A 115,343-nucleotide genomic window follows, 5' to 3' on the forward strand; every position below is an offset into this window, starting at 1 on the left:
TAGGGCAGTACCTGCAGCACGTGTGCGTGCTCACGTCCGCGTTCTGGCTACAGGTGTTCTGCCTGCACCTCACTCAGTCTGCCGATGAGGTCGAGAAGAGGAAACGCGCGAGAGTAATTCTGCTGATCGTCGCGCTCGTTGGACTCACTGCGTTCTACATCGTTGGCCCCGTGCGCAGCGAGTTGGCAAGCATGCCCTCCTCCGCAGGCAACAAGCCGTGGGTCGCCGAGTACCTCGCGATGTATGGCGGCTACCTCGCCATCGCCATGGCCGACACCGTGTGGATGTCTCGTCTAGCAAACCACGTACCGCGGCGATACCTCCGGATCGGTCTGCGGCTGCTAGGTGCGGGCGGAGCCTTCGGTCTCCTGTACGTGGCGCACCGCGTCGGTTACGGCATTGCTGTATCACTGGGGGTTCCGCCGCTTTGGATCGAGAATGGTTACATCGGGCCGAACGTCTTGCTGACGACGGTCTCGATCGCGCTCCTCATGAGCGGCGTCATGGTCCCTCCGATCGGTGCGCGCTGGGAGGCGCACACGGCCGCGAAGGAAGTGCATCCATTGTGGACTGACGTCACTTCAATCGCCCCTGAGCTCGTCTTTGCGCACCGAGGCGACCGCCTTCGCCGTCAGGTCACAGAGATCCGCGATGTGCTGATCGGCCCGCTTCATCCCTACCTTGACCCGCACATCTACCGCCGAGTTCTAGGCGCGGCAATCGATGGCGGGACCATCGAGAGTGACGCGGAAGTGACAGCCGAGGCGGCTGTCGTCGCTATCGCGATCGAGGCAAAGCGCCGCGATCTACCCGCGCTCACCGAAACACCGCTGATCATCGGCGGCACCGTCGATCAAGGCGACGACGCCGAAGGCGAACGCTTCGTTCGCATCGCCCGCGCCTACCGCAACTCGCCGTTCGTGGCGAACGCCCTGCACGAGTTCAAGGAACACCATGACCACGTCCACTGAGATCCAGCCCAAACCAATCGACCGGTTCGCAAGGATCTGCACCGAAGTTCTCGCACCCTGGGTGTGGGTTCTTGGCTTGCCCTTGGCCGTTGCATGGCAGGCCACGCACCACGTCTGGCAGGCATTGCTCTGGGGCCTGGTCGTGGGCATCACAGGATCTGTCATCCCGATGGTCGTGATCGTGCGCGGTGCCAAGAAGGGCAGGTGGGACAGTCACCATGTGACCAATCGCGAAGGGCGAGTGGTTCCGTTCGTGGCATGCACCAGCTCACTCGCCGCAGGAATCATCGTCCTGCTGTTCGGCGGCGCTCCTAGCGACATGCTCGCGCTCGCGCTCGCGATGTTCGCGACACTCGTCGTCAGCGTGATCATCACCTTTGGCCTGAGCTGGAAGGTCTCGATGCACTCTGCCGTCGCGGCCGGAGCTGTCATGATCCTTGCGATCGCTTACGGTCCTTGGCTCTGGTTCACGATGTTCGCGGCGGTGCTCGTCTCCTGGTCGCGGGTACGGCTTGGAGATCACACGGCCGCACAAGTCACGGTAGGCACCGGTGTCGGGCTGCTCGCAGGCGGATTTCTGTACTGGTGGCTTGCCGCAGCCCTGACGTAGTCCGAGCGGGCTGACTCTTGCTGACCCAAACGGGTTACTTCGATGCCAGCGCCTTGCGTTGCGGCTTGGCTTTCGCCAAGATCCTCTCCGGGTGAGCGCACGGGGAAGGAATGGCCATGTCGGCCGGTACTTGGACCCCGAGCGGGTCTGTTAGCAACGAGAAGTACGAAACGCCCTCGATCTTCGAGGCAGGTGGAGTTGTCGCCCTGACCAACGGAACTGGCAGGGAAGACACCGCCGACATGAACAAGTACTACTACTGATCGACAGACGTCGTGTGGTGGTTGGCGGGTCCCGCCGACCGTAGTTCTCACCACACCGCAGCGGTAGATGGTCCAGACTGGTCTGTTGTGGACGCTGCATGGTTGCGGCTGTCGCACGGCCAGTCTGGCCCTGCCGATCAAGTTCGTAGGGTCGATGCGCCCAACTGCCAACTGACGGTGCTCGGATTCAGCGGCGTGACCAACGCCGAACTGGCGAGCGTGGCACGTCGGGTAGGCAGAGGCGAACTTGATGCGCTGTCGTGCATAGGTGGTAGCTGCGTGGTTATCGCAGTGGGACCGGACGATGCGTTCGTGACCGGTGATCTCGCCGGTCAGCGTGTGGTGTTCTACACGCATACTGCCGATCACGGCTTGCTGCTGGGATCGCAATCGAGCCAGCTCGCTGAATTGACGGGAAGGGTTGTAGCAGCCGACTGGCTCGCGACGTACCTGACGGTGCCGCAGGCTTCCGACCTGTGGTGGACAGGCTCGCCGTGGCGTGACGTTCACGCTCTCCGTCCTGGGTGGGTGCTTCGCTTGCCGCGCAGCGGGGAGGTCGAGAGCTGGCCGCTGATCGAGCTCGACGAGCCACAGTCTGATCTGAGCGCGGCCGGCGCGGGTTTGGCCTTGGCACTTCGGCACGCCGTCCGTGGCAGAGTCAGTGCTGCGGCGCACGCTACTGCTGATCTCAGCGGTGGCTTGGATTCGTCAACGCTCGCAGTGCTTGCTGCCGGGGCGACCTCGCGCGAGTTCTCGGCCATCACGCTGGAGGCCGCGGACGTCGAGGACTCCGCATTGGCAACGAGTGTTGCGGAGGCGTTGCCTGGTTTGCACCACCGATGGTCCATTCCAGACGGTGTGCTGCCGTACTCGAACCTCGAAAGCGTGTTGGTGCCGGACGAGCCGACCGCGTTCGCGGCGAACGCAGCCAGATCAGCATGGTGGCTGCGCAAGATCGCAGCCTTGAAGTCAGATGTGCACCTGAGCGGCGACGGCGGAGACGCGGTTTTGATGGCACTTCCGTCGTATCTCGGTGACTTCGGACCGGGCTCGGTTCGGCAGCTGTGGAGTCACGCCCTTGGATGGGCGAAGCTACGCAATCTGCCGCCGCACGCATTGGTCAGAGCCGGGCTCGCGCTGCGGGGCACGAGCTATTCGGATGCGCTTCGCACACTGGCCGTTCAGATGGTGACTGACGAGGCTGCTCCGCGGGGTTGGACCACGCTGGTGAGCTGGCTCGGCTACAGCAAGGTGACGGAGTGGCTGACTCCGGAAGCGCGTGCTCTTGTGGCATCGAGATTGCATGCGCACGCCGCCTCTGCTCACAGTCCCCTTGTTCCAGGCCGCTTTGGCATCGGGGACTCCACAAGTTGGCTCTCGTTGATCGGCTTCGGTCGCGGTCAAAGGCTGTACGCAGAGACAGCGGCCAGGCTGGGAGTGAACCATCACGCGCCTTACCTGGACGATGAGGTGATCCTCGCTTGCTGGTCTGTCGCCGCCCGGGTCAGGACGACACCCGAGCAGGTGAAACCGCTTCTGCTGGAAGCATTCACGGGCGTTGTTCCGGCATCGTTGGTTCGACGTACTACCAAGGGGGACTACTCCGGGTTGGCGTACCAGGGACTGAAGCGGAACGCAGGTTTTCTGCACGACTTGTTCACCAACTCCCGGCTCGCTTCCTGCGGGCTGATCGATGAGCAAGCTGTTCGCTGGACGATCGAGACTGCGGCGGTTGGGATTCCGATTCCGCTCGGCGCGTTTGACGAGCTCGTCAGCACCGAACTCTGGTTGCGCGCACAGAAAGACGGATCGGCAAGTCGATCGCGTCCGAAGGGGGAACACCATGCGAGTACTCGTTGAGCCTGGAGTATCGAGCACTTTCCTCGGTGGTGGCGGCATTGCGGTCCTCTCGGAGCGCACGGGAAAGTTGCACGTTGGCAACTCCACGGCCTCCGCGATGTGGTCAGCGATCGTCGATCACGACGGGGACGTCGACCGTGCAGCAGCCGCTGTTGCGACGTTCTTCGGTGTCGACAACCGCAAGGTGAAGGTCGACCTCGAACAGCTGGTCGGTGCGCTGAAGCAGGCTGGTCTCGTCAGGACCGAGCCATGAGCATGCCGATGGCAACAGGTGTTGCCCAGCGGTCCTCTCTGGCGGCGACCTTGGTCGGAGCCTGCGTCACGTTGATCGTAGGCACTGCTGTCCGTTGTCTCCCATTTGCTCGGGTCACCGCAGCGGCGCGATGGTGCTCCGCCAGAACGACGCGGGTAGCTCGCGAGAGCGATGTCGAGCGTGTGCTCGGGTGGATCGACTCTGGTAGCAGGCTGATCCCCTTTCGCGTCGCGTGCCTCGAACGCTCTCTCACCGCGTTGTTTGTGCTGTCACTTAGCCGCCGTGGCGTGATCTGGCGCATGGGCGTGCGGGGTTTTCCCTTGGCCTCCCATGCCTGGATCAGCAATCTGGATGGGCGCCCCCTCGGCGAGGCGGGTTCCGTCGCCGACTACCGCACCATGCTTGAAATCTCACCGCTAACAGAACTGGATCGGAGACGCACGTGAGCGACATCGTGACGGCAGCCGCAGCCGCCGTCGAGTACGACAGCTGGGTTCGGACGGACGACGGGCGCACCATCCCCCAGAGTTCGGCAGACAGCCGAATTCAAAGCATGCTTCAGATGCTCGACCTGAAGCCGGGCATGAGGGTGTTGGAGATCGGCACGGGTTCGGGCTACTCGGGCGCGCTGTTGAGCAAAGCAGTTGGTGAGAACGGGTATGTCGTCTCGATCGACATCGACGCGGATCTGGTCGAGCGGGCGAGCCAACTGCACAAGCAGGCGAACAACTCGAACATCGAGGTACACGCGGCTGACGGATTCGCAGGTTGGGCACCTTCCGCGCCTTTCGATCGAATCGTTGCATGGACTACGCCCGATGTCCTTCCGGCGCCGTGGATCGAGCAGGCTGCGGCCGGCGCGGTCGTCGTGTCACCTGTGAAGCTCGCGGATGTCGCGGCGGCGAACGCGCTGGTTCGTTGCGTCGTCGGCGACACGTTCGAGAACAGCGAGCTTCATCCCGGAAGCTTCATCGAGATGGCTGCGGAGGTGATCACCGAGCTCGGATTGCCAGTCCGTTACGTGAACGCGTCCCTTCCGGTTGATGGTGCGCCGCCGTGGTGGATCAGCGCACACCTGCTTCATGAGCAGCCACAGGAGACCGCTGACAGGCTTCTGGACGAGGTTCGCTTGGCTGCGCCACAGCCAGAATTCTTGCCTGTCGACACGGAATCGAGGCTGGCGTTCAACGCGTTCGTCCTCGCGCAGACCGACTCGCCGGCGAGTCTGGGAGGTCCAGTCGGCTGGGGCGTCGGCGTGGCCACCTCGGACAGCATCGCGGTGGTACTGCCGGACGGCGCAGGGTTGACGGCCGGAACGTCGGAGGCTTTCGATCTGCTCGCCGAACTGGTTGACGAATGGCACGAACTCGGCGAACCGAGGCATGACCGTCTCGAACCGACGTTCACGAAGAGCAAGAACGGTTGGCAGGTTCGCGCACGGTTGCGCGTCACGACCGGCTGATCTGGCGGACGCAACGAAACGGCGGGACCAGAATGAATGCCTGGTCCCGCCGTTCCCCCTCGTCAGGTGCGGCGGTTGGGTGAGCGCACATTTGGATGTGTGCTTGCCGCAGCCCTGAGGTTCTTGGGTGTCACCTGTTCGATCAGTCGGGGTCTCGCGCTATGTGACGCCCGCCGTTAGGCATCAGTGCTGCGGCAACCTTGAAGAACGGGCCGGACATGCCGCCAAGGCGCTGCGGTCCCCCGGATGATGCGTCGGTGTTCAGCTCGTCAAGCAGCCGACTCCACACAGCTATGCCGTCGCTCCACCGCACCTGTACGACGTCGAGATAGCCGCCGCGCAGGAACCTGGTCAGGTGCATCCCGACGACCTGTCCTTCCTCGTCGATGAGAGGCAGGCGCCGAAAGCCACCGTCGTGCAGTCGTGTGAGTAGCTCTCCGCTGTCCATCAGTGATCTCCGTGCTGTTGGTCGGCCTGGGACGTGCGTCGCGCCGTTGCAGGCGCACGCCCCAGGCCGTGTGCACCCGGCTGCTGTCGGGAAACAGCCGGGCAGATCGGGAGAGCCAGCCGCCGGGCTTCAGCTCAACGTCGAATCGCTTGCAGAGCGCACGACGCGACGGCCGCCCACAATGGCAACGGGGCTTGTGTGGGCTCTTCGACCCACCGGAGCGAACAGCCGCTACTTGCAGGGCTGGGCGGCAGTGGCACCCGAGCGTCCTGGCCGAAGTGCTCGACGCCGTAGATGGCCAGCGTCCTCGCTGTCTCGTTGCCGTGATCCATGTCGCGCGGTGTGCAGAAGAACGCCCAGGTCGATCGCCCCTTCCTACGCACCTCCATGACCGGCGCGGACAGGTTGTGCTCCTTCAGCAGATGGTTGACCTCACCAGCGAGGCCCATCGGCATCGCCAGGATGTCCACGACAAGGCCGCATGTCACGACCACCTCGTTGGCGTCGTGCTCGATCGGCCAACCGTGTGTGAAGGCGTACTCCCTCGCTGCAACCGAGAGAGGGGAGCAGGCCGCTGGAGTGCCGCAATCCGAGCGCGGCCCGCTCAACCCAAGAGCGACCGGCACCGAGCGGGATGGGGTGCGGACGGTCGCAGAGAGCACGAACGGCAAGGCCGTGTCCCGGAGACGTGAACCGGGCTCGATTCCTCCCATGACCAGCACAATCGTCTCCCTTCCCTACCGACCGTGCGAGTACGGTCACTGGAAGCGATCGTGTCGGCGAACCGGTGCGCGAAGTGACAACGAAGTGACAAGGCTCTTACGGAGGGTGGGGCATCAGCGGGGCGAATGGCATCGTGGAGGCAGGAGTTAGGAGGTCCATCGTGAACGACGACATGACCGGTGTGGGCAAGCGCGTGGCCGACGGACGTAAGTTCGCTGGCTGGAACCAACAGGAACTCGCCCGCCGTACCAACTTCTCGGTCAGCCTGGTTCGCAAGGTTGAGCAAGGACGGACACCAGCTTCACCTGCGTTCGTTTCTGCGTGTGCACGCGCGCTGAACGTCGGTGTTGCTGATCTCCTCGAACTGCCGTACCCCCGGCTCAATCGCGAGGAACACCGAGTGCACGGGGTCATCCCCGTCATTCGCCGCGAGCTCGCTGCGTACAACATCGGGCCCGACGAGGACGTGCAGGTTCGCGACCTCGGCGAACTCGCTCTTGCAGTCGAGCACGTATCGCAGCTACGCCATGCCGTGAACTTGGACAAGCTCGGCGCAGAGATTCCTGGTCTGCTTGAGGAGCTGCGCGCCGCGACGTACACCCTTGACGGCTCCGCAAAGGAACGAGCATTCGGACTGCTCGCCGAGGCCTACAACGCGGCCTCCCAGTTCGCTTACAAGCTCGGGTACATCGACTTGGCGTCGCTCGCGGTCGACCGCTACGAGTGGGCAGCAGAACGCTCCGGCGATGAGCTTGCTGTCCTGATAGGTGACTATCAGCGTGCGGGAGAAATGATCTGCGCGGCCGACTGGAGTTCGGCACTTCGGCTACTCGAACGCAGCCGATCCCGGATCGAAGACCAGGTCGGCGGAAACGATCTTCCGACCATTGCCACCTGGGGCAACCTCCACCTGAAGTCTGGACTCGCCGCAGCGCGATCAGGACAACGTGAACTCGCGTATGACCACCTCGCCCAGGCACAGGAAGCTGCGACACGTCTCGGCGTCGACCGCGACGACTACCGGCTCTGTTTCGGTCCTACGAACGTTGGCATCTGGTCGGTTGGCCTGGCCGTCGAACTGCTCGACGGTACCGAGGCCATTAAGCGTGCCGAGCGCATCGTTCTGCCTAGCAACGCACCCAAGGAACGTGTGGGACACCACTACATCGATCTCGCCCGTGGACTGCTCATCCACGGCGACCGACGCAAAGCTTTCGCCTCACTGTCGAAGGCGCGGGAAGTCGCGCCCACGCAGACCCGCTATCACCCGATGGTGCACGAGACCTTGCGTGTGCTGGTGCGGGACGAGCACCGTCGAACCGACACACTGTCGGGATTCGCGCGTTGGGCAGGCCTCAATCTCTGACAACGGCTTGCAGCGATCCACGTAGGGGGATGTGGTGGCAAAGAAGGCCGGTGTTCTGCTGCCTGCGGTCGTGCTCGTGGCAGCCGCAGCGCTCGTGGTACCTGACCTAGGAGCACAGATCGGCGACGCCGTCTCAGGGTTCTTCGGTGGTGTCGAACTCGTGGGGGAGGGCGATAAGCAGTTCATGGTCGCCGCGTCGTCCTCGTCGCAGGTACGCAGATGCACGCCGGAACAAAGTCTCACGCAGGAAGCGTGCGACAACTTGAAGTTCGTGATCTTCGATGCACGGAAGATGCCGTTCATCACCCGGAATATCTCGACGGCGTGGAAGGCAGCCAAGCCGGGAGTTCTGACGAAGGACTCCACGGCGGAGCCGGGAAACCGCAAGGTCGTCTGCCTCAGAAGCTTCCCCAGAACGAACGGCGGGCAGTGCGACGAGTATCCGTTCGCGAGCACGCGCGAGGGCGGCGCAGGTGCGCAGGAGATGGAGGTGCCGCCACGAGAGAACGCCTGCCAGGGCGGCACGCTCGGGGCCAAGTATGGTGCGGGCGGTATCCGGGACGGGGACAGCTTCCTAGTGGTGATCACTCATCCCGATAGCATCGCTCAAGGCCCTTACCAAGGCGTTGACATCGCGAGGGACGTAGCCTGCGGATGACTCAGCCCACAACGACGCTCGACCTGGAAGTGGAGTTCAGCCACAGCCAGGTCTACATCTACTCGGTAGCTCCCTGGGAGAGCGATCCCGAGGGACACAACGCTGTACTACGCGCCTTGGATGATGCGCACACGTCGCGCCGGTTCGTGGGTGTCTCAGAAGGACTGATTGACTTCCTGACCGCTGCGGAGTGGAACTTCAACGCGCCGATGCGCGTGGAGACGTGGGCAGTTGAGCCAACTGATGATGGCGAGAACTGGGACCACGTGGTCGATGTCGATCTCGACGTGCATAACGGCCGCTTGATGTTCGAGGGGTCTGGAGGGCGTCCGCCGATTCCGTGCGAGGTTCCATCGGGCTCCTACCGCATTCGGCTGGCGGGGCGTGGCTACACCCAGGCCCAAGAAGGTGTTGAGGGCATGGACGCCTACCGGCTCCAGCTCTGGCCCCGCAAGGGGGATGAGCCGCCGACGCTGAGGAAGCGGTGGCCCGGCTTTGAGAACTGGGGCTAGGAGTAGCCCTCAATCGGCTCGCCGTCGCTGTACAGCCTTCTGACCAGGAACTATGTGTCCTGAGTCTATGGGGACATCAGTGCCAGTTTGACATTGCCGTGGTCGACGTGTCCCATGGTGCCGATGTTGAGGTGCGGCTTGGCACGCACGAACTCTTGCTTCATTGCCCTGTGTTCCTCAGGAGTCACAGCTGGAGGTTCAGAACCGATGGACCGCTACAACCCTCCTCCAGTGGTCCTGAAGGATGGACTGGAGAAGGGTCAGAGTCGGGCGCCGGCCAGCTGTGCCGAGGCAACGGCGAGCGCGCCCGCAGGAACACCTGCGAACGTGTTGTGCTCAGCCGTCAGGAACATGCGGTGATCGTGACAGGGCGGCTAGATCGTTGTCACCTGGTTTTCCGCGAGCCCGATCAACGCCCGCGCGGCCGGGCTGTGCGGACCCTCCGAGCGCCACGCGAACGCGAGTCTGCTGTGCGGAGAGGGATCGGTGATCCGCACGGCGTGCAGGCCGGAGACCATGGACGCCGCGAGGATCGCCGGCCCGAGCCCGCGCTGTGCCAGCGTGATCACCATCGGTGGCGCGGACGCCTCGAACGCGATCCGCGGCCGGCGCGCACCGCAGGCGGCGTCCAGCGCCCCGCGCAACCCCGTCCCCGGTGGCAGGCTGATCAACCCGCGCTCCAGCAGTTCGTCCAGCGGAACGGATTCCCTGCCGTACCAGGGATCCGTGGCTGCGACTGCGGCCACGAGCGGCTCGTCGGCCAGCACGCGGACGGACAACCCCTCCGGCTCCGCGCCCGCGTAACCGACCAGTGCGAAGTCCAGTCGACCGTCCACAAGGGACGAGATCAGCTCGTCGGAGTTGGCCTCCGTCAACGTGATCTCGACAGCGGGGTGGGCCGAGTGGAACTCCGACAGCAGCTCGGGGAGGTCCATGATCCCGCACGACACGACCATCCCGGCGCGCACGGACCCGCGCACCAGCCCGGCCATCTCCTCCACGGTCCGCCGTGCCGACTCCACCGACCCCAGCGCCGCCCTGGCGAGCGGCAGCACCGCCGAGCCCACGTCGGTCAGCGTGACCGTGCGGCCCGACCGGTCCAGCAGCGCGTGCCCGAGCTCCCGTTCCAGCCGCCGGATCTGCGCGCTGACCCCCGGCTGCGCGACGTGGACCCGTTCCGCCGCCCGCGTGAACGAGCCCGATTCCGCGACCGCGACGAAGTACTCCAGCTGGCGAAGCTCCATAACCAATGATTATAGCCAGCCGCACAACTAGTTCTTGGACATATAAACGCAGCTCAGCAACCCTGGAGTCATGCAGATCTTCTACCCCGGAGACACCGGTTACGACGAGGAACGCAGCGGCTTCCAGACCGGACTCCGCCACGAGCCGCAGGTGATCTTCGCCGTGGAGACCGTGCAGGACGTCGAAGAAGCGCTTCGGTACGCCGAGACCCGCGGCCTGCAGTACGCGGTCCAGGCCACCGGTCACGGCCTCACCACGGCGACCACCGGCGTCCTGATCTCCACCAGGCGCATGAACGAGGTCCGGATCGATCCCGCGACCCGCACCGCGAGGGCCGAAGCCGGCGCGGTCTGGCAGCAGGTGGTCGAGAAGGCGGCGGACCACGGCCTCGCCCCGCTCAGCGGCGACGCCAGTGACGTCGGCGTCGTCGGTTACACCCTGGGGGGTGGGTTCAGCGTGCTGGCGCGGGAGTTCGGTTTCGCGAGCGACCGCGTCCGCACGACCGAGAAGTCCGGTGACGTCGTCACCGCGCTGGAGTTCGAACTGCTGCCCATCACCCAGGTCCACGCGGGTGAGATGTTCTTCGAGGCCCGGCACGCGGCAGCGGTCTTCGAGGCGTTCCACGGCTGGGACCTGCCGGACCACGTCACGCCGGCGCTCACCACCCTGGGCGACGTCGTGCGCGTCACCTTCGCGAGCACGAAACCGTTCGACGTCGGCCATCTCCGCGTCGCGCCCGTGCTGAAGGAGGAGTTCGGCGTGAAGCCGTTCGCCCAGGCCGCCGGCAGGCCACTGCCCCCGCACACCTACCAGGGCGACAACGTCCTGCTCGAGGACCTTCCGCTGGAAGCCCTGCACCGAGCCCGGGAGACGGCCGCGCACTCCAGCGCCGAGATCTTCCTCGGCGTGCTCCCGCTCGGCGGCGCCCTCGGCACCGGGGCCACCCACCTGATCAAGCTCATCTCGCCGCGGCTGGGCGTCGAGGAGCAGCACGAAGAGGTGTTCGACCAGGTGCGTTCGTTCGTGGCCGGACGGTCGCGGAACTTCCGGTACGCCGTAGGCTGATCGGCATGACCCGAGTGGTTCTCGTGGAGGACCACGACATGGTCGCCGAGGCGATCGGCCTGGCCCTGGAACGCGCCGGGATCGAGGTGGTCGCCCGCGCGTCCACCGTCGCGGCCGCGCTCGCGGAGACGAGCCGTGGCGAGCCCGACGTCGTTCTCCTCGACCGCAGGCTGCCGGACGGTGACGGCACCGCGCTGATCGGGCAGTTCGTCGGGATCGGCGCCAAGGTGCTGGTGCTGACCGGTGAGGCCACCGCGTCGGTCGCCGCGCGCGTCGCCGAGGCCGGTGGCGCGGGCCTGATCCTCAAGTCGGCACGGCTGGACGACCTGGTCGAGGCCGTCCGCAGGGTCGCGGCGGGCGAGGTGGTGTTCGACCCGAAGCTGCTCGCGGGCGTGCTCGACCGGCTGACCGGTCGTGTCAACGCCACGGGCGCCACGCTCACCGCGCGCGAGCGCGAGACGTTGTCGCTGCTCGCGGACGGTGCCGGTACCGAGCAGATCTCGACGCGGCTCGGCGTCGCCCGCAACACCGCGCGCAACCACGTGCAGCACGTGCTCGACAAGCTCGGCGCGTCCTCGAAGCTCGAAGCGGTGTCGATCGCCCGCCGCGAGGGCCTGCTCGACTGATGCATCTGCACCAGACGACCTGGGTCGGTTGCATCTGCACGAAGCGCCGCCTCAGGAGCAGTGTGGTCTTGTGGCCAGAAGTTCGCTCATCGAAGCCGTGTTCTCCCTGCCGGAGAACGACCGGCGCGGTGGTGTGGCGCTCGCCCGCGACTTCGCCCGCCGGGCCGCGCAGAGGTGTGGTTACCGCGGCCACCACGAGGACGTCGTCCTGGTCGTCAACGAACTCACCACCAACGCGGTCCGCCACGGCGGCGGCCGTCCCGTCGTGCACATCTTCGGCGGCGAGGAGCAGGTGCTGGTCGAGGTCGTGGACGACGCGGCCGCCCACGCCGAACCGCGAGCGCCCGGCTGGGGCCTCCAGCTCGTCGCCGTCCTCGGTGAGAGCTGGGGCGTCCTCGAACGTGCTGGCCAGAAGGTCGTCTGGTGTGAGCTGACGGTGTAGCCGCCATGATGAGCCCGTGCATCCGGACGCCTTCCGCGACAACGATCTGTTCCGGCTGCTCGTGCAGGGCGTCCGCGACTACGCGATCTTCGCGCTCGACCCCGGTGGCCACATCGTGAGCTGGAACGCCGGAGCCGCGCGGATCAAGGGCTACGCCGCCGAGGAGATCATCGGGCGGCACTTCTCGGCGTTCTACCCGCCGGAGGACGTCCAGTCCGGCAAGCCGGAGTGGGAGCTGCGCGTCGCGAGGGCCGACGGCGCGATCGAGGACGAGGGCTGGCGGGTGCGCAAGGACGGCACCCGGTTCTGGGCGAACGTCATCATCACGGCGCTCTACGACGACGGCGGTGAGCTGCGCGGGTTCGGCAAGGTCACCCGCGACATGACCGAACGGCGGCGCGCCGAGCAGCAGCTCACCGACCGGCGCCGGCTGCTCGCCCACCTGGTCGAGGCGCAGGAACGGGAACGGCAGCGCATCGCGTGGGACGTCCACGACGACACCATCCAGGCCATGGTCGCGGTCGACATGCGGCTGCAACTGCTCGCCGGCAAGCTGTCCGCCGAGCACCGCAGGACCGTGGACCAGCTCGACGGCGCGGTCCGCGCCTCCATCAGCAGGCTGCGCAACCTGGTGTTCCGCGTCCGCCCGCCCGGCATCGAGCGCCACGGGCTGAGGGACTCGCTGGCCGCCTACCTCGCCGACACCGCGACGGTGGCAGAGATCCGCTACTCGCTCGAACAGGAGCCGGGAGCCGACGCCGCCATCACGATCTTCCGCATCTGCCAGGAGGCGCTGACCAACGTCCGCAAGCACGCGCGTGCCTCGTCCGTCGTGCTCGAGCTGTCCACGGTGGACCACGGGTTCCTGGTCCGGGTGGTGGACGACGGCGTCGGGTTGCCCGGCCTCGATCCGAACGCGGGCCACTTCGGACTGATCGAGATGCGGGAACGGGCGGAGGCCGCCGGCGGGTGGTGCACCGTGATGGGGCAGGAGAGCGGGGGCACCGTCGTCGAGTTCTGGCTCCCGGACGTCCGGTCATGACGGTGCGGGTGCTCATCGCCGACGACGATCCCCTGATCAGGGACGTCCTGCGCGACGTGCTCGACGACGAGCCGGACCTCGAGGTGGTGGCGGTCGCCGCGGACGCCCGCGAGGCCGTCGAGCTGGCCGAACGGCACTCGCCGACGGTGGTCGTGCTCGACGTGCGGATGCCGTTCGGTGGTGGTTCGCTCGCGGCCACCGAGATCCTGCAGCGTGCACCCGGCACGCGGATCCTGGCGTTCTCCGCCTACGCCGATGCTGGCGCGGTGGACGAGATGCGACGCGCCGGCGTCACGGACTACCTGGCCAAGGGCGTGCGCAACACCGAACTGGTCGCCGCCGTCCGGAGGTTGGGAGGCGGGTAGGTTGTGGTGGGGAAGCAACGGCCGTAACGTCGGGGATGTAGCCGGGTTCAGCAGCGTGCTCGGAGTCAGAGTCTCATGCGCTTCGGCCACCGGGGAGTGCTGGTGAACGAAGATCAGTTCAAGGAATCACCGCTGCTCACAGTGCGTGCCACCGAGGTGGCCGGGCTGATGGTCGTCGCTGTCGAAGGTGAGATCGACGTCGACACCGCCGACGACGTGCTCGACGCCGTTCGCCTGGGGTTCGTCTCCGAGGGACCCGCTCTGATCGCCGATCTCACGCTGGTCACCTTCTTCGGCTCCACCGGCATCTCCACGTTGATCTCGGCCCACGAGCTGGCCGAGGAACACGGCAAGAAGCTCCACATCGTCGCGCCGCAGCGCGCCGTCAGGAGACCGCTGCAGGTCACTGGTGTGGCCGACGTCCTCTCGCTGCACGACTCCGTCGAGGAGGCGGTGTCGGCCCTCAAACCGGTGCCCAGCGAGTAGGGCCCAGGCACCGGTCCGCACGTCTCAGCCGGCCAGCTCGGCCAGCTTCGGCACCACGTCGTCCGGGGACGGCATGGCGGCGATCTCCGCTGCGATGCCGGCGTTCGCGGCTCGAACATCGTTGTCCCGCAACAACTTTCGCGCGACCTCCTGCACCGCGTCCGAAGTGAAGTCCTCGCCGACGAGCTGGGCGCCCAGGCCGGTGTCCGCGACGATCTCGGCATTGCGGAACTGGTCGGCACCCTGAGGCAGCACGAGCTGCGGTAGGCCGTGCGTCATCGCGGCGACCGTGGTGCCGGCGCCGCCGTGGTGCACGACGAGATCTGCGTGCGCGAGCAGATCCGCCTGGGGCACCCACGGGAGCACGTGCACGTTGCCCGGCACGTCGGTCAGCACGGACGGGTCGACCTGCGGCCCGGTCGCGACCAGCACCTCGGCGTCGACGCCGGACACCCCGGCGATCGCCGTGCGCAGCACGTCCGGGTTCGAGAACGCGGTGCCGAACGTCAGGTAGACCAGCGGCCTCTCGTGTTCCACGACCCAATCGGGCAAATCGCCCGGTTCGGCGAACGGAACCGGTCGCATCGGAATTCGAGCCACGCTCGCGAGGTGGTTAAGATCTTGTAAAGACGGCGGGAAGACGTCGAGATAAGTCGATCCGAGTCCGTAATGGTGCCCATTCGGCAAGGTGATGCCGAGTTCGGCGACGTACTCCAGAAGGAGGTTGCTCATCGCCTCCGGAATGAGGTTCTCGTCCATCTTGCCGAACCCGTGGCAGACCGCCGGAATCCCGGCGCGCAGGGCGGCGAGGCCCGCGCCGGGGTTGATGAGCTCGAAGACGACGAGGTCGGGCTTGTCCCGTTCGAGCACCGGTTCCAGATCGTTCACGAAGGCTCTGGGCAGCACGGACCCGAAGGCGTCCACGGCGGTCTGGCGCAGCATGTCCCGGCGGAACTCGGCCGTGCCGTGCAGCGCGTTCGCCTGGCGGAACGCGTCCCAGATGCTGATGCCCGCGTCGACCACGGTGAACCCGAGCTTTTCCACAGTCGGGTGGAATCCTGAGTCGACGGCGTAGAGAACGTCATGTCCTTGCGCTCGCGCGGCGATCGCGAGCGGAAGTATCGGGTAAACGTGTCCGTGTGAGCCTAAGCTCGAGAAGAGAATGCGCACTCGGCCAGATTAGGTGCTGTTCTATTGCATCGGGAGACTTTCCCACCGTTCAGCCACGTCGTTGGGTGAAGGCATCGCCGCGATCTCGGCGCGCACCTCACCGGCGGCCCGCTGCAGCTTCGAGTCCTCGATCAGCCGGGTGAGCAGCGCCGCCGTGACCTCACGCGGTTCGGCCCGCAACCCGGCCCCGCGCCCGGTGATCGCGGTCGCGTGCACGGTCCGGTCACCGGGTCCCGGCTCGACGAGCTGAGGCACCCCGGCCGCGAGCGAGCCGAGCACCGTGCCCGCCCCGCCGTGGTGCACGATCCCGTCGCAGAACGGCAGCACCCGCGGCAGCGGCACCCACCCGACCGTCCGGACGTTGTCCGGCAGGCCCTGTGCCCGGTCCGGCCGGACCAGCACGAACTCGGCGTCCACCTGCTCGGCCGCCCTGACCACGGCCGCCATCATCCGCCCGGCACCAGGACCGGGCGCGGTGCTGCGGCTGACCAGGATGCGCGGCGTCCCGGACGGCTCCGCGAGCCACCGCGGCACCTCACCGTCACCGCTGTACGGCGCGAACCGCATCCGCTCGCCACCGGGGAACTCCGCGAGCGACGGCGGCGCCGTGCGCAGAACCGTTGCGGGAGAACGCACTTCGGCCTTCATCCGCGCCCCGACCGCGGCCGTCAGCTCCAGCCCGTCGAACAGCGACACGTCGTGGACGATCGAAGGCACCCCCAGCGCCGACCCGGCGGCCGCGAGCGGTTCGTGCACCACGACGTCCGGCCGCCACCCGCGAGCGAACGCCTGCAGCGGCGCGGTCATCGCGTCACCGACCTTGCCGAACATCCGCGACACGAAGTCGAGCCGGCCGCTGCCCCGCAGCTCCCTCTTGGCCACCATCGGATGCGTGAGCATGATGCGCAGCGCGATCGGTCCGAAGCGGACGCTCGACGGCACGACGTCCTCGACCCGCAGGCCGGAGTCGCGGACCCGCAGCGCCTCGCCGCCCGTCGCGACCACGACCTCGTGACCCGCGTCGCGCAACGCCAGGGCCAGCGGCATCAACGGGAAGACGTGACCCAGGAGGGGAGCGGCGACCACAAGAACACGCATAGACCCAGGTTAACCGCATGCGAGCGGATGCCTCGGTTGCCAGAATCCCGCCATGCCACGAGCCTGGAACGATCTCCGCTGGGACGAGGAGTGTCCCGGTCTGGTGAAGCTCGTCGCTTCCCGGAAGACCATCGCCTGGGAACAGGTGCCCGTGTCCGACCCCGCATTGGACCGGTACCTGGAACAGGTGGCTGCCGCGTACGTCAACGGCGGCTACCTGCTCAGCCGCTGGCGAGCGGTCGAGTACTCGGACACGACGACCTGGTACACGGCTCGCCGCCAGATCGACGGGTACGGCCTCCTGCGCACGTTCTTCGGCAACGAGGTCGTCCGGGAAGGACTCGCTCCGCTCCAGCTCGCGCCGGACCCCGACATCTCGAGCCTCGAAGAGCCTCTGGCCGCGACCCTCTCCCTGGACGGCATGCTGGCCTGGGTGCTCGTGAACGGCGGCGCCCACAAGGCGTACGAGGGGCCGGCTCGGGAGGCCAAAGCGCTCGCGGTGACAGCTACCGAGGCCCTGACGCAGAACCGGTTCGAGGACTTTCACGTGCACGTCAGCCGTGATGCGTGGACTCCGTGGTTCTACGACGTGGCGTGGGACCACACCTACGTCCTGACCGACCTCGCGAACGCCGAGATCACGGTCCTTTGCATCACCGACACCGACTGACCTACGGCTCGACCAGCCGCCGCACGGCCTCCTCGACGCACCGCCGCCGCTCCAGGTGGTTCGAGCACGTGCCGTTCGACCACATCGACGCCACCGCCTGCACCAGCTGCAACACGTGCTCCGCCGAGAACCGCGACGACACCACCCCGGCCTCCTGCGCGGACCGGATCGCCTCGACCTCGGCCACCCGGCTGCCCGATCCGCGCCGCTCCAGCCGTTGCCAGGTCGCGAGCCGCGCGAACTCCGGGTGCCGGTGGTGCAGGTCGTACAACCGGGCCGCGTAGCCGGGCAGGTCGCGGGCGTCGAACTCCACCACGGCCGCGCCCATCACCTCCGACTGCACGGCGTCGAACAGCTCGTCCTTGCCGCCGTAGTAGTTGTAGGCGAGGCCCGCGGAGCACCGGGCGATGCGCGCGATGCGTTCCATCCGCGCCCCGGCGATCCCGTAGGCGGCGAACTCGACCAACGCGGCGTCCAGCAACCGGCGGCGGGTGCGTTCCCGATCGCGGCTGTGCATGGGACCAGGCTATGGCGAAAGGGCCGCACCCCTGAAGGGATGCGGCCCCGGAAACCGGCGACTACTTGGCCATGTCGAACCAGTTGAAGCCCTCGACCATGTGACGGTTGGTCTCGCTGACGTAGCGCGGGCCGTCGAGCTCCCAGCGCGTCACCCAGCGGTAGGTGCCCGGCTCCAGCGACTCGTCCTCGCGGGTGTTCTCGTCGTCCTTGACCGGGACGTACTCCTTGAAGGTCCTCTTGGTCAGGGTGACGTCGAGCGACTCGTAGGCGGACTGGGTGTAGAGGTAGTTGCCCTGGCCGCTGTCGGCCGCACGGCCCGGGTCGGCCAGCTTCAGCTTCATCGTGCTGCCGTGGAACGAGCCGGTCGCGGACACGACCGTGACGATGTGGCCACCGCCGCGCTGCAGTGAACCGGCCATCGGGCCAGCCCCGTAGCGGCCGTACACGAGCTGCAGCGGCCCCTCGTTGAGCTTCTTCGCGAGGTCACCGGCGAAGTCCGGGTGGTCGTTGGTGCTCACCACGCCCGTGGACGTGGTCCAGCCGGCGTCGCGGGCGGGCTTGGTGGCGATGTCCCAGGCCTTGCGCAGGTTGGTGAGGTTGGTGCCGTCGCTGGTGTACTGCGCGTCGACGCCGATGCGCCCGATCGAGTTGGTGATGACGCCGTAATCGGCCGGGTCCTTCGGGTCGAGGTTGCCGACCTTGGTGGTCAGCCAGCCGACCGGGGCGTCCTTCTCGTGACCCCAGTAGTGCAGGACGTTGTAGAGGGACGCGGGGCCGCAGTAGGCGCCGCCGTTGTTCTCGAAGCCGGCGCGGTGCTGATCCACGTCGCTGACGCCGCACTTCTTGACGTTGAAGTCGGCACCCGCCAGGTCGGACGCGCCGACGCACGGGGGCGGCGTGCCGATGATCGGGTCTGCCACCGCGGTGGCGGGAGCGACGACGGCGGTCAGGGCTGCGGCGGCGATCAGAGCGTTGCGGATCATTTCGGTTTCCCCTTCGAGATCTTGTGTTCCCCTGCGGTGACACAAGATTCGCCGAGGCGAACCCCCAAGGGCATGAGGGGAGAACCCTCAACCCTCCAGCCGGAAAGATGGGTGTATCAGGGACACCCCCACGTCGCTCTGTCTCAGGCAAGGACGCGTGCGAGATCCCTGCGACCTGCGATTCCGAGCTTCGTGTAGATCCGGCCGAGGTGGTTCTCGACGGTCTTGGGCGTCACGAACAGCTCCTGCGCGATCTCCCGGTTCGCCCGTCCCGCCGCCGCCAGGTCGGCCACCCGCCGTTCGGACGCCGTCAGCGCCTCCGCCCCCAGCACGACCTGCCGTCGTGGCCGGTCGCCGAGGGCCTCCAACGCCTCGACCGCGCGGGTCTGCAGCGCCGCCGAACCGCAGTCGCCCGCCAGTTCGATCGCCCTGTGCAACGGCTCCCGCGCATCGGTCCGCCGCCGGGCCACCCTGAGCGCCTCACCCAGGTCGACCAGCGAGCGGGCGAGCTCCAGGCGGGAAGGCGAGCCCTCCAGCACGGTCACGGACTCGGTCAGCAGCTCCAGCCGCGAGTCCGGGTCGGCGTTCGAGAGCAACCGCAGAGCCGCACCGACCTCCGTGGCCGCACCCCACCTGCGGGCGACCTCCACCTGCTCGGCGGCCAGTTCCAGCGCGAGTTCCTGCTGGTTGAGCAGCAACGCGGCGCGCGTTGCCGGAGCGCGCCACGGGATCGTGGGCGGATCGACGTGCACCTGGTGCATCGCGTCGCGCTGGCGGTAGGCCTCGGACATCGCGCGCCGTGCGTCGCCCTCGGCCAGTGCGATCAACGCGCGCACCTCGTGCAACCAGATCATCGGCATGGTCAGCCGGGCATCGGCGTGTGCACCGTCGAACGCGCCGATGAACGCGGATGCCGCCGCGACATCGCCTCGTTCGAGCGCCGCGTAGACCGAGAAGTGCGTCGAGGTCGCGCGCAGGCTGATCACCTCGGACACCGGGTCCTCGTGCGCGACGGCGGCCAGCGCGCCCTCGGCCTCCGCTTCGACGGCCTGCATGTTGCCGCAGCGCCAGTTCAGGAACAGCGACGCGTTCGCCACCATCGCGAACTCGATCGGCGACCCGTGGGCCCGCACCTTCAACCGGGCCCGCTCGATCTCGTGCCGTGCGGTGTCCACGCCGTCAGCCGCCATCAGCGCGAGCAACGCCACGAGCCACGCGACCATCGCGTCCGTGCTGCCCGTCGCGTCGTCCAGGTACGCACCGTTCGCGAGCGCGCGCGTCGCCGTCGCGGCGACCTCGTCGTGCGGCCACACCTCGTAGCGGCCCATCTGGGCGAGCAGGCCGAGCAGCGTGCGTTCGTCCGGCGTGCCGCCCGCGAGGCCGGAGTAGCCGCTGAGGTGCGCGGACGCGATCTGGCGCTGGTCGGGGAGGAACGAGCGGAACACCGCCAGCCGTGCCTCCAGGTGCAGGCGCGACTCGCCGTCCGGGCGGGCCTTGATGGCTTCTTCGAGTTCCGCGATCGCCGCGGCAGGGCCTTCCAGTGCGGCCGTCGCCGAGGCCGCGGCCGCCACCAGTTCGGCGTCCGGAAGTCCTTGCGCCGCGGCCTTCAGGTGCCGGTGCGCGTTGACCGCGTCGCCGAGCCGCAGCAACGCGCGCCCCAGTTCCGCGCGCAGCCCGGCGTCGGTGGGCCGCTCGTCCACGGCTCGCGTCAGATGTCCCGCGGCGGTGCGAGGGTCGCCGGCCGAGAGCAACGTCGCCGCGGCCTTCCTCAGCACGTCCGCGGCGTTCGGCAACGTCCCCTTGGGAGCGTGCACGAGGTGTGCGGCCACCCGATCAGCCGGTGCGTGCGACTCCTGCAACGACTTCGCGGCACGCGCGTGCAGCGAGGCGCGCGCGATCGGCCCGAGACCGGTCAGCACCGCCTCGCGCACAACGGGATGCACGAACTCCAGGTGCTCGCCGGTGATCAGCACGTTCGCCGCCGTCAACGCCTCGACGGCGGCCGGGAGATCGGTGACCTCCGCCAGTTCCGCGGCCTGCCACGGATCGGCGTGCGTGCCGAGCACGGCGACCGCGCCCGCGAGCGCCACCGCTTCGGCCGGCAGCCTTCCCAGCGTGGCGCGGAAGACGGTGCTGGGGCCGAGCGTGCCGACCTCCTCGGCCGTCGCGGCGTCGTCCAGCGGCAGCCCGAGCGCCGCGAGCTCGTCGACCAGGACCCCGGACAGGAACGGGTTCCCGCCGCTCGCCGCGTGCAGGGCGGTGACCACCTCGGGGTGCCCGCCGACCAGGGCGCTGAGCGCGTCCGTGGTGAGCGGGCGCGGCAGCAACCGGTCGGCGGACACGCTGAGCTGCGCGAGCGGCCCGAAGTTGTCCATCGGCGGCCTGGTCGCGACGACCAGCGCGATCGGCAGGTCCGCGATCCGGCGCGACAGGTAGACGAGGAACTGCAGTGACGAGTGGTCCGCCCAGTGCGCGTCGTCCACCGTGATCAGCAGCGGCCGGGTGGACGAGAGGTCCACCGCGACCCACCACAACGAGTGCAGCGTGCGGGCGAGCTCGGCCTGGCTCGGGTCGAGCGCGGCGTCGTCCAGGGCCTTCAGCGCCGCCCCGGACGGCCCGGCGAGGATCTTCTCGCGCAGCTCACCGGAGTACCGCGACACCGACCGCTCGACCATCTGACGGACGACGCCCCACGCCATCGCGCTCTCCATGGCGTCGCCGACAGCCTGCAGCCGACCGAATCCACGCTCTTTGGCCAGCTCGCGGCACTCGTGCACGAGCCTGGTCTTGCCGATGCCCGCACGGCCCTCGATGACGACGACGCGACCCTCACCACGGGTGGCTGCGTCCAGAGCTTCACGAATGTGCGCGATCTCGGAGTCACGTTCAAGTGGTTCGCGCACGAATTGATCGTAGCGGCCGTCTCGCGCGCTACATGCAGATCATCGGCTGCGCAGAAGAGCGACTTGATGCTCCATTGGAGTGATCGTCAGCGGACGCACCCGGCTTCGGTGGAGCGATCGCCCTCGGTCAGGGCCTTGTCGACGAACGCCCTGGCCTTGGCGGTGTCGACCTCGAACCCGAACCCGGACTCCCGCTCGACGGGCGCGTCGACCGGCAAGGTCGTCACGCTGATCGCCAGCGGACCCGTGAACCGCTGCGCGAACCCCAGCAGGTCCCAGCCCTCGTCCACGCTGATCGACCCGCTGACCGCGCGGGCGAGCGCGAGCGCGTTGTCCTTGGTGATCTTCGAGGCCAGATCGACGAGGAACGCCTGCTGCCGCTTCGCCCGGTCCAGGTCGCCGTTCTCCAGGCCGTGGCGCTGGCGCAGGAAGGCGAGCGCCTGGTCGCCCTGGAGCACCTGCCTGCCGGCCGGGAAGGCGGCCTTGGTGATCGGGTCGTTCGACGGCGCCTTCAGGCACACCGCGACGCCGCCGAAGAGTTCCGAGACATGGCCGATCGCGGACATCTTCACGGCGGCGTAGTGGTCGACCTTCGTCCCGGTCGTCTTCTCGACGGCCGCGGTCAGCTTCCCGGGGGCCTGGGCGTACAGGCTGTTGATCTTCTGGCCGTCCACGAGGACGTCGCGTGGCAGCGACACCACCGAGACCGCCGTCCCGTCCGCCTGGAACCGCGCGAGCATCAGCGCGTCGGTGAGGTCGCGGTCGTCGAGACCGATGAGGAGCACGTTCTGCGTTTCCTGCGTCGCCGACACCGCCGGCGGCGCGGCCTCCGTCTTCTTGATCGTCGTCGGGATGACCACGGCGGCGGCCGCGGCAGCCGCGGTCAGCGTCGCGACGCCGACGATCAGCCCCAGCGGCTTGCGCTTCCTGGCCTTGTGCAGGTTGGCCAGCACGGTCCGGGAGTCAACGCGCTCCTCGGCCTCAGCGTTGATGGCCTGGCGGATCAGGTCGTTCATGAGTGCACCCCCAGGGTGGCGGACCGGGCGAGTTCGTGAGTGCGCAGCGTTTGCAGTGCGCGAGAGAGTTGGCTGCGCACAGTCGATTCCGTGCAGCCGAGCACCTGCGCGATCTCCGCGTCGCTGCAGTCCTCGTAGAACCGCAGCACCAGCGCGGCGCGTTGCTTGCGCGGCAGGATGGCGATCCGTGCGCGCATGGCCTCGCGTTCGGCGTGTGCGTCAGCCGGATCGGCCATCGATGGCACGTGCCTTGCGAGCTCACCGCGTTCCACGGCGATCTCCCGCGCAGACCTGCGGTGCCGCCACGACAGGTAGTCGTTGGTCACCATGCGCTTCACGTAGAGATAGGGCGCGTCCATCGCCCCGATGCGTTCCCACTTGCCCTGTGCGCGCATGAGCACGTTCTGCACGATGTCCTGCGCCAGGTGTTTGTCGCAGGTGATGGCTGTGGCGTACCCCAACAGCCGGTCCAGCCGATCAGCGACGAACTGGTCGAACCCCACGCCGCCCCCTTCTCGTCGTCGGTCGTTTGCGGAGTGGGAAACCCCCTTCGCCGCTCGATCCGCTGCATCGGCTTTTGTGGCCCGGGCCACAGATGTCTCGGTTTGGACGGATTTCGACGTGAAGTCTTTTCATGTTCACGTCCATGGTCGAGCCTTCACCTCATGCGCATCATCCCTGCACTCGCGCTGTTGTCGCTGCTGCTCGTCCCCGTGGACGCGGCGGCCGCTCCCAACGGCAACTACTACCTGCAAAGCGCCGTGACCGGCCAGAACGCCGCCGTCTCCGGCTCGTCCGCGGTCCAGCACCGCCCCAAGGGCAACGAGGACCGCCAGCAGTTCTCCTGGAACGGCAGCACGCTGGCCGAGGGCGGCCTGTGCCTCGGCCGGTCCGGCGACGCTGCCCAGATGGTCAGCTGCTCCAGCCCCGACGCCCGGTGGACCGGGCTCCTCGACGACCAGGACAGGTACCGCTTCAAGGACCCCGGCGCCGACCGCTACCTGATCGCGTCCGGCACCGACCAGATCCGCGTCGGCACCGGCGCCGACACGTGGTTCCTCACCCCGGTCACCCCGGTCCGCGTCCCGACCCCGGCCGATCCGCGCCTGGACGAGATGACGTTCCTGACCGCCCACAACGCCTACGCGAACGGCGTCGACGGCGGCTTCATGTTCGCCAACATCGCCCCGAACCAGTCACGCGGCATCGTGCAGCAGCTCAACGACGGCGTCCGCGGCTTCATGCTCGACATCCACCAGACCCCCGACGGCGCGATCCTCTGCCACAACAGTTGCACGGCCGTCAGCAGGCCGGTGGCGTTGAACGTCGACATCCAGCGCATCGTCGACTTCCTGAAGGCACGCCCCAGCGAGGTCGTCACGGTGTTCCTCGAGGACTACGTCTCCGCCGACGTCCTGCGCAACGAACTCGCCCGTGTGCAGGGCCTCAACGACGTGCTGTTCCGCGCCGAGGGCGTCCGGGAGAACGGCTGGCCGACGTTGTCGCAGATGAGGGCGTCCGGCAAGCGTTTGCTCATCTTCACCGACCACGGCCGCGACGGCCGCGAGAACTCCGGCGTGCTCTACCAGAAGGACTGGACCGTCGAGAACTACTGGTCGATGGGTTCCGGCACCGGCGCCTCCGACTGGTCCTGCTACTCCCGTTGGGGAGACAAGCCGCTCACCGCAACGGAAACCGGCTTCCGCCCGCTGTTCGTGATGAACCACTTCCGCGACGTCCCGATGCAGGGCACCGTCGCCACGGACAACTCCAAGCTCGTCAACCGCGCCCAGCGCTTCTGCGAACCCGCCGCCCGCAAGACCCCGAACTACCTGGCCGTCGACTTCTACCACCTCAACACGCCGTCGCTCCCGGCCGAACGCCACCCGTCCGGCGCTGGCTCCGTCGAGCTGTCGGCCACCCCGGCCCTCTGCCTGGACAACGACAACGGCGGCACCGCCAACGGCAACCCGGTCCAGATCTGGGGCTGCAACAACACCTACGCGCAGAAGTGGCGCGTCGTCGCCGACGGCACCATCGCCATCGCCGGCAAGTGCCTCGACGTCAACAACAGCGGCACCACCAACGGCACGAGCGTGCAGCTGTGGGAGTGCAACGGCACGGGCGCGCAGCAGTGGCGCGTGCGGTCGGACGGTTCCGTGCAGAACCCGCAGTCGGGGCTGTGCCTGGACAACCCCGGTGCGTCGACCACGCCCGGTACGCGCCTGAACATCTGGAGCTGCAACGGTTCCGCGGCTCAGGCCTGGAAGTTCCGCTAGATCTTGCGGCCGATGCCCACGTAGACGTCCTGAGGGCCGCCTTCTCCGGCCGGGCCGGGTTCCGGGTGCCAGTTCGGCGCCGGGACGACGCCCGGCTGGAGGAGCTCCAGGCCCGTGAACATGGGCTCGAACTCCGTGAGCGAGCGGAAGTACATCGGGTCGCGGCTGTGCTTCATGGCCTCGACGACGGCGCCCATCTCATCCGGCTTGAAGTCGGCGGTGAGGTGCGACAGGGCGACGAGGCTGCCCTCGGGCACGGCGTCGCGGTAGCGGGCGACCACCTCGGCGGGGCCCTTCTCGTCCGAGACGAAGTGCAGCACGGCGATCATGAGCAGGCCGACGGGCTTCGAGAAGTCGATCAGGTCCTTCACGACCGGGTCGGACAGCACGTCGTCCGGGCGGCACATGTCCGCCTGCACGACGCCCGCGTTGTCGTTGCCCTCCAGGATGAGCTGGCTGTGCGAGACCGCCACCTCGTCGTAGTCCACGTACACGACTCGTGCGTCGGGGTTTTCCTGTTGCACGATCTCGTGGACGTTGCCGACCGTGGGAATGCCCGAGCCGAGGTCGAGGAACTGCGTGATGCCCTGCTCCATCATCAGCAGGACGGCACGGCGCATGAACGAGCGGTTCGACGCGGCGATCGCGCGGCCTTCGCGCAGGATCTGCAGCACCTTGTCGCCGACCATGCGGTCCGACGCGAAGTTGTGGCCACCTCCCAGCAGGAAGTCGTAGACGCGTGCCGCGCTGGGCACGTCCGTGTTGATTCCCGCGGGGACCCAGGAGAAAGGCTCGGCCATGCCGCAGAACCTACTCGAACGCGTGCACGCGTGTAGCGGCCCGGATCGGTGACAGCGTCATCCAGAACGGGCGAAACGCGTCGAAACGTGCTCTGCCAGCAGCAATGCGCCGGCCGCCCGTGCTTCCTGGTCGAGCCAGCGCAGGTGGTCGTCCGCGCGTGCCGAACGGAGGTTCCTGGCCGACTCCACGGCTTCCTGGGCGAACCCGGTGGCCGTGGGGAGATCGCCCAGAGCGAGGTGGTTGCGGGCCAGCGCCGTCAACGTCAGGGTGCGCGCCCGGCCTTCGCCGTACGTGCCGACCTTCGTGGTGAGAGCGGCGACGGCCTGCGCGGGATCGTGCAACGCGCGCCGGTCGGCCCAGGCGTTGTGCGCCGCCACGAAACCGAGCTGGAACGCTTTCAACGCGTCGTCGGGAGCGTTGTGGTGCAGGAACATCCGGCCCGCGCGGGTCAGCACGGAGGCGATGAGCGCCTCGTTCTCCGCCTGCCGCGCCAGCGTCAGCGCCTTCGCGAAGTGCGGCAGGGCCGTGCCGGGCCGGCCGCTGTCGAACGCCGTCCAGCCGGCCAGTTCGTGGACCTCGGCGACGGCGGTCCACGAGGCGTCGTCCACGACGATCATCGGTTCGACGGCGGCGAGGTGCTCCAGAACCGCGCTGTGGCAGGCGATGCCGCCGTAACGACGGTCCAACGTCCGCAACGCCTGAGTGCGCGCCGCGATCGTTTCGGGGGAGGTGCGGCGAGACGGCATCGCGGGCGGCAGCCAGTCGAACGTGGGCGCGCCGACCGTGATCCTTGCGGCGTGCTCCAGGAACCGTTGCCGCGCCTCGGAGTTCTCCCTGACCAGCTCCTCGGCCTCGGGGAACCCGTCCGCCACGGCGGCCGTGCACCACTGCGCGGCCTCGGCTTCCTCGCCGAGCGCGAACAGGACCTGCGCCAGCCGCACGGCGGCGTCACCGAGGCGTTGGTCGGCGGCGACCCTGAAGTGGACGGCCGCCTCGTGCAGGCGACCGGCCCGTTCCGCGGCCTCTCCCAGGCGGTACTGGTGCTCGACGGCGTCGTCGAGCTCGAACTGGGCCAGCAGCTCACTCATCACTGCCTCCGAGGATTCGTCGCAGCTCGGCACGGCCGCGGGTGAGGTGAGTGCGCACGGTCGACTCACCGACCACGAGCACCGCGGCGATCTCGCTGACCGAGTAACCGAGCAGGTGGTGCAGCGCCACGGTCTCGCGGTGCCTGGGGGAGAGTTCGCGCAACGCCGCGTGCAGCGCTTCCACGTCGTGCGCCGGCTCAACGACCTCGGGCACCTCGGCCAGCGGCGTTTCCCTTCCGTACCGCTGCTGCCACCGCCGCATGAGCCGTATGGCGACCTTGAGCACCCACGCCTCGGGTTTGTCGTACGCGTGGATGTCGCTCCATCGGTGCTGTGCGATCAGCATGGCGTCCTGCGCGATGTCCTCCACCGCGCGAGTGTCACCGCTCAGAGCCGTCAGCGTCCTGGTGACCACGGGCAGGCACTCGCGGAAGAACTCCGCGAAGCCCAGATCCGGTGCGCTCAACGGCCTTCCCTTCAGCGTCCGCAGGTGTCGTTAACCGCCCTCGGGCGACCTTCACCGGTTACAGGCGTTGAAACCAGCGAAGGCTGACAGACGGGAAGGGAATTCACCCGATCGGAGGCCCTAGGGGAGCAGGTGGCGGAAGGCGGCGACCAGCAGCATGCGTTGTTGGTCGACGTCCACGCCCTCGTCCAACTCGTCGTCCTGGCGGTACTCCCGGCCGCTGGGGGAGCCTCGTCCACCGAACGACTCGACGCGCACCGCGATGTCCACGACGTCCGAAACGAGCTCCACAGTGGACTCGTCGTCCGGGATCGGCTCGTTCTGGTGGTACAGCTCGTAGGAGAACCGCATCCCGATCGTGCCGTCGAACGTGATCTGCTCGGTCGGAAGCTGCATCGCGGCGAACACCGCCCGGTACAACGAGGCACCGGTGAGGTGCAGCGGCGTCATCACGACGTGCGTGGTGCCGAGGTCGTGGCTGCGCACCGAGATCGCGACGGTCGGTCCGTCCGGCTTCGGCGGGACCGGTTGCGGGAACACGGGAAGCTCCGACTTGCGGTCGGAGCGCCAGGTCGCGACGAGACGGTCGGCGGCGTCCACGAGGTCGATGTGCTTGCGGGGCGCGAGAAGGGGCGGCAGCGGCTCCTCGTCCAGCCGCACGATGAACAGGAAGGCGCGGCGGCGCGTCATCTCCAGGGTGAACGCCGCGGTCCACTCCGCCGCCGGCTCGCGTCGCGGGGTGTTCGCCGACCACAGCAGGACGTGGTAGTCGGAGGTGGCCAGCGCCTCGTCGATCGAGGTGGCGGCGTTGTCGCCGGACGTGCTCTCGTCCTCGGTCAGGTACGCGTTGACGTTGCGGGACTCCAGTTCGGCACGGAGTTGCTCGGCGTGCGCACGGTCCTTTCCGGCGAACGACAGGAACACCTTGGGGCGGGTTTCGAGCGGCACGGGGTCTCCGTTCTTCCTGAGTCTTCTGCGCAGCGGGCCCGCTGAGGTCTGGAAGCCCGCGTCGCCGTGCAGGGACCAGCACGCCCAGTCCGCCGGGTGCCGATCGGCGACTTCGACCAGTGCGTGCTGCAGGGCGCGATCTCGGGGAAGCTTCGCCAGGTGGCGGTCGAACGCGTCGAGCACCTGCCGCGCGGCCGCGTCCTCCGCCTGCCAGCGAGCGGCGACGACCGCTCCTGGCCCCGCGGCCGTGACAGCGCGGACGATGCCGGAGTCGCAGGCGCCGAGCACTACCGTGCCGCACGCGCTGAAGTCCATCTTCTCCAGCGCTTCCACGGACACCCGTTCGTCGGCGAACTGCAGCCACGACTGGTCGGGGTTCATGCGGTCGTGTGCGGCCTGGGCGTCGATGCGGATGCGTTGGGAGCGGCCCTCTTCGAGAGTTCGCCGCAGCTGCGAGGCTTCCTTGCAGATCACCGCCCCGTCGCCCCTCTGCCCGCGGGCGCTGCGTTGCCGGGGACGCAGCGCGGACAGGCACGGCAGGCTGGACAGCGCGTGGGTCATGCCGAGGAAGAGGTTCGTGCCGGGGACGGGCAGGCCCGCCAGCGGGACGTCCGCGAGGACGCCGCCCGCCACGACGACGATCCTGGTGGCCTTGGGCGGCAGGGCGCCGACGACGTCCTCCAGCCCGATCAGACCGGCCAGCTCGGCGAGCAGCGCGCCGAGGATCGCCCTGTCGTACTTGGGCTTCCAGGCCTTGAGTCGCCGGATCGTGTCGGTGAGGTCGCCGATGTGGACAGAGGTCGTCACGTGCGTGGTCCTGCGACCGACGAGCACGTGGTGGAGCTGGTCCGGCGTCGCGTGCATCATCCACACGACCTGGTCCTTCGGCAGGTGCCTCGTCGTCCCTGCGAGCCAGCGCCTGGCCGCTGCGAGGTCGGCGAAGCCCGGGAGCTCGCGCGGTCCGGCCTCGGTGAGGTCCGGTCCGGCCCGGGCCGCCTCGACGGCGACCACCAGGCCTGCCAGCGCTTTGGGACCCTCGCGCCGGGCTCGGCGGGCCGCGGCGCGCACGCGGCCGTCCTGCGCGTCGGGGGCCGCGCGCAGCATCCGCAGCTTGACGCTGGGGCTGTCCCGGTGGTCCGCGAGGTCCTCCTCGACGCGGTGCGACTCGGCCCAGTGCCGGGCCGCGAGCTCCTCGTGGCCCGCGTCGGCGAACGTGTCACCGAGTTTGCGCAGCGCCAGCGCGGTGAGCTCGGCGTGCCCCGCACGGCTCGCGATCTCGAAGTGCTGCGCGGCCTGTTCGAGCCTGCCCTGCGCGTAGGCGAGCTCGGCGGCGGTCAGGTGCCACAGCGGCGAGTTCCCGTCGCCCAGCATGCCTTCGGCCTTGAGCAGCTCGTCCCGGGCGATCAGGCGGCGCACGTGGGTGAGCCGGCGTTCCGGCCGGAGCGTCCGGGTGGCGTCGGGGAGCTGCGAGATCACCTCCGGACCGGCCGCGGCGGCCAGCAGCGGGAAGAGCCTGCGGGCCGTGCCCGCCTGCCTGGTCATGACGAGCAGCACGGTCAGCTCGTACAGGACGGCGAACCTCAGCGCGGGTTCGATCTGGTAGCTGGTGACGCATCGCGTCATCACCGCCAGCGCTTCCTCGTACCGGACCTCACGTCGCAGCGCGGCGGCGCGTTGCAGGAACTCGACCGGCGTGCGGGGAGTCCGGTCGCGGAGCTTCGAGACGCGGGTGCCCCTGCGCACGTCCAGCAGCAGCCGGTCCCTGCCGATGTGTTCCAGGTGCTCGGGGCGGCCGGCGCGGCGGAAGTGGCGTTCGGCGGCGTCGAGCTCGCTTTCCGCGGTGGGATAGTCGTAGCGGTCCGCGGCGGCCAGCGCGGCGACTCGGGCGAGCCTCGCCTGTTCCAGTTCGGTGAGCTTCAGCTTCCGCAGCTCGCGCACGTCCCGCTCGGCCGCGACGTGATCCGTTGCCGCGCTGCGGATCTGGGCCCGGAGGATCCTCAGCGTGGTGTCGTTGCCCGCGCTCAGGTACTCGTCGCAGCGTTGCGCGGCCTTGGCGATCGCACCGAGGTTGAGCAGCGTCGCGCAGTGGTCGTGGGCGACGGCCGGGCTGATCTTCGCGGCCCTCACGTAGGCGAGGTCGACGCCGAGGACGTTGCCGCGCAGTGCGGCGGACCTGGCGGCCTTGACCGCGTCCGCGAGTGGGGTGCCGGGTTCGAAGTGCATCAGTTCCCGCAGCTCCGAGTGCTGCCGCTGTCCTTTGTGGCCGGTCCGCCGCCGGTATAGCCGGTGTCGATGCCGCCCATTGCTCCGTCTGATCGGGTCCGCGTGTGCATGGCCGCCGTGGTGACCACGCTGCCCGCGGCCGCGACGAGCACAGCCGCGACCAACGCGACGAGAAGCGTTCGTTGGCGCATGCACGATCCTCCGTGCGTCGCAGATTAACGATCCAGACGGCCCACAGATCGTTTGTCCACTTTCTGTCAACGAACTGCTCAAACGATCTTGTCGGTGCTCCTCGGCACACTGGATCCACCACCGATCCGAGGAGACCGCCATGTGCTGGGACTGCGACCACCCCGCCGACCGAATGGAAGAACACCTGGCCACCCTGCGCCGCTGCATCGACGTGCGGGGCTGGGCGGTGCAGGCGATCGAACGGGACCGAGCCCATCCACCCTGGGCGTACACCGTCGGCCTGACCCCGCGCGGCCTCCCGGAACTCGTCGTGACGGGCATGGCCGTGCTGGAAGCGGGCCGCCTGCTGGACGACATGGCAGAACACCTGGTCCACAGCTGCCTGCCCGCGCCCGGCCACCGCATCACCGTGCCCGGCGGCCCGCTGCTGGAGGTCGTCCGCGTGGCGCGCCCCTGGGCCCACCTGCTGGTGTCCGCGCGGCTGTACGGGGAGGGCATCAAGGCCCTGCAGCTCGTGCACGCCGACGAGTCCGGGCGCTGGCCCTGGGACAGCTCCTACGAGGGGGTGGTGGGCGGCCAGCCGGTGCTGGGGGTGAGAGCCGGGCCGCCGGGCGGGTGAGCTGTGCCGTCCGTGGCGCGGGGAGGCGTTGTGGCGCTCGCCGAGCACGGTTCGTGCCGTGGGCCCGCCGCCGGCGCGGCTTCCGGTTCTGGGGTGCGGTCGTCTGTCGGCCGCACGCAGCGTCTGCCGGTGGGAGGCGGCGTCGCGGCTCGGCGGGCATGGTTCGTGCCGTGGGCCTGCCGCCAGCGCAGCCCGCCGGCTCACAGGCGCCGCAGCCCTCCAGCCACGCAGTACCTGCTGGCGCGGAGGCTCAGTCCCACCGCCTGGCGCCGCAGCCCTCCAGCCACGCAGCACCTGCTGGCGCACAAGCTCAGCCCGCTGCTCGGCGCCGCAGCCTCCAGCCACGCAGCACCCGACGGCGCACAGGCTCAGCCCACCGCCCGGCGCCGCAGTTCCCCAGCCACGCGGCCCCACCAGCGCGGAGGGCTCAGCCCACTGCCCGGTTGATCCGCTCACCCAGCCCCCGCAGGTGCTCCACCAGCTCACCGGGCCCGTGCACCACGAAGTCGCACCCCAGCAGCGTCAGCCGGAACGCGAGGTAGTCGATCGTGTCCTCGACGCTGTGCCAGGAGCACGACCCGTCGTCGACGGCGGTCAGGTCGCCGGCGAAGTCCGCCAGCCGTGCCCGTGCCAGTTCCACGGGCAGCCGCAGGGTCGCGCGGGCCCGGTAGGTCGGCGCCGAGTCGTACATCTTCCGCGTCACGAACTCCGTCGCGTCCCCGCCGGGCGGCACGCGGGGTGTGAAGCGGGCACCGGTGGCCAGCGCGGCTGAGACGCGGTCCAGCCGGAAGATCCGCCAGTCGTCACGGTCCACGTCGAAAGCGAGGAGGTACCAGCGCCGGCCGAGCGCTACCAGCTGAATGGGCTCCACGTGCCGTTTCGACACCACGTTCTCGTGGGCGATGTAGGCGAACCGCACCCGTTCGCGGGCGGCGACCGCGCCGGCGATCACGGTCAGCTGGCCGGGGTCGACCAGCGCGGCGTACGAGGCCGGGGTGGGCGCGGTGGCCGACGTGAGCGACGAGACGCGCCGGGCCAGCCGGGACGGCAGCACCTGCTGCAGCTTCGCCAGGGCGCGCACCGACGCCTCGGCGATGCCCGCCACCGGTTGCCGGGCGGCGGTGCGCAGGCCGACCGCGATGGCCACGGCCTCCTCGTCGTCGAGCAGCAACGGCGGCATCGCCGCGCCCGCGCCGAGCCGGTACCCGCCGAGCACGCCCATCGACGCCTCGACGGGATAACCGAGGTCGCGCAGGCGGTCGATGTCACGCCGCACCGTGCGAGGCGTGACCTCCAGCCGTGCCGCGAGCTCGCTGCCGGGCCACTCGCGCGGTGTCTGCAGCAACGACAGCAGGCGCAACAACCGGGCCGCATCACTCATGCCGCGAAACCTAGCCCAGAAGTAGGACCGAGATCGTCCTACATGGCTCATACGGTCGTCCTGACGAGCAAAGGGGAGACCGGATGAACATCGTGCCCGAGGGCTACCACACCGTGACGCCGTGGCTGATCAGCCGAGGGAGGACGGCCGAGCTGATCGACTTCATCACGGAGGTGTTCGACGCGACCGAACTCGGCCGCGTCGGCGAGGCACCGGAGATCGGCCACGCGGAGGTCCGCATCGGCGACTCGGTCGTGATGCTGTTCGACCAGCCGAACTGGCAGCCCACGCCCGCGTTCCTGCGCCTCTACGTCGCCGACGACGCGGCCGCGCTCCAGCGTGCCGTGAAGCTCGGCAGCAGGATCGTCACCGAGCCCACCGAGCTGTTCTGGGGAGATCGGGTCAGCCGGTTCGCCGACCCGTTCGGCAACCTGTGGTGGCTGCACCAGCGGGTCGCGGAGCCCACCGCGGAAGAGCTGGACGCCAGAATGGCGGACCCGAGGTTCGTCGAGGCCATGAACTACGTGCAGAGCGCGGACTTCGCCCCGCGGACGTGACCCGGCCCGCGGTACCGGCCGAGCCCCACGGCGTCGAACCCGTCGTGGGGCAGTGCACGTCAGCCGGTGACCCGGTCCCGTTCGTCCGCGGTCAGCGTCGGTTCCGGTGCCGCCGACCGGGGCCCGCGCATCGTCGCCCAGAACACCTTGGGGCTCAGCAGGTTCGCCATCGGCGCGGACAACGTGAACGCCTCCAGGAACGCCCGCGTCACCGGCGCCTCGGTGGTCGCCGTGCGCACGAGCCGGTCCACATAACGCTGCAGCACCCGCCCGGCCAGCGGCAACGGCTTCCCGACCGCACCCGGATACAGGATGTCCTGGTTGGTCGCCATCGCCCAGGCCCCGTCGACCACCTTGCCGATGCCGCGCTGGATCTGCTGCTCGGAGTGCCCGGCCGCCAGACCGGCGTCCAGCGCCTGCGCGCTCTGCGCCGCGACCGACATGCCATGCCCGTAGACGGGGTTGTAGGTGGCCACCGAGTCGCCCAGCGCCAGCAGGCCGCGCGGCCACGACTTCAAGCGCTCGAAGAACATCCGCCGGTTCGCGGTGCTGTGCGACCCGTACACCGGCGACAGCGGCTCGGCCGCGGCGATCAGCTCGCCCACGACCGGGTTGCGCACCGAGCGGGCGAACGACACGAACTCCGACTCGTCGGTCGAGGGCTCACCGCCGCGCGTCCCGGACAGCGTGACCAGCCACTTGCCGTCCTCGATGGGCAACAGGGTCGCGGTGCAACCGGGGAACGGGTCACGCGGGTTCGCCTGCACGTTGACGATCGGAAAACCGGAGGCGGCCGTCGGAGGCGCCTGGAAGATCCGCGTGGCGTAGGCAAGTCCGGAGTCGACGCTCTCGGAGTGCACGGCGGGCAGCCCGAAGTCCACCAGCCAGGCGGGCAACCGGGAGCCGCGCCCGGTCGCGTCCACGACCAGGTCGGCCTCCAGCGAGATCTGCTCGCGGGAGATCCGGTCCTCGACCAGCACCCCGGTCACCGCGTGCTGATCACCGAGCAACGACACCGGCTCGGTCCCGGTCAGTACCGAGATCTTGTTGTCCCGCAACGCCTGGCTGCGCACCACCCAGTCCAGCAGACCACGACTGCACGAGACGATGAACTGCATCTCGGGGAACCGCGGCACCCAGCCCTGGGCGCTCAGCGACACCAGGTCGTTCGGCACCCCGATCCGGTGCGCCCCGGCGGCGAACAGCGCGTCCAGCGTGCCCGGCAGCAACGACTCGATCGCCCGCGCGCCACCGGACATCAGCAGGTGCGCGTGCCGGGCCTGGGGCACGCCGGAACGCGGCGAGGGGCCGTCCGGCAGCTTGTCGCGCTCCACCACGGTGACCTCGTCGAAGTGCCGGACGAGGACGGACGCCGCGAGCATGCCCGCGAGTCCGCCGCCCAGGACTACGGCGTGTGTGGGTGCCATCTAATCCATTCCCCCTGCTGCTTGCACGCGTGCCGCGTCGGCGACGGCGGCGTCGACGATCGGCGAGTGCTGGTACGCACGTGAGATCCGGACCCACCTGTCGTGCTCGGCGGCGAGGTCGGTGCCGTCGACGATCACCGAGGCGGGACGGCGTTCGGGCGCCCGCGCGCGGCCGTCGGACGAGCCCGCGGCGCGCAGCTGGGCGGCCTCCACGACGGCGGCCAGTTCGTCCGTGGGCAGCGACGCCTGGCGCGCGAGGGACGTCGCGGCCTCGCCGACGCTCAGGTCGAAGTACGGCGTCAGCGCCCAGCGCCAGTCGTTGAGCTCGATGATCTGCCGGCGCACGCGGTGGTGCGGGTTGAGGAACTTGCCGGGCGCCACCAGCACGATCCCGGGGTTCACGTGCACCAGCGCGCGGTGCAACGGGCGCAGTGCGAAGTACGTGCGCCAGCGCCGCACCCACAGCGAGGGCGACGGGCGGCGCGGCCCGAAGACCGGCAGTGCCATCGCGATCACCAGCGGGATCATGCTCAGCGACGCCATCAGCGGCGCCGTCGTGCTCAGCACGTCGAAGCTGCGCTCGCCGGCCCAGTCCATCAGCAGCACGAACAGCTTGATGACCGCGAACGCCATGGGGAACAGCGCCGCCGCGCAGTACCAGCGCAGCCCGAGACGAAGCCACGGCCGCGCCGAGATCGCCTCGTCCCGCGAGCCCTGCCAGCAGTGGTAGGCCTGACCGCCGCAGCCGACCATGGTCGCGACGAGGTAGATGAACAGGAAGACCGCGATCGTCGGCTGCGTCGCGTAGTAGGTGTCGAAGTCGACCTGACGTTCCTCGTCGACCTCGGACTTGAAGAACAGCACGACCATCGCCGCGACGATCGTGCTGTAGCTGACGATGATCAGGCGGACCCGTTGCCACGCCTGGGCCGCCGGGTAGCGCCAGTAGATCACCAGCGCGAACGCCGCTCCGGCGAAGCAGACCACCAGGCTGTAGACGAGCAGCGCGGCGAAGTTCGGCACGCCGCTCGTCCAGTTGATCCAGGTGATGTTCGCGGGCGCCGCGAAGAGCACGGCGAACGCCGAGAAGAACACGGTCGAGATGAGCGCGACGACACGGGGACTGCCCCAGCTCGACCGCAGCGCGCGGATCTTGTACGCGAGGAGGAGCAGACCGACGATGCCGCAGGAGAGGTAGATCAGGTTAAAGATCGCCACGACGCACCCAGCGAGATCTTCCTTCGAGCGACTCGGCCACCCGGCGCACGTGCGCGGGTTCCTCGGTGGTGGCCGTGTCGGCCCACACCCGGTGTTCCGTCAGCCTTTCCAGCAGGTGGTCGGCGAGGTTCTCGGCCTCGCGCTCCTCGTCCTCGGTCAGCGTCGTCCGGCCGGCGATGATCTTCGCCATCCGCGGCAGCAGGTGCGGTGCGAGCCTGCGCATGCCCTCGTCGCGGGTCAGCGCGACGGGCTGGTGCTTCAGCAGGACGTGCGCGAACTCGTGCAGCAGCACGTGCAGGCGGTGGTACCAGGACGGGGAGTCCGCGCAGATGACGAGGTACGTGCCGTTCTCGAGCAACGCGGTCGCACCGCTCAGGCAGACCGCGTTGGTGATGGCGGCGAAGCGGACGTCGACAGCGCGCCCCAGCCGTTCGCTCATCAGCTCGCAGACCCGGCGGCTCGCCTCCTGGTGCGTGGCGTCGGGCGGCAGGTCGAGGTCTCGGGCGACCTCGTCGACCAGCTTGCGCAGTTTCCTGCGGTTCACCCGTCGCCTCCTCTCGATGTCGTCTGCAGCGGTCCAGGCTGAGATCTTCACGCCGGCGTCGTCATCAAGTGTGGTCCGCGGACGTACGGCGGCTGTTCAGTGGGAACGACCAGCCCTCGCCGACTTCGAGCGCCTGCCGGAACCCTTCTACCGCAGCGGCCCTGGCCTGTGGGGACAGATCGCCGGTGCGTTCGGCCAGACGGGTGACGAACTCGACGACGCCGAGTTCGCGCAGGGCCAGGAAGTCCGTCAGCTCCGAATCGACCCGTGCCGCCAGGTCGTCGTCGAAGAAGTACGCCGGATCGGCGCCGAAGTGGTCTGCCAGGCCGAGGATGTGCTTGAGCCGCGGGTTGTCGCTGGTGTTGCTCAGGAGTTCGCGGATGTAGCTGGCGGAGATGCTGCCGAACTGGCCGGACGAGCTGATCGAGGCCGCGACCTCCTCCGGCGACCAGGGCCCGCGGTCGGGCGGATGCACGGCCTCGAAGAGCGTGCTCAACGCCGTTGGGCGCCAACCGGGTCGTTCTGCCGGGTGCAGCTCGCGGCGTCCGTTGAGAAATGCGGCGGGGTGGACGCCGAGCGCGTCGGCGAGGTCGACGATCGCCTGGCAGGTCGGGTTGTCCTTCACGCCGAGCCGCAGCTGCGAGATGTAGCCGTGCCCGATGTCCCCGCCCCGTGACTTCACCGCGGCGGCAAGCGCTACGTTGGTGACCTTGCCCCGGCCGTCGGGCGGGTTGTTGCACAGCTCGTTGAGGACCTCGGCGAACGGCCTCACGCCACACCTCCGCTGGAGCGACCAAGGGCCTGGGGATCTTTCCACTGTTGTGGAACCAAGAGAGCATATGGCATCACAAGGGTTGAATCCACCTGTCGGTAGCCCTATGATCACACTCCGCCGCTTGCACTGGTGTGTCGCGTTTGATCCGAACGACGTCACTTCAGTTGAAAGGGGCAGTTCGGGCCAGTCAGAGCTGAAGTCTGGGGGGACTCATGGCGACTGTGCGGATGGGGCTACCGGTGGACCACGGTTCTCTGCGCCTGCACGACGAGAGCGCTCCCTCGCGCTGCAGTTCGTGCGCACAACCCGTTGGCGCGTGGGCGACTGACCGCTTGACGGGCCTCCTCGGCCGTTGGGGCTGGGACGACCAGGCACCCGCGACGTACCGCCGTGCCCAGCGCCGGTGGGAGCAGGTCGCGCTGCTCATGATCGACCTCGACCGCTTCAAGAAGATCAACGACGAGTACGGCCACCCCGCCGGCGACGTGGTGCTGAGCGATGTCGCCGCGGTGCTGACCGCCCACACGCGCCCGACGGACCTCGTGTGCCGCCATGGTGGCGACGAGTTCCTCGTGCTGCTGCCCCGCACCACGGGCGGAGAAGCGGCCATGGTGGCCGAACGCATCCTGCGCGGCATCCGCGCACTGCAGACCGAGATCACCACGAACGACGGCTACCACGTGACCCTGCACGGCCAGACGGCGTCCATCGGCGTCGCGTCGCACGTGCCCACCGCCGAGGACACGCTGATCGACCTGGTCCGCGACACCGACGCGGCCCTGCAGCGCGCCAAGCGAGGCGGCCGGGCCCGCGTCCAGGTTCACGACCCCAGCGCGTTCGCCGCCGAGCGCAAGGTGGACTCCGCGGCCCTGCACCACCTGCGCGCGTTGCAGGAACTGATGAGCAGCGACCAGCTGCCGCAGGTCCTGGTCGCGCTGTCCGACGGCGCCAAGAACGCGGAAGAGCTGCTCTCGATCCTCGGCCCGAGGGTGATCCTCACGCTGGAACGCCTGCAGGACAACGGTTTCGTGCTCCGTCGCGCGGCCCGTTACGAACTCACGGCCGCCGCCCGCGAGTGGATCACGGACGTGCTGCCCGCCGTCGCCGCGTGGACGAACCGCCACCACGGCCTCGTCCACTAGAGCGTCACCTGCGCGTAGAGCCTTGCCCCGATCAGTCACTTTCCCGGAGGCATGCCGGTGAGCGGGTGTTTTGGAGGCTTGCCACGTCGTAGCGTGGTCCTGGGGTGATGCCGGATGGCAAGAGTCGAGAACACCGTGTCCGGGGCCTCCTGCGGGAACGTGGTGCAGGCCGGATCGATCGGAACGGTGCACGTTCATTCCGGATCACCTGGAAAACCTGTGCCGCAACAGCTTCCGCCGGCGCCCAGGTTGTTCGTCAGCCGGGCGGAGGAGCTGACCGAGCTCGACAGGTGGCACGAGCGCGCAGACCACCAGCTGCTCGTCGTCGTCAGCGGACCAGGCGGTGTCGGCAAGACCTCTCTGGCGCTGAGATGGCTGCACGACACACGTGACCAGTTCCCCGACGGGCAGCTGTACGTCGATCTCGGCGCCCACGCGGAAGCCGCGCAGCCCGAAGACGTGCTCGAGTGGTTCCTCGGTGCGCTCGGCGTCGAGGTGGTGCCTCCGACCCTGGCCCAGCGGCAGGCGCTGTTCCGGTCGCTGACCGCGGACAGGTCGTTCGCGATCCTGCTGGACAACGCCGCCAGCGCGGCACAGGTCAGGCCGCTGCTCCCGGCGTCGCCGAGCTGTGCGGTGGTGGTGACCAGCCGGTGGAGGCTCAGCCCGCTCGCCATGGACGGCGCCCGGTTCATCGAGGTCGACCCGATGGACCTGCGGGACTCGGTCGAGCTGCTGGAGCGGGTGGTGGGGGAGCCCAGGCTCGCCGTGGAGGCCGACGCGGCCCGGGAGCTCGCGCGGCTGTGCGGCGGAATGCCGATCGCGCTCGGGGTGATCGGTGCGCGGCTGTCCCGGCGGCCGCGGCGCACGCTGGCCAAGGAGGTCGACGAGCTGAGCGCGGAGAACCACCGGCTCGCCGGTCTCGACCTCGGCGGCGGCGCCACCTCGGTGAGCGCGGTGCTCGATCTGTCCTATGTGGAGCTGCCGCCGCGTCAGGCCCGGCTCTACCGCCTGACTTCGTGGCATCCGGGTGTCAGCTTCGGCGTGGGGGCCGCGGCGGCGATGCTCGCGGACGACGTCGGTGAGGTCGAGGACGACCTCGACGACCTGGTGGAGAAGAACCTCCTCATCGAAGCCGGTGACGACCGCTTCCGGTTCCACGACCTCCTGCGCCTCCACGCGCGCGGGCAGGACGACGCCGAACGCGAAGAGGCGGTCCGCCGGGTCGTGGAGTTCTACCTGGACAGAGCGGTTGTCGCGGACTCGGCCGCGATCCCCGGCCGGCCGCGCGTCGGTCCGCGCTTCAAGTCCGCCGATCCGGACGTGTTCGCCTCGCGAGCCGAGGCGCTGGACTGGCTCGACCACGACCGCGACAACCTCGTGCAGTCGTTGCGCACCGCCGACGACCACGGCTGGCCGGACCTGGTCTGGCAGCTGGCCGAGGCGATGTTCGCGCTGTTCCAGCGCCGGCACCACTACTCGGACTGGCTGTCGACCCACGAGCTCGGCGCGCGGGCCGCGCAGTCGTGCGGCGAGAGGACCGCCGAAGCCCGGCTGCGCAACCAGCTCGCCGTCGCGTTCCGCAACCTTGGCCGTCTCGACGAGGCGACCGCCCAGGTCCGGATCGTGCTCGACCTCGCGGGCGACCACGATCTCGGCAGCCGGGCGACGGCGCTCGTGCAGCTCGGCTACACCTGCAGGTTGAAGGGTGAGTTCGAGGTCGCGCTCCGGTACTTCCGCGAGGCCGTCGACGTAGAGACCCTCCACGAACGGACCCGCGGCATCGGCCTCGCCCGGCGGCGCGTCGGCGAGGTGCTCGTCGAGATGGGCCGTCTCGACGAGGCGATCACCGAACTGAGGGAGTGCGAGACGCTCCTCGACAACGTCGTCGACAAGGCACGCGCACGAATGTTCCTGTCCCGTGCGTTTCTCCACTCGGACCGGCCCGACGAGGCCGCGCGCCTCGCTGAGAGCGTGCTCGCCGATGTTCGTGACGCTGGTTCACCTGTGCACGTCGCCGATGCCCTCGAGCTCAAGGGCGAGATCGCCGAACGGCAGAGCGAGTTCGTGCACGCTCGTGACCACTACCGCTCCGCTCTGGCCTGCTACGGCGAATCCCTCGATCCCGGCGCAGACCGCCTCCGGGACCGGCTCGCGGCGCTGGATCGGCACGACGACGAGCGAACACCCGACGTACCGCACCAGCAACAGCCCGGCGACCGCGAGCGCGATCTCGGCTGACGGCTCGGGCCCGGCCAGCAGCACGTCCGCGAGCGTCCGCCACCTCGGTGCCGCCCGGTCACCGCGGACGAGCAGCACGCCGTCGCGCCTGACGACACCTTCGTCAACGACCATGGCGCACCGGCGAGACCGGCACGGCGTGCGCCGGCTCCGGGATGCCGAGCAGCCGGTACATGGCCGCGCGCAGGATCACGCCGGACCGGTCGAGCCGCGAGCTGATCAGACCCGCGAACTCCGGGACGGCCACGGCCTCCGCGATGTCGCCGGTGTACCTCGGAACCGCCTCGCTGATCGCGTGCGCGAGGCTGCCGTGCCGCACGTCGGGACAGGTGGCGAGCAGCACGCGCGCACCGACAGCGGCGGCGTACTGCGTCGTCGAACCGTGGTCCCCGATGACGATGTCACTCGCGATCACCGCCGCCCGCCAGCCCTCCTCGGGCGGCACCACGACCACATCGCAGTCGGCGAGCCACGACCGCACCTGCCAGGCGCCGTGCACGGCCCAGATGTTCGGGTGCAGCACCGCGGCCACCCGAGCCTTGCCGGTGAGCTCCCGGTAGAGCTCAGGACGTTGGTAGAACGTCGATTCCGCGGTCCACGTCGAACTGATCGTGACGAGCGTGTCACCCGGCTCCACACCCAGCGCCCGCCGGTACTGCTCGCGGAAGGGCAGACTGGCCCGCATCCGGTCGAGGCAGATGTCACCCGCGACCACAGCGGCGGACAGCGCCTCAGGACACGACTCGGCGAGCACCGCGAGTTCGTCGTCATGTGACAGCACGATCGCCGAGGCCGGCACCTTCCCGTCACGCATCAGCATCTGCCGGTCGAGCCCGTGCACCGGCCGCGCCTCCCGCCCCGCGGCCCGGACCCGCCGGCGCGACTTCAACGCGCCCGCCCCGTGCGGCAACACGAGCACAGGCCCCGGCGCCCGGTCGATGAACCGGTAGCTGGCCGCGAGCACGAGATCGAACTCGTGCTGCAGAGCCATCTCCCACCCGATCACCAACCCACCGGCCGCGCTGACGAACCGCGCGGTGGCCGCGTCCGGCTCGGGCAGCGTGAAGTAGGTCTGGACGCGGAAGTCGCTGTCCAGCAGGGGCAACAGGTCGAGCAGACGCGTGCCCGCCACCACGCTGGGCACGATCACGAGCACCTTGCGGCATCCCGGCACCGTCACCCGGTGCGCGCCTCCCGCACCGAGCGGGGTGGTGAACCAGTTCATCCAGGCCTCCATCGGTCGAAGCGATGAGAAGACCGTCCCGTCCCGAGTGTTCATCGAGCTGTCAGAAACTCTTCGCGCACTTCAGCACACTTTTCGATCAAGCCCTTGTCCTGTTCCGCGCGCAATTCACGTCCAAATGTCAATGGACTGTCACCCTTCTGTCACGTTCGTCCGAACGAGTGCATTGCATTGGTGTTGAACAGGGAGGAGACTCTTCGTCGGGGATGAGGGGTGGCGCTCGTGGATGCGCGATTCACGATTTTGGGGCCAACGGGGATACGGGTCGGCGACGACGTCGACACGCAATGGGGGCCGCTCAAGGAGCGGGCCGTGCTCGCGGTGCTTCTCACGCGGCCGGGAGCCTCCGTACCTGCGTCGGAGTTGATCGACTGGGTCTGGTCGGACGAGCGTGAACTGCCGAAGAATCCGAGCCACGCACTGCACCTGTATTCCTCGCGAATTCGCAACGCGCTCGAATCTTTGCCGAACCGAGTGGAATTGTCGGTGTCCAATGGCGCGTACAGGTTGAATGTGCCGCGCAGCGCCGTGGATTATTTCCAGTTCCGCGACCACCTCGACCGCGCGCGCGAACTCGCTCGAGGTGGTGCTCACCAGCAAGCCCTGACTGCGATTCGTTCGGCATTCACGATCTGGCAGCACCAGGTGCCTCTTGAGGACCTGAAGTCCGATCGTGCCGCGTCGTGGAGGCGCAACGCCCAGCTGAACCAGCAGATACCTGCCTACAACCTCCTGTGCGGCGAACTCCTGGTGCTCGGCGAGTACAACGCGGTTTTGGAGGCACTCGACGACCTGGAGCCGGACTACCTGCTGCACCCGGTACTGCTGAAGCGGCGACTCGACGCGCTGCACCGGTTGATGCGAACAGACGAAGCCACGCAGCTGTACCTCAGCATGCACAAGGCATTCCGGGTCGACCGGAACGACGTGGCGGCAGACGATCTGCGCAAGTTCCACGACAAGCTCCAGGAACACGGCGTCGCCCACGTTGAACCTGCCGCCGGAACGGCGAACGTCCCGGCGCCACAACAACTCCCGCTCGACGTTCCCCTGTTCGTCGGCCACGAGGACAAGCTCGCCGCACTGGACGCCATGGCGACACAGCCGGGTGTCGTGGTCGTCTCAGGTTCCGGTGGGGTGGGCAAAACTGCACTGACGGTGCACTGGGCGCACACCCGCCGCTCCAGTTTCCCGGGCGTGCTCTTCGTTGACCTGCAGGGCTTCTCCGACGGAGCCGTCCTCGACGCCTCGTCCGTCGTCGACCGCTTCCTGCAGGGCCTGGGCGTACCGCCGGACCGGATCGCCAACCCGGAGCACCGCCTGGCCAAGCTCCAGTCGCTGTTGTCCGGCCGCCGACTGCTGGTGGTGCTGGACAACGTCCGTGACGTCGATCAGATCCACCGGCTGCTACCCCTGTTCTCGTCCTGCGTGGTCGTGGTGACGAGCCGGTCCAAACTGTCCGGTCTCGCGGCTCGCCTTGCGCCGCGACGAATCCCGATCGGCCCGCTTGAAGCGGAAGAGGCAAGCCGCCTGCTGCTCGACCGGATCGGCGAACGGATCGGATCGGGCGGCGAACTGGTTGAGCTGACTCGGGTCTGCGGAGGTTTGCCGATCGCGTTGAAGGTTCTCGCCAACCACATCGCGACCAGACCGGGCGTGCGACTGGGTGCGTTCGTCGACCACTTTCGCGAACGAGGCGTACTCGACATCGGAACGATGCACGGCCCACGCGCGGTGTTCATGCAGTCATTGCGCGCCTTGGAGCCTGACGCCCACTTCCTGTTCCGCACGATCGGAGCGCACCCAGGGCCGGACATCAGTGTCAGCGCCGCGGCCGCCATGGCGTCCCTGCCTGTGTGCCGCGTGCAAGAGGCCTTGGATGCTCTGGTGGAGGCCCACCTGCTGGAGCAGGCCGGTGAACTGGACCGGTTCAAGCTGCACGACCTGCTGCGCGAGTTCTCGGCAGGGCTGCTCGAGGATCCCGGGGAGCGGACGGTGGTCGAACACCGGATGCTCGACTTCTACTTGCGGACAGCGGAGAACGCGGACGTGCGGGTGTTGCCCGCGATGGTCCGCGTGCCGACGCCCGATGCCGGGAACGACGTTCGAGCGATCGAGTTCTGCGACGCGGCCTCCGCCCATCGCTGGTGCACTGCCGAAGCGAGGAACATCGTCGCGCTTGTGCGGTTCGCGATCGATGCCGGGCACTTCGAGTACGCCATGCAGATTCCTCAGCTGGTCGGCCAGATTTGGCTCAGGCAAGGGCTGACCGCCGAGGTGCTGGACCTCCTGCATGCCGGGCTCGCTGCGGCGAGGTCGCTCGGCAAGGCGGCGGAAATCGGTGCGGCCGACCTGATGCAGCAGATCGGTCACACCTACCTGTTGCGCCAGGAGTACGGGCGGGCAGAGCACTACGTGCACTCCGCGCACCTCGGCTATTTGCGGGCGGGTGGGAACCAGACTTCGGGGATCGCGATCTGCCTGCACACCGGGGCGCGAATTCTGGTAGCCACGGGGAACATCCCCATGGGCCTCGACTCGCACATCAGGGCATTGGCTTTGGTGCGCCAGCTCGGAGAAAGCGGCCGTGGCCTGGAGCGGATTTTTCTCTTCAGGACCGGGGAGGCCTACCAGAAGGCTTTCGAATACGAGCAGGCTGCGTCTTACTATCATCAGGCACTGTCGTTGGCCCAAACACAGGGCGACGAGGCGTCCGAAGCGACGATTCTACAGCTGCTCGGTTCTCTGAGTTTCGCCCGCGAACGCACCGCGGAGGCGCGAGCATTCGCTGAAGACGCCCTGCGGAAGCACGCTCGCCAGCTCGCGATCGGAAGAGTCGGTGAAGTGTGCGCGCTGCTGTCGCAGGTCGAGGCTGAAGCCGGCAATTCGTTGAAAGCTAAACAGTATGCTCGTCAGGCTATTCGCTTCTGCGGTCGTGCCGGAGCGTCGTTGAGCGAGGCGACTGCTCTCTGCGTGCTCGGACGAATCCTGGGGCAGGCTGACCAGCGCGATGGCGCGGTCGAGGCACTGGAGCGGGCTGAGGCGATCCTGCTCGACCTGGACCCGGATCGTGCGGGACAGGTGACCTCCGAACTACGTCACCTCCGAGCGGAAATCGACATCCCCGCTGCTCGGGTGCATTCACCCGTTGTGGAGCGAGGCTCCGAAGTTCGCCGACCGTAGTTATTACTTGAGAGTATCTTTCGAGGCTTGATCACCCGGTTGGGTGTCCCCCGATTTGACGTGACGGTGGGGTGCTTGGAACTATTCCAAGCCGTAGGTCCCCGACCGCATCACGAACTAAGGAGCGGACGATCAAGCCCGTCAAGAAGGTGCTGGGTTCACTGGCGATCGCTGTCGCCGTCACAGCGGGTCTCGCATCGGTGCAGGTCAATGCGGCACCGACGCCGGTCGAGACGAGCAGTCGTCACTGGGCCGACAGCGTCGAGTGCGAGATGCCTCAGAACGCGAGCCTGGACTAGTTCGAATTCGAACCGAGTCCCCCGCTCGGTTCTGAAAGAAATTTGTATTTTGTTTTCCAAGGTGGGCGGTAGTGCGCCCACCTTGGAAAACAGACGGGCTTGGTGTGCTCGTCCAGGTGGCAGGTGGTCCAACCGTTCGATTGGCCGCAAAACGTACTGCCGGACGGCCTACTCCGTCGAGTTGACGCCCTTGATCCGGCCGTCCCGGAACGCGTCCACGAACAGCCGGTGGTCCTCCCGCGTCTGCCGCGCGTAGCCGAGGGCGAACTCCACGACGGACTCGGAGAACTCGGCGTCCCGGCCCTCGATGGCCGTCGCGATCGCCTCCTCGCACTGGAAGTCGACGAGGGTCTGCGCGGAGTCCGAGTCGGCCACGCAGTGCATCTTCGCGGTGGCGCGGCCCAGGTAGCCGAGCACGGGCAGCATGTCGGCGGGCTCGGTGAGGTCCGACCAGTCCAGGTCGGCCTCGTAGGGGGAGAGTTCGGCGACGACGTAGCCGACGCCGTTGATCTCGGTGTGGCCGAGCCACGGGTCGGCGTGGGCCTGCAGGGCTCGCTGCGAGACCGCGGTGCGGTGGCCGTGGTCGGTGAAGTACTCGCGGATCCTGGCGTCGGGGACGATGCGGCTTGGGGCGGCGACGTTGGCCTGCTTCATGGACAGCACGACGTCGTTCTCCAACGCCTGGGAGCGGCCCTCCACCAGGATGTTGTAGGCGTGCAGGCCGGCTGAGCCGATGCCGAAACCGCTGCGGCCCACCACGTCCTTCACGGCGTAGGTGCGGCTCGACGCCCGCTTGCCGGTCGGGATGGTGTCCAGGTAGGACTCGTAGGCGAGCGTGACGGCTTCCAGCTCGTCGGCCGGCAGGTCGTGGATGCCTCCGCGGTCGCGGCGGAAGCGGCGTTCGTAGTCGACGATCACGGTCTTCTCGTCCAGCAGGCCGATTCGGGTCGCGAGGCGGGCTCGTTGCAGCACGCGGTGCAGGGTGCCTTCGGTGCTGTCGAGGCGGAGGCTGAAGAGTTCGTCGTCCGGGTGCTCGGCGAACGAACGGACCTGGGCGACGTAGGCGGCCACGTAGGTGTTGATCATGTCGGTGATCACGCTGTCGGGCAGGGCCTTGCGCCAGCCGAGGAGGGCCATCGAGGCGGCGAAGCGGCGGAGGTCCCAGGTGAACGAGCCGAGGTAGGCCTCGTCGAAGTCGTTGACGTCGAACACCAGCGTGCCCTCGGAGTCCATGTAGGTCCCGAAGTTCTGCGCGTGCAGGTCGCCCTGGATCCAGATGCGGCCGGTGCGCTCGTCGGCCCATTCGTCGGGCAGTTCGGCCATGTCGGCGTAGAACAGGCACGCGCTGCCGCGGTAGAACGCGAACGGCTCGGCCGCCATCTTGCGGAACTTGTGCCGGAACGCGGCGGGGTCGGCTGCCATCAGGCCCGCGAAGGCCTCTTCGAGCACGCTCACAATGCGGTCGCCACGATCAGTCATGGTGCATCCCAGCACGCGGTTGTCCGCGAGAGAAGCCGGGCGCGCGCAAAAGAGCGAGCAGGAATCGAGAAGCCCGCACGATGACGCCCCGCCTAACGTCGTGGGCATGTGCTTCATGTTCGGTGCGAGCGAGGAGCAGATACGTCGGATGCTCGAAGAACACGTCGTCGAGGAGGTGCCGGTCGGCGTTCCCGCGTCCGAAGACTGTTCGCAGGACTAGGGATCGCGTTCATGCCCGGCGAAAGACTGCCGGGCATGAACGGATCGATGTCTCGCCGGAGCGTTCTCGCCGCGGGTGTCGCGGGCTCAGCGGCGGTTCTGCTCGGCACCGGGAACGCCTCCGCGGCGACCCTCGTCACCCAGAGCGAGATCAACTCGCAGCCGACCTTCTACGAGGTGAACGGCGCCGCGACGGCGTTCCGCTACGAACCCGGCTTCTACTCCCGCCTGGAGGCCTGGCACGTGCACTGGCGGAACTGGACGCCGTACCACTGGACCGCGCCGCACAAGATCTACTCGTACGGCGCGTACGTGAACAAGTCCGGCATGCACGGTGAGGGCAGGGCGTTCGACCTCGCGCGCATGCTCATCACGAACCGTGACACGGGCGCGACGTTCACCGCCTTCAACGGCCGGTACGACCAGTGGAAGAACTCCACCGGTGACGCCCTGCGCACCGCGCGGATCCGTTACTGGGGAACGATGGCGTCGCTGCACCACCACTTCCGGCACGTCATCTCGTACCTGGACAACGCCGAGCACCACAACCACGCCCACATCGACAACGCGATCTCGGGCAGCGGCGACTCCAGCTTCACCACCGGCTCGGTGACCCAGACCTACTTCGTCCAGGCCGCCTGCCAGTACATCTGGGGCTACTCCACCGGCATCGACGGCGGCTGGGGCCCGCAGACGCAGCGCGACTCCTCGGCCGCTCTCGTCCGGGCTGGCTCCGACGGCGTGATCACCACGCAGAGCCGGTGGCTCGCCTTCTGCAAGGCCAGCGCGCAGCAGGCCTGGGCACTCGTTCCCTGAATCCGTTGACCAGCAGACGATCGAAGGGTGGTTGACACGGGCCGGTCTGCACCACGGTGAGGACATGGAACGCACACACCGGCGCCCTGCCTTGCTGATCACCGCGCTCCTCTCGATCGCGATGTTCACCGCCGGCAACTCGGCCGCAGCTCCTCCGGAACAACCGTCGAACCACTGGCAGTACAACCACTGGCCGCAACAACAGCCGTGGCAGCAGTCCAGGGACTCCGCCCGCGTGCTCGCGCAGGCCGGTTTCCCGGGCCCGATCGACCCGCAGAACTGGGTCAACCCCGACCACATGACGTGGGAACGGGACTACAAGAAGATTCCCGGTACGAACTGGGCCGACCCGTCGGTCAAGGGTTCGGTGCGCACCTTCAAGGGCGCGCTGGTCCTGCTGGACTACCCGAACCAGCCGTTCGTCGTCACGCAGGCCAAGAACTCCACGGTGTTCGGCAACCCGAGCGCCGAGGCCGGCAACGTGCCGCGCGCCGAGGTCGGGCAGTTCTACCAGGACTTCCTGAACAAGCCGAACAACCTCAACCGCGGCCACACCGTGCATGAGTACTGGATGGAGACCTCCGGCGGGCGCTACGGCGTCGACCTGAAGGCGTTCGGCCCGTACACGATGCCGGGCAAGGACCACGAGTACGCCATGGAGTTCCAGGGCGGAACCGGTTGTCCCGCAGGCGATTCCTGCAACCGCAACATCCGCACCGACGGCCGTGCCGCGTGGGTGGCCGACGTCGGTGCGGAGGTGCCGGCGGGCTACGACTTCATCTACTACCTGTCTGCGGGCCAGGACGAGTCCGGCACCTGGCAGGAGTTCGGGATGATGAAGTTCCGGACCAAGGAGGACGTGACCGACGACTTCGGCCCGCCGGACCCCGCGCTGCCGAACTGGTCGAACACCCGTTACGTGGACTGGACCTCGTGGGCCGCGGGCTCGTCGATCTGGCCCAACGCTGGCGGCGGCTCGTCCACCCAGGCCGAGAGCTCCGGTCAGGGCGTGTACGCGCACGAGCTGAGCCACATCCTCGGCATCGGCGACAACTACAACAACCCGTACGGCAGCCCGCCGCGCCGTGACTACAGCGGCCCGTGGGACATGCTGTCGCGCGGCTCGTTCAACGGCCCCGGCGGCCCGCACTCCCGCTGGACGATCCCGGCAACGGGCGGCGGCTCTCTTGGCGCGCAGCAGACGTTGCGCAACAAGATCAAGCTCGGCATCGTGGACGAGAAGAACGTCCTGCGGTTGTCCCGCGAGGCCCTGGCCGGCTCCGGCACGGTCATCGCGAAGATCACCGCTCGCGAGGTCAACCCCGGCGCCACCGGCCTGACCGGCATCAACCTCGCGCTGGGCACCGGCGACAAGTCTCCGTCCTGCAACGTCTCCACCAACCCGTTCTGCGACGGCGGCGGCTACAACAACTACACGCTCGAAGTCGTGGACCGGATGGGCGCCGACTCGTTCACCCCGGACTCCGGCGTGATGCTGGCCAAGACCAAGAACGTCGACGCCGCACCGTTCACGTGGGTGATCGACGCGAACCCGCAGGACATCGGCATGACCGACTACGTCCTGCCCGACGGCACGAAGGTCCCGATCACGATCGGCGACTACCGCCAGCTGTCCGACGCGCTGTTCCACGCCGGCACGAACTCCGGCAGCGAGTTCGAGTTCGTCGACACGGCCAACCGCCTGCACTTCTACGTGCTGGACCTGCAACGCGACTCCCGTGGTGTGCTGTCCTACACGGTGGCGATCCGGTCGCTCGACGGCGCCGGACCGCAGCAGCGCGGCGTGCGGGTCAGCCCGACCTCCGCTCGTGCCGACTCGTCGGGCGTGGCGACGTGCCGCTTCCCGCTGACCAACACCGGCCGCACGGCGCCTCCCGGTGGACAGCACCCGGAGCCCGTCGACCAGTACCTCGACGGTGACGTCTACCGCGTGACCGCGAAGGCCGCGGACGGCTGGACGGTCTCGGTGCCGAACGCGCTGGCCACGGCCAAGTTCGGCGGGCGGGTCGACGTTCCGGTGCACGCGCAGCGCAACGGTGGGCCGCTCATGTCCAAGGTGACCTTGACGGCCGTGTCGGAGAGCTACCCCGGCAGGTCCGCGACCGCGACCTGCACGGTGACCGGCCGCTAGCGGCGACGGCTCCGGGCCGGTCCGCGCCGGTTCGGAGCTTCCCGCTGCGGCACAGGCCCGGACGTCAGCATCACGAAGCACCCCGTCAGCAGAACGATGCCGCACGCCAGCCACGTCAGCGTCTGGACCGTCGAGATCGGGGCGATCACGCCGATGCTGAACAGCAGCAACGGCATGCCGAGCGCGTAGCAGACGCCGGCCGCGAACGTCCGGCCCGAGCCGGTGAGCAGCAGCGGGACCGCGGCCGCCGCGGTCAGGACCGCGAACACGAGCCACGCGTAGGTCAGTCCGGTGTGCAGCGCGATCGTGACGTCGAGGCCGTCGTCCGCGCGGATCGCGGACTCCAGCTCGGGCGCGTAGCTGAACCCGACAGCGGCTCTCGTCCCTGCGGCGGCGGCTGTGAGCAGCAACGACGCCCCCAGGATGGTGCGACCGCGCCGGACGGGATCGACTCGCTTCCTGGTGTCCACGCACCCAGTCTGTTGGCAGCCGGCGGCGCCGTGGCGCCGCACACGCCCAAGTGCACTCAGTGGTGGTACGGGATGCGGGCCATCGGCTCGACCAGTTCGTGCTCCTCGTAGGACAGGTGCGAGAGCAGCGTCTCCGTGAGCAGGTCCACCGCCTCCTGCACCTGGACGATCTTCTGCGGCTCCGCGACCGTGGCCACCAGGGCGGCGTCGAGTCGTTCGAGCACCTCGTGGATGACGTGGTGTTCCTCGGTCAGCCGGTCGAGGACGGGCCCGAGCCGCGCGTCGCCCTCTCTGAGCTGCGGGTAGAGGCTGGTGTCCTCGAGCGTGTGGTGGATGGTGACGAGCCGGCAGTAGCTCTCGCAGTACGCGCCCATCGTCCAGTTGTTCTGGCGCATGGTCATCGTGTTGATCTCGGACCGCGCCTCGCCCACGTCGATCGTGCCGTCCACGGCCTGCTTGATGATCGAACGGACCTTCGTCAGTTCCTCGCGCAGGTGGTTGTGGACCCCGACCAGCTGACGGCCCATCGCCCTGCCCGAAGCGGTGTAGACGGCGTCCGCTTCAGGCGCCGGGCCTTTTGGGCGCGTCGACTCGTCCCACAGGAGTTTCGGGCTGCGTTCCTTCTGCACGATCTCGCGCACCGCCGGTGCGACCTCCTCGGCGAACGTGCGCAGCTCGTCGTCGGTGTTGACCATCAGGACGAATCCGCTCATGCCGTCGTCGAGCGCCAGTTCAGCGAGTTGTCCGGCAGTGAACTCGGTTCCGATGTTGTAGATCCGGCGGATGTCCTTGGGCTCGCGTCCGGCTTCGAGTGCCGCTTCGTCGATGATGGCGTTCATCGCTTTGAGTTGTTGTGGTGGCGCATATGGACTCGACGGCAGCCAACCGTCGGCTTTCTGGCCGGTGAGCCGGAGCATCCGCTTCTTGTAGGCGCCGAGCCAGATGCCGATGTCGTGCGCGGGGAACGGCCCAGGCCGCGCCCCGCTGAGCGAATAGTGCTTGCCGTGCAAGCGAATCCCGCGACCGGGCGTCCACAGTGCCCTGATCACCGCGATGGCCTCTTCGAGTGCCTCGACCGACTCGGCAGGCGTGCGGTGCGGCCCGTCCATGGCGGCGATGGCGTCCCAGAACGCCCCTGCGCCGAGTCCGAGCTCAACGCGCCCACCGCTGATGACGTCCAGACTCGCCGCCGCGCGCGCAAGCACAGCCGGCGGCCGGAGAGGCAGGTTCGCGACGTTGGGGAACACACGGACGTTGGTGGTGGTCGCGGCGATGACCGACAACGACGTCCACGTGTCGAGGTTCGCCGCGTTGTACGGGTGGTCCTGAATGCTGACGAGGTCCAGTCCGAGCACGTCAGCGGCCTGCGCGAGCCGCAACGTGTCGCCGAACTGCTCGGCACCGGGCGGCAGGAACACCCCGAACTCGAGTGGGTGGCCGTAATCTGTCATGCCGAAAGTATACCACGCAGATGTTCTGCTGGACAGACGTTCTGCCCCGGCTATCATTGGCGGGGTGACCGCGCTAGAGGACGACTTCGGCTGGACCCTCGGCGTGGTGTTCCGCGCCTTCGTCAAGGCGACGAACCAGGCCGTCGGCGACCTGCCCGGAGGCCACCGCGGCTACCAGATCCTCACCGCCGCCACCCGTGACCAGCCAGAAAGCCAGTCCGCGCTCTGCCAGCAACTGGGCATAGACCGCACGGTCATGACCTACCTGCTGGACGACCTGGAACGAGCGTCGCTGGTCGAACGCCGCCCGGCGCCCACCGACCGCCGCACCCGCCTGGTTGTGGCGACCGACGTGGGCCGTGCCCGGCTGGAAGAGCTGGACCTCCGGCTGTCGCACGCCGAGGCGCACGTGCTGTCCGGCCTGTCCGCGGGGGATCGGGAGACGTTCAAGGTGCTGCTCTGCCGGCTGGCCGGGCACGTCAACGAGCTGGACCCGGTGCCGAGCGCCTGTCAGGCCGTGCAGGACATCGCGGCGAGCACGCCTTAATCGAGCAGTGCCAGCGCGTTCCGGATGCCCTGCTCCAGAAGTTCGTCAGCGAGTCCCCGGTCGGTCAGGGCGCGTGACAGCTGCAACGTGCCGACCATCAGGGCGTAGACGCTGAGAACCGTGGTGCGAGCCGACGCCGGATCTTCCGGTGCCAGGCGCGCGGCGAAGTCGTCCATGATCGCGAGCACGCTGTCGGTGTAGACCTGCCTGGTCGGCTCGCCGCACCGGCCGATCTCGTCGAGCAGGGCCGCGGACGGGCAGCCCTCCTCCGGATTGTCGCGGTGCTCGGGGGAGAGGTACGCGCGGACGATCTGCTCCAGTCCGGCGCGGCCGGGTGCGACGGCCGCGAGTTGCTCGCGCTGCTCGCGCAGCTGGTCGGAGACCGCGGTGGCGACCAGGTCCTCTTTGGACTCGAAGTGCGCGTAGAAGGCGCCGTTGGTCAGTCCCGCGTCTCCCATGAGCGTGGCGACGCCGGAGCCGTCGATGCCGCTGCGCTTGAACCGGCGGCCCGCCGTCTCGATGATCCGCTGCCTCGTCGCCAGCTTGTGCTCCTTGCCGTACCGCGCCACGTGCTCCTCCGCCGCCTCAATGTAAGTACGATCATAATCTAAATTCGCCGCATCTCTTGCCCTGGACTCGTGTCTCATCTTATGGTCGTACGGTCATAATACAAAGGGTTGGAGCTCACGATGACAGCAACACCGCAGGTGGCGCTCGTGACGGGCGCGTCCTCGGGCATCGGCAAAGCAGCCACGCTGGCGCTGGCGAACGCCGGCTTCCGCGTGGTCGGTACGAGTCGTGACACCACGAGGATCGCCCCCGGCGACGGCGTGACGTTCCTGGACCTCGACGTCACCAGCGACGAGTCGGTCGCCGCCGTCGTGGGGCAGGTGCTCGAACGGTTCGGGCGCCTCGACGTCCTGGTGAACAACGCCGGAGTCGGAGCCAACGGCGCCGCGGAGGAGATCTCCGTGGCTCAGGCGCAGACGGTCTTCGACGTCAACGTCTTCGGCCTCATGCGCATGACGAGGGCCGTCCTGCCGCACATGCGCGCCCGCGGCAGCGGACGCATCATCAACGTCTCGTCGGTGGCCGGGTTCGTCCCCAACCCGTTCATGGCCGTCTACGTCGCGACCAAGCACGCGGTCGAGGGGTACTCCGAGTCCCTGGACCACGAGGTCCGCGAACAGGGCATTCAGGTCGTGCGCGTCCAGCCCGGTCCCACCAACAGCCCGTTCGACGCCAACATGGTGCAGGCGGACAGCCCGCTGCCGGTCTACGCGCACCGGCGCCGCGTCTACGACGACGTCATGGCGGAGTCGATGCGAGGCGGTGACGATCCCGCGCTCGTTGCCAAGGTCATCGCCACCGCGGCCACCGACCCGAAGCCGAAGCGGCGCTACACCGCGGGCTCGACCGCTGCGCGTGTCAGCGTGCTTCGTCGCGTCGCCCCCGCGTGGGCCTTCGACCGCAGCGTCCGCAAGCTCAACCGGATGGTGGGCTGACGTGCGGGCGTTCATCGTCGACCGCTACGGCAAGAGCGGCAACACCCTCCGAGCCGGTGACGTACCCGAGCCGGAGGTGGGGCAGCACGACGTGCTGGTCCAGGTCCACGCGGCGGGCGTCAACGCCCTGGACCTCAAGATCAGGGACGGGGAGTTCAAGCTCGTCCTGCCCTACCGTCCGCCGTTCGTCCTGGGCAACGACGTCGCCGGTGTCGTGGTCCGGGTCGGCGCCGGAGTGCGGAGGTTCCAGCCCGGCGACGAGGTCTACGCGCGACCGGACAAGGACCGGATCGGCACCTTCGCGGAGTTCATCTCCATCAGCGAGGACGACCTGGCGCTGAAGCCGAAGCGGCTCACGATGGAGGAGGCGGCCTCCGTCCCCCTGGTAGGCCTGACCGCCTGGCAGGCGCTGGTCGAGATCGCCGGCCTGCAGAAGGGGCAGAAGGTCTTCATCCAGGCAGGCGCCGGCGGCGTCGGGACGTTCGCGATCCAGTTGGCGAAACACCTGGGCGCCACCGTGGCCACGACGACGAGCACGGCCAACGTGGATCTGGTCAAGCGGCTCGGCGCCGATGTCGTGATCGACTACCGCGAGGACGACTTCGAGACCGTCCTGCGCGACTACGACGTGGTGCTGAACAGCCTGGACGACAAGACGCTCATGAAGTCGCTGCGCGTGCTGAAGCCCGGCGGAAAGCTCGTCTCGATCTCCGGCCCGCCGGACCCCGCCTTCGCCGGGGAGCTCGGCAGGCCGTGGATCCTGCGGCCGGTGATGCGGGTCCTGAGCCACCGTGTCAGGAAAGCCGCACGACGCCGCCAGGTCAGCTACTCGTTCCTCTTCATGCGGGCGAACGGGCAGCAGCTGGGCGAGATCACCTCGCTCATCGACGCCGAGATCATCGAACCGGTCATCGACCGGATCTTCCCCTTCGAGGCGACCAACGAGGCCCTGGCGCACGTCCAGACAGGACGCGCCAAGGGCAAGGTCGTCGTGAAGGTCAGGAACTCGCCCAAGGAGTCATCATGACCGTGATCACCGCTTACAAAGACGCACCGACCCGCACCGTGGACATCGGCGGGACGACGTTCGCCTACCGTCAGCTAGGCCCGGACACCGGCACGCCGGTGATCTTCCTGAACCACCTGGCCGCCGTGCTGGACAACTGGGACCCCCGTGTCGTGGACGGCATCGCAGCCAGGCACCGGGTGATCACCTTCGACAACCGGGGAGTCGGCGCCTCGCAGGGCAGGACACCACGCTCGGTGGACGCGATGGCACGGGACGCCGTCGCCTTCATCCGCGCGCTGGGCCACGACCGGGTCGATCTGCTCGGCTTCTCGCTGGGCGGCTTCGTAGCCCAGGTGATCGCGGCGGAAGAACCGCGACTCGTCCGCAGGATGATCCTCGCGGGCACCGGCCCGGCCGGTGGCGAGGGCATCGACAGGGTCACCCGCGTCACCGTCCTCGACACCCTGAAGGCCGCACTCACCTTCAAGGACCCCAAGGAATACCTGTTCTTCGCCCGGACAACGAAAGGCAGGGCGGCGGCCCGGCAGTTCGTGAACCGGTTGAAGGAGCGCACGGACGACCGGGACAAGCCGATCTCCGTGACGGCGTTCCGCAACCAGCTCAAGGCGATCCACGGGTGGGGCGTTCAGCGGCCTTCCGACCTGACGGCCGTCCAGCAGCCGGTCCTCGTCGCGAACGGTGACCACGACAGGATGGTCCCGAGCAGCAACTCCGCCGATCTGGCCCGGCGCCTGCCCGATGCCCGGCTCACGCTGTACCCCGATGCCGGACACGGCGGCATCTTCCAGCACCACGACGAGTTCGTCGCCGAGGCTCTGGAGTTCCTCGAGTCGTGACCGCGGCCGTCACTTGGCGGCTTTCTTCGCCTCCGCGACCGCCGTGTTCCAGGCCTCGTCCGCGCGCTTGCCCTGTTCGACGGACTGCAGGGCAGGACCGAACACGTTCTCCTGGATCTGCCCGTCGGCCGGGCCCTTGTACTGCGCCGCCTTGACCTTCTGCACCTGTGCGGCGAACAGCGCACCCGCCTTCACGTTGTCGAAGTAGGTGTTGACGTGCTCCAGCAGCGCCCTGTTCTCCAGGGCGTCGATCTGGCTGGGGAACGTGCCCTTCGCCTGGAACGCCTTGACCTGCTGTTCCGGAGCGGTCAGCCAGGCCGCGAGCTCCGCGGCCTCGGCCGCGTTCTTGCTCTGCTTCGGCACGGTCAGGTACGAGCCGCCCCAGTTGCCGCCGCCGTTGGGAAATGCGTCGGTGACAGCCCACTCACCGGCGTTCTCCGGTCCCGCCTGAGCCTCGATGACGCCGAGCATCCACGACGGGCAGACCGTCGTGGCGAACCTGCCGAGCTTGAAACCGGTGTTCCACTCGTTGCTGAACGCGACCAGCTTCGCCGACTGCCCCTTCGCCACGGCGTTCGTGACGGCGGTCCAGTCGCTCCTGATGTCGGGGTTCGACTCGACGACCAGCTTGTCGGACCTGTCGAAGTAGCCCACGTCGTGCTGGTTGTGCATGGCGTTGAAGATCTGGGCCGCGCTGTCGAACCAGGCCACACCGGGCACCTTGGCGACGAACCTGTCGCCCGCCGCGAAGTAGCTGTCCCACGTGGCGAAGAGCCGCTTGACGTCGTCGGGGTGGGAGGGCAGACCGGCTTGGGCGAAGAGGTCCTTGCGGTAGCACATGGCCAGGGGGCCGATGTCCGTGCCGTAGCCGATCAACCTGCGGTCCTTGGTGGTCGCGGCGTCGGCCTTCCACTTCAGCCAGCGGTCCGGCGTCACCTTCTTCGGACCGATCTCCAGCAGGTCGTGGAACTGGTCGGCCTTGGCCATGACCTGGCTCAGGTACCCCTCTTCGACCGCCTCGACGTCGGCGAGCCCCGCCCCCGCGCCCAGTTTGGTGAAGAGGTTCTGGTGGTGCGGAGCGCCTTGACCCGTCTTGCGGTGCGTGATCTTGACGTCCGGGTGCTCGGCCTCGTACGCCTTGAACAGCTCCTCGTAACCGAACTCGTTGAACGTGGCGACGGTCAGCTCGGTCTTGCCGTCAGCGGTCCGGCTCGCCACCCCGCCTGTGCCACACGAAGTGATGGCGGCGGACACGACAGCGCAGATCGCCACGTTGATCCAGCGGCTCGGACGCACGTGAAGCTCCTCTGACGGCGACAGCGACTGGGAGCGCTCCCAGGTTTGGGGAGTCTGAAGTCGCCAGGCGGAGGTGTCAAGCGCCTTCGGTCAAGACGCACTCTGCGTGCCCGAATGGTTGCAGAGAAGAAGAAATCACTGAGCAACGCACGGATTTTGGGCTGTTCTGCCGAGTAGCCAGGAGGGCGCAATGATGCTCCGCACTCCTGGGAGCGCTCCCAGAACGAAAGGGGCTCGACTCCTCGAAAACGCACAAAGGCGACCCGGTTCGCGCTTGCCGCGAACACGAATCGCCTTCGTCTTTGGCGCCCCCGGCGGGAGCATCAAAGGATGGGAACGGGGCTGACCAGCGGTTTCAGGTTGGATGTTTGGTCGTGCAGGCCGGTTTCGTGTTGTCGTAGTCAGGTGGCGCTCGTGTGCGGTGGCGCGCTGCTGCCGTTTCGGTGGTACCACAGCACTACGTCGCGGATGACCGCCGCCTGTTGCACGCCAAGGTGCTCAGCTTCGGCGCCGTCGACGAGGTTGATCTCGAAGACGACGTCCGTGGCTTCAAGTTGCTGCTGGCGGCGGGTCCGCTGCGTGGAGTCGGGTGTTGTGTTCATGCTGCGACCTGAACCTCGGCGTGTCTCAGTGCTTCGCGGTCGGCCTGGTCCATGCCGCCCCACACGCCGTAGCTCTTGCTAGTGGTGAGTGCCGTGATGGCGCAGGTGAGGCGGACTGGACATAGGCGACAGATCGCTTTGCAGTCCGCCGCAGCCTTGCTTCCTGGCTTGGTGTCGGTCCAGTCGACTTCTTGGTCTGCGTTTCGGCATGCTGCGTGTACGTGCCACCGCGGTGCACGCAGTGCCATGAGTGTGGTCATGCGGCCGGACGAAGGGGGCCGCCGAGTAGGTAGTCGGCGAGGTGGCGGGAGGCGGTGTTGAGCTGCGCTGCCACCTGATGGCGGTTCATACCGCGCCGCTTGGCTGCGGTCGACCGGTCTCCGTGGTCGAGGAGCACATCGGAGACGAGGTCGGCTTCGTGGGGTGTGATGACACCGGACAGCATGGCTCCTGCGAGGACGAGGTCCGGATGTCCGTCGGCTGTGCGGGCGTCGATTGCGGTGTCGGTGAGTTCGGACCGGGACATTGCCCGCCGCCTTTCGCTGTTGCAGGCTTCGTGGCCGCGTCGGAAGGCTGACCAGTAGAGCTGCCCGAAGATCTTTGGCGACCGTGCGTCGGCGATGTCGAGTGCTTGGAGAAAGCCTTCGAGGATCTCGGAGTCCAGGTCGTTGCGGTCACCGCAGAAGCGGGAGCCCAGCTTTCCAGCGATGTGCTTGAGTCCGGGCATCATCATCGCGGCGGCGATGGTGGTCCACGGTTCGGGTGCCGCGTGTGCCCTTCGGACGAGTTCGTGCCACACGGCGTCCTTGCTCACCCAGCTCGTCTGTCGCTTGAGGAGCAGTACGCGCACGCGGTCCAGAGGCAGCTCCTCGTCGGGCAGGCCGCATCCGAGTGCCGCGCAGTCGAGGGTCAGCGGCTGCGGGCCGGCGGTCATCGCGAGGAATCGCCGTTCGATCACGTCCAGATGCGAAGGGGAGAGCGAGGTCATCGGGGAGGTGCCTTTCCGGGGCGGGGGACCATCTCACCGCCAAATCCGCCTCCTGCGGCGCCCGATGGAAGGGATTCACCAAAACGAGTGGCGTGTTGCTGTCGCGGTTCAGTTGAGAGCGTCGCCTGCGCGGGAGCTTCGCCGATAGTGAGGGCTGGCAGGATGACCAGCCGTGGTGGTGAGCAGGAGCACGGTGCGGACGCTGGCCGACGCGAGGTCGTTCGAGCGAGGTGAGAGGTACTTCGCGGCCGGTCAGGTTCGGCGGGTCACGGTGGACGGGTCGACCGTGACCGCAACGGTGGACGGCACTCGGACTTATCGCGTGCGGCTCGATGTCACGCCGAAGGGCTTGCGCGGGCGTTGCTCCTGCCCGTACGGAGCCGATGGCGTGTTCTGCAAGCACTGCGTCGCTACTTCGCTGGCATGGCTGGAGCAAGGCGGTGAGGTGGGGGAGCCGCGTGCGAAGCCGTTGTCGGACAAGCGGTTGCGGTTGTTCTTGCGTGGTTGTGATCAGGAGTGGCTGATCGAGCAGCTGATGACGGCCGCGAAATCGGATCGCGTGCTGCGTGCCCGGCTCGCCGCCGCGGCCGGGCAGAAGAACGCGTTCGACGACAGGGACATCAGAGACCGCTTGGAACGCGCCATCGACATCCCCGATTTTGTCGATTACGGCGGGGCGTACGGCTACTTCCTGCGCGTCGGTGACGCTCTGGACGAGGTTGAACGGCTGGTCGGAGCCGGATTCGCTGATGCCGCGATCATCCTCGCCGAGTATGCGCTGGAACTGCTGGAGTCCTCGGCCGAGCGGGTGGACGACTCCGATGGCGGGCTGTCCGAGGCGATCGCCCGCGTGGAAGAGATCCACTTGGCGGCGTGTGAGGCGGGCTCAGCGGACCCGGTGGAGCTGGCCGAGCGTCTGGTCACGCGGGCGGTGAGCACCGATTACGAGGTGTTTCTCGACGTCTTGCCCGCGTACGAGGAGGTGCTGGGCTCAGCGGGCCTGGCACGGTACCGGGAACTCGTCGAGCAGGCGTGGCGCAAGCTGCCACCGAAGAAGCCGAACGACTACAGCGCCCGCCGCTTCGTCATCCCTCATCTCATGGAGAACCTGGCCGAGTCGTCGGGAGGGGCGGATGGGCTGATCGAGGTGCTGACCCGGGACCTGACGAGCTCCTACGACGTGCTCCGCATCGCTGAGCGGTTGTGTGCCGACGACCGTGACGACGAGGCGCTGACGTGGCTGGAGCGCGGCCTGGCCGACTTCGAACCCGACTTTCGCCTGCGTGATCTGGCTGCTGGGATCCACGTGCGCGCGGGCCGGCTCGACCGGGCGGGCGAGATGCTCTGGGCCAACTTCACCGACCGCCCGAGTCTGGAGACGTTCCGCGCGCTCCGCGAGGCCACCGCCGGTGCCTTTCCGCTTTGGCGGGAACGCGCGCTGGCCTTCCTCACCGACCTGCAGCCCATCAAGGGATCCCGGCCACCGGGTCGCTCGACGTTGACATTGGTGGAGATCCTGCTGGCCGACAACGAGAACGAGGCTGCCTGGCAAGCAGCGGTCGACGGCGGCTGCTCGGAAGGTCTGTGGCTTCGCCTCGCGCGTGTCCGTGCCGCGAGCCACCCGGCCGATGCAATTCCGATCCTGCTCCGCGCTGCCGACCGGGCGATCGAAGTGCGCAACCGTGACTCCTACAAGGCGGCCGTTCGCCTGCTGGCCGAGGCCAAGGGGCTGTTCGCCCGCTGTGACCGCGACGACGACTTCCGCGCTCACATGACCGCCTTGCGCGCCGCGCACCGCACGAAGTGGGCCCTGCGCCAGGAACTCGATTGGGCTCGGTTGCCCTGATCGGTTGGGAGCAGGACCCGGAACAGCGGACGATTCATCACAACGGGTGATGTGTCGCTGTTGCCCTCGGCGCTGCATCTGGCGTTCGTACTCTGGGCACGTGATCGATCACGACGAGACGCCGGAGACGGAGGCACCCGCTGATCCGTGGTCAGCGCTCCTGCCGGGACAGGAACTCGTACCGGCCTACCTGACCTCGCGGTTCGCGGCACAGTACCGGGTGATCGTCGAGGTCCTGCTGGCCGAGCAGGACACCAGCCTGACCGGGTTGTCCTACGACGAGGTCGCTACCGGCGTTCGCGCTCGCCTCGCCGGACAGTTGCCGGCCGACGCGGTCGACCGTCTGCTCGCTCCTGAGGTCCTGCACCTCGACGCACGGTTGGAGCGGTTGGTGCAGTGGCGGGTTTTGACTCGTTGGCAGGAACCGGCTCGTTCGGGGGAGGACTTCCTGCGCCGACGTGACCGGTACCAGCTCACTCCGAGAGCAGCCAGCCTGCACGTCTTCTGGGCATCGGTCGACGACACCGAGGAGGCCGCGGGCGATCTGACACTGGCCCCACGTGCCATCCACGAACGACTGATCGCCTTCGCGGAGTCCGTTCGCCACGCGGTGTACACCAACGCAGCTACAGAGTTCCAGCAGGTCGGCGCCATGCACCAGGCGATGGCCACAGCCGCTCGCGGGTGGCAGCGCACGCTGGCACACGCCCTGTCGGGTGGCCCGGACCCAGCCAAGCAGGACTTGTTGTGGCAGACGTTGCGTTCCTACATCGGCATGTGGGGAGAGCAGGTCGATGTCCACACACCGCGGATCGCGGAGCTGGTGGTCGAGCTCGACCCGCTGCTGACCCCTGACGTGTGGCGGGCATGCGTTCGCGCCGCGTTGGACACCGATGCCGACGACGAGGTGGTGGCGTCCCAGGCACGTCGCTGGGCGCACACCTGGGATGCTCTCGGTTCCTGGTTCGGCGGTGCTGACAGCCAGGCCAGAAGGCTGCGGCGTCAGCTGCGTGACCTGGTCGCTCCCTGGGCACGCAACATGAACCTCCTGTTGGACACCGGTGGCGCGGTCACTCGCCGAGCCGAACTCCTCGCCCTGGCCGTGGCGGTCGAACGCGCCTACGACGACGAAAGCGCCTGGCGGATCTGGGACACCGCAGTCGGAGCGTTCTCCGCGCGCCACCTGCTTCTGGCGCCGGACTCAGCCGACGACAGCGACTTGAGCTGGACCACCGCGCCGCCCGCGCCGGTCACAGCTCGCTTTCGCGAACAAGGCGCTCGAGCCGCGGTCGGCAGGCGGACCAGGATTCCGGACTACTCGACCGGCAAGAGCGCTGCCCGACGGGCCAGGGTAGCCGCCCAAGCCGCCCGTAACGGTGCGGAGGCCGCGCTGCGTCTGCGTTCCGGAACGCACTTGGCCGACTGGGGAGAGATCACTGATGCCGAACTGGACCTGCTGTTGGAGTTCGTCGGAGTCGTGCGGCGGACGCGGTCGGAGAGCGCGGTGACCGGAGACGGTCGGTGGCGGATCACGCTGCGTCGACCACGGCAGGCACACGACACCACTAGTCTGCGCGCCGACAACGGCAGCATGACGACCTTGAACTGGTACTTCGGAATGGAGCCCGCGTGAACCGCGAGGCTGCTGATCGGCAACGGGCGTTCACCGCTCTGCTTCGCTCGCCGGTGCTCGACCGGCACACTCACCCCGAGGTATGGCCGCTGGTGCGGGTACACCGGGCGACGTTGGGCGAGTGGTTCGCCCAACGGCTCGGCTACCGACTGGTGGTGACCGACTCCGCGGCCCGGTTGTTCCGGCTTCCCCTCGACGGTGCCGTCGTCTCGCCCCGACGGTTCATGCCGCCGGCCCGGAGAGTGCTCGTCCTGGCGATCCTGGCCGCGGCCGCGGCTGAGGACGCCGAGGACATCACCACCACCCAGGACCTGTCCGACCGGGTCCGGGCACTCTCCACTCACGAGGACGTCGAGCTCGCCCACTACGACCCCGACAGGTTCGCCGAGCGCACGCTGTTCGTCAAAGCGGTCCACCTGTTGGTGTCCGTGGGGGCGCTGCGGCCGACCGGTCGTGACGACGAGGACCAGCGTGAGGGGTGGGCGCGCCGCCGTGACGCGATCGGCGGCGCTTACGAAGTTCGCCGCGAGTTGCTGCTGCGCCTGGTCGATCCCGCTTCGTTGCGCGCCGCGCTCACCGGGGGACACGATGCAGGAGCGCCCCACGAAGCAGCAGCGCGGATCGGCTTGATGCGCAAGCTGGTCGAACTGCCCGTGGTCCTGCACGAGGACCTCAGCGACGCAGAGCGGTTCTACCTGACCGGTCAGCGGCACCGCGTTCTGAACTGGTGCGTGGAGATGACCGGTTGGGTGGTCGAGCAACGTGCGGAAGGGCTGGCACTCATCGCCGCAGAAGAGACCGACACAGACGTGCCGTTCCCGAGGCTGCGCGCCGCCGACTTCGCCGCCTTGATGGTTCTTGACGAGCTGGTGCGAACGCACGGTGCGGGTTCGGTCATCACAGCCGAGGAACTGGGTTCAGCGGCTACCGCGGTCCGAGAGCGGCATTCCAAGGCGATGACCAACGACTTGCGTGTGGACAACGCCGTGGAATCCACGGCACGGGAACTATTGGGGGCGCTGGACCTGTTGCGCCCGACCGGCGCACCGGACAGTTGGCGATTGACCGCTGCTGCGGCCCGCTACCGCGACCCGCGAGTGGTGGCCGTCAACGCAAGGCTCGACGAGGAGGGCGAAGGTTGAGCCGACCAGGACCTGACCGCGAGCAGTGGCTGGCGGCAGCGATGACGGGTGGCCTCCCGGAGCCGGCACTGCACCGCTGGCAGCCCTTGCGAGTGGGCATCGTCAACCTGTGGGAGTACGACCAGGCGGAGTTCTGGTTCGCCGACGGTCGCCTGGTGCTGCGCGGCGGCAACGGAGCGGGCAAGACGAAGGTGCTCGAACTGACGACCTTGATGTTGCTGCGCGGGGAGATCGGTGCCTCGGTGCTCGATCCGTTCGGATCCCAGCACCGCACGATGCGCTTCAACCTGTTGCCCACGGGAGAGGATGACGACCCGCGTCCTCCTTCGGACGCCGGTCTGGGTTATGCCTGGGCCGAGTTCGGCAGGCTCGACGACGACGGCGCGCCGCGGTTCTTCGTCTGCGGGCTCGGTGTGAGCGCTCGTCGCGGCAGCGGCACGTCAGCGGTGACCACGTGGCACCTGATCACCCATCTACGTCCAGGCCGCGACCTGAAACTGTCCACGGCCGATCGGCCGCTCGACCAGAAGGAACTCAAGAAGGTTTCCGGTGTCACGGTGCCCGACGGCGCGGCGCGATACCGAGCCGTGGTGGCTTCCGAATTGTTCGGACTGGGAGCCGACGCCTACGACAACCTGACTGAGCTCCTCAAGCAGCTGCGCAAGCCCAAGCTCGGCGAACGGCTCAACCCCGCCAGCCTGGCGGAAACGCTGCGCGCGGCTCTGCCGCCGCTCGCGACCGCGGAGGTCACCCAACTCGCCGACGGCTGGGACAACCTGGAGAAGCTGCGCACGGCCGTGGAGCAAACCCGCGGTGCGGCAGTGCGGCTGGCGGGGTTCGTGCGCACCGGCTGGATTCCCTGGGCGCGCACCGTCGTGCGACATCGCGCCGACGCGTTGACCGCGGCGACCACCGAACTGGACCGCACCACCAAAGACCGCCGCGCTGCGGAAACCGCGCTGACCACGGCCCGTGCTGAAGCCGACGAGCTGGACAAGGACATCCGCCAGGCGCGAACGCACCAAGGTGACCTCAGCACGGAGCTACGCGAGTTGTTGGACAGCCAGGCTTTCCAGGATGCCGTGAGCGCGGCGAGCCGTGTCGAAGGACTTCGTGACCAGCTCGGTGCCCTGGCAGAGCAACTCGGGGGAGTCGAACAGCGCCACGCAGGGGCGGCTGAGGACGTGGTGCAAGTTGCCGAGACGGAGGCAGGTGCCGCCTCCGTCGCTGAGCTGGCCGAAGCGGATGTGGTTCGCGCGTCCGAACGCGTTGAGACCGCTGGACGTCCCGCTGGACTGCACCAGTCGGCCGATCGACACCTTCCCGTTCGCGACGTGGCCGCGTTGCGCGCCGACCTCTCGGTTCGCCGAGAGCGCTTCACCCGGTTGCAGCGGCTGCGGGCGGAGTTCGAGCGGGCCGAGTCGAACGCGGCGCGCTCGGCCGACGCACTCGCCGACCGGGAGTCGGACCTGACCGACGCCGCCGAACAGCGGGAGCTGGCACGTGACGGCGTCGAAACCGCAGTGGACACCCTGCGCAGGCAGCTCCGTGAGTGGAACACGAGCGTCGTCCTCGCCAAGGCCGACGAGCGAACGATCGAGTCCTGGTGCGACCTGGTGGCCGAGCTGACCGCTGCGGACCCGTCGAGCGCTCCTGCAACACAGCGCGGTGCCTCCCCGGCAGCGGCGGTCGCCCGGCACGTCGAGGAGTTTCGCGACGCACTGAGAGCGCGGCGCGCGGCACTCGTCCATGAGCACGGTGCTCTTCTGATGGAACACGAGCAGGTCACAGTGGAACTGGCCGGCGTACTCGACCGGACGGAGCGCCCGCCGACCTCTCCGGACTCGTGGCGCCGTCGCGATCGGCCGGAGCCCGACAGCGGGCTTGGTGCGCCGTTCTGGCGGTGCGTGCAGCCGGTCGGCGAGTTGTCGATGGACGAGGTCGACCTGCTGGAGGCGACCCTGGCCGCCGCAGGTGTGCTCGATGCCTGGCTGAGCGCAGACGGCGAGCTGATCACCCTGGAAGGCGGGAAACAAGCGGACACGGTAGTGCGCGCGGGTGGACCCCTGGTTGACGGGAACCTGACGCTGGTTCTGGAGCCCACCCCGGCCGGCGGTGTCACGCGGACCGCCATTCACACCGTGCTCACCTCGATCGGCTGGCACGACTCACACCCCGGCGGCGATGAGGCTCACACCTGGTTGGCCGCGGACGGAACGTGGCGGTGTGCCGCCCTGTCCGGACGCGCCGAGGTGGCCCGACCCGCTTCGTACCTGGGGGCCACCGCCCGCGAGTCCGCAAGGCAGCGCGAGATCGTCCGGTTGCGGACCCGTCTGGAAGCACTTCAAGAGTCGACGAGCGCGATCGAAACCAGGATTGGAGAACTCGACGACGACCTACGCCGCCTCGCTGAGGAGTTCGGGAGGATTCCGGGTGAGCGGGTGGTCACCGACGCCGTCACCACGTTGCGGGAGAGGGAACGTCAGGCGGCCGACAGCGAACGCAAGGCGATCTCGGCCAGGAACATCCACCGTGCGAACGAATCCGCCCGGGACACCGCCTGGGCGGACTTTTCCGCGTATGCGGGTGAGCACGCCTTCCCGCTGGACGATCTGGCACGCCACGACTTGGCGTTGCGGGACTACCACCAGGCCCTGGACGACCTGGCACGGCGCAAGGAACTGCTCGATCTGCACACAGCGACCCTCACACGCCTGCGAAGCGACCTGGCCGGCGCTCAGCGCAGGCTCGCCGACGTCGATGCCGAACTGCAAGACCTGCATGGGCGAAAGCGCAACGCGGAGGTCCGCCTGCGTACCGCGGAAGAGGCACTCACCAGCGATGTCCACGCGCAGTTGGACCGCCGCGCTGAACTTGACCGTCTGGTGAAGGAGGTCGACCACGAACTTGACGAACTCAGGAAAAGGCTCACGGGCGCGCTGGTCGCGGTCACCCGTGCCGAAGAAACCCTTGACCGGCACGAGGAACGCCGCCAGAGCGCGGAAAGCAGGCGCGACGCCGCGCTCTCGGCGTGGTGGGAGGTCTACGACGCCGGCCTCGCGCAGCCGCTCGGACTGGAAGAACCGGAACGCCGAAACGTGGAGTCCGCGCGCGAGTCGACTCGCACCGCGCGCCGGGAACTACCGGACCCAGGCGACGAGGACCGAGCCTGGAGGCTCTGCTACAGCAAGCTCGAAGCACTGCGACAAGACCTGCTGCCCGATCGTGACGCCCGCGTGCGGGAGCCGGAACAGGACGGTGCGATCCAACGTGTGGTCGTCCTGGCCGACAGTTCCGCCGGCTGGCAGGTGCCCCCGACCGCTGCGGACCTGCTCGCCGACCAGGTACGCGCGCAGGAGAACGCGTTCGACTCCGAGCAGCAACGAGTGCTGACCACCCTGCTCGGCTCCACGTTCATCGAGCACCTCAAGGACCGGCTGGACTACACCGCCCGGACCTTCACCGACATCAACGAGCAGTTGACCAGTCACCCGACCAGGCACGGCAACGCCGTGCAGCTGAAGTGGGAACCCGACCCCAACGACCCCGACGCGGGTACCGTGGTGGACGCGCTGACCCAGGGCTACCAGCAACTCTCACCCGCACGCCAGGAGACGGTGCGCGCCTTCCTCGCACGCAAGATCGACGCTGCCAGGGCGGATGCGGCGGCCGGGGGCTCTGCCGACTGGCGGGAGCAACTGTCCACCGCGCTGGACTACCGCGGCTGGCTGAAGATCTCGCTGCAGTACCGTCCTGGTTCCACCAGCCGCTGGGTGCCGTTCGACGCCGCCAAGCACGGCGCCAAGTCCGGCGGCGAGAAGGTCGTGCTGCTGTCCCAGCCGCTGTTCGCCGCCGCAGTGGTCGCCTACAACGCCGCTGGTGGGCACGCTCCGCGTTGCGTGTGGCTGGACGAGGCGATGACCGGTGTGGACGACGAGATCAAGGCTTCGTTCATGGGTCTGACAGTGAGCTTCGACCTGGACGTGATGCTGACCGCCCACGACGAGTGGTGCAAGTACCCGACAGTGCAGGCGGTCGCCGTGTACGACCTCGCCAGGCACAGGGGGCTGCCCGGAGTCGATGCCGTTCCGTACCTGTGGTGCGGTGGCGAGTGGACCGCGGTCGCACTGCCGCTTTCGGACGTACACGCGGACGAGGCGCTGATGGCGGCCGACGGCCTTTTCGCCGAGTTGGATGCCGAATGACGACAACGATCCCGCAAGGCATCAAGGACTGGGCGCGCCTGTTAGGTCCAACGGCCGTGCTCGACACCGTCCACATCCGGGCCAGGCGCGGGTACCGCACCGAAACGGGAACTCTCACCGGTGTTGCGCTGACCGCGGAGCAGCGGCGGGAGGTCGCGCTGATGCTCGGTACGCGGTGGGAACTGTCCGGTAAACCCGTTCGGCTTCAAGACCTCGCGGCGAGGCTGGCCGAACACCACCTGACCGTGCTCGGACTCGTTGAGGCACTGCACGGCGAACAGATCGAACCAGACAAGGCGCACCGCAGCCGAGCCCAAGCCGAGGCAGCCGCTGAGCGCGACCGCGCGGCTGCGCACCTGACCGAGGCGGGGGTAGCCGCAGACGTGGCGGGAAGGTGGTTGCTAGACGCAGGGCTACCTCGGCCGGGCTCAGGTGAGCTCCAGACCCTCGCCGAACAAACGGCGACCGTCTTGGTTGAACTGCGGGGCACTGGCAGCGGGACACGGCTTGCACAACTCGCTGCGGACACTCTGCACGATGCCCACGCACTTGATGCTGATCGGCAACTGGGACGTGGAGTGGCCCGTCTCCTCGCGCTCCTGCATGACTTGCCCCGACCGCAACGCGCGGGCCGAGCCTGGCGCGCGGCATGGGCTGCCGCGGGGGTGATGTGCGATGGCGTGTCCTCTCGCGTGCTGGTGCTGAACCTCCCTCTGACTGGTGATTCCCCTGCCGCAAGGCTCTGCGCCACCGCCTCCGGCGAGCCCGTCTGGCTGACACTTCGTTCGCTCAGGGGCAACTGGACCACGTCCGCGAGCGATGTCTTCGTGTGCGAGAACCCTACGATCGCGGAAGCTGCCGCCGATGCTCTTGGTGCGGATTGCCCGCCATTGGTGTGCACCGATGGGATCGCCTCCGGTGCTGCTCTTGATCTCCTCGCTGGACTCGCTGCCGCCGGCTGCCCGATTCACGCGCGGGCAGACTTCGACCCGGCCGGGTTCACCATCGCCGACCAGGTGCTTTCCGTCGCACCTAGCGCGAGGTCTTGGCGTTTCGATGCGAGAACGTATGCCGGGGAGTGCGGTTTGAGCGGTCATCACGACGCACCCGTCGATCTTGCGACTGCTGCCGGGGGACTACGGAACGTTCACGACCTCACGCGCATTGCGGTGCACGAGGAGCGCGTGCTCGCTCTGCTGATGGCTGACCTTGCGGCTGTGGCGCGCTCTGTCGATCAGCAGCCCCAGTAGACACTCTTGTTTCAGAGAGCAGAGCCCCGCAGGAGACCAAGGGGAACAGGGCTGACCTGTGGGTTTGCGTTCCCTGATTATGTCAGCCCCGTTAGGGCAACGGGGCTGACATGGGAAAACGCTTGATCACTGTGGTGCCCCCGGCAGGACTCAAACCTGCACCCGACGATCATGGCTTTGATCTGCGCAGGACGGAGCATTCAAGCGGTGCAGGTTGGTGATGGGCGAGTCGAACCGGCACCGCTTGGCGGAAGCAACCCACGATCTGCGGATAGACCGTCAGTCGTGGTGGGCTTGGCCTGCGGCCATCCACTTCAGGAGCGCGTATATGGCCTTGGCTTGTGCCGCCGCGAGTCGATCACCGGCGGGACCGTCGATATAACGGATGTCGAATGTGACGGTCAGATCGCCGCACATGGCGTCAGCCGCGGTCGAGGTCGTTGGTTCTCGCCGTTGACCCGAGGTGTCGGATGAGGTCGAAGCGGTCATAGGTTGAGTGTCGACCAGTCGAGTCTCGTGCGCTGTATGGGCAGCTCGGTCAGGCCGGTAGCCGTTCAGTGCGAGCGCCCGGCGATGCATCCTTCTTCGCATTTCATAGCTCGCCGGCAAGGGCGTGACCGACCGCTGGTACGTCCGGGTTTCGTTATTCCGCCGTTGGTGTTCCGATGCAAACGACACCCCCGCGGGCCCAGTGCGCACCAGTAAGGTCACCGTGACCCTTCTGCGTTCAGGAGAGTTCCGGTGGTGCACCGCATGTCCAACGAGAGGCTACGCGCACTACTGGCGCAATCCGCTTGCAGCGGAGCCACTCTGGCTCGGGAGACCAACATCGTCGCCGCGGAGAACGGCGAGCGTACGTTCTACACCCGAGCGTCGGTCGGGCAATGGCTGGGCGGATCGGTTCCCCGTCGACCGGTGCCTGACTACGTTGCAGAGGCGCTGTCGCGGCGCCTCGGCCGTCCGGTCACGCCGGCCGAGGCCGGGTTTCCTGGGGAGAACGGGCTCGTGGTCTACAGCGTCGCGGATCTGTCCGTACCGGCGTGGCCGGATGCGGGAATGTTGATCACCGGAGGGCCGGAACGACGCGCCGGTCAGGTCAGGTTCGGGCGGGCGGAAGTGAACGCGGCCCGCACCGCACTTCGCGTGTTTTCCGACACGGAGCGCACCCTGGGTGCCGGATACGTGCGGCAGTCGCTCACCCAGTACCTCAAGACCGGTGTCGAGCCGCTGCTTGAGGGCACGTACACCGCCGCGAAGACGCACGACGAGCTGTTGTCGATCGCGTCGCAGCTGTACTACCTCTGCGGGTTCACCTGGTTTGACGACGAACTGCACGGTGGCGCGTTGCACTACTACCGCGCCTCGCTGCGTCTGGCGGCCGAAGCGCGCAACGCGGAGATGTACGCGATCACACTGCGTGCGATGAGCGTCCAGGCGCACGTGCTCGGCCATCGCAACCAGGCTGTCCGGCTGGCGGAGGTCTCCTCCGAGACCCTGGTGGACAAGGCATCGCCCAGGCAGGCGTTCATCGTGGGCCAGCTCGCCGTGGCGCGGGCTGCGGCGGGCGACCGGCGCGCCGCCGTGACCGACCTGCGCAGAGCCGAGCGCCACTTCGAGCGGGTCGTCGCCCCCCAGGTCATCGGCACGCACCACGCGGCATCGCTCGCACATCAGCGAGCCGCGGTGTGTACCGCGTTGCGTGATGGGGCCGGTGCGACAAGAGCTCTGCTGGAGTCGATCCGGCACCGTCCAGCCCCCGAACTGCGGTCGCGTGCGATCACACTGGCGACACTGGCGGAACTGCAGCTGGGCTCCGGCGAACTTGACCTGGCCGTCGATACCTGGCGTCGATTCCTCGAAACTTACCCCCTGATCAACTGCGGGCGTGCGACGAAGGCCGTGGCCGTCATGCGGTCGATGTTGCGTCCACACCGTCGCAACCAGGGCGTCGCAAACCTGCTTGCGCTATCCGTCGAGCTCCGTGACAGTCGCAGGATTTGAGACCGACTCAGAGTTATCACCCCAGGGCGTCCCGACCCGAAATATGAGCCCTCGTCAACTTCTGTCGATCGAATTTGAATCGAACGCGCGTCCTCACGGAATCTCGCCGTGAACGAACACCGAATCGGGCGAACACCTGTTCACCTTGCCGCGTAGATTCCCGCAACTCGACTTCCACTCCTTCACCGAGCAACTACTATCCGTCAGTGAGCTGTTACGGTGAGGAACTGGAGTGGTTGTGAACAGGTCCGTCGAGCGATGCGAACTTCCCACCAGTGGCACGGCGCCCCATGAACTTCGCGTTGGAACGCTTCTCCACCCGGAACGCGGTCTTGTCCTGTCCTCGGCCACATCGGTGCTCATGGCCAGCCTGCGCCGCGCCGGTCACAACGTCGCACCGGCGAGCCGGCCGTTCGAAGTGTGCGCCGACGCCCCGGACGGCGTGCTGTTCGCCGCGTCCTACGTGGATCGCGACGGCCGTGCCGTCGGCTTCTGCATCGCCGCGCACGCCTCCGACGAAGCGGGGTTGCAGGCGGCGCGGGAGACCGTGAACTCGTGGTCCGCAGTGTGGCGCACGCGGCGTGCCGTGGTGGCGTCGACGAGCCCGGCGTGCCATGACGACGAACGGCACGGCTGTCATCACCTCATGACCGCGCGAGCGGAGATGCGGGTGTTCGCGGAGCGGGGTGACCAGATCGTGGTGGTCGGCCAACGCGGTCACCCGACGTTGGCCGCGCTCCTCGACGATCTGGCCGCCGACGTGGTGGTGATCGACTCGGACGACCACATCAGCCACCAGCGACTGGACCCTGATCGCGTGTCCTACGTCGTTCAGCCGGGCATGCTGATCGAGGACGCCGCACGGGTCATCGCCACGCTGCGCGCGCTCTACCCGCGCGTGCGAGGCGCACATCCCGACGGGCTCTGTTATGCCGCGTCCGACCGCGCCGCCACGATCAGCGCCGTGGCGGCGTCCTGTGACGCCACGTTCATCCTCGGCGAGGTGACACACCCCGACATCCTGAGCCCGTTCAGACTTGCCGCCGCCGAGGAGACACAGGTCCACGTCATCGACGACATAGCGCAGATCCGGCCGGCCTGGATCGCGGGCGCCGCGAGCATCGGCATCGTCCCCACAACGTCGGCGTCACCGAGCCTGGAGCACGACCTGCTCGATCTCCTCTCCGGCCTCGGGCCGTTGTCGATCGCGCGCCGACGCCTGACCACCGACGTGCTGACCTCATGGCACGGCCACTGCGTCACCACGCCACTCTCTCAGTGCATCGAGTGAGCCGGGATCATGCGGACGTCCCGCCCAGCGCGACGACGCAGGCAGCGCGTGCCACCAGCGCACGCCACAAACAACATCTGTTGCTACCAACGAAGTTGGCCTTCGCAAGGTGCTTCTCGTCCTAGCGTTCACCGGGAACTCACGGTGGAGGAGACGGACACGTGCGCACCGAGGTCGACGTGGCGGAGTTGGTCGAACAGCGGTGGGGCGCTTTGCTCGCGCAGATCAGCAGAGCCACTGACCACCGGCAACTGGCCGGCGAGGCCGTACCTCGGGAATTCTTCGCGATGGCGGGCGCCACCGGGCTCATCGGCTACGCCTTCCCCCAGGACATCGGCGGAGGAGGAGCCGATCTGCGGACGTGGGGCGCGGTGATGGAGGAGCTCGCGCGAGTGTGCGCCGAGCCGGCGTTCCCGATCGTGATGAGCATGGGCACGGGCGTGGCCAGCGTGCTACAGGACTGCGGCAGGCCGGACCTGGTCGAGCACTACGTCAAACCGATCGTCCGCGGTGACCGGACGGCGACACTGGCGTTCTCCGAGGATGCCGACCCGTTCTCGATGCGAACCGAGTTGCGTCGCGTCGGCGACGGATATGTGTTGTCCGGCGCGAAGGACTTCATCACGGGCGCGACGACCGCCGATGTCTTCCTCACCTACGGTCGCGACGAAGCCGGTCGCGTCGTGGGCTGCCTGGTCCACTGCGACGACGACGGGGTCGAGGTGCTTCCCGCGTCCGGCCTCGGCTTCCGCACCAGCGGCATGGGCAGGCTGGTGCTGCGGGACGTGCCGGTCTCGGCGGACCGCGTCATCGGTGCGGACGGCCTGGCCCACGCACAGCGCTATCTGAACCACCGCCGCCTGATCCTCACCTGCCTCGTCACCGGCATGATGCGCGCCTTGCTGGCGCGATGTGTGACCAGACTGCGCACGACCGTCCGCCACGGCGGGCCTGTGACGGAGCTGCCCAACGTGCAGGCGGCGATCGGCCGCATGCACATCGCTGTCGAAACCACCAGGTCCGTCGTGGCCTCGACACTCGCCAGAGTCGCCGACGGCGCCGTCGACCCCGTGTTCGACATCGGCATCTCCGCGGCGAAACACTTCGCGACCGAGCAGGCGGTCATGCTCGCGACCCAGGCGTTTCGCGTGCTGGGCGGTCACGCCTACTACGGCGATCCCCGTTACGGAATCTTCCTGCAGGACTGCGTCGCCCTGTTGTGCGCGGCCGGTACGCAGGAGCTCATCGAGGTCAACATCGGCGCCCTGGTCACCGCGGGCCTGGTCGAGCCCGCCGAGAAGAGCGAGGTCCTGACATGACTTTCCGATTCACCGGCCTGTTGCTGCGTTTCGTCGGGTATCAACGCACGGCCGAGATCACGGCCGTGAACCTGGCGGACGCGCTTCGCCAATTGCACGAGAGGTTCCCTCAACTGAGGCCCGTGCTCTGGGACGAGTCAGGCAACCTCATCCGCGTACACCGGTTACTGCTCAACGGAGAGCTCGTCAGCAAGCCCGACGGCGAATTGCCTCTGCGCGACACCGATCAGATCGAGGTCCTGACCGCCATCGCAGGAGGCTGAACCGATGCGGCAGGTCGAGTTCACGCAACCCGTCACCACGACCCAGTTCAGCCCGCTGCAACTGCGACCCCGAACGCTGCTCGGGTTGATGAGTGAGAGCTTCGCGCGGTGGCTGGCCGCGCACCTCGTGCCGTTCCCCGCCCTGATCACCGAACACGGCACCGCTGTCGTGGTTCAGTCGGTCGGAATCGACTACGTCGCACCGGACTTACGGTTCGACGAGAGCGAGTGGATCACGGTGCGCTGCACGATGAGTGTGGACCTCACCGGTGACCGGCTCTGGATGTGGGTCGACTACCTCGCGACCGATCGCCTCGCCGCCCGCGGCACGCTGATCGTGCGCGTGGTGCGCTTGGGAGAAAAGGACAGTCTCGCCGCGCGCCCCGGCTCGCTGCCCGACCACCTGCTCGCCACGTTCGCTCCCGGCGAGATCCAGGAGCTGGACGCGCGACAACCGGCGAGAGATGCCGAGTCGTGGCCGTCCGGCGACCATCTGGCACTGACGTCGTCATGGCGCACCGTGCTGTGCCGCAGCCACTGCGAAGTCGCCGACCAGTGGTCGTTCATCGAAATGGTCGAGCTGGTAACGCACGCCAGGGAGCGCCTGTTCACAGTGGACGTTTCCGAAACGACCCGGCACGCGGTGGCAGCGCCGCTGCGGTCGCTGCGCGCGGTCTTCCGGCGTCCCATGTTCCTGTTCGACGAATGCCAGGTGAACACCACCGTGTGCACCCCGGACAACGGTGACGGACCTGTCTTCCACCACGAGGTGCGCAGTCCGGGCCGGGACGCGGTGCACCTGTCGGTGTGGGAACGACTCGATCCGCTCGACACCTGACCGGAGGAATGATGTCACGATCGCAAGCCCGGCTCCAGGACAGCAGGCCGCGGTGCCTGGACACGCAGGCACCCACGATGATCCGCCGCAGGCTCACCCCGCTGTCCCGCACACCGCCGACCGGCCGCATCGGCGAGGCGCTGCACATCGCGGCCGATCGTTGGCCGCACCAGGTCATCGCGACGGATCGCCCGGCGGACACCGATCCGACCGGCGCTCACACCCGGACGTACGCGCAATGGGCACACGCCGTGGACGAGGCCGCAGGCTGGCTCCACGAGCTCGGCGTCCGGCCTTGGGACAGGGTCGCGGTGCTCAAGAGCAACCACTTCGACATCTCGGTGCTCGCCTGCGCCGCGGCGAGGTTGGGAGCGGTACCCGCGTTGCTGTCCGGTGCCTACGGCCCCGAGATCGCCCACACTCTCCTGGCGCGATTGGACCGGCCTTTCCTGGTGACCGACCGGGTACACGTGAAGGCCTGCGGCATCGACCCGGACACGGTGGCTCGGCTGACCGAGCGCACAGTGTGCGTCGACGGCCCGCAGGACCGTCCCGACCTGGTGGACCTCGATGATCTACGCGGTGCCGCGCCGCCCGGTCCCGCCTTCCGCGCCGACGACGAGGCGATGATCATCACGCACACCTCCGGCACCACGGGCATCCCCAAGCTCGTGGTCCACTCGGCCGAGTCGGAACGGTCCATCGCACTGATCGAGTCGGAGCGCTGGCCGGTGATCGGCATCCGGCCGAGCGACGTGTGGGCCTACGCCGAACCCTTCTGGCACGAGCGGCAGACGCACAACCTGTTGTCGCTGACCGCGATCGGCCCTCGGATGCTGACGATCTCCGATCCGCTCGGACCCCACGTACGCGATCTGCTGGTGGCCCACCGGCCGACGCTGGTGGAAGCGTTGCCGAACGTTTTCCTGGCCTGGGAGCGCATGGCACGCGATCCGGCGCGACCGTTCGGCCGGGTTCGCGAGTACATCAACTCCTTCGACGCCATCCACACGCGCACGATCCGCACGTTCCTCGACGCGAGTGATCGGAGAATGCCGATCTGGCTGCAGGCCTGGAGCCAGAGCGAGAACGGCACGCTGCTGATGCGCCCGTACCTGCGCTGGTCGGTTCGTCGCAGGGGCCGGCGCCCCGCACCCACCCAGCTGCTCGGCTGGCCCGTCCCGGGATTCGGCCGGATCCGCACCGTGGACCCGGTCACCGGCGAGCCCACCGGACGCGGTGAGCCGGGCCTGGTCGAGATCGCGCAACCGGGGCGCTGTCTGGCCTACGTCGGTGAACCGGAGCGCCACGCCGCGAAGCGGGACGGCCAGTGGTGGCACACGGGTGACTTCGGAGTCATCAACCGGCTGGGAGCTCTGCGGCTCGTCGACCGCGAAATCGATCGCCTGCCCGACGGCAGCGCGATCGAACTGGAAGACGTCCTGCTGGATCGCCTCGTGTACACGACAGAGGTGATTGTGCTGCCCGTGGCGGGGCAACGGCCGGTCCCGGTCGTCAGCACCACGGACGACGTGCCGCTGGACCCAGCCGACTGGCGGCGGGCGACCGCCGGCCTGCCCGCGCTCGCCGACCCGATCCAGATCCGGTGGGAGGACTTTCCCAGGACCGGAACATGGAAGGTCCGGCGGGTGGAGCTGCGGGAACGCCTGATCCCCGGCAGCCGGCCACACGGCCGCGGCATCTGGACCTGATCTCTCCCACTCCCGACAACTGGGCCCCTGTCCGAAGGACAGGGGCCCAGTTCCGTGTGACAGTCAGTGCGACGTCGAGAACTGCGCGGCGGTGACTGTCGAGCCAGGCATTTGCAACGCGTCAGCCAGTGACACCGCGTCGGGGTAGAGGCGTTCGCACAGCAGGTTAAGCGCGACGGGAATCATCCGCACCTGTTGTGCTGTCAGCACTTCCTCAGCCAGATACCAACCCGAGCTGCTCTCGATGTGGCGCAGTGCGAAGAACGACGCGAGCCGAATCACCGAATCCTTGCCGTGGCCGTCACTCAGACGGTCCGCATCCGCCAGCAGGGCTTCCAGCGTCAGGCGGGTGATGTGCGCCTCGACGAGCTCCGAGGCCAGCCAGCTGCGGTTGTTCCACGCCTCGAACGGTGGTTGCCCGCGCCGGACCGCGGTGCGCATGCCGTCTGCGAGCGTCTCGTGCAGACCCCGTTCATGCAGGGCGATCAGGTCGAGCGCGATTCGGGGCTGTGAGATGTCCCTGCGGTTCGGCTGCGTGATCCGCGGTGAAGGCGGCCGGTACGCCGTGCCCGCCGCCATGGCCTTGGCCGCCTCCAGGGTGATCAGGCGACTGTCGCCTGCAGCCGGGCCGAGCACGTGTCCGAGCCCCAGATAACCGGCGAACCGGTTGACGCCGAACATGCCATGTGCCCCGCATCGCTGCGCGCACTCGCTTGCGACCCGTTCCGCCGCCGTCCCGCACTGTGCCTTCACCAATCCGACAGTGCGCGTGAAGCCGGAACTCCAGCTGGGGTCAGGATCGCTCTCGGCACCGCTCCACGTTCGCTTCACCCGGTTCACGAGGCTGGTGAGCGCGTAGGCCTCGGCCAGCGCGCCGACCAGCGGCAGTTGCTGACTGCGGTACGCGAGCACCGGTTGCTCGGGTGCGCTGCGGGACAGAGTTCGCCGATCGGCGGAGAACCGGATCGCCAGCGCGGCCGTGGTTCGAATCACCGCGGCGAGGGCCGACGCACATGCCACCCACGCCCTGTGCCGGACGTCGAGCGAACGCAGCAGCCGTTCCTCGGGTCCGCCCAGCGGATCGTGGAACCGGCCGTCGGCCTCCAGACGCGCGCTGTCGTGCAGGAGGCTGCGCGCGGGTATCCGCACCCGGTCGAACGCGATGGCGGCGTAGTCCAGCGGGAGGAACGGCGCCTCCGGCAACGCGGTGATACAGATTCCCGGCTGCGGTCCGTTCTCGTCGCGGATCGGCAGGACGAAGCCGAACACACCGCGGTCAGCGCCTGAAGTGATCAGGCGGGCGTAGACGACGCCCAGTTTGCGAACTCCGTCCAGACCGACGTTCGGCATGAACTTGCCGGCCGCGTCGTCCGGTGTGTGCAACACGAACTCGCCGGTCAACGGATCGTGCACCGCCTCGGTCCTGATGCCGACGTGGCTGTTGCCCAGTCCCGACTCGGTGACCAGGAGCGAGCCGAACGACTTGAGGGAGTCGAGCTCGCCGATCCAGTCGGCGATGTCGTCCCGGCCCCGGCCGAACTCGTCGATCGTCCCCAATCCCAGACAGGTGTGCAGGGTGGTCGCGAGGAACAGGGAAGGACTGGTCACCGCGCACCATTCGAGCGTGGTGAACAGACGCGGCGGGTCGGACAGCAGCTTGCTCACGGGGCCCAGCTGTTCGCCGAGCCTGCGCAGCCGACGGTAGGTGAGACGGCACTGCTCCTCGTTGCCGAGGCCGTCGTGATGATCGAAGAGCGGTTCGGCGGACAGATCCGCCAGTAAGTCCGCAGTGGACTGGTCAGCGGTTGCGTGCACGAGTGCGCGCAGATCGCGATGCGAGATGTCGTCCATCATTCCTCCTGCTCACCGGCCGGCGGCGGACGCGGCGGTGAGCCGTCCGCGCGTCGTCCACTCAAGACCGTTCATCCGCACGAGAACCGTGCCGTCCGGTGCAAGGGCGTGCACGCCTTCGCTGTCGGCACACACGAGCACGTCGCGGCCGTGCGCGTCGAGCAGGTCGACGTCGTTCGACGTGGTGAACAGTTCGATCAACCCGATCCCCACCGGAACGGGAGCGTCCTGGTCATGACCATTGGTGGTCTGCGTGATGATCAGGCCCAGCTGCACCATCGCGTCCATCAGCAGCACGGGCAGCCGGAACCCGGCGAACCGTCGTTCCCACTCACCGAACCGCGGCGTGAAGGACGCGGTCGTGGAACCAACGCCGATCCGGACATCGGACAGCGAACGGAACGGGCCGGAGAGCACCACGCGACCGGTGGACCGGTAGTGGGACGGCACTACCGCGCGTCCCTCCCGCACGGGCCGGGCCTGGCGTGGAACGGCGCCGAGACCGCACGTGCCGATCTCCGCCACCTCGGCATGCACCCGGTCACGGCGCAGCACCGGTCCGCTGGGCGCCACCACGTCACTGCGCACGCTGAGCCCACCGGACGGGGTGCGCACCACCCGGTACACGGGGACGCGCCGTGCGGGCACGGCGATTGGCGCGTGGAACCGCAGACCCCGGAAGGTGCGCGGCTGAACACCGTCGGCCGTGACCAGTTCGGTGACGAACACACCGGGAAGCGTCGGCACACCTGCCAGCACATGGTGATCGAGATATCCGTCGGCACTCGAATCAGGCCGCCAGACCGCGTTCTCGCCCGTGGCCAGGCAGGGCGCCACCCGGCGGCGCGCGGCCAGCCATCGACGCTCGCTGCCGCCGAGCATGGTCACGACGGGCGCGTCCGCACCAGCGGACAGCTCGTCGAGGAACAGGGCAACGCCGTCCTCATTGGACAGTCCGGTGAGCGTGTTCTGCTTGCGCAGAAGCTCACGCGTCACGGGTTCGCTCGCGAACCCGGCCTCGTCCCACAGCGGCCACGCCAGCGTGGACTCGTGGCCGTCGCCGAACGCGCTCTGCCAGGCCGCGGCCTGGTTGAGCAGGTCGTTGCCGGAGCAGTAGTCCGCCTCACCCGGCCAGCCGAGCACGGCGAGCAGCGAGCCGAAGTTGATCCACCGGCGAGGCCGCCTGCCGACGAAGGCGCGACTGAGGTTCAGGTGGGCCAGCAGTTTCGTGTCACGCACCGCCCGCGCCTGTTCCAGCGTGCTGGTGCGCACGCTGCCTCCGCGGTGCAACCCCGCCGCGTTGAGCAGCAGGTCGACCTGCGGATGGGTGGACAGGATCGTGTCGGCGGCGCGGTCGACGGCGACGGGATCTGCGAGGTCGCAGACGATGTGGTGCACTCGGTCCGCACCGCAGATGTCGGCGAGCCGACGCATCGTGCGGGCCGTCTGTGCCTGCGCGCGCAGGCGGTCGTGCTCGGCGATGAGCTCCGCGACCGGACGGTTCGGACTCGTCCTGAGCGCCTCGGCCAGGAAGACCGACCGTTCCGGCACGTCCTCCGTGCCCGGAGCAGACCTGCCGAGCAGGTAGATCGTCGGTGTGACGCGCGCGGCGAGACCGTGGAGGAGTTCGGCGGTCAGTCCCCGTGAGCCGCCGGCCGCGACGACCACGGCACCGGACGGAAGCGGATCCCGGCGCCCCATCGGCAGGTCGGCGTCGATGAGTGCCGGCGCCAGGCGACTGCCTCTCGAGTGCGCGACGACGGCGAACTCGTGGTCGTGCGCTGACTCGACCCGCCACACCTCCAGTGCCCGGTCCGGTGAGGTGCCGTCGGTGAGAACCGCCAGCGCGAAGGCAGCATCTTGTTCTCGCGCCAGGCTCTTGACCAGACCGGTGAACGGGCCTGTCGCCGGGTGAGCGACGTCGCCGCGCATCGAGTCGAGCAGGATCACCCCAAACGAGTCACCGGCCTGCGCCGTCCACCGCTGTGCCGCCAGGTAGGCCAGGTCGTGCAGCGGGCGCAGCCGAGCCGCGGCGCCGACGTGGTCGGCCGAGTCGCCACTCGCGCCGAGGTCGGCGACCACCCGCACATGCCGCACGGTGAACTCCGGTCCCGGCAGTCCTGCCGCATCGGCGGCGACCGGTTCATCCTTCGCCACCACGGCGATCACACCAGGCGGCAACGTCAGTCCCGTCACCAGCTTCTCGTCGTCCACCAGCAGAAGAGTCTGGGGCGGCAGCGCGGCGATCTCGGCGGACGCGGGCCGAGCCGCGGCGGGCGCAAGCCGGCAAACCGTCCGCTGCACCGGATACGTGCGCGCGCGCTCACTCGGCGTTTCGTCCGCCGCGGTGTCCTCGGCTTCGGGCCGCGCCACGTGGATCGTCATCTGTGGGCCCCAGTCCGCCGTGCTCGCCACGGTGCCGCGACCACCGGGCCCGACAAGCCGAGCCAGCAACGCCACCACGCCGTCGGCGCCGAGGTAGGTGCGACCACAGTCACTGAGCGGTGGCACCCGGCGCGGCCGACTGTCCACATCAGACGAACCGAGGGCGGTGCTGATCGTGGCCAGGATCGGAAGCCCTTGGGCCTGTGCTGTCGCCTTCCGCGCGAGGACGGCGACGAAAGCGCCTTCCCCGACTTCGCCTCGCTCCCCCGCCATGGCGAGCACGTCGGCGAACTCCGGCGTGCTGTTGCCGTTGACGCCTGCCACAAGTGCGATGTCGAGATCGCCGTGACGCAGGTACCGCTCCGCGCAGCGAATGGCGGTCAGACCGGAGTCCGGCCCATCGTCGACCGTGCTGTTCAGACCGTGGAAGTCCCACAGCGACGCAAGCCGCGCGGGAATGATGTTCGGCATGATTCCCGGAAACGCGTCCTCGGTGCTCGGCGGCACGAGCGCACGGACCGCGTCGGCGACTCGCTGGACGGCGGCCTCGTCGTCGTGCAGCACGGCGCGCAGATCACCGAGGTAGCACCGCAGCGCATAGTGCACCGCTCGGCGAGTCGGCCCCATGTGGCCCGCGATCACGCCGGTCGTGTCGCGCAACTCGGTGCACACGTCGCGCACCTTGGCGTCGAGGCGGGCAGCGGCACGCAGGAGCATGATCTGGGTGCGATCCATGTTGCGCAGCGTGGTCGGGGGTAGGCGCACCTCGTCGAACCCCGGCAGCGGGTACTCGTCGCCGAAGCCGGGTGGCGGTGCCGCCGCGGTGCCCCGCAGCCAGCCGAGCACATCGGTGGCGTCGCCGGGCACGTCGACCGCCCAGCCCACCACCACGACGATGTCGTCGTCGGCGGGCGAAGCGGAGGGCACCGCACCGTGCGGCTGGTGGCTGAGCACCAGATGCGCGTTGGTTCCGCCGAACCCGAACGACGAGATCGCGGCCCGCAGCGGTGTGCCGGAAGGCAGCGGTGTCACGGCAGTCGGTGGCGTGAAGCGGGAGTTCTCCAACGAGGACAAGGGGTTGCGCAGATAGGCCTGCGCCGGCACCACACCGCGCTCCAACCCGCTGAGCACCTGGACGACCGACACGACTCCCGCGGTCCAGCCGGTGTGCCCGATGATGGGTTTGTTGGACGACAACAACGCGGGCGGGCCGGAGCCCAAAACCTGGTCCAGCGTGCCGACCTCGGTGCTGTCACCCACCTGCGTTCCGGTGGCGTGCGCGACCACCCACTTCACAGTGGCCGGGTCCACTTCGGACTTGTCGTAGGCCCGGCGCAGCGCGTGCACCTGACCGGCCGGGTTGGGAGCGTAGATGGCTTTGCCCCGGCCGTCACAGGACATCCCGACCGAGTCGATGACGCCGAGCACCCGGTCACCGTCCGCCCGCGCCCTGGAGAGCTTCTTCAGCACGATCACACCCGCGCCATCGGAGAACAGCACGCCGCTCGCGCCCTGGTCGAACGACCTCACCTCGCCGGTCCGCGACAGGCCGCGCAACTTGGAGAACAGCACGAGGTTGCGAGCGCTGTAAGCGAAGGCTCCCCCGCAGACGGCGATGTCACACGTGCCCTCGCGCAACGCCTTCACGCCGAGATCGATGGCGTACAGCGACGACGAGCAGGCGGTGTCGACCATCACCACCTCGGTCTGTTCCGGCAGCAGCCCTCGGAAGGCGTTGCGTCCGACCCGGTGCGGCAGGAACTCCGACGCGGGCGCGTGCGACCGGCGGTACCGCTTGGCGAGCCGCTCTTCCGGGTCGAAGCCCATCCTGCGGGTGTAGCCGGACAGCACGAGGTGTTCTTCGAGGTCCTGGCTTCCGTCCGCGGTGTAGCCGAACGAGGCGAAGTACCGGTCCTCGGCGTTGCGGCCGACGCCCTCCAGTGCCTGCAGCAGGCTGTGCCGCAGCCACAGCGTCGTGGACTCCTCGCACGGTGCCGTGCCGGCGTCCAGCTCCGCGCGCAGGGTGGGGTGGGGCTCGAACCGGGTGATGAAACCGGATCGCCGCGAGTAGGTGCGGTCCTCCTCGTCCGGATCGTCGGACTGGAACGACTCGATGTCGAAGCTGGCCGGTTCGGTGAAGACGTGCTCCGATCCGTTCAGCACCTTCCAGAGTTCCTCCGGTGTGTTCGCGCCCGGAGTGACCACACCCATGCCGACGATCGCGATGTCGTCGGGGTTGCCCAGCGGTTCGGGCACCTCGGCGGCGTCCGGGTTCGGTGCCGCGGGGGACAGCAGGAAGGAACCGAGTGAAAGACCGCCGTCCGCCACCACAGTCTGGCCGGTGATCCACGAAGACTGCGGTGAGGCGAGGAAGACCACCAGCTCGGCCAGCTCCTCCTCCGTGCCGAGGCGGTGTCCGAGAGGGGTGGCTGCCCTGACCCTGGCGGCCAGCTGGTCGGCCTGTGGGAACATCCCGGCGACCGAGCCGTCGATGAGGCCGCCGGACGCGGTGTTGACCCTGATCCCGTTCGAACCGAACTCGACGGCGAGGTAGCGGGTGAGTGATTCCACCGCGGCCTTCGATGTGCCCACGGTCAGGTAGTCGCTGATCACCATGGTGCTGCCGAGCGAGGACAGGTTCACGATCGCGCTGCCGTCACGCATCAGCGCCGCGGCCCGGTGGGCGCACCAGAGGCTCCCGCGCAGGTTGGTGTCCAGCGCTCGGCGCCAGTGCGACTCGTCCAGTTCGGACAGTGGCAGCAGTGCGCCCGCGGCGGCGTTGTTCACCAGAACGTCGAGCCGGCCGTGACGCTCGGCGATGGTGTCGAACATCGCGTCCACCTGTGGCCGCATGGCGACCGACGCGCGGATCAGCTCGGCGGAGTGTCCCGCCTCCCGCAGCTCGGCCACCAGCGCCGGTGCTTCTTCAGTCGCGTGGAAGTAGTTCACGATCACATGCGCGCCCAGCCGGGCGAACGCCGTGCTGATCGCCCTGCCGACGCCGCGCGCCCCGCCTGTCACCAGGACGACGCGGCCGCGGAACGATTCGTTCGCAGAGCTCATGACATCACCCGCTGATCGGCTCGAGTGACGACGTAATCGGCGATGTGGCCGAGAGTGGGCAGTTCCCACACCCGCATCCGGTCCGAGGAGGAAGCGAGGCCGAATCGCTCGACGACCCGGTTCAGCAACGAGGTCTGCTTGAGCGAGTCGACACCGAGCTCGGCCTCCAGCAGCACCTCCTCGGTGAGCACGTCCGGCGGGTACTCCAGCGCGGCCGCGTACAGCTCCCGCAGCTCCCGCAACACCTGCTCGCGGGAAACCGGCTCCGCGGCCCGTTGCTCGGGCACCTGCCGAGGTGCGGCCGGGGCCACGACCCCGGCCGCGGCGTCCTCGGCTCCGCGTGGCACAGCCACCGGTGTCGTGCGCTGCCGCGGCGGACTCGTGTTCGCCGCGGCGCTCAACCCCTCGCTCTCGCGTTCGGCATCGATGAGCGGCGCCTCGGTCCGCACGCCCGGCACGGTGAGCTCGACGCAGCGCGTCAAGGTGTTGAGCGCTCCGGCCTCGACGAAGTTCTTGTAGCCGGCCGCATGCAGGTCCCGCACCGTCTTGGTGAACAGCACCGGCAGGACCAGACACTCGGCGAGCGCTTGCTTGAGGTCGTCGTCATCGGTGTAGCGGCGCAGATGGATCGGCGAGAACACCGCCCGGCGCAAGGGCTTCTGGCGGATGTCCGCCATCAGCTCGACGAACGTCGTGACAGCGGGCCGCATCGAGGGGTGGTGCGAGGCGTAGGGCAGCTGCAACCGGGCGAACGGCAGATCGAGGGCCCTGGCCACCCGCTCGGCGCGATCGACGGCGGCGGCGGGGCCGGTGAGCACCGTCTGCCGCGGCGCGTTGAGGCAGCCGATGACCAGGTCCGGCTCGTCCAGCACACCCGGCAGGTGCGCGGCCGCGGTCTCGTTGGTACCGATCGCCGCCATCACGCCACGGCCTTCCCAGTCGCGCAGCGCGTCACACCGCGCGCAAACCAGCCGAGCGCCGTCGGCGAGGCTGAACGCGCCGGCGGCGACCAACGCCGCCATCTCGCCGAAGCTGTGACCGACGAGGAGGTCGGGTTCGAGGCCGTGGTCGACCAGAATCCGGTGCGTCGCCACCGAGGCGCCGAAGATGGCCAGCTGCAACAACTCGGCCGGCTCGGCGAGCATTTCCTGGATCGTGCGGGGCCGGTCGTGGAAGAGCAACGCCGACACCGGAGGCAGACCACGCTGCGCCGCCACCTCGTCGATCTCATGGAAGGTTTCGTCGACCTGGCGGTGGTGCGGCCGCGCCTGGCGCAGCACACCGGTCGAGTACGCGCCCAGACCGGGGAACAGGAAAACCGTGCGAGAGGACATCGAAACTCCTGACGAACTGGTGTGAAGAGGTCACACGGCGACACGGCCGAGCGCGAGCATCTGGATCATGGCCGGGCCGCCGACGTAGCAGGTGGTCCCGTCGTCGATGGTGAGACAGGCACCCGTGACCATGCGGGCGGCGTCGCTGGCGAGGAAGACGGCTGGACCGACGAGATCAGCCGGCTCGCCGAACCGCTGGCGTGGAACCGCGGCGCGAAGCCCTTCCCCGGCGTCCGGGTTGCCGAGGATGTCCTTGGTCAGCTCGGTGCTGATCCAGCCCGGCGTCATCGCGTTCACCCGGACCCCGGAGCTCCCCCATTCCGCGGCGAGCGTGCGGGTGAGCGAGATAATGGCGGCCTTGGACGCGGCGTACGGAGCCATCATCGGCACACCACCGAGCCCGGCGATGGAGGAGATGTTCAGCACGCATCCGCTGCCACGCTTGACCAGGTGACGCCCGACGGCCTGACACACGTGGAAGACGGAGTCGAGGTTGACGCGCATCACCGTGCTCCAGTCAGAAGACTCGAGCTCCAGCACGGGACCGGCGACCTCGAAACCGCCCGCGTTGTTCACCACGACGTCGAGCTGGCCGAACTCGGACACTGCCGTGCCCACCGCGCGCCTGATCTGCTCGCCGTCGCTCACATCGCACGTCAGCACGAGCGCGCGTCTCCCCAACCGCTCGACCTCGTCCGCGACCTCTTCCAGTGCGGTCGTACCACGGGCGAGCAAGGCGACGTCGGCGCCGGCTTCGGCATATCCGAGAGCGATCGCCTTGCCTATACCGCGAGACGCACCTGTCACCAGCGCTGTCTTGTCCTCGAGACTGAACTGCCCTGTCAACGTCCGCATCGGTTGGCCTCCAAACCGGACTCGTCGAACTGCCTCCAGCCTGCGGGGCGTGCCCTCGCGAAGTCGCAACTTCGCTGGCACGTCGCGGAACCGGCGACACTTGCGATCACGAAACCAAGAAGAGTTGGCGTCACAGCAACTTCGCTCGTTCAGCGAGCCGCCAGACATGGCTTCGCACCGCCGCGTCGTCGAGGTCGAGCAAGGCATGGACGACCTGATGCGCGTCGCCGTTGAAAGCGATCTCCTCGGCGCACGCCTCCTCTGCTTGGAACAGCGCGAAGGCCGCGGCGGCGGCGTCGCGTTCCGCGGCGTGTGCCCGCGCGAGCGCGATGTAGTGGCGGGCCTGTCGTTCACTGGTCACCGCACCGCTGACGTCGACCTTGCTGGCGAGCCGAAGTGCGCGGCGGATGCGACCGAGGACGATCTCGACGCGAACGGCGTGGATGCCGACGTCCGTGGGACCGAACGAGCTGTGCAGATCGTTGCGGTCGTGCCCGAGCACCTCCGCTGCCTTGCCCGCCAGATCAAGCAACTCCCACGCCGCCAAGTGATCGTTGCGCACCGCCTCGATCTCGGCGGCGATCAACTGGGTCGCGCCCCAGACGGAGACGATCTCCGGAGGATCGGTGGGGATGCCGGGAGACAGCCGGGCTGCCGCTCTACGGCATACGTCCGCCGCATCGGCCGCACAGCCGAGCAGCAACAGAGTGGAAGCCATCCCGCCTTCGCAGGCGGCGAGAACCAGATCGTCGCCACACCGGTGGGCCGCGCTGAGCGCCCGTTCGCTCGCGAGCAGAGCGAGAGGCGGATCGTCGACATGGCGGAGGTAGGCCGCGGTCAAGCGGTAGGTCTCCGCGGTGATGCGCATGATCTCCGGACCGTCGTCGGCGGCCAACCGGCAGACCTGATCCAGCAAGGGCGGTAGGCAGCGTTGCATGAGGCTGTAGCGGTGGGTCGAGCCTTGCCACCCGGTCCACGTCGCCTCGAGCCTGTCACTCAGTGCGCCGAGATCCACGGTCGCGGACTCTGATGACCCAGGATGGAACAGCGCCCGGCACACGTCGGAGGGAGCTGTGCTCTCACCGGGCTGCCTTCGCTGTGGTGGGACGACGATGCCGATGAACGAACTGACGTCCTCCACTCGCAGAACCTCGGCGACGCGGAGCAGTGTGGTGAGCTTGTCCAGTCGGCGGTCGCCTCTCTCCACCTGTCGCAACCACTCGGCGCTGTAGCCCACCAGCCCGGCGAACGCCTGACGGGACAACCCCCGCCTCCGTCGAAGCAGTTCGATCCGCCGGCCGATCGTCAACTCACATCCCGCGCTCACAGAACCTCCCTGGCCGACTTCGCCCTGCTCCCGCGATCCGATTCGACGCGGAAGCACCCTGATCACGCTCAGTAAAACGGGCGATCACGCTGCGAAGTAATCCGCCGAGAGAGGGCGATGCGTCCAGAACTGCGTGGAACTTGACGAGTTGGTGTGCCCGCGGGCGCGGCGGTGATCACCACCGCGGGGGAACCGCGTCACGGCACGCGTGGCCCTTTCGCCGCGACAGTGAGGGTGCTCGCTCGTTCCAACAGTGCACGAGCTACCGGGTTCCGCCGATGCGCGCGAGCGTGCGCACGCAACGAGGCCATCGCACGGTCGGCTCGTCGTGAGCACAGAAGCGGATAGTCGTCGAGGAAGTCCTGCCAGGTCGAGCACGCTTGCTCGAGACGTCCTTCAGCGAACTGGAGCTCCGCCAGCTGCGCGAGGGTGACGGCACGGGAGCGGCGTTCCCTGTGGGGACGGCACCTGAGTGAGGACGCCAGCGCCCGTGTCGCAGTCGCACGATCGCCGAAACACACTGCGACAGCCGCGTAATGGTGCGCCAGCGACGCCGGGTGGTACGCACCCACCGCGGCGGTGGAGTCGACGGACCGGGCGAGGTGCCGATCTGCGGCGTTCAGCGTCGTCGCGGCGTCGCGACGGTTGCCGACCGCGGCATGGGCGACGGCCAGCTGGCCGAGGAGGAATGCACTGCTGTGCGGGGGAGTCCGGGTGGAGGCAGTCCGCACGCTGGCCTCCGCCAGGTCGAGCGACTGTGGGTGGTGCCCCAGATGATGTGCCTGGACGCTCAGCGCCCGCAAGGCGATGGCATAGCCGTACGCGTCGCCGCCTTCGGCCGCCAGACGCAGGCTGGTCAGGTAGTAGTGCTGAGCGCTGCCGTGCAACTCGTCGTCGAAGCACATGAAGCCGCATAGATAGCTCAGCCGCGCCGCAGTCGTGAGCAGTTCGCGACGCAGTCCCGGATTCGTGTCCGCGCGGAGCCAGGGCGCGATGGTGGTGCTCAGGTAGCCGGCCAGCGCCCGTCTGGCGTAGCCGCCACCGAGTGCCGCGTCACTGTCGGAGAACACGCGGATCATCGCCGCCGCCGACGCCGCTTCCGGTCGTCCCACCCGGATGTCGTCGGCCGTCTGGCTCGGCGCACCGAGCCGTGCCGATCCCACGGTGGTCCACGCGGGCACGACGAGAGCGGCGACGCTGTAGGCCGCACCGACGAGCAACGCTCGGCGTTCCGGATCAATGAGCCTCGCCACGGAATCTCCCCACCATGCGCTCAGGTCGGTCTCGCCGGTCCGGCCGAGCCCGGTGTCACCGACCGTGACACGACGTCCAAGCGCGCGGGAGAGTCCTTCGGCCACGAGTTCCGGGACAGGTGGCCTCGGCTTGACGCCGGACAGCCACTGGGTGACCGATGCACGCTGGTAGCGCAGCGACAGGCCGGCCTCGGCGCCAAGCTGGTTGACCTTCCGGACCAGCGCCTCACCGGTCCAGCCCGCCTCAGCCAGCAGCAAGCGGAGCGCGATGTTGGGAACTCGTGGCTGCATTCACAGGCCCTCCGGTCGGCGTTTAACTCGGCCGAGTTCTTGACGCCTCTGGCGTGGTTGGTGGCTTCCCTGCCGGCACTTGCGGGTGCTTACTAATTGTGCCGAGTCGACAGCGGTGCGTAGAAGTAACTGATCGGGTTGGAATCGAGGAGGGGCCTGGACGCGAGGCACTTCCGGGCGTGGCCGCAGGTGTGGCTGCGCACCGAGGAGAACGGCTTGGTCCGCGCCGATCTGATCATGAAAGTCTGGACAGGCAGATGTGACCGGGTGTCGATGAGACTGTCCCGCGACCACGTCGTGCTGGTGCAACTGACCAACGACATGGGGCCGTCGGGTGCCCGAGCCCATGTCGTCGTTCGTGCCGCCACGGCGCAGCGTGCCACCAGCCTGATGATCGAACTGCTGGCGGCGATCGAGTCGGCGCTGCTCGGCCACCACGGCGGATATATCGAGGTGCACTCCGACCGAGGTCCAGAGCTGATGTCGTTGCCGCATGGCCCTGTCGTCATGGCGACCGGAGCCTGAGCTCGAAGTACGACCGGAGACTGGAATTGAGTCGTGGCCTGCCACGTCCGGCTGGCCTACCGATTGACCGGACTCGCAACCCTGATCGCCGGTCCGGTCCCCCTCGACGACCGGGCGCGCAAGGCGCGCGTGCCCCGCCGCCACCCGCAACGCCAGCGCTCGCCATACTGCTGCGCCGTCGCAACCATGATGACTGACCGCGCTGATCAGCTGGGGTGTGGAGGCACCAAGATGGCCCCACGTCGAACACAAGCGAGCGGCTGGTACTCACACCTTGAAGGTGTCTTCAAGTACCAGCCGCTCGCCTGTTGATGTTGCCCATGTTCTGGGTGCCCCCGGCAGGATTCGAACCTGCGCTCCCGCCTCCGGAGGGCGGTGCTCTATCCCCTGAGCTACGGGGGCCGTAGCTACGTGGAAGATCCTAGCGCACTCACGCGACTGTGTTTCACACCTACCCCCGATAGCGCCCCGGAGCGTGGCCTCCGTCACGAAGGCGCTGGTGAGGAATGCTCCGGATTGCACTCATGCGCATGTCGCTATATGTTCCGAAGCATGGGTCACGGCCATGGACACGGATCAGCGTCGGCGAGCGGGCAGCACGCCGGGAAGCTCTGGATCGCGTTCGGCATCGGCGCGGTCTTCATGGTGGTGGAGTTCGTCGTGGGGTTCGCGACGTCCTCGCTCGCCTTGATCTCCGATGCCGCGCACATGCTCACCGACGTGCTTGGGGTCGGCATGGCCCTGGCCGCGATCATGGTCGCCAGGAGGGCCAAGGCCGGGAAGAACCGCACGTTCGGCTTCTACCGGGCCGAGGTGCTGGCCGCGCTGGCCAACGCCGTGCTGCTCTTCGGGGTGGCCGGGTACGTGATCTACGAGGCGGCCGGCAGGTTCCAGGACCCGCCCAGCGTGCCGGGGTGGCCTGTCCTCATCGCCGCGACGCTGGGGCTCGCCGCCAACCTCGTCTCCTTCAGCGTCCTCAAGGAGGGCGCCAAGGAGAGCATCAACGTCAGGGGCGCGTACCTCGAGGTGCTGGCCGACCTCATCGGGTCGGTGGGTGTGCTCATCTCCGCGCTGGTCACGATCACCACCAGCTGGAAGTACGCGGACCCGATCATGGGTGTGCTGATCGGCGTGTGGGTGCTGCCGCGGACGTACACGCTGGCCAAGAACGCGCTGCACATCCTGTTCCAGCACGCGCCGGAGCGGTTGGACGTCACCGAGATGCAGAAGGCGCTCACCGAGCTGCCCGGGGTCACCGAGGCGCACGACCTGCACGTGTGGACGCTCACCAGCGGCATGGAGGTGTGTTCGGCGCACCTCGCCACCGCGAAGGACGCCGATCACGAGAACGTGCTCAAGGCCGCGCAGTCGTTGCTGGCGACCAAGTACCACATCGAGCACGCGACGCTGCAGGTCGAGGGCGGCTCGTCAGCGCAGCGGTGCCGGGAGCTTTCGTGGTGAGCCGGGCAGGTCGCGGATCCCGTCCTTAGTGGACTGCGCGCCGGTTCGTGACGGAACCTCAGGAAGCCTGGGTTGCGGCACCGCCACCCACACGCGGCCTCGTTCGAACGGCACCACAACAGCCTCCCCAGTCACCGCACGCGAACTGCCAAGATCTCATCGAAGTATGTCTGAAAGGGATAGATCCTTTCAGGTGAACGGGAAAGGCCGCGCTCCGTGACGGAACGCGGCCTTCCTCGTCTGAACGAAGGTCAGTTACGCACTACAGCCCAGCGCACTGTCCTGCCTTCGGACCCTTCACGTCGTTCGCGAAGCCGTTGTTCGACGGCGCCGGGTCGTTGCCCGTGCAGGACAACGGCCCGCCGACCGAGGTGGCCGCCACGACTGACCTGGTCTTGTTCGACGTCAGTGACACAGGGCCACCGACCGAGGAGTTCTCCACCGCGACTTCCGACGAAGAACCGTGCACGGTCACCGGGCCGCCGACCTTCGTGCCGACCAGCACCACGGACGCCGCGTCGGCCGCCGACAGCGGGCCCTTGATCTCGCCGCCGAAGACGTAGAGCGTGGCGCCCTTCTGCACGGTCACCGGGCCGCTGATCGTGGCACCGTCCACATAGGTCACGCCCTTGACCTGCAGCGGACCGTTGACCGTGCCCGTCACCGTGGTGGTGGCGGCGGGCAGCGGCTTCGACATCAGCTCGAACTCGGCCAGCGTCACGTCGCCGGAGAACTCCAGCCGGTAGAAGTTGTACCGGCCCGGCGAGGCGATCTTGAACGACCGGGTGTACTGCTGCCACTGGAAGCTCTCACCGGAACGCTTGTCGACCGTGGACCACGTCTTGCCGTCGTAGGAGCCCTTCAGCTCCCACGCCGACGGCGACGTGCCCGTCTTGCCGTTGGTCAGCGTGTAGAACTCCGCCTTCTCCTTCGTGTCCGCGGCCTTGAAGTCGAAGGACTTCACCACTGCGGAGGTCGAGGAGTTGTTGTCGGCCAGCGCACCGACAGCAACGCCGGACGAGACGTCGCGCAACGGCGTCGGGACGGCGTCACCGGTGGTGATCGAGTCCGGCACGTCGTTCACGCCCGTGCCCCACGCGGAAGGCTTCGGACCCATGTCGAAGTCGATCGTGGCGCCGGCCGAGAGCAGGTCGTGCGGCAGCGACGTCTTGTTCCACGTCTTGCCGTTGACCTTCACGCCCTGCACGTAGATGTTCTTCGCGTTGTTCTTCGGCGCGTTGATGACGAGCTTCTTGCCGTTCTCCAGCTTGACGGTCGCCTTGGTGAACAGCGGCGAACCGATCGCGTAGGCCGGCTTGCCCATCTGCAGCGGGTAGAAGCCCAGCGACGAGAAGAGGTACCAGGCCGACATCTCGCCGTTGTCCTCGTCACCCGCGTAGCCCTGGCCCTGCTGCGAGCCCACGTACAGGCGCGACAGGATCTCGCGCACCTTCTCCTGGGTGCCCGAGGGCTTGCCCGCGTAGTTGTACATGTAGGCGATGTGGTGCGACGGCTGGTTGGAGTGGCCGTACTGGCCCATCCGCACGTCCCGCGCCTCGATCATCTCGTGGATCACGCCGCCGTAGCCGCCGGGGAACTTCGCGGTCTCCGGCAGGGTGAAGAACGAGTCGAGCTTCTGCGCCAGCTTGTCCCGCCCGCCGTACAGGTTCGCGAGGCCCTGCCCGTCGTGCGGCACCGTGAACGCCATGTTCCAGCCGTTGGTCTCGGTGTAGTCGTAGCGCCAGTCCTGCGGGTTGTACTTCGCCGGGTCCTCGACGCGCCACGAGCCGTCGACGTTGCGTCCCTGGAAGAAGTCGATCCGCTTGTCGAACGTCAGCACGTAGTTCTGGGCGCGGTTGAGGAAGTACTCGTACTCCTCGGCGTACCGCTTCTCGCCCGTCTTCTCGTGCAGCGCCTTCGCCATCGACGCGATGCCGAAGTCGTTGAGGTAGCCCTCGATCGCCCACGACCACGCCTCGTGCAGCTGGTCGTTGCCGGTCCAGCCGAGGAAGATCGACCGGTCCATGCCCTTGCGGCCGACGTTGTTGCTCGGCGGCACGACGGACGCGTTCTTCACCGCGGCGTCGTAGGCCGCCTTGATGTCGAAGTTCGAGACGCCCTTGAGGTACGCGTCCGCGAACGCCACGTCGGAGCTCGTGCCCGTCATCAGGTCCGCGTAACCGGGGGAGGACCAGCGCGAGATCCAGCCGCCGTCCTTGTACTGCTGGACGAAGCCCTCGGCCATCTCGCCCGCCTTGGACGGCGTGAAGAGGCTGTAGGCGGGCCAGGTCGTGCGGTAGGTGTCCCAGAACCCGTTGTTGACGTAGACCTTGCCGTCGACGATCTTCGCGCCCGTCTTCGTGGGCGTGCTCTCACCGACCGGGGGTGACACCGGGGACGCGTACTGGATCTTGTCGCCGACCTTCTCGAAGCCCGAGTTCGGGTAGAGGTAGAGCCGGTACATGTTGGAGTACAGCGTGATCAGCTGCTCCTCGGACGCGCCCTCGACCGAGATGATGCCGAGGATCTTGTCCCACGCGGCCTGGGCGCGGTCGCGCACGGCGTCGAACGTGTCGGACGCCGAGACCTCCTGCTCGAGGTTGGCCCGGGCCTGGTCGACGGAGATCAGCGAGGTGGCGATCCGCAGCTCGACGGTCTTGTCGCCGAACGAGAAGTAGCCGCCCACGTTGTCACGGCCCGCGCCGGTGAGCCGGCCGCTCGCCGTGACCGCCTTGTCGACCTTGCCGTAGACGAACAGGCGGGTCGCGCCGGTGGAGAGGCCGCTCTTGACGTCCGAGTAGCCCGTGACGACACCGTTGGCGGCGTCGAGGGTGACACCACCGAGGTTGTTCACGTTGTCGAACACGAGGTTCTTCTGGCCCTCGTCGGTGAACGTGAACCGGAAGACCGCCGCGTGGTCGGTCGGCGCGATCTCGGTCTTCATGCCGTTCTCGAAGGTCACGCCGTAGTAGTGCGCCTTCGCGACCTCGTTGTCGTGCCGGAACGGCAGGGCCCGCAGCGCCCGGTCCTGGGTCGGCGCCTTGTCCGACGGCATGACCTGGAACGTCTGGCGGTCACCCATCCACGGGCTGGGCTCGTGGGAGGTCGTGAACGCCTGCAGCGTCGGCAGGTTCTGCGCGTTGTTGCGCTGCTGGTACTCGTACAGCCAGCTCTGCGAACCCGCGTTGGTCATCGGGGTCCAGAAGTTGAAGCCGTGCGGCACCGCGGTCGCCGGGAAGTTGTTGCCCCGCGAGAACGAGCCGTTCGAGTTCGTGCCCCGCGTGGTCAGCACGTAGTCGGAAGGCTTCGCGTACTGCTTGGTGACGACGTCGCCGATGCGGATGTCGTCGAACCAGGCGCCGAACTCCGTCGGGCCCTTGGGGCCGTCGTAGGCGACCAGGATCCGCTTGATCGTCTTGCCGGCCGCGACGGCGCCGATCGTGGACGCCACCTTGTTCCACTGGTTGGCGTACAGGAACTTGCCCGCGCCCTGGCCCTGCGGCGACAGCGTCGCGCCGTGCTGGTCGACGGCCTTGAGGTCGCTCAGGTACGTGCCGTCGGAGAACGCGAGGTCGACCGACGAGTACGTGCTCGGGTAGTTCAGGTTGTCGGTGACGAAGTCCGGGAAGATCATGTACGACAGCTCGGTCTTGGAGTTGACCGGGACGTCGACGTCGAAGACCTTGTTGTAGCTGTACGCACGGCCCTCGGTCGTGTGCTTGCCCTGGGCGCGGAACGCCTTCACGCCCGTCCAGCCGACCCGCGACTTGGCCGTGTAGCCGCCGGTGGGGCCGTTGCCGACGAGGCTGCGCATGTTCGGCGCCGGGGGCGTCGTCGTGCCGTCGGACAGCTCGACCTCGGCGAGCTGCACGATGTTCGCGCCGTGGTTCGCCGTGATGTCGAGCTTGTAGTGCTGGTACGACGCCGGGGAGGCGATGTCGTAGACCTTGGTCTGGAACCGGTCGGTGAAGTTCTCGCCGGCGCGGGTGTCGAGGACGGTCCAGTTCGTGCCGTCGTTCGAGCCCTGCAGCGTCCAGTCCTTCGGGTCGCGCTCCGGTGCGTCGTTCGCCGAGGCGAGCGAGTACTTCTTGATCGTCTGGGAGCTCGTCCCGAAGTCGAACGTCACCCAGCCGGTCGTGGCGAAGACCAACCACTTGGTGCTGGTGGTGCCGTCGATGAGCTCGGCCTTGCCCTCGCCCGAGCCGTCGTTCTCACCGTTGACCGCCAAAGTCGCTTTGTCGGCGACGTTGCCGGGCAGCCCGGTGCCGCTCGAGCCGATCACGCCCGCCGCCTTCGGCTGCCCCGCCGCGTCGGTCTCGACCGTGCTGACCCACGACGGTTGCGGTTGACCGTCCTCAAAGGACGACGAAAAGCCCACGCCTTGCTCCTCTGGTGCGGCGGCCGCGTAGCCGTTGGTGACGCCGCACACCAGTGTCGCAGTGATCGCAACGCTCAACAGAGTTCTGGTTCGTCTCTTCCCCAGTTGCCTCATTGCAACCCTTCCGCCGCCTGGCCTGCCCCTTTTGGTGGGGACCTTTTCTGCACGTGACATCGTTGTCAAGGGAGCGGACGGGAATTGTCGCGCAACCTGTCTTCTCAACAGTTGCGCGCGACACGAGTCGATCAAGATCTAGAATCGGCAGGTGAGCGACCGCAAGCCGCCAGAGGTGGGTACACCGGCGGGCATGCGCGTGCTCAACCAACGCGCTGTGCTCGACCGGCTGCGCCGTTCGGGTGCGGCCACCCGTCCGCAGATCGCCAAGGACACCGGCCTGTCCAAGCCGACGGTCGGACAGGCGCTGGCCGACCTCGAACGCCACGGCCTGGTGCGCCCCACCGGCCGCACGACGTCGGGTCCCGGCCGGTCGGCCGTGGTCTACGAGCCGAACGCCACCGCCGGGTACGTGCTGGGCGTCGACATCGGCCGGGAACGGGTCCGGGTGGCGCTGGCCGATCTGGCCGGGGCCGTCGTGGCCCGCGTGGACGAACGGAACCGCAGCCGCTCGGCCGCCGCCGTGGTGCGCACGGTGACCGGCCTGGCCGAGCGGACGGTGGCCGATGCTGGGATCGCTCTCACGGACGTCGTGGTGAAGGTGATCGGCAGCCCCGGGGTGATCGATCAGCGGTCACGGGTCGTGCGGCACGCGCCGCAACTGCCCGGCTGGGAGGCGAACGGTGTCCTGGACGGCCTGGAGTCGGCGCTCGGGCCGGTGGTGGTCGTGGAGAACGACGCGAACCTGGCCGCCCTGGGCGAGCACGTCTACGGGGCTGCGCGGGACGCGCGCGTGTTCGTGTGCGCGACGGTCGGCACCGGCGTCGGCATGGGCATCGTCGTGGACGGCACGCTGTTCCGCGGTGCGCACGGGGCGGCCGGCGAGGTCGGTTTCCTGCCGTACGGGAAGTCCGCTTCGGACGTCCGGCGTGGACAGTTCGAGGACGCGGCGTCGGCGGGATCCGTTGTGGCACTGGCACGGGAGCGGGGACTGACGGCGCGCACGGCCCGTGAGGTGTTCGGACTCGCGCGGAAAGGCGATGCCCAGGCTCTGCGGATCGTGCGGCTGGAAGCGGAACGGCTCGCGTTCCTCGTGGCCGCAGTCACCGCGGTGATCGACCCGGAACTGGTCGTTCTGGGTGGTGGCGTCGGGTCGAACGTCGACTTGCTGCTGGAGCCGCTGGAAGCTTCGCTGCGCACGATGACACCGCTGGCGCCCCGGATCGTGGCGGGCTCGCTCGGTGACGGCGCGGTGCTCTCCGGGGCCATCGCGATGGGCCTCGAAGCCGCCCGAGAATTGGTCTTCGAAGTTACTCTCTGAGTGTAGTTGAGTACCCCTCACCTGGTAGTTCACTCAATTGTCGTAACTGTTAACGGCGTTTTGTGGCTTAGCGTTACCGGAACCTCCACCTGGAGGGTTGTGTCCTTCCGTTGCAAGGGGAGTCGGTAGGGGGATGCGGGGGACGTAGCCCCCTACCGGCCGTGCACTGGGCAGGTGCCGCGCCCGCACCACCATCAGCCTGCCCAGTGCAGCCAACGGGCTATCGAGGTGTCGGCCGGTGGACGTTGTCCGCCGTCGACTCGTGGTGCGTGGAGTCCGCGATCCAGCCGCCTGGGATCGACGAGTCGACCACGCCCTCCTCGAGCCAGGCGTAGTTGCCGTCGAGGACCTGCTTCGCGAGCACCTGGTCGCTGTCGTCGGTGTTCTTCCAGAGCTTCTCGAACAGCTCGTCGACCCGGATCCGCGCCTGCTTGGCGAACGCGTCCGCGAGCGCCTGGGCGTTGGGGTTCTTGTCCTGCGCGGCCCGCACGCACACGGCGCTGATCGCGAACAGCTCGGCCCCGATGTCCACGATCCGGCTCAGGAACCGCTGCTTGCGCTCCATCTTCCCCTGCCACCGCGACATGGCGTAGAACGTCTGCCGCGCGAGCTTGCGCGCCGACCGTTCGACGAACCGCAGGTGCTTCGCGAGCGGCCCGAACTCCGTGTAGCCGGCCGGGGTCTGGCCCTTGCCGACGACGAGCGTGGGCAGCCACTTCGCGTAGAACCCGCCGGCCTTGGCCGCGGCCTTCATCTTGGCCTGGCGGTCGGCGTCGGGGTCGATGATGTCGCCGGCGACGCTGAGGTGCGCGTCCACCGCCTCGCGGGCGATCAGCAGGTGCATGATCTCCGTCGAGCCCTCGAAGATCCGGTTGATGCGGAGGTCCCGCAGGACCTGCTCGGCCGCGATGCCGCGTTCTCCGCGCGCTGCCTGGCTTTCCGCCGTCTCGTACCCCCGCCCGCCGCGGATCTGGACCAGTTCGTCGGCCACCAGCCAGGCCTTCTCGGACGCGTAGAGCTTCGCGAGGGCGGCCTCGATGCGGATGTCGTGGCTGCCGGCGTCCGCGAGCTCGGAACTGAGGTCCAGGACGGCTTCCAGCGCGTAGGCCGTGGCGGCGATGTAGGCGATCTTGCCGGCGACGGCCTCGTGCTTGCCGACCGGCAGACCCCACTGGATGCGTGCGCCCGACCATTCGCGCGCGATCTTGAGGCACCACTTGGCACTGCCCGCGCAGAGGGCCGGCAGGCTGAGGCGGCCCGTGTTGAGGGTGGCCAGAGCGATCTTGAGCCCGGCGCCTTCCCTGCCGATGACGTTCTTCTTGGGCACGCGGACCTGGTGGAACCGCGTCACGCCGTTCTCCAGGCCCCTCAGGCCCATGAACGCGTTGCGGTTCTCGACGGTGATGCCCTCGGCATCCGCTTCCACGACGAACGCCGTGATGCCCTTGTCCGGGACCTGGGCCATGACGACGAGGAGGTCGGCCACGACACCGTTGGTGGTCCAGAGCTTCACGCCGTCGAGGACGTAGTCGTCGCCGTCCGGCGTGGCGATGGTGCCGAGCCGCGCCGGGTCGCTGCCGACGTCCGGTTCGGTGAGCAGGAACGCGGTGATCTCGCCCTTGGCGCACCTGGGCAGGAACTCCTGCTTCTGCTCGGGGCTGCCGAACATCGCGACGGGTTGCGGGACGCCGATGGACTGGTGGGCGGAGAGCATGGCGCCGAGCGCGGGGCTGGCGCTGCCCACCAGCATGAGGGCCTTGTTGTAGTAGACCTGCGTGAGGCCGATGCCGCCGTACTCGGGCTTGATCTTCATGCCGAACGCGCCGAGGTCCTTGAGGCCCTTCAGGACGTCGTCGGGGATCTGCGCGTCGCGTTCGATGACGGCGTTGTCGATGTGCGACTCGGTGAACTTCCGGAGCTTCTCGAGGAAGGCCTCGCCGCGTTCGCGGTCCTCGGCGGTGCCACTCGGATGCGGGTGGATGAGGTCGATGCGGAAGTGACCGAGGAAGAGCTCCTTGCCGAAACTCGGTCGCTGCCAGCGGGTTTCCCGTGCTTGTTCGGCGACCTGCCTGGCCGCGCGCTCGTCGACGGTCATGGTTACCTCCGAGTAGGGGTGTGACCTACGTTACTCAGAGGTAGGCGGATGTCCATGGGGTGAGGGCACGTGCACGGGAGTGGTCGGCTTGCGTTGGAGTCCCGCCCGTCTCTGCCGCGGGCAAGCCAAAGGGCCGCCCCCACAACTCTGGGGACGGCCCTCAAAAACTGAACGGCGACACCGGGCTACGGCAGCGGGGCGGCTCCGCGCTTCGCCAGGTAGTCCTTCATCAGCTCGGTCTCGGCGGACTGCGACTTCAGCATGTTGTCGGCCAGCGTCCGGACGACCGACTGGCCGGCGGCGGTCGTGGCGTACTCGGCCATCGGCGCCCCGCCCACGTGGTGGCGGAGCATCAACTGCAGCCAGTACACGTCGAACTCGCGGCCGGCGGTCACCGTGCGCAGCTTGGTCAGCTCGTCGGTCGTGGCCATGCCGGGCATCAGCGGCTTGCCCGCCTCGGGCGTGGTGGCGCCGTGGCCGTGGACGCCGGCGGCGTCCATCCACTTCATGTAGACGCCCGAGATGTTCTGCTCGTGCTCGTTCCACATCATCAGCCAGCCCTTCATCCGCCCCACCTGTTCGAGCTGGGTGGAGGAGATGTCGAAGGCGAGCTGGCGGATCTCCGGGTCCGTCGAGCGGTCCCTGGCGATGTTCGCCATCTGGATGCCCTGCAGGTGGTGCATGGCCATGTCCTGGCAGAAGCCGACGTCCACGGAACCGGAGGCCGGGGCCGCGGAGGACGAGGTGGAGCCGGGGAGCTTCACGAGCAGGCCCACCGCCGCGCCGAGCAGGAGCACGGCGAGGACCGCTGCGCCGATGACGAGGGCCCGGACCACCCCGGAGGGGCGGCCGGACGCCTCGTCGGTTTCGGGAACCGTCATCAGCTCGACGGCGGCGTCGAGGCGGAGCCCGACGCGGGCGGCGTGCTGGGGTTCTGCGGCTGGCCCTCGGTCACGGAGTCGTCCTTGCCGCCGTCCATCGGCACGGCGTCGGCGCCCGGCTTCTCGGCCACGAACGGGGCCGGGTTCGACAGGAACGCCGTGTTCTCGCAGGACGCGCCGACCTCGGGGTAGACGTTCGGGTTGCGCAGCAGCGAGGAGATGAACTGGTCGACGCGCTCGTCGTCGGCGTTGTCGACCTTCAGCTGGTGGCCCCAGGACTGCAGCGAGACCGGCTTGTCGAGGCCGGGGAACGGCGACAGCATCATGTACGGGATGCCCTCGACCTTGGTCTTCAGCTTGGTGAGCGCGTCGTCCTTGACCTGGTCGGGGTTGTACGCGATCCACACGGCGCCGTGCTCCAGGCCGTGGACCATGTTCTCCGTGCGCACGGCCTTGTCGTAGACGACGCCGGTGCAGTCGGCCCACTGGGCGTCGTGCGGGCCACCGAAGGCCGGAGTCTGGTCGTACGCGACGCGCTGGGTCGGCTCGACGTGGCGGGAGCCCTTGTACTCCTTGATCACGATGCCCGCGAGCGCGGTCGACGGGTCCTTGTTCGTGTCCGAGGGCTTCCACTTGGCCAGGGCGGCCTCTTTGACGTTGTTCGCGTGGATCTGCGAGTACGCATACCCGAAAACACCGCCCGCGAGGCCCAGCACCGCGATCACCGCGATGATCGTGCCCCACGGCTTCGGCTTGCTCGCCACCACCGAGGAACGGGCTGCGGCCACGCTGTTGCGTGTGGCCTTCGTCTTCTTGCCGCTGGTCATGTCCGCCTCAGATGTCGTCCTGGTCAACCGGCGCCAGTGTAGGGACATCGTGTCTGATCACTGTCAGCGCAGTGCGATACCACGTGCGCGTTAACACTTGCCGTCTCACCCTCCGAGACCCGGTAACCCGGTCGAGACCTGCGACAACGCTTCTCTAGACTCTCGGGGCGTGACTCCTGAAGTGCTCGCCGATCTCGTCCGGACCACGGTCGCCCGGTTGCTGGCCGACCGAGGCCTGGACACCACCGCGCTCCCCGAGCAGGTGACGGTCGAGCGACCCAGGAACCCCGAGCACGGGGACTACGCCACGAACGTCGCGCTCCAGATCGCCAAGAAGGCGGGCGTCGCGCCCCGCGAGTTCGCGACGTGGCTCGCCGAGGCCCTGCTCGCCCAGGACGCCATCGCCCAGGCCGACGTCGCGGGTCCCGGCTTCCTGAACCTCACCATCGCCACCGAGGCCCAGGGCGCGATCGTTCGTGCGGCCCTGGAGGCCGGGTACGGCACCGGCGCCGAGCTCGGCGGCAAGCGGATCAACCTGGAGTTCGTCTCCGCGAACCCCACCGGTCCCATCCACCTCGGTGGCGCTCGCTGGGCGGCCGTCGGTGACGCGCTGGGCAGGGTGCTGCAGGCGCGCGGCGCCGAGGTCACCCGCGAGTACTACTTCAACGACGCCGGCGCGCAGATCGACAGGTTCGTCCGGTCGCTGATCGCCGCCGCGAAGGGCGAGCCCGCCCCCGAGGACGGCTACGCGGGCACGTACGTCAGCGACATCGCCGCCGAGGTGCTGCGCCGCGAGCCGGGTGCGTTGAACGACCCGGAGACGGTGCGCAAGGTCGGCGTCGGGCTGATGTTCGAGGAGATCAAGAGCAGCCTGCACGACTTCGGCACCGACTTCGACGTCTACTTCCACGAGGACTCGCTGCACCAGAGCGGCCGCGTGGACGAGGCGATCGCCAAGCTGAAGGCGAACGGCTCGCTGTACGAGAAGGACGGCGCCTGGTGGCTGCGGTCCACGGACTTCGGTGACGACAAGGACCGGGTCGTCATCAAGAGCGACGGAAACCCGGCGTACATCGCGGGCGACATCGCCTACCTCGTCGACAAGCGTGGCCGTGGCTTCGACCTGTGCATCTACATGCTCGGCGCGGACCACCACGGCTACATCGCGCGCCTCAAGGCCGCGGCCGCCGCCCTGGGCGACGACCCGGACAGCGTCGAGGTGCTGATCGGCCAGCTCGTGAACCTCGTCAGCGACGGCCAGCCCGTCCGGATGAGCAAGCGCGCGGGCACCGTCATCACGATGGAGGACCTGGTCGACGTCGTCGGCGTGGACGCCGCCCGCTACGCCATGATCCGCTCGTCGGTCGACTCCAGCCTCGACATCGACCTCGACCTGCTGCGCAAACACAGCAACGAGAACCCGGTCTACTACGTGCAGTACGCCCATGCGCGCACGTCGTCGATCCTGCGCAACGCCGCTGATCTCGGCATCACCTCAGGTGAGGACTTCGCGCTGCTCACCCACGAGCGCGAAGGCGACCTCATCCGCACCATCGGCGAGTTCCCGCGAGTGGTGGCCACCGCCGCCGAGCTGCGCGAACCGCACCGCGTCGCCCGTTACCTCGAAGAGCTCGCGGGCACGTACCACCGCTTCCAGCAGGACTGCCGCGTCCTTCCGCGCGGCGATGAGGAGACGACTCCGTTGCACCAGGTCAGGCTTCAGCTCGTCAACGCGACCAGGCGCGTGTTCGCCGCGGGCCTCGGCCTGCTCGGCGTGACCGCCCCGGAGCGCATGTGATGCGCGCGCATCCGGCCGGACCCCGGCACGCCGACGTCATGGCCTCCGGCACCACCGCCGGCGACCGCCCTTCCAACGCCGAACAGCTCGACTACCTGCACCCGACGGTGTGGCCGCGCAACGCCAAGCGCAACGACGCGGGCGTCGTGGAGCTCGCGGGCGTGGACGTGCGCGGGCTCGCCGAGCAGTACGGCACCCCGTTGTTCGTCATGGACGAGCAGGACTTCCGGGCGCGCTGCCGCGAGCACGCCGAGGCGTTCGGCGACCCGACGCTCGTGCACTACGCCTCCAAGGCGTTCCTGAGCGTGCAGGTCGCGAAGTGGGTGGCCGAGGAAGGCCTCTCCATCGACGTCTGCAGCGGCGGCGAGCTCGCCATCGCGCTGCGGGCGGACTTCCCGGCCGAGCGCATCGCGTTGCACGGCAACAACAAGAGCGTTCCCGAGCTGATCGCGGCCGTCGAGGCCGGCGTCGGCGGGATCGTGCTCGACTCGTACCACGAGATCGCGCGCCTCGACCAGATCGCGCGCGACCGCGGTGTGGTGCAGAAGGTGCTGATCCGCGTGACGGTCGGCGTCGAGGCGCACACGCACGAGTTCATCGCGACCGCGCACGAGGACCAGAAGTTCGGCTTCTCGCTGTCCTCCGGCGACGCGGCCGAGGCGGTGCGCCGCGTGCTGAAGGCCGGTGGGCTCGAACTCGTCGGCCTGCACAGCCACATCGGCTCGCAGATCTTCGACGCGTCCGGCTTCGAGGTCGCCGCGCGCCGCGTGATCGGCCTGCTCGCGGAGATCCGCGCCGAGCACGGCGACGTCCCGTCGTTGAACGTCGTCGACCTCGGTGGCGGTCTCGGCATCGCCTACACGCCGGACGACGACCCGCCCCCGCCCGCGGAGCTCGCGCGGCAGCTGCACAACATCGTGCAGAAGGAGTGCGAGCACAACGGCTTGGAGATGCCTCGCATCGCGGTGGAGCCCGGCCGCGCGATCGTCGGTCCCGGCACGGTCACCGTGTACGAGGTCGGCACGATCAAGGACATCGAGCTCGACGGTGGCGCGCGGCGCCGGTACGTCAGCGTCGACGGCGGCATGAGCGACAACATCCGCACTGCCCTGTACGACGCGGTCTACGACTGCAAGCTCGTTTCGCGCGCCTCCGAGCCCGAGTCGAGGGCGGTGCTGTGTCGTGTGGTGGGCAAGCACTGCGAATCCGGTGACATCGTGGTGCGCGACTGCTGGCTGCCCGACGACCTGGCACCGGGTGATCTGGTGGCGATCGCCGCCACAGGGGCCTACTGCTACTCGATGGCGAGCGGGTACAACCGACTTCCACGGCCCGCGCTCGCCGCGGTGACCGATGGAGAGGCGCGGCTGCTGCTGCGTCGTGAGACCGAGGACGATCTGTTCCGTCTGGAGGTATGAAAGCCGTGAAACCGATTCGGGTCGCCTTGCTGGGATGTGGCACGGTGGGCACGGAGGTAGTCCGGCTGCTGACGGACCAGGCCGAGGACCTCACCCAGCGCATCGGCGCGCCGGTTGAGCTCGCCGGCATCGCCGTGCGCAGGCCGAACAAACACCGTGAAGTACCGGAGCACCTGCTCACCACGGACGCCGAAGCGCTCGTGAAGTCGGACGACGTGGACGTGATCGTCGAGGTCATCGGCGGCATCGACCCGACGCGCGGCCTGCTGCTGGAGGCGTTGCGGCGCGGCAAGTCCGTCGTCACGGCGAACAAGGCGCTGCTGGCCGAGCACGGCCCCGACCTGTTCGAGGCAGCCGACGCGTCCGGCGCGGACCTCTACTTCGAGGCCGCCGTCGCCGGTGCGATCCCGTTGCTGCGCCCGTTGCGGGAATCCCTTGCGGGAGACCGCATCACGCGCGTCATGGGCATCGTGAACGGCACGACGAACTTCATCCTGTCCGCGATGGACGCCACGGGTGCCGGGTACAGCGAGACGCTCGAAGAGGCCTCGCGCCTCGGTTACGCCGAGGCCGACCCGACGGCGGACGTCGACGGGTTCGACGCCGCGTCGAAGGCCGCGATCCTCGCATCGCTCGCGTTCCACACGCGCGTGACGGCGTCGGACGTCTACCGCGAGGGCATCCGCGCGGTGTCCGCGGCGGACATCGCGGCGGCCAAGGGGCTTGGCCGCACGGTGAAGCTGCTCGCGATCTGCGAGCGCGTGACCAGCCCGTCCGGTCAGGAATCAGTCGCCGTTCGAGTGCACCCGGCGATGATCCCCAGGACGCATCCGCTGGCGAGCGTCAACGGCGCGTTCAACGCGGTGTTCGTCGAGGCCGACGCGGCGGGGGAGATGATGTTCTACGGGCAGGGTGCCGGTGGCGCCCCCACGGCGAGCGCGGTCGTCGGCGACCTGGTCGCCGTGGCGCGCAACATGGTCGCGAGCGGGCACGGCCCGCGCGAGTCCGCCTACGCCGCGCTCACCGCGCAGCCCATGGGGAACACGCCCACCCGCTACCACATCAGCCTCGACGTGGCGGACAAGCCCGGTGTCCTCTCGCAGGTCGCCGCCGTGTTCGCCGAGCACGACGTGAGCATCGCCGCGGTGCGCCAGGAAGGCCGCGTCGAGGACGCCAGCCTGGTGATCGTCACGCACGCGGCGACCGACGCCGCGCTGCGGTCCACTGTGGACAAGATCGGTGGCCTCCCCGTGGTGCGGGACGTCGTCAGCGTCATGAGGGTGGAGGGCGAAGAGTGAGTCCAGAAGGAATGAGCACTGCGAGAGCAGGCTGGCCCGGTCTCATCAACGCCTACCGGGACCGCATCGAGATCCCCGCGGGCGCCGAGGTCGTGACGCTGCACGAGGGCGGCACGCCGCTGGTGCACGCCAAGCGCCTCTCCGCCGCCACCGGGTCCGACGTCTGGGTCAAGGTCGAGGGCGCGAACCCGACCGGCTCGTTCAAGGACCGCGGCATGACCGTGGCCATGACGTACGCGCTCGCCTCCGGTCTGAAGGCGGTCATCTGCGCCTCCACCGGCAACACGTCGGCGTCCGCCGCGGCCTACGCGGCCAAGGCGGGCCTGACGGCGGCCGTGCTGGTGCCCAGCGGCAAGATCGCGATGGGCAAGCTGGCGCAGGCCGTCATGCACGGCGCGAAGATCCTGCAGATCGACGGCAACTTCGACGACTGCCTGGAGCTGGCGTCGAAGACCGCGGCCGAGTACCCGGTCACGCTGGTGAACTCGGTCAACCCGGTGCGCCTCGTCGGCCAGCAGACCGCCGCGTGGGAGGTCTGCGACGTGCTCGGCCAGGCGCCGGACGTGCACTGCCTGCCGGTCGGCAACGCGGGCAACATCACCGCGTACTGGAAGGGCTACACGTCGTACGACCAGGGCCTGCCCCGCATGTTCGGCTTCCAGGCCGCGGGCGCCGCTCCGCTGGTCAGCGGTCAGCCGGTGGCGAACCCGGAGACCATCGCGACCGCGATCCGCATCGGTTCGCCGGCGTCGTGGACGGGCGCGGTCAACGCCCGGGACTCCTCCGGCGGCCTGATCGACGCCGTCACCGACGAGCAGATCCTCAGCGCGTACCGGCTGCTGGCGTCGTCCGAGGGCATCTTCGTCGAGCCCGCGTCGGCCGCGTCCATCGCCGGTCTGCTGAAGACCGCCGAGGACGGCAGGCTGCCGAAGGGCTCCACCGTTGTGTGCACCGTCACGGGTCACGGTCTGAAGGACCCCGACACGGCGCTGCTCGGCACCACCGAGGTCGAGCCCGTCCCGGTCGACCCCGGCGCCGTCGCGCACGCGCTGGAGCTGGCGTGAAGTTCCTCGTCTCCGTCCCCGCGTCGACCGCGAACCTCGGTTCGGGGTTCGACGCGCTGGGCATGGCGCTCGGCATGTACGACGACGTCGAGGTGGCCGGCGGCGAAGGCGTCGACGGCCTCTCGATCACCGTGGACGGTGCCGGATCAGGCGATGTCCCGCTCGACGAGACCCACCTCGTCGTGCGGGCCGTCCGCGCCACCGGCTACACCGGTGGCCTGGCCCTGAGGTGCCGCAACACCATCCCGCACGCACGGGGGCTGGGCTCGTCGGCCGCCGCGATCGTGGCGGGTGTCGTAGCCGGGTTCACCCTGCTGGGTCGCGAGTTGGACACGGGCGCGTTGCAAATCGCCGCCGAGTTCGAGGGGCACGCGGACAACGCGGCCGCCTCCCTGTTCGGCGGGGTCGTCGTCGCGTGGTCCGAAGGAGAGCGGTACCGCGCTGTCCGGATGGACGCGGACGCACGAGTGCGCCCGGTCGTCCTGATCCCGTCGCAGGAGTCGTCCACCAAGACCACGCGCGGCCTGCTCCCCGCCGAAGTACCGCACGCGGACGCCGCGCACGCCGCCGGACGGGCTGCCCTCGCGGTGCACGCGCTGACGTCCGATCCGACGGTTCTCCTTGCGGCCACTGAGGATCGACTCCACCAGAACTACCGCGAGCCCGCATGGCCGGACACCGTTCGGGTGATCAACGATCTTCGCAAGCTGGGAGTTCCCGCCTGCGTGAGCGGAGCGGGACCCACCGTGATCGCCTTCGGTGATCTTCCGGCCGAGGTCGACACGCACGGCTTCGACGTGCGCAGACTCGACGTCGACGCCGCCGGCGTGCGCGTTCGTCCATTGGACTGACACGCCCGACCCCGGTTGTTGCATGGCGGGGGACCGGCGTCTACCCTCGGGGGCGATCAGTCACTGCGCGCACGGGCGCCGGTGTCGCGCTCGGACATTCGTTCCGGGTCGCAATCCTTTTGTGTTCCGGCTCTGTGCCGTGCGGGCGGGGCGGACGCAAAGAGGCACCCGATCGCCGTGTGATCTGAGAAAAGTCCCGTGCTTGAGGGAAGCCGTCGTGCTTCCGTCTTCATCGGACTTGACCGCCGTTCCCCGCTGAAGTGGGAAGGCGGGTCCGCTGGGCCGCGTAGGAGGCGGGGCCTGGTCAGGAAGGACTTGTGTGACCAACACCGATTTGCTGAGCAGCGAAGTCGCAGCTGCCGCTGGTTCTGGAGCCGAGGAGAACGCTCTGTCCACCCCATCGAACGGCACGACGCCGCGCCGCCGCGCGGGTCTGTCCGGCATGGTGCTCGCTGAGTTGCGCGAGCTCGCCGGCCAAATGGGCATCACCGGAACCGCAGGCCTGCGCAAGGGCGACCTGATCGCGGCCATCAAGGAGAAGCAGGGCTCCGGAGCCCCGGCGAAAGCCGAGAAGCCCGCGAAGACCGAGAAGGTCGCCGCGAAGGCCGAGGCGCCCGCCGAGAAGCCCGCTGAGAAGCCCGCCGCAAAGGTGGTCGAGAAGCCTGTTCAGCAGCAGCTCGAGGTAGCGGAGAAGCCCGCTGCCGCCGAGTCCGGCGCGTCTGACGACTCCCGCTCGTCCGAGGACGGGGGGCGCCGTGGAAACCGTCGCCGCCGTTCCGGCCGTGGTGGCGGCAACGCCGAGGGCGATGGCCAGCCGCAGCAGGAGCAGCAGCGCACCGAGCGTCCTGAGCGCACCGACCGTCCTGAGCGGACCGACCGGCCGGAGCGCGCTGAGCGCCCCGAGCGCGGCGAGCGCCAGGACCGGGGCGAGCGCCAGGAGCGTGGCGAGCGTCAGGACCGCGGCGAGCGCAACGAGCGTTCCGACCGTGGCGACCGCAACGAGCGCGGCGGCCGTGACCGCAACCGCGACCGCGGCGAGCGTTCCGACCGCGGTGACCGCGGTGGCGACCGCCAGGGTGGCGGCCAGCCCGACGGTGACGACGACGGTGGTCGTCGTGGCCGCTTCCGCGACCGCCGCCGTCGCGGTGGCCGTGGCGACGACCAGGGTGGCGGCGGTCGCGTGGACCGCGAGACCGAGGTCCGCGACGACGACGTCCTGCTCCCGGTCGCGGGCATCCTGGACGTGCTGGAGAACTACGCGTTCGTCCGCACCTCCGGCTACCTGGCCGGCTCGAACGACGTCTACGTCTCGCTCTCGCTCGTGCGCAAGTACGGCCTGCGCCGCGGTGACGCCCTCACCGGCGCCGTCCGCCAGCCGCGCGACGGCGAGCAGCAGCGCCAGAAGTTCAACCCGCTGGTCCGCGTCGACAAGATCAACGGCCTGGACCCGGAAGAGGCGCGCAACCGCCCGGACTTCACCAAGCTGACGCCGCTCTACCCGAACGAGCGTCTGCGCCTGGAGACCGAGCCGCACATCCTCACGACCCGTGTCATCGACCTCGTGATGCCGATCGGCAAGGGCCAGCGCGCCCTGGTCGTGTCGCCTCCGAAGGCCGGCAAGACCTCGGTGCTGCAGTCGATCGCGAACGCGATCACGACGAACAACCCCGAGTGCCACCTCATGGTGGTGCTGGTGGACGAGCGTCCGGAAGAGGTCACCGACATGCAGCGCTCGGTGAAGGGTGAGGTCATCGCCTCCACCTTCGACCGGCCGCCGTCGGACCACACGACCATCTCCGAGCTCGCGATCGAGCGGGCGAAGCGCCTGGTCGAGATGGGCCACGACGTCGTCGTGCTGCTCGACTCGATCACGCGTCTGGGTCGTGCGTACAACCTGGCGGCACCGGCCTCCGGCCGCATCCTGTCCGGTGGTGTCGACTCGACCGCGCTGTACCCGCCGAAGCGCTTCCTCGGTGCTGCTCGCAACATCGAGGGCGGCGGTTCGCTGACCGTCATCGCCACGGCGCTGGTCGAGACCGGCTCCGCCGGTGACTCGGTGATCTTCGAAGAGTTCAAGGGCACGGGCAACGCCGAGCTCAAGCTCGACCGGAAGATCGCGGACAAGCGGACGTTCCCGGCCGTGGACGTCGACTCGTCGGGCACCCGCAAGGAAGAGCTGCTGCTCTCGCCGGATGAGATGGCCGTCACGCACAAGCTGCGCCGGGTGCTCCACGCGCTCGACGGTCAGCAGGCGATCGACCTGCTGCTGGACCGGCTGCGGAAGTCGCGCACCAACATCGAGTTCCTGATGCAGGTCGCGAAGACGACGCCCGGTGCCGAGCAGGACTGACGCCGTGTGAGTTTCACGTGAAAAAGCCCCCGCTGCAGGTCAGCGGGGGCTTTTTCATCGCTCTTCACTCGAATGCCGCGCCGGCCTCAGCGGCAGCCGGCGGCCTGGCGGTTCTCGTCGTTCTGCACCAGCAGCTGGAACACCAGCGCCAGCAGCACCGGCATCCCCACCACCGTCGCGGCCAGCACGGGTACCTCCACCGCGCCCACCACGACTCCCAGCACCAGCACCGCGGCCAGGTAGGGCCACCGCAGCCAGGCACGCTGCCACCCCCGCCTCCACCGCACCCCGCCGGAGACGGCGGCGGCCACGGCCACCCCGGCTCCCGACACGACCGGTGACAGCGGCACCGTGGTCCAGGAAGCGGTGAGCAGCCCTGCCGACCCCATCAGGCCGAACACGGCGGCGGAGAAGAGAAACGGCACTGCCAGCCACATGTGCTGGTTCATGGGCCGCTCTGCGGTGCAGAACACGGCACACAGTCTGATGGACACCGTCCAACAACACGGAGCCGTATCTGGTCGAACGGCGACACCTTGCGCCGAACGGCGTATCACAGAGGTTAAGCGGTTGTGACTTAAGGCACTGATCAGCCTCGGGAACAACCGCGTTTTTGCCGGTGTTGCACGGTCTGGCAAACTAAACGGTCGAGTCCGGCTCCGGTTCACCCGTTCACCTACTGGGACCCGGCGGCCATCCTTGAAAGGGACAAGATCTTGAAGACTGGCATCCACCCCGAGTACACCCCCACCGAAGTGACCTGCAGCTGCGGGAACACGTTCATGACGCGCAGCACCTCGGCTGCCGAGGTTCGCGTCGAAATGTGCTCCAACTGCCACCCGTTCTACACGGGCAAGCAGCGCATCCTGGACACCGGTGGTCGCGTGGCGCGCTTCGAGGCGCGTTACGGCAAGCGCAACAAGTAGCTGCTTTCACGGCGCCTGACCTCGGCCTTCTGGCCGGGGCGGGCGCCGTCGCCGTTTCCGGGGAACACTACGAAAGCAGGAGACGTGTCGCAGTCGCTGGACAGCTTGCTCGCCGAGTACGACGAGCTGGAGAAGAAGCTCGCCGATCCCTCCGTGCACGCTGACCAGGTGGGGGCGCGCAAGCTCGGCAAGCGGTACGCCGCGCTCGGTCCCGTCGTGAAGACGGCACGGGAGATCGAGCAGGCCAGGAACGACCTGGAGGCGGCCAAGGAGCTCGCCGCCGAGGACCGGTCGTTCCAGGAAGAGGTCGTGCAGATCGAGGAGCAGCTCCCCAAGCTGGAGGAGAAGCTCAACGAACTGCTGCTGCCGCGTGACCCGCACGACGGGGACGACGTGCTGCTGGAGATCAAGTCCGGCGAGGGCGGCGAGGAGTCCGCGCTGTTCGCCGGGGACCTGCTGCGCATGTACACGCGGTACGCCGAGCGGCAGGGGTGGAAGGTCGAGATGCTCGACGGCACCGACTCCGACCTCGGCGGGTTCAAGGACGTCACCGTCTCCATCAAGGCCAAGACCGCGGTACCGGACGGGGTGTGGAGCCGGCTGAAGTGGGAGGGCGGCGTGCACCGCGTGCAGCGCGTGCCCGTCACCGAGTCGCAGGGGCGCATCCACACGTCGGCCGCCGGTGTCCTCGTCTTCCCGGAGACCGAGGAGACCGCCGCGGTCGAGATCGACGAGAAGGACCTGCGGATCGACGTGTACCGGTCGTCCGGCAAGGGTGGCCAGTCGGTCAACACCACCGACTCCGCGGTGCGCATCACGCACCTGCCCACCGGCATCGTCACGTCCTGCCAGAACGAGCGCAGCCAGCTGCAGAACAAGGCTCGCGCCATGCAGGTGCTGCAGAGCCGCCTGATCGCCCTCGCCGAGGAGCAGAAGGCGCAGGAGCAGTCGGACGCGCGCCGCACCCAGATCCGCACCGTCGACCGCAGTGAACGGGTGAGGACCTACAACTTCCCCGAATCACGCATCTCCGATCACCGGGTTGGGTACAAAGCGCATAACCTGGACCAGGTGCTCGACGGTGACCTGGACGCGGTGGTGGACGCACTCGCCGCCGCTGACCGGGCAGAACGGCTCGCAGGCGGGTAATCCGACGTGAGAGGGGCGCGTTGTGGCCGAGATCCTGGTTAGTCCGCAGACAGCGCCCCTCGACCGACAGGTCGACGTGATCGTCGCCGGGCTGAAACCCGGCCAGTCGATCACCGTGCAGCTGTCCACGGGTGATCGCGCCTCCCGTGCCGTGTTCGAGGCTGACGACCGTGGCGTCGTAGACCTCACGCGGCACGCGCCGACCGAGGGCAGCTATCGCGGCGTTGACCCGATGGGGCTGTTCTGGTCGCTGGAACGCACCGGCGGCAAGTCCGGCCCCACCGTCCTCTCGGTCGAGGGCGTGGGGGACCGAGTGCTCGAACGGCAGTCCGTGCCCGAGGGCGTCGAGCGGCTGGAGGTCCGGGAGCACGGGCTGGCCGGCACGCTGTTCGCCCCTGAGGACGACGGAGGCGACCTGCCGGGCGTCATCGTGCTCGGAGGGTCCGAGGGCGGTCTTCAGGAGACTGACGCGGCGCTGCTGGCCGCGCACGGGTTCGTCACGTTCGCGCTCGGCTACTTCGGCGTGGACGGGCTGCCCGAGCACCTCGAGGACGTTCCGCTGGAGTACTTCGGCAAGGCGATCGAGTACCTGTCCGAACGCGCTGGCGAGATCGGTGTCGTCGGCGGCTCGCGCGGTGGTGAGCTGGCATTGCTCGTCGGGTCCCGGTTCTCCCAGGTCAGCGCGGTGGTCAGCGTCGTCGGCAGTGGTGTCGTGACGCAGGCGGTCGGGCCGGGCGCGAACCTGCTGCAGAAGCTCCAGCACGAGGCGGCGTCGTGGACGTGGAAGGGCGAGCCGCTGCCGTACCTGCCGTACTACGTGGGCGACGAGCTGCGCGCGAAGATCGTGAACGACGAACCGGTGCCGCTGCGGCTCGCGTTCGACATGAGCGACGGCATTCCCGAGGACACCGAGATCCCTGTCGAGAACATCGCCGGGGGTGTGTTGCTCATCTCGTCCGGACAGGACGACGGGTGGCCGTCGGCCGAGCTGAGCGACGTCGCGATGAGGCGGCTGAAGGACCACGAGCACCCGTTCCCGTACGAGCACGTCGTGTATCCCGAGGCAGGACACCTGATCGCGGGCCCGCCGCACCGGCCGGCCACCGACGTGACCTATCCGGGGCCCGGTGTCACCTTCTCGGGTGGTGGTGTTCCGCAGGCCACCGCACGTGCTCGCGCGAACGCCTGGAAACGGACGGTTGAGTTCTTGCGGGAGCAGCTCGGGAGCTAGGTTGTGTGCTTATGAGCGCACACTTTGATGTCGTCGTCGTGGGTGCGGGTCCCGGCGGGTACGTCGCCGCGATCCGTGCGGCTCAGCTCGGGCTGAAGACCGCCATCGTGGAGGAGAAGTACTGGGGCGGTGTCTGCCTGAACGTGGGCTGCATCCCGTCGAAGGCTCTCCTGCGCAACGCTGAGCTCGCGCACCTCTTCACGCACGAGCAGAAGACGTTCGGCATCAAGGTCGAGGGCACCGTCAGCTTCGACTACAGCGCGGCGTGGCAGCGCAGCCGCAAGGTCGCCGACGGGCGCGTCAAGGGCGTGCACTTCCTCATGAAGAAGAACGGCATCACCGAGTACAACGGGTGGGCCAACTTCACCGACGACCACACGCTGACCGTCGGGGACGAGACGATCACGTTCGGCCACGCGATCATCGCCGTGGGCGCCACGACCCGGATGCTGCCCAACACGCAGAAGTCCGACCGCGTCGTGACCTACGAAGAGCAGATCATGACCGAGGACCTGCCCGAGTCGATCATCATCGCCGGTGCGGGCGCGATCGGCGTCGAGTTCGCCTACGTCATGCACAACTACGGCGTGAAGGTCACCATCGTCGAGTTCCTCGACCGCATGGTGCCGCTCGAGGACGAAGAGGTGTCCGCCGAGCTCTTCAAGCGCTACAAGAAGCTGGGCGTCGACGTGCGCCTCGGCACCCGCGTCGAGTCGATCGACGAGTCCGGCCCCAAGGTCCGCGTCACCGTGTCGAAGAACGGCGCCGAGGAAGTCCTCGAGGCCGACAAGGTCATGCAGGCCATCGGGTTCGTGCCGCGCGTCGAGGGCTACGGCCTCGAGAAGACCGGCGTGAAGCTGACCGAGCGCGGCGCGATCGACATCGACGGCCGTGGCCGCACCAACGTGCCGCACATCTTCGCCATCGGCGACGTCACCGCGAAGCTGATGCTCGCGCACACCGCCGAGTCCATGGGCATCATCGCCTCGGAGACCATCGCGGGTGCCGAGACGATGGAGCTCGACTACGTGATGATCCCGCGGGCGACGTTCTGCCAGCCGCAGATCGCCTCGTTCGGCTACACGGAGAAGCAGGCGCGCGAGAAGGGCTTCGACGTCCAGGTCTCGAAGTTCCCGTTCACCGCGAACGGCAAGGCGCACGGCCTGGCCGAGCCCGGCGGGTTCGTGAAGCTGATCAGCGACGGCAAGCACGGCGAGCTGCTCGGCGGCCACATCATCGGCCCCGAGGCGACCGAGCTGCTGCCCGAGCTCACGCTGGCGCAGCAGTGGGACCTCACCGTCCACGAGGTCGCGCGCAACGTCCACGCGCACCCGACGCTGTCCGAGGCCGTCAAGGAAGCGGTGCACGGCCTGGCCGGGCACATGATCAACTTCTGAGGTAGTTTTCTCATCTGATGATGAACCGGCAACCGCTCCGCCTCGCCGTCTCCGAGGCGGCCAAGATTCTCGCCGAAGCGGGTGTGGACAGTCCGCGCGTCGACGCGGAGTACCTGGCCGCGCACGTGCTCGGGGTCGAGCGCGGGCGGTTGCCGCTCATCCCGCTGGTCGATCCGTCGGTGATCGACCAGCTGCACAAGCTCGTCAGGGTCCGCGCCTCGCGCATTCCGTTGCAGCACATCCTCGGCTGGGCGCCCATGGGCACCATCTCGGTCGAGGTCGGGCCGGGGGTGTTCGTGCCGCGGCCCGAGACCGAACTGCTGATGGAGTGGGGCCTGAAGGCGCTCGCCGGTGTTTCCGCGCCGGTGGTCGTGGACCTCTGCACGGGAACGGGCGCGCTGGCGTTGTTCATCGCGGCCGCCCGCCCGGACGCGGTGGTGCACGCGGTGGAGATCGACCCGCAGGCGCTGTCGTGGACGCGGCGCAACGCCGACGCGCGGGTGGCGGCCGGGGACACGCCGATCCGGCTGCACTCGGGTGACGCCACCGATCCGTCGCTGCTGTCCGACCTGGACGGTCTGGTGGATCTCGTGGTGTGCAACCCGCCCTACGTGCCGGAAGGAACTCCGGTGCAGCCCGAGGTGGGGGTGCACGACCCGCACCACGCGGTGTTCTCGGGTGCCGACGGGCTGGACGTGATCCGGCACGTCGTGCGGGCTGCCGCGCGGTGGCTGAAGCCCGGTGGGTCCGTCGGGATCGAGCACGACGACACGCAGGGCGAGTCCGTGCCGGCGCTGCTGGCCGCGCGCCGGGTGCTCACGGACGTGACCGATCACGCCGACCTCGCCGGGCGGCCGCGGTTCGCGACCGCCCGCAAGGTCGGGTAACCGGTCAGAAGAGGGCGTCGAAGGCCTTCGAGAGGTCCTTCACCTGCTCGCCCAGGCCGCGGTCCGACAGCTTGTCCATCAGGTGGTCCGCGACGTCCCTGCTGGGCTTGGGTTTGCGGGCTTCGGCGCGGAGGTCGTCCACCGCCTCGATCGTGGACGTGGGCGCCTGGGCCTCGTTCAGGTCCTCGCGCAGTTCGTCGAGCAGCCGCAGCACGGTGCTCACGTCCTTGATGTGTCCGATGTGGACGTCCCCGGTCCTGGCACGTCCGCTGGTCCCGACGTTGCTGCCGATCACCGGTCCCTGGATCTCGAAGTTGCGTTCGTTCATGAGGTTCCCTTGCCGACGTTCGCCTTGCCCGTGCGTGCCTTGCCCGACGTGCCGATGTTGCTGGAGATCACCGGGCCGGTGATGTGCACGTTGTTGCTCGTCACCTGCATGGCCTGTTCCATGAACTCGGTGACCGAGATGCCCTTGCTCTCCAGGAACTCGCCGAGCGTGCGCAGCAGCCGTGACTCCAGCACCTTGATGTAGCGCTCGACGTCGGTGAGCTGGAAGTAGTTGTCGACCTGGCTCCTGCTCGCGAGTTCGCGCAGGCTGTTGCTGGCGCCGTAGCGTTCCGCGACGTACGTGCCGTCGGCCTGGGGGATGGGGTTCATCCAGCCGACCGCCGAGGTGAACCGCTTCGGTATCGAGGCCGGGAACTTCAGCAGGTCCACGATCGCCTCGACGAACGGCCGCAGCG

96 protein-coding genes and 1 tRNA gene (1 of these 97 running past the window's edge) are annotated in these 115,343 nt (G+C 68.4%); 53 read left to right on the forward strand and 44 right to left on the reverse strand.

The genetic code is table 11. The features are described 5' to 3' along the window. From SK571_RS29255 to SK571_RS29275, 6 genes are all read left to right on the forward strand, one after another. Nucleotides 1–971: MAB_1171c family putative transporter (locus tag SK571_RS29255; protein WP_319987296.1), on the forward strand; the 971-nt coding region annotated here is incomplete at its 5' end. Continuing rightward, the gene (locus SK571_RS29260) at nucleotides 955–1,581 is read left to right on the forward strand and encodes a phosphatase PAP2 family protein (protein ID WP_319987297.1); all 627 of its coding nucleotides are present in this window, start codon (nucleotides 955–957) and stop codon (nucleotides 1,579–1,581) included. The genes SK571_RS29255 and SK571_RS29260, both read left to right, overlap by 17 nt. Nucleotides 1,582–1,931: 350 nt before the next feature. Continuing rightward, nucleotides 1,932–3,704: an asparagine synthase-related protein gene (locus SK571_RS29265; RefSeq protein ID WP_319987298.1), complete on the forward strand. Its 1,773-nt coding sequence runs from the start codon at nucleotides 1,932–1,934 to the stop codon at nucleotides 3,702–3,704. Next, nucleotides 3,688–3,957: a PqqD family peptide modification chaperone gene (locus tag SK571_RS29270; RefSeq protein WP_319987299.1), complete on the forward strand. Its 270-nt coding sequence runs from the start codon at nucleotides 3,688–3,690 to the stop codon at nucleotides 3,955–3,957. Before SK571_RS29265 ends, SK571_RS29270 begins: the two co-directional genes overlap by 17 nt. 8 nt (nucleotides 3,958–3,965) lie before the next feature. Continuing rightward, the gene (locus SK571_RS46430; RefSeq protein WP_406602057.1) at nucleotides 3,966–4,403 is read left to right on the forward strand and encodes a lasso peptide biosynthesis B2 protein; all 438 of its coding nucleotides are present in this window, start codon (nucleotides 3,966–3,968) and stop codon (nucleotides 4,401–4,403) included. Continuing rightward, nucleotides 4,400–5,419, forward strand: a complete 1,020-nt coding sequence (locus SK571_RS29275) for a methyltransferase domain-containing protein (protein WP_319987300.1) — start codon at nucleotides 4,400–4,402, stop codon at nucleotides 5,417–5,419. The genes SK571_RS46430 and SK571_RS29275 overlap by 4 nt, the downstream gene beginning before the upstream one ends. A 142-nt stretch (nucleotides 5,420–5,561) precedes the next feature. On the opposite strand, the gene SK571_RS29280 is transcribed toward SK571_RS29275, so the two are convergent. Both SK571_RS29280 and SK571_RS29285 read right to left on the reverse strand, forming a co-directional pair. Beyond that, the gene (locus tag SK571_RS29280) at nucleotides 5,562–5,867 is read right to left on the reverse strand and encodes a CBS domain-containing protein (protein WP_319987301.1); all 306 of its coding nucleotides are present in this window, start codon (nucleotides 5,865–5,867) and stop codon (nucleotides 5,562–5,564) included. 134 nt (nucleotides 5,868–6,001) lie between these two features. Continuing rightward, nucleotides 6,002–6,337 (reverse strand): hypothetical protein, encoded by a 336-nt coding sequence (locus tag SK571_RS29285; RefSeq protein WP_319987302.1) that lies wholly within the window; start codon nucleotides 6,335–6,337, stop codon nucleotides 6,002–6,004. A 413-nt stretch (nucleotides 6,338–6,750) separates the two neighbouring features. On the opposite strand from SK571_RS29285, the gene SK571_RS29290 reads away from it, so the two are divergent. Genes SK571_RS29290 through SK571_RS29300 form a run of 3 tightly spaced genes read left to right on the forward strand, consistent with a single transcriptional unit; the run spans nucleotide 6,751 to nucleotide 9,126 of the window. After that, nucleotides 6,751–7,956 (forward strand): helix-turn-helix domain-containing protein, encoded by a 1,206-nt coding sequence (locus tag SK571_RS29290; protein ID WP_319987303.1) that lies wholly within the window; start codon nucleotides 6,751–6,753, stop codon nucleotides 7,954–7,956. A gap of 34 nt (nucleotides 7,957–7,990) precedes the next feature. Beyond that, on the forward strand, nucleotides 7,991–8,614 hold the full coding sequence (locus SK571_RS29295) for a NucA/NucB deoxyribonuclease domain-containing protein (protein WP_319987304.1): 624 nt from the start codon (nucleotides 7,991–7,993) through the stop codon (nucleotides 8,612–8,614). Next, on the forward strand, nucleotides 8,611–9,126 hold the full coding sequence (locus SK571_RS29300; protein WP_319987305.1) for a hypothetical protein: 516 nt from the start codon (nucleotides 8,611–8,613) through the stop codon (nucleotides 9,124–9,126). The genes SK571_RS29295 and SK571_RS29300 overlap by 4 nt, the downstream gene beginning before the upstream one ends. 374 nt (nucleotides 9,127–9,500) lie before the next feature. Here the strand turns inward: SK571_RS29300 and SK571_RS29305 are convergent, their stop codons facing one another. Further along, the gene (locus SK571_RS29305; RefSeq protein ID WP_319987306.1) at nucleotides 9,501–10,370 is read right to left on the reverse strand and encodes a LysR family transcriptional regulator; all 870 of its coding nucleotides are present in this window, start codon (nucleotides 10,368–10,370) and stop codon (nucleotides 9,501–9,503) included. A 70-nt stretch (nucleotides 10,371–10,440) separates the two neighbouring features. Between SK571_RS29305 and SK571_RS29310 the strand changes: the two genes are divergently transcribed. The 6 genes from SK571_RS29310 (at nucleotide 10,441) to SK571_RS29335 (ending at nucleotide 14,397) form a co-directional block, all read left to right on the forward strand. After that, a complete protein-coding gene (locus SK571_RS29310; protein WP_319987307.1) occupies nucleotides 10,441–11,436 on the forward strand; it encodes an FAD-binding oxidoreductase in 996 nt (331 codons plus the stop codon). A 5-nt stretch (nucleotides 11,437–11,441) separates the two neighbouring features. Beyond that, nucleotides 11,442–12,062, forward strand: a complete 621-nt coding sequence (locus tag SK571_RS29315; protein ID WP_319987308.1) for a response regulator transcription factor — start codon at nucleotides 11,442–11,444, stop codon at nucleotides 12,060–12,062. A 70-nt stretch (nucleotides 12,063–12,132) separates the two neighbouring features. Beyond that, a complete protein-coding gene (locus tag SK571_RS29320) occupies nucleotides 12,133–12,504 on the forward strand; it encodes an ATP-binding protein (protein ID WP_319987309.1) in 372 nt (123 codons plus the stop codon). 16 nt (nucleotides 12,505–12,520) lie between these two features. Then, nucleotides 12,521–13,546, forward strand: coding sequence for a PAS domain-containing sensor histidine kinase (locus SK571_RS29325; RefSeq protein ID WP_319987310.1), 1,026 nt, complete (start codon nucleotides 12,521–12,523; stop codon nucleotides 13,544–13,546). Continuing rightward, nucleotides 13,543–13,911, forward strand: coding sequence for a response regulator (locus SK571_RS29330; protein ID WP_319987311.1), 369 nt, complete (start codon nucleotides 13,543–13,545; stop codon nucleotides 13,909–13,911). Before SK571_RS29325 ends, SK571_RS29330 begins: the two co-directional genes overlap by 4 nt. A gap of 102 nt (nucleotides 13,912–14,013) precedes the next feature. Then, the gene (locus tag SK571_RS29335) at nucleotides 14,014–14,397 is read left to right on the forward strand and encodes an STAS domain-containing protein (protein ID WP_319987312.1); all 384 of its coding nucleotides are present in this window, start codon (nucleotides 14,014–14,016) and stop codon (nucleotides 14,395–14,397) included. Nucleotides 14,398–14,421: 24 nt separating this feature from the next. On the opposite strand, the gene SK571_RS29340 is transcribed toward SK571_RS29335, so the two are convergent. Together SK571_RS29340 and SK571_RS29345 are read right to left on the reverse strand one after the other, a co-directional pair. Then, a complete protein-coding gene (locus SK571_RS29340; protein WP_319987313.1) occupies nucleotides 14,422–15,567 on the reverse strand; it encodes a glycosyltransferase in 1,146 nt (381 codons plus the stop codon). A 21-nt stretch (nucleotides 15,568–15,588) separates the two neighbouring features. Beyond that, nucleotides 15,589–16,665 carry a nucleotide disphospho-sugar-binding domain-containing protein gene (locus SK571_RS29345; RefSeq protein ID WP_319987314.1) on the reverse strand — a complete coding sequence of 359 codons (1,077 nt, stop codon included), beginning with the start codon at nucleotides 16,663–16,665 and terminating at the stop codon, nucleotides 15,589–15,591. Between the two features lie 52 nt (nucleotides 16,666–16,717). Here SK571_RS29345 and SK571_RS29350 point away from each other — a divergent pair, with 52 nt between their 5' ends. Next, nucleotides 16,718–17,335: a hypothetical protein gene (locus tag SK571_RS29350; protein ID WP_319987315.1), complete on the forward strand. Its 618-nt coding sequence runs from the start codon at nucleotides 16,718–16,720 to the stop codon at nucleotides 17,333–17,335. A gap of 1 nt (nucleotide 17,336) precedes the next feature. Here SK571_RS29350 and SK571_RS29355 read toward each other — a convergent pair whose 3' ends face one another. From SK571_RS29355 to SK571_RS29375, 5 genes are all read right to left on the reverse strand, one after another. Next, nucleotides 17,337–17,852 carry a TetR family transcriptional regulator gene (locus SK571_RS29355; RefSeq protein WP_319987316.1) on the reverse strand — a complete coding sequence of 172 codons (516 nt, stop codon included), beginning with the start codon at nucleotides 17,850–17,852 and terminating at the stop codon, nucleotides 17,337–17,339. A gap of 61 nt (nucleotides 17,853–17,913) precedes the next feature. After that, nucleotides 17,914–18,837 (reverse strand): hypothetical protein, encoded by a 924-nt coding sequence (locus tag SK571_RS29360; RefSeq protein WP_319987317.1) that lies wholly within the window; start codon nucleotides 18,835–18,837, stop codon nucleotides 17,914–17,916. 143 nt (nucleotides 18,838–18,980) lie between these two features. Continuing rightward, the gene (locus SK571_RS29365; protein WP_319987318.1) at nucleotides 18,981–21,740 is read right to left on the reverse strand and encodes a helix-turn-helix transcriptional regulator; all 2,760 of its coding nucleotides are present in this window, start codon (nucleotides 21,738–21,740) and stop codon (nucleotides 18,981–18,983) included. Between the two features lie 86 nt (nucleotides 21,741–21,826). Then, nucleotides 21,827–22,756, reverse strand: a complete 930-nt coding sequence (locus SK571_RS29370; RefSeq protein WP_319987319.1) for an LCP family protein — start codon at nucleotides 22,754–22,756, stop codon at nucleotides 21,827–21,829. After that, nucleotides 22,753–23,259, reverse strand: coding sequence for a SigE family RNA polymerase sigma factor (locus tag SK571_RS29375; RefSeq protein WP_319987320.1), 507 nt, complete (start codon nucleotides 23,257–23,259; stop codon nucleotides 22,753–22,755). The genes SK571_RS29370 and SK571_RS29375 overlap by 4 nt, the downstream gene beginning before the upstream one ends. 162 nt (nucleotides 23,260–23,421) lie before the next feature. Here SK571_RS29375 and SK571_RS29380 point away from each other — a divergent pair, with 162 nt between their 5' ends. Beyond that, nucleotides 23,422–25,035 carry a ricin-type beta-trefoil lectin domain protein gene (locus SK571_RS29380; RefSeq protein WP_319987321.1) on the forward strand — a complete coding sequence of 538 codons (1,614 nt, stop codon included), beginning with the start codon at nucleotides 23,422–23,424 and terminating at the stop codon, nucleotides 25,033–25,035. Here SK571_RS29380 and SK571_RS29385 read toward each other — a convergent pair. From SK571_RS29385 to SK571_RS29405, 5 genes are all read right to left on the reverse strand, one after another. Continuing rightward, nucleotides 25,032–25,835: an SAM-dependent methyltransferase gene (locus SK571_RS29385; RefSeq protein WP_319987322.1), complete on the reverse strand. Its 804-nt coding sequence runs from the start codon at nucleotides 25,833–25,835 to the stop codon at nucleotides 25,032–25,034. The two genes, SK571_RS29380 and SK571_RS29385, sit on opposite strands and share 4 nt — an antisense overlap. A 57-nt stretch (nucleotides 25,836–25,892) precedes the next feature. Then, the gene (locus SK571_RS29390) at nucleotides 25,893–26,924 is read right to left on the reverse strand and encodes a hypothetical protein (RefSeq protein ID WP_319987323.1); all 1,032 of its coding nucleotides are present in this window, start codon (nucleotides 26,922–26,924) and stop codon (nucleotides 25,893–25,895) included. Beyond that, complete coding sequence (locus SK571_RS29395) at nucleotides 26,917–27,390, reverse strand: RNA polymerase sigma factor (RefSeq protein ID WP_319987324.1); 474 nt, start codon at nucleotides 27,388–27,390, stop codon at nucleotides 26,917–26,919. Before SK571_RS29395 ends, SK571_RS29390 begins: the two co-directional genes overlap by 8 nt. A gap of 120 nt (nucleotides 27,391–27,510) precedes the next feature. After that, nucleotides 27,511–30,561 carry a TIR domain-containing protein gene (locus tag SK571_RS29400; RefSeq protein WP_319987325.1) on the reverse strand — a complete coding sequence of 1,017 codons (3,051 nt, stop codon included), beginning with the start codon at nucleotides 30,559–30,561 and terminating at the stop codon, nucleotides 27,511–27,513. Continuing rightward, nucleotides 30,561–30,752, reverse strand: coding sequence for a hypothetical protein (locus SK571_RS29405; RefSeq protein WP_319987326.1), 192 nt, complete (start codon nucleotides 30,750–30,752; stop codon nucleotides 30,561–30,563). Before SK571_RS29405 ends, SK571_RS29400 begins: the two co-directional genes overlap by 1 nt. Nucleotides 30,753–30,892: 140 nt before the next feature. Here SK571_RS29405 and SK571_RS29410 point away from each other — a divergent pair, with 140 nt between their 5' ends. After that, nucleotides 30,893–31,372, forward strand: coding sequence for a DUF4262 domain-containing protein (locus SK571_RS29410; RefSeq protein WP_319987327.1), 480 nt, complete (start codon nucleotides 30,893–30,895; stop codon nucleotides 31,370–31,372). Between the two features lie 427 nt (nucleotides 31,373–31,799). Here the strand turns inward: SK571_RS29410 and SK571_RS29415 are convergent, their stop codons facing one another. Then, on the reverse strand, nucleotides 31,800–32,753 hold the full coding sequence (locus SK571_RS29415; protein WP_319987328.1) for a helix-turn-helix transcriptional regulator: 954 nt from the start codon (nucleotides 32,751–32,753) through the stop codon (nucleotides 31,800–31,802). A gap of 83 nt (nucleotides 32,754–32,836) precedes the next feature. Between SK571_RS29415 and SK571_RS29420 the strand changes: the two genes are divergently transcribed. Next, nucleotides 32,837–33,310, forward strand: a complete 474-nt coding sequence (locus tag SK571_RS29420) for a VOC family protein (protein WP_319987329.1) — start codon at nucleotides 32,837–32,839, stop codon at nucleotides 33,308–33,310. Nucleotides 33,311–33,369: 59 nt separating this feature from the next. On the opposite strand, the gene SK571_RS29425 is transcribed toward SK571_RS29420, so the two are convergent. The 4 genes from SK571_RS29425 to SK571_RS29440 all read right to left on the reverse strand — a co-directional run bounded on the left by SK571_RS29425 (nucleotide 33,370) and on the right by SK571_RS29440 (nucleotide 37,271). Then, the gene (locus SK571_RS29425) at nucleotides 33,370–34,737 is read right to left on the reverse strand and encodes an FAD-dependent oxidoreductase (RefSeq protein ID WP_319987330.1); all 1,368 of its coding nucleotides are present in this window, start codon (nucleotides 34,735–34,737) and stop codon (nucleotides 33,370–33,372) included. Beyond that, entirely contained in the window at nucleotides 34,738–35,955 is a 1,218-nt protein-coding gene (locus SK571_RS29430) for an MAB_1171c family putative transporter (protein ID WP_319987331.1), read from the reverse strand. Further along, a complete protein-coding gene (locus SK571_RS29435; RefSeq protein WP_090066675.1) occupies nucleotides 35,942–36,499 on the reverse strand; it encodes a hypothetical protein in 558 nt (185 codons plus the stop codon). Before SK571_RS29435 ends, SK571_RS29430 begins: the two co-directional genes overlap by 14 nt. Before the next feature lie 64 nt (nucleotides 36,500–36,563). Continuing rightward, a complete protein-coding gene (locus SK571_RS29440; protein ID WP_319987332.1) occupies nucleotides 36,564–37,271 on the reverse strand; it encodes a hypothetical protein in 708 nt (235 codons plus the stop codon). Between the two features lie 335 nt (nucleotides 37,272–37,606). On the opposite strand from SK571_RS29440, the gene SK571_RS29445 reads away from it, so the two are divergent. After that, nucleotides 37,607–38,416, forward strand: coding sequence for a GGDEF domain-containing protein (locus SK571_RS29445; protein ID WP_319987333.1), 810 nt, complete (start codon nucleotides 37,607–37,609; stop codon nucleotides 38,414–38,416). A gap of 219 nt (nucleotides 38,417–38,635) precedes the next feature. After that, complete coding sequence (locus SK571_RS29450; protein ID WP_319987334.1) at nucleotides 38,636–40,654, forward strand: ATP-binding protein; 2,019 nt, start codon at nucleotides 38,636–38,638, stop codon at nucleotides 40,652–40,654. 103 nt (nucleotides 40,655–40,757) lie between these two features. On the opposite strand, the gene SK571_RS29455 is transcribed toward SK571_RS29450, so the two are convergent. Then, nucleotides 40,758–41,879 carry a hypothetical protein gene (locus SK571_RS29455; RefSeq protein ID WP_319987335.1) on the reverse strand — a complete coding sequence of 374 codons (1,122 nt, stop codon included), beginning with the start codon at nucleotides 41,877–41,879 and terminating at the stop codon, nucleotides 40,758–40,760. Nucleotides 41,880–42,110: 231 nt separating this feature from the next. Here SK571_RS29455 and SK571_RS29460 point away from each other — a divergent pair, with 231 nt between their 5' ends. After that, nucleotides 42,111–45,080 carry an AfsR/SARP family transcriptional regulator gene (locus SK571_RS29460; protein ID WP_319987336.1) on the forward strand — a complete coding sequence of 990 codons (2,970 nt, stop codon included), beginning with the start codon at nucleotides 42,111–42,113 and terminating at the stop codon, nucleotides 45,078–45,080. 467 nt (nucleotides 45,081–45,547) lie between these two features. On the opposite strand, the gene SK571_RS29465 is transcribed toward SK571_RS29460, so the two are convergent. Next, nucleotides 45,548–46,858: a DUF2252 domain-containing protein gene (locus SK571_RS29465; RefSeq protein ID WP_319987337.1), complete on the reverse strand. Its 1,311-nt coding sequence runs from the start codon at nucleotides 46,856–46,858 to the stop codon at nucleotides 45,548–45,550. 231 nt (nucleotides 46,859–47,089) lie between these two features. Here SK571_RS29465 and SK571_RS29470 point away from each other — a divergent pair, with 231 nt between their 5' ends. Next, nucleotides 47,090–47,893 (forward strand): hypothetical protein, encoded by an 804-nt coding sequence (locus tag SK571_RS29470; protein ID WP_319987338.1) that lies wholly within the window; start codon nucleotides 47,090–47,092, stop codon nucleotides 47,891–47,893. Nucleotides 47,894–47,957: 64 nt separating this feature from the next. After that, a complete protein-coding gene (locus SK571_RS29475) occupies nucleotides 47,958–50,045 on the forward strand; it encodes a M6 family metalloprotease domain-containing protein (RefSeq protein ID WP_319987339.1) in 2,088 nt (695 codons plus the stop codon). On the opposite strand, the gene SK571_RS29480 is transcribed toward SK571_RS29475, so the two are convergent. Continuing rightward, complete coding sequence (locus SK571_RS29480; RefSeq protein WP_319987340.1) at nucleotides 50,042–50,515, reverse strand: hypothetical protein; 474 nt, start codon at nucleotides 50,513–50,515, stop codon at nucleotides 50,042–50,044. The genes SK571_RS29475 and SK571_RS29480 overlap by 4 nt on opposite strands. Before the next feature lie 56 nt (nucleotides 50,516–50,571). Continuing rightward, nucleotides 50,572–51,966, reverse strand: a complete 1,395-nt coding sequence (locus tag SK571_RS29485; RefSeq protein WP_319987341.1) for an LLM class flavin-dependent oxidoreductase — start codon at nucleotides 51,964–51,966, stop codon at nucleotides 50,572–50,574. Nucleotides 51,967–52,030: 64 nt separating this feature from the next. Between SK571_RS29485 and SK571_RS29490 the strand changes: the two genes are divergently transcribed. Beyond that, nucleotides 52,031–52,513 carry a MarR family winged helix-turn-helix transcriptional regulator gene (locus SK571_RS29490; protein ID WP_319987342.1) on the forward strand — a complete coding sequence of 161 codons (483 nt, stop codon included), beginning with the start codon at nucleotides 52,031–52,033 and terminating at the stop codon, nucleotides 52,511–52,513. Here SK571_RS29490 and SK571_RS29495 read toward each other — a convergent pair. After that, the gene (locus tag SK571_RS29495) at nucleotides 52,510–53,082 is read right to left on the reverse strand and encodes a TetR/AcrR family transcriptional regulator (protein WP_319987343.1); all 573 of its coding nucleotides are present in this window, start codon (nucleotides 53,080–53,082) and stop codon (nucleotides 52,510–52,512) included. The two genes, SK571_RS29490 and SK571_RS29495, sit on opposite strands and share 4 nt — an antisense overlap. Before the next feature lie 120 nt (nucleotides 53,083–53,202). On the opposite strand from SK571_RS29495, the gene SK571_RS29500 reads away from it, so the two are divergent. The 3 genes from SK571_RS29500 to SK571_RS29510 are packed head-to-tail and all read left to right on the forward strand — an operon-like array spanning nucleotide 53,203 to nucleotide 55,884. Continuing rightward, on the forward strand, nucleotides 53,203–54,018 hold the full coding sequence (locus tag SK571_RS29500) for an oxidoreductase (RefSeq protein WP_319987344.1): 816 nt from the start codon (nucleotides 53,203–53,205) through the stop codon (nucleotides 54,016–54,018). 1 nt (nucleotide 54,019) lies between these two features. Continuing rightward, complete coding sequence (locus SK571_RS29505) at nucleotides 54,020–55,045, forward strand: NADP-dependent oxidoreductase (RefSeq protein ID WP_319987345.1); 1,026 nt, start codon at nucleotides 54,020–54,022, stop codon at nucleotides 55,043–55,045. Further along, nucleotides 55,042–55,884: an alpha/beta fold hydrolase gene (locus SK571_RS29510; protein ID WP_319987346.1), complete on the forward strand. Its 843-nt coding sequence runs from the start codon at nucleotides 55,042–55,044 to the stop codon at nucleotides 55,882–55,884. The genes SK571_RS29505 and SK571_RS29510 overlap by 4 nt, the downstream gene beginning before the upstream one ends. Nucleotides 55,885–55,893: 9 nt before the next feature. Here the strand turns inward: SK571_RS29510 and SK571_RS29515 are convergent, their stop codons facing one another. The 4 genes from SK571_RS29515 to SK571_RS29525 form a co-directional block, all read right to left on the reverse strand. Continuing rightward, nucleotides 55,894–57,180 (reverse strand): ABC transporter substrate-binding protein, encoded by a 1,287-nt coding sequence (locus tag SK571_RS29515; RefSeq protein ID WP_406602052.1) that lies wholly within the window; start codon nucleotides 57,178–57,180, stop codon nucleotides 55,894–55,896. 401 nt (nucleotides 57,181–57,581) lie between these two features. Further along, nucleotides 57,582–57,782, reverse strand: a complete 201-nt coding sequence (locus SK571_RS29520; protein WP_319987347.1) for a hypothetical protein — start codon at nucleotides 57,780–57,782, stop codon at nucleotides 57,582–57,584. Next, complete coding sequence (locus SK571_RS46435) at nucleotides 57,779–58,042, reverse strand: WhiB family transcriptional regulator (protein WP_406602053.1); 264 nt, start codon at nucleotides 58,040–58,042, stop codon at nucleotides 57,779–57,781. Before SK571_RS46435 ends, SK571_RS29520 begins: the two co-directional genes overlap by 4 nt. After that, entirely contained in the window at nucleotides 58,039–58,740 is a 702-nt protein-coding gene (locus SK571_RS29525; protein WP_319987348.1) for a hypothetical protein, read from the reverse strand. The genes SK571_RS46435 and SK571_RS29525 overlap by 4 nt, the downstream gene beginning before the upstream one ends. 223 nt (nucleotides 58,741–58,963) lie before the next feature. Between SK571_RS29525 and SK571_RS29530 the strand changes: the two genes are divergently transcribed. From SK571_RS29530 to SK571_RS29550, 5 genes are all read left to right on the forward strand, one after another. Beyond that, on the forward strand, nucleotides 58,964–60,616 hold the full coding sequence (locus SK571_RS29530; RefSeq protein ID WP_319987349.1) for an SWIM zinc finger family protein: 1,653 nt from the start codon (nucleotides 58,964–58,966) through the stop codon (nucleotides 60,614–60,616). 100 nt (nucleotides 60,617–60,716) lie between these two features. Next, nucleotides 60,717–62,249 carry a DUF2397 domain-containing protein gene (locus tag SK571_RS29535; protein WP_319987350.1) on the forward strand — a complete coding sequence of 511 codons (1,533 nt, stop codon included), beginning with the start codon at nucleotides 60,717–60,719 and terminating at the stop codon, nucleotides 62,247–62,249. Then, entirely contained in the window at nucleotides 62,246–63,391 is a 1,146-nt protein-coding gene (locus SK571_RS29540) for a TIGR02678 family protein (protein WP_319987351.1), read from the forward strand. Before SK571_RS29535 ends, SK571_RS29540 begins: the two co-directional genes overlap by 4 nt. Continuing rightward, a complete protein-coding gene (locus tag SK571_RS29545; protein WP_319987352.1) occupies nucleotides 63,388–67,596 on the forward strand; it encodes a TIGR02680 family protein in 4,209 nt (1,402 codons plus the stop codon). The genes SK571_RS29540 and SK571_RS29545 overlap by 4 nt, the downstream gene beginning before the upstream one ends. Then, nucleotides 67,593–68,846, forward strand: a complete 1,254-nt coding sequence (locus SK571_RS29550; protein ID WP_319987353.1) for a DUF2399 domain-containing protein — start codon at nucleotides 67,593–67,595, stop codon at nucleotides 68,844–68,846. The genes SK571_RS29545 and SK571_RS29550 overlap by 4 nt, the downstream gene beginning before the upstream one ends. Before the next feature lie 279 nt (nucleotides 68,847–69,125). Here the strand turns inward: SK571_RS29550 and SK571_RS29555 are convergent, their stop codons facing one another. After that, on the reverse strand, nucleotides 69,126–69,335 hold the full coding sequence (locus tag SK571_RS29555; protein ID WP_319987354.1) for a hypothetical protein: 210 nt from the start codon (nucleotides 69,333–69,335) through the stop codon (nucleotides 69,126–69,128). Nucleotides 69,336–69,599: 264 nt separating this feature from the next. Here SK571_RS29555 and SK571_RS29560 point away from each other — a divergent pair, with 264 nt between their 5' ends. The 6 genes from SK571_RS29560 (at nucleotide 69,600) to SK571_RS29585 (ending at nucleotide 76,270) form a co-directional block, all read left to right on the forward strand. Next, entirely contained in the window at nucleotides 69,600–70,847 is a 1,248-nt protein-coding gene (locus SK571_RS29560) for a hypothetical protein (protein WP_319987355.1), read from the forward strand. Between the two features lie 361 nt (nucleotides 70,848–71,208). Further along, nucleotides 71,209–72,138 (forward strand): hypothetical protein, encoded by a 930-nt coding sequence (locus tag SK571_RS29565; RefSeq protein WP_319987356.1) that lies wholly within the window; start codon nucleotides 71,209–71,211, stop codon nucleotides 72,136–72,138. 161 nt (nucleotides 72,139–72,299) lie between these two features. Further along, complete coding sequence (locus SK571_RS29570; RefSeq protein WP_319987357.1) at nucleotides 72,300–73,457, forward strand: acyl-CoA dehydrogenase family protein; 1,158 nt, start codon at nucleotides 72,300–72,302, stop codon at nucleotides 73,455–73,457. Continuing rightward, a complete protein-coding gene (locus SK571_RS29575) occupies nucleotides 73,454–73,720 on the forward strand; it encodes a MoaD/ThiS family protein (protein WP_319987358.1) in 267 nt (88 codons plus the stop codon). The genes SK571_RS29570 and SK571_RS29575 overlap by 4 nt, the downstream gene beginning before the upstream one ends. 4 nt (nucleotides 73,721–73,724) lie before the next feature. After that, nucleotides 73,725–74,558 (forward strand): hypothetical protein, encoded by an 834-nt coding sequence (locus tag SK571_RS29580; protein WP_319987359.1) that lies wholly within the window; start codon nucleotides 73,725–73,727, stop codon nucleotides 74,556–74,558. Between the two features lie 11 nt (nucleotides 74,559–74,569). Further along, a complete protein-coding gene (locus SK571_RS29585) occupies nucleotides 74,570–76,270 on the forward strand; it encodes a class I adenylate-forming enzyme family protein (RefSeq protein WP_319987360.1) in 1,701 nt (566 codons plus the stop codon). Between the two features lie 63 nt (nucleotides 76,271–76,333). Here the strand turns inward: SK571_RS29585 and SK571_RS29590 are convergent, their stop codons facing one another. From SK571_RS29590 to SK571_RS29615, 6 genes are all read right to left on the reverse strand, one after another. Then, entirely contained in the window at nucleotides 76,334–78,121 is a 1,788-nt protein-coding gene (locus tag SK571_RS29590; RefSeq protein WP_319987361.1) for an acyl-CoA dehydrogenase, read from the reverse strand. A gap of 12 nt (nucleotides 78,122–78,133) precedes the next feature. Then, nucleotides 78,134–83,569, reverse strand: coding sequence for an SDR family oxidoreductase (locus tag SK571_RS29595; protein ID WP_319987362.1), 5,436 nt, complete (start codon nucleotides 83,567–83,569; stop codon nucleotides 78,134–78,136). Then, nucleotides 83,566–84,903, reverse strand: coding sequence for an acyltransferase domain-containing protein (locus SK571_RS29600; protein ID WP_319987363.1), 1,338 nt, complete (start codon nucleotides 84,901–84,903; stop codon nucleotides 83,566–83,568). The genes SK571_RS29595 and SK571_RS29600 overlap by 4 nt, the downstream gene beginning before the upstream one ends. A gap of 30 nt (nucleotides 84,904–84,933) precedes the next feature. After that, nucleotides 84,934–85,758 carry an SDR family NAD(P)-dependent oxidoreductase gene (locus tag SK571_RS29605; RefSeq protein ID WP_319987364.1) on the reverse strand — a complete coding sequence of 275 codons (825 nt, stop codon included), beginning with the start codon at nucleotides 85,756–85,758 and terminating at the stop codon, nucleotides 84,934–84,936. A gap of 130 nt (nucleotides 85,759–85,888) precedes the next feature. Then, nucleotides 85,889–87,067, reverse strand: coding sequence for a helix-turn-helix domain-containing protein (locus tag SK571_RS29610; protein ID WP_319987365.1), 1,179 nt, complete (start codon nucleotides 87,065–87,067; stop codon nucleotides 85,889–85,891). 215 nt (nucleotides 87,068–87,282) lie between these two features. After that, nucleotides 87,283–88,629, reverse strand: a complete 1,347-nt coding sequence (locus SK571_RS29615) for a hypothetical protein (protein WP_319987366.1) — start codon at nucleotides 88,627–88,629, stop codon at nucleotides 87,283–87,285. 189 nt (nucleotides 88,630–88,818) lie between these two features. Here SK571_RS29615 and SK571_RS29620 point away from each other — a divergent pair, with 189 nt between their 5' ends. After that, on the forward strand, nucleotides 88,819–89,154 hold the full coding sequence (locus SK571_RS29620) for a hypothetical protein (protein WP_319987367.1): 336 nt from the start codon (nucleotides 88,819–88,821) through the stop codon (nucleotides 89,152–89,154). 330 nt (nucleotides 89,155–89,484) lie between these two features. On the opposite strand, the gene SK571_RS29625 is transcribed toward SK571_RS29620, so the two are convergent. Beyond that, nucleotides 89,485–89,556, reverse strand: a tRNA-Arg gene (locus SK571_RS29625). 150 nt (nucleotides 89,557–89,706) lie between these two features. Here SK571_RS29625 and SK571_RS29630 point away from each other — a divergent pair. Continuing rightward, nucleotides 89,707–90,615, forward strand: coding sequence for a cation diffusion facilitator family transporter (locus SK571_RS29630; protein ID WP_319987368.1), 909 nt, complete (start codon nucleotides 89,707–89,709; stop codon nucleotides 90,613–90,615). A gap of 262 nt (nucleotides 90,616–90,877) precedes the next feature. On the opposite strand, the gene SK571_RS29635 is transcribed toward SK571_RS29630, so the two are convergent. Beyond that, entirely contained in the window at nucleotides 90,878–95,107 is a 4,230-nt protein-coding gene (locus SK571_RS29635; protein WP_319987369.1) for a GH92 family glycosyl hydrolase, read from the reverse strand. A 151-nt stretch (nucleotides 95,108–95,258) separates the two neighbouring features. Here SK571_RS29635 and SK571_RS29640 point away from each other — a divergent pair, with 151 nt between their 5' ends. Then, nucleotides 95,259–96,428 carry an ROK family transcriptional regulator gene (locus tag SK571_RS29640; protein ID WP_319987370.1) on the forward strand — a complete coding sequence of 390 codons (1,170 nt, stop codon included), beginning with the start codon at nucleotides 95,259–95,261 and terminating at the stop codon, nucleotides 96,426–96,428. A gap of 220 nt (nucleotides 96,429–96,648) precedes the next feature. On the opposite strand, the gene SK571_RS29645 is transcribed toward SK571_RS29640, so the two are convergent. The 3 genes from SK571_RS29645 to SK571_RS29655 all read right to left on the reverse strand — a co-directional run bounded on the left by SK571_RS29645 (nucleotide 96,649) and on the right by SK571_RS29655 (nucleotide 100,231). Then, nucleotides 96,649–98,523 carry an acyl-CoA dehydrogenase family protein gene (locus SK571_RS29645; protein ID WP_319987371.1) on the reverse strand — a complete coding sequence of 625 codons (1,875 nt, stop codon included), beginning with the start codon at nucleotides 98,521–98,523 and terminating at the stop codon, nucleotides 96,649–96,651. Nucleotides 98,524–98,708: 185 nt separating this feature from the next. Continuing rightward, nucleotides 98,709–99,404 carry a DUF305 domain-containing protein gene (locus tag SK571_RS29650; RefSeq protein WP_319987372.1) on the reverse strand — a complete coding sequence of 232 codons (696 nt, stop codon included), beginning with the start codon at nucleotides 99,402–99,404 and terminating at the stop codon, nucleotides 98,709–98,711. Then, nucleotides 99,404–100,231 (reverse strand): DUF3105 domain-containing protein, encoded by an 828-nt coding sequence (locus SK571_RS29655; protein ID WP_319987469.1) that lies wholly within the window; start codon nucleotides 100,229–100,231, stop codon nucleotides 99,404–99,406. The genes SK571_RS29650 and SK571_RS29655 overlap by 1 nt, the downstream gene beginning before the upstream one ends. Before the next feature lie 169 nt (nucleotides 100,232–100,400). On the opposite strand from SK571_RS29655, the gene argS reads away from it, so the two are divergent. From argS to rho, 6 genes are all read left to right on the forward strand, one after another. Next, the gene (gene argS, locus SK571_RS29660; RefSeq protein WP_319987373.1) at nucleotides 100,401–102,029 is read left to right on the forward strand and encodes an arginine--tRNA ligase; all 1,629 of its coding nucleotides are present in this window, start codon (nucleotides 100,401–100,403) and stop codon (nucleotides 102,027–102,029) included. Beyond that, entirely contained in the window at nucleotides 102,029–103,447 is a 1,419-nt protein-coding gene (lysA, locus tag SK571_RS29665) for a diaminopimelate decarboxylase (protein WP_319987374.1), read from the forward strand. The genes argS and lysA overlap by 1 nt, the downstream gene beginning before the upstream one ends. Beyond that, nucleotides 103,444–104,745, forward strand: a complete 1,302-nt coding sequence (locus SK571_RS29670) for a homoserine dehydrogenase (RefSeq protein ID WP_319987375.1) — start codon at nucleotides 103,444–103,446, stop codon at nucleotides 104,743–104,745. The genes lysA and SK571_RS29670 overlap by 4 nt, the downstream gene beginning before the upstream one ends. Nucleotides 104,746–104,756: 11 nt before the next feature. Then, the gene (gene thrC / locus SK571_RS29675; protein ID WP_319987376.1) at nucleotides 104,757–105,809 is read left to right on the forward strand and encodes a threonine synthase; all 1,053 of its coding nucleotides are present in this window, start codon (nucleotides 104,757–104,759) and stop codon (nucleotides 105,807–105,809) included. Continuing rightward, complete coding sequence (thrB, locus tag SK571_RS29680; RefSeq protein WP_319987377.1) at nucleotides 105,806–106,660, forward strand: homoserine kinase; 855 nt, start codon at nucleotides 105,806–105,808, stop codon at nucleotides 106,658–106,660. Before thrC ends, thrB begins: the two co-directional genes overlap by 4 nt. Before the next feature lie 319 nt (nucleotides 106,661–106,979). Further along, nucleotides 106,980–109,010, forward strand: coding sequence for a transcription termination factor Rho (rho, locus tag SK571_RS29685; RefSeq protein WP_319987378.1), 2,031 nt, complete (start codon nucleotides 106,980–106,982; stop codon nucleotides 109,008–109,010). An 86-nt stretch (nucleotides 109,011–109,096) separates the two neighbouring features. On the opposite strand, the gene SK571_RS29690 is transcribed toward rho, so the two are convergent. Then, nucleotides 109,097–109,483 (reverse strand): hypothetical protein, encoded by a 387-nt coding sequence (locus SK571_RS29690; protein ID WP_319987379.1) that lies wholly within the window; start codon nucleotides 109,481–109,483, stop codon nucleotides 109,097–109,099. A 243-nt stretch (nucleotides 109,484–109,726) separates the two neighbouring features. Between SK571_RS29690 and rpmE the strand changes: the two genes are divergently transcribed. The 5 genes from rpmE (at nucleotide 109,727) to prmC (ending at nucleotide 114,600) form a co-directional block, all read left to right on the forward strand. Continuing rightward, the gene (gene rpmE / locus SK571_RS29695) at nucleotides 109,727–109,936 is read left to right on the forward strand and encodes a 50S ribosomal protein L31 (RefSeq protein WP_258952610.1); all 210 of its coding nucleotides are present in this window, start codon (nucleotides 109,727–109,729) and stop codon (nucleotides 109,934–109,936) included. Between the two features lie 84 nt (nucleotides 109,937–110,020). Beyond that, nucleotides 110,021–111,085: a peptide chain release factor 1 gene (gene prfA / locus SK571_RS29700; RefSeq protein WP_319987380.1), complete on the forward strand. Its 1,065-nt coding sequence runs from the start codon at nucleotides 110,021–110,023 to the stop codon at nucleotides 111,083–111,085. Nucleotides 111,086–111,107: 22 nt separating this feature from the next. Then, nucleotides 111,108–112,316 carry an acyl-CoA thioesterase/bile acid-CoA:amino acid N-acyltransferase family protein gene (locus SK571_RS29705; protein ID WP_319987381.1) on the forward strand — a complete coding sequence of 403 codons (1,209 nt, stop codon included), beginning with the start codon at nucleotides 111,108–111,110 and terminating at the stop codon, nucleotides 112,314–112,316. Between the two features lie 11 nt (nucleotides 112,317–112,327). Then, nucleotides 112,328–113,713, forward strand: a complete 1,386-nt coding sequence (gene lpdA / locus SK571_RS29710) for a dihydrolipoyl dehydrogenase (RefSeq protein ID WP_319987382.1) — start codon at nucleotides 112,328–112,330, stop codon at nucleotides 113,711–113,713. Nucleotides 113,714–113,733: 20 nt separating this feature from the next. Beyond that, nucleotides 113,734–114,600 (forward strand): peptide chain release factor N(5)-glutamine methyltransferase, encoded by an 867-nt coding sequence (gene prmC, locus SK571_RS29715; protein ID WP_319987383.1) that lies wholly within the window; start codon nucleotides 113,734–113,736, stop codon nucleotides 114,598–114,600. A 4-nt stretch (nucleotides 114,601–114,604) separates the two neighbouring features. On the opposite strand, the gene SK571_RS29720 is transcribed toward prmC, so the two are convergent. Both SK571_RS29720 and SK571_RS29725 read right to left on the reverse strand, forming a co-directional pair. Next, nucleotides 114,605–114,928 (reverse strand): hypothetical protein, encoded by a 324-nt coding sequence (locus SK571_RS29720; protein ID WP_319987384.1) that lies wholly within the window; start codon nucleotides 114,926–114,928, stop codon nucleotides 114,605–114,607. Then, nucleotides 114,925–115,343, reverse strand: the 3' end of a protein-coding gene (locus SK571_RS29725) for a hypothetical protein (protein ID WP_319987385.1). It continues 1,252 nt past the right edge of the window; only the last 419 of its 1,671 coding nucleotides appear in the window; its start codon lies beyond the right edge, outside the window; its stop codon occupies nucleotides 114,925–114,927. The genes SK571_RS29720 and SK571_RS29725 overlap by 4 nt, the downstream gene beginning before the upstream one ends.

This window comes from Lentzea kristufekii (genome assembly GCF_033949925.1).
Taxonomy (GTDB): domain Bacteria; phylum Actinomycetota; class Actinomycetes; order Mycobacteriales; family Pseudonocardiaceae; genus Lentzea; species Lentzea kristufekii.

Excerpts from the sequence above, each read along its gene's own strand:
- SK571_RS29260 (WP_319987297.1), top strand. The coding sequence starts at position 955 with ATGACCACGTCCACTGAGATCCAGCCCAAACCAATCGACCGGTTCGCA.
- SK571_RS29270 (WP_319987299.1), top strand. The coding sequence starts at position 3,688 with ATGCGAGTACTCGTTGAGCCTGGAGTATCGAGCACTTTCCTCGGTGGT.
- SK571_RS46430 (WP_406602057.1), top strand. The coding sequence starts at position 3,966 with ATGGCAACAGGTGTTGCCCAGCGGTCCTCTCTGGCGGCGACCTTGGTC.
- SK571_RS29280 (WP_319987301.1), bottom strand. The coding sequence starts at position 5,867 with ATGGACAGCGGAGAGCTACTCACACGACTGCACGACGGTGGCTTTCGG.
- SK571_RS29300 (WP_319987305.1), top strand. The coding sequence starts at position 8,611 with ATGACTCAGCCCACAACGACGCTCGACCTGGAAGTGGAGTTCAGCCAC.
- SK571_RS29305 (WP_319987306.1), bottom strand. The coding sequence starts at position 10,370 with ATGGAGCTTCGCCAGCTGGAGTACTTCGTCGCGGTCGCGGAATCGGGC.
- SK571_RS29310 (WP_319987307.1), top strand. The coding sequence starts at position 10,441 with ATGCAGATCTTCTACCCCGGAGACACCGGTTACGACGAGGAACGCAGC.
- SK571_RS29315 (WP_319987308.1), top strand. The coding sequence starts at position 11,442 with ATGACCCGAGTGGTTCTCGTGGAGGACCACGACATGGTCGCCGAGGCG.
- SK571_RS29330 (WP_319987311.1), top strand. The coding sequence starts at position 13,543 with ATGACGGTGCGGGTGCTCATCGCCGACGACGATCCCCTGATCAGGGAC.
- SK571_RS29345 (WP_319987314.1), bottom strand. The coding sequence starts at position 16,665 with ATGCGTGTTCTTGTGGTCGCCGCTCCCCTCCTGGGTCACGTCTTCCCG.
- SK571_RS29350 (WP_319987315.1), top strand. The coding sequence starts at position 16,718 with ATGCCACGAGCCTGGAACGATCTCCGCTGGGACGAGGAGTGTCCCGGT.
- SK571_RS29355 (WP_319987316.1), bottom strand. The coding sequence starts at position 17,852 with ATGCACAGCCGCGATCGGGAACGCACCCGCCGCCGGTTGCTGGACGCC.
- SK571_RS29360 (WP_319987317.1), bottom strand. The coding sequence starts at position 18,837 with ATGATCCGCAACGCTCTGATCGCCGCCGCAGCCCTGACCGCCGTCGTC.
- SK571_RS29370 (WP_319987319.1), bottom strand. The coding sequence starts at position 22,756 with ATGAACGACCTGATCCGCCAGGCCATCAACGCTGAGGCCGAGGAGCGC.
- SK571_RS29380 (WP_319987321.1), top strand. The coding sequence starts at position 23,422 with ATGCGCATCATCCCTGCACTCGCGCTGTTGTCGCTGCTGCTCGTCCCC.
- SK571_RS29385 (WP_319987322.1), bottom strand. The coding sequence starts at position 25,835 with ATGGCCGAGCCTTTCTCCTGGGTCCCCGCGGGAATCAACACGGACGTG.
- SK571_RS29390 (WP_319987323.1), bottom strand. The coding sequence starts at position 26,924 with ATGAGTGAGCTGCTGGCCCAGTTCGAGCTCGACGACGCCGTCGAGCAC.
- SK571_RS29400 (WP_319987325.1), bottom strand. The coding sequence starts at position 30,561 with ATGCACTTCGAACCCGGCACCCCACTCGCGGACGCGGTCAAGGCCGCC.
- SK571_RS29405 (WP_319987326.1), bottom strand. The coding sequence starts at position 30,752 with ATGCGCCAACGAACGCTTCTCGTCGCGTTGGTCGCGGCTGTGCTCGTC.
- SK571_RS29410 (WP_319987327.1), top strand. The coding sequence starts at position 30,893 with ATGTGCTGGGACTGCGACCACCCCGCCGACCGAATGGAAGAACACCTG.
- SK571_RS29415 (WP_319987328.1), bottom strand. The coding sequence starts at position 32,753 with ATGAGTGATGCGGCCCGGTTGTTGCGCCTGCTGTCGTTGCTGCAGACA.
- SK571_RS29420 (WP_319987329.1), top strand. The coding sequence starts at position 32,837 with ATGAACATCGTGCCCGAGGGCTACCACACCGTGACGCCGTGGCTGATC.
- SK571_RS29425 (WP_319987330.1), bottom strand. The coding sequence starts at position 34,737 with ATGGCACCCACACACGCCGTAGTCCTGGGCGGCGGACTCGCGGGCATG.
- SK571_RS29455 (WP_319987335.1), bottom strand. The coding sequence starts at position 41,879 with ATGAACTGGTTCACCACCCCGCTCGGTGCGGGAGGCGCGCACCGGGTG.
- SK571_RS29465 (WP_319987337.1), bottom strand. The coding sequence starts at position 46,858 with ATGACTGATCGTGGCGACCGCATTGTGAGCGTGCTCGAAGAGGCCTTC.
- SK571_RS29470 (WP_319987338.1), top strand. The coding sequence starts at position 47,090 with ATGCCCGGCGAAAGACTGCCGGGCATGAACGGATCGATGTCTCGCCGG.
- SK571_RS29475 (WP_319987339.1), top strand. The coding sequence starts at position 47,958 with ATGGAACGCACACACCGGCGCCCTGCCTTGCTGATCACCGCGCTCCTC.
- SK571_RS29485 (WP_319987341.1), bottom strand. The coding sequence starts at position 51,966 with ATGACAGATTACGGCCACCCACTCGAGTTCGGGGTGTTCCTGCCGCCC.
- SK571_RS29500 (WP_319987344.1), top strand. The coding sequence starts at position 53,203 with ATGACAGCAACACCGCAGGTGGCGCTCGTGACGGGCGCGTCCTCGGGC.
- SK571_RS29510 (WP_319987346.1), top strand. The coding sequence starts at position 55,042 with ATGACCGTGATCACCGCTTACAAAGACGCACCGACCCGCACCGTGGAC.
- SK571_RS29520 (WP_319987347.1), bottom strand. The coding sequence starts at position 57,782 with ATGAACACAACACCCGACTCCACGCAGCGGACCCGCCGCCAGCAGCAA.
- SK571_RS46435 (WP_406602053.1), bottom strand. The coding sequence starts at position 58,042 with ATGACCACACTCATGGCACTGCGTGCACCGCGGTGGCACGTACACGCA.
- SK571_RS29550 (WP_319987353.1), top strand. The coding sequence starts at position 67,593 with ATGACGACAACGATCCCGCAAGGCATCAAGGACTGGGCGCGCCTGTTA.
- SK571_RS29555 (WP_319987354.1), bottom strand. The coding sequence starts at position 69,335 with ATGACCGCTTCGACCTCATCCGACACCTCGGGTCAACGGCGAGAACCA.
- SK571_RS29560 (WP_319987355.1), top strand. The coding sequence starts at position 69,600 with ATGTCCAACGAGAGGCTACGCGCACTACTGGCGCAATCCGCTTGCAGC.
- SK571_RS29565 (WP_319987356.1), top strand. The coding sequence starts at position 71,209 with ATGGCCAGCCTGCGCCGCGCCGGTCACAACGTCGCACCGGCGAGCCGG.
- SK571_RS29575 (WP_319987358.1), top strand. The coding sequence starts at position 73,454 with ATGACTTTCCGATTCACCGGCCTGTTGCTGCGTTTCGTCGGGTATCAA.
- SK571_RS29580 (WP_319987359.1), top strand. The coding sequence starts at position 73,725 with ATGCGGCAGGTCGAGTTCACGCAACCCGTCACCACGACCCAGTTCAGC.
- SK571_RS29585 (WP_319987360.1), top strand. The coding sequence starts at position 74,570 with ATGTCACGATCGCAAGCCCGGCTCCAGGACAGCAGGCCGCGGTGCCTG.
- SK571_RS29590 (WP_319987361.1), bottom strand. The coding sequence starts at position 78,121 with ATGGACGACATCTCGCATCGCGATCTGCGCGCACTCGTGCACGCAACC.
- SK571_RS29595 (WP_319987362.1), bottom strand. The coding sequence starts at position 83,569 with ATGAGCTCTGCGAACGAATCGTTCCGCGGCCGCGTCGTCCTGGTGACA.
- SK571_RS29600 (WP_319987363.1), bottom strand. The coding sequence starts at position 84,903 with ATGTCCTCTCGCACGGTTTTCCTGTTCCCCGGTCTGGGCGCGTACTCG.
- SK571_RS29605 (WP_319987364.1), bottom strand. The coding sequence starts at position 85,758 with ATGCGGACGTTGACAGGGCAGTTCAGTCTCGAGGACAAGACAGCGCTG.
- SK571_RS29615 (WP_319987366.1), bottom strand. The coding sequence starts at position 88,629 with ATGCAGCCACGAGTTCCCAACATCGCGCTCCGCTTGCTGCTGGCTGAG.
- SK571_RS29630 (WP_319987368.1), top strand. The coding sequence starts at position 89,707 with ATGGGTCACGGCCATGGACACGGATCAGCGTCGGCGAGCGGGCAGCAC.
- SK571_RS29635 (WP_319987369.1), bottom strand. The coding sequence starts at position 95,107 with ATGAGGCAACTGGGGAAGAGACGAACCAGAACTCTGTTGAGCGTTGCG.
- SK571_RS29645 (WP_319987371.1), bottom strand. The coding sequence starts at position 98,523 with ATGACCGTCGACGAGCGCGCGGCCAGGCAGGTCGCCGAACAAGCACGG.
- SK571_RS29650 (WP_319987372.1), bottom strand. The coding sequence starts at position 99,404 with ATGACGGTTCCCGAAACCGACGAGGCGTCCGGCCGCCCCTCCGGGGTG.
- SK571_RS29655 (WP_319987469.1), bottom strand. The coding sequence starts at position 100,231 with ATGACCAGCGGCAAGAAGACGAAGGCCACACGCAACAGCGTGGCCGCA.
- lysA (WP_319987374.1), top strand. The coding sequence starts at position 102,029 with ATGCGCGCGCATCCGGCCGGACCCCGGCACGCCGACGTCATGGCCTCC.
- SK571_RS29670 (WP_319987375.1), top strand. The coding sequence starts at position 103,444 with ATGAAAGCCGTGAAACCGATTCGGGTCGCCTTGCTGGGATGTGGCACG.
- thrC (WP_319987376.1), top strand. The coding sequence starts at position 104,757 with ATGAGCACTGCGAGAGCAGGCTGGCCCGGTCTCATCAACGCCTACCGG.
- lpdA (WP_319987382.1), top strand. The coding sequence starts at position 112,328 with ATGAGCGCACACTTTGATGTCGTCGTCGTGGGTGCGGGTCCCGGCGGG.
- prmC (WP_319987383.1), top strand. The coding sequence starts at position 113,734 with ATGAACCGGCAACCGCTCCGCCTCGCCGTCTCCGAGGCGGCCAAGATT.
- SK571_RS29720 (WP_319987384.1), bottom strand. The coding sequence starts at position 114,928 with ATGAACGAACGCAACTTCGAGATCCAGGGACCGGTGATCGGCAGCAAC.